The organism is Paraburkholderia sp. SIMBA_027, from assembly GCF_046535315.1.
GTDB classification, from domain to species: domain Bacteria; phylum Pseudomonadota; class Gammaproteobacteria; order Burkholderiales; family Burkholderiaceae; genus Paraburkholderia; species Paraburkholderia tropica.
This window is the reverse complement of record NZ_JAWRWY010000003.1, coordinates 343,247-458,589: the sequence shown is the minus strand read 5'-3', so window position 1 is coordinate 458,589 and position 115,343 is coordinate 343,247. Positions and strand designations below refer to the sequence as shown.

Genomic DNA, 115,343 nt, shown 5'->3' with positions numbered 1-115,343 from the left:
TTTCCGAGGTCAAGCGCACCCCGATTCTCGGCGACCGTGCCGTCTGAATCGGCACGGCATCCATAGCCGGCGTCAGATCGTCCGTTGCGCGCCGGCACGCATGCGCCGCCATGCGTTCAATTCCGCATTTCCATGCGATTTACATATTCGTGTAAACCAGCACTGTTACAAAGCGCGTCAACGCGACGCGCATGCCTGCGGCTTGTCACATCTTGACAAGCCTCGTTACACAGGGTCGAAACACTTGTTACAGATTTATCCTCATACGTATTAATCGCTGACTGCGCATTTCTTACCTGTCAACGCAAATCCTTTCAAACCGTTTATTCGGATGACAAGCGTCCGTCCGCGATTTACGATTCGTTGCGCATGCAGCGGTGCCTTCGAGGAATCCCTTATACCACTTGGGTTTACGAGAGATTTCAGACTGCTTCGCGTGCGCTCGGGGTTCCTGGAGGCCGTTGTTTCGGACACCAGAAAGACTTACCGAAAATATTTGTAACAGCCGAATTATTTTTTTGAACAGGGATTGATTTCTGAGATTAGTCCTCATACAATTCGCTTCAACGTGTTACGAGTTGTAACACGTTGTATCAAAGAGTCAGGGCCGACAAAGAGCGGGCCGACGACGACCAGAAAAGTTACAACGGCAGCAAATGCCGGGGGGTTTAATCGGGGCTTCGGAAAAGAGAGAAATGGACCGTAGCAGCGAGACGCTGGAATCTATCCGCGAAATTAATTTGTCGTATCTGATGCTCGCACAGCGCATGCTGCGCGAGGACAAACCGGTCGGGATGTTCCGACTGGGTCTGTCGTCGGAACTGGCCGATCTGCTTTCCAATCTGTCTTTGGCACAGATCGTCAAGCTGGCTGCTTCCGACCAGCTTCTTTGCCTTTTCCGCTTCGATGACCATGCCATGTTGTCCGCTCTGACGCAGACTTCGCGGCATGCCAACGTAGCGGCGACTCATGCGGCTATCCTGCTTGCGGGACAGCCCGCCGGGCAATTCGCCTGAGGGGAACGGACATGACGAACCGCCGCAGCCTCACCGAAGATGCCCAGGAAGTGTTTCGCGCGATCGCGCTGATCGAACTGGGCGCGCGCATGCAGGTTCTGGAGAGCGAGCTGTCGCTCTCGCGGGACCGCATGATTCGCCTGTATCGTGAGATCCGCGGCGTATCGCCGCCCAAGGGTATGTTGCCGTTCTCGGCGGACTGGTACATGACGTGGCTGGCGAACATTCATGCTTCGCTGTTCTACAACACGTACCTGTTCCTCAAGAACGAAGCGCGTTGTTCGCATCTCGACGCGCTCACCAAAGGGTTCCGGCTGTATCTGGAACACTGCCGCCACAGCGAGACCGAGCCGGTGCTCGACCTCACGCGTGCGTGGACTCTGGTGCGTTTTTTCGATGCCGATATTCTGCAGATGACGCCTTGCTGCCGTTGTGGCGGTAAGTTCGTCGCGCACCGCCACGACTTGCAGCACAACGTCGTGTGTGGCGCATGCCAGCCGCCTTCGCGCGCTGGCAAGACGAAGAAGGCGGCTGCAGCGCGACGGGGCGCAGAGCAGACCGAGAGCGACCTTCCGGTGGAAACGCCGGATGGCATTGCCGAGGCTGCATAAGCGTAGGAGAGCCAAGATCCGGTCAACCGGACGCAGCAGCACGACTAGACGCGAAACCGTCCGGTGCCCCACGCGGCGCCGGACGGCGAAGCGCATTGCTTCGCCTCAATTCCCCTCAGTTCCCTTAATTCCCCACGAAGGTCTGCCAGACCAGCCACAGGTTCGCCGCCGTGATGATGGCAAACAGCAGCCACGCGATCATGCGCGTGGGCAGCCGGTTCACGAACACGCCCATCAGTGAACGATCGTTCGTCATGCGGATGAGCGGCCAGAGCGCGAACGGCAACTGCAGGCTCAGCACCACCTGGCTTGCGACCAGCAGCTTGCCCACCGCGCCGTTGCCCAGCAGCCACACGCCCGCGAACGCCGGAATCAGCGCGAGCACGCGCGTGATGAGCCGCCGCTGGTAGCACGGAATCTTCATCCGCAAAAAGCCTTCCATGATCACCTGGCCCGCCACGGTGCCGGTGAAGGTCGAGCTTTGCCCCGACGCCAGCAGCGTGATCGCGAACAGCACGGCCGCCGCGCCGCTGCCGACGATAGGCGCGAGCAGCTTGTAGGCGTCCTCGATTTCGGTGACCTGGTTGTGGCCCGTCGCGTGAAACGCCGCGGCCGCGAGAATCAGAATGGCCGCGTTGATCAGCAGCGCGAGCACCAGCGAGACGATGGTGTCGAGCCGCGACAGACCGATCGCCTGACCGATGCTCGCTTCGTCGCGCTTCACGGCGCGCGTCTGCACGATCGACGAATGCAGGTAAAGGTTATGCGGCATCACGGTCGCGCCCAGAATGCCGATCGCGAGATAGAGCGGCTCCTGGCTGGCGATCGCGTGCCACGACGGCACCGCGCCCGCGAACACCGACGGCCAGTGCGGCTTCACGAGCGCGAGTTCGATCACGTAACCGATGCCGATGGTGGCGATCAGCCCCGCCATGATCGCTTCGAGCGTGCGGAAGTTCTTGCCCTTCAGGCCGAGCACGATGACCGTGTCGAACGCGGTGAGCACCACGCCCCACATCAGCGAGCAGCCGAGCAGCAGATGGAACGCGAGCGCGCCGCCGAGCACTTCGGCGAGATCGCAGGCGATGATCGAGAGTTCGGCGAGCACCCACTGGCCGATCGCGACCGGTTTCGAATAGCGCGTGCGCGAGAGTTCGGCGAGATCGCGGCCCGTGACGATGCCGAGCCGCATCGCGAGACATTGCAGCGCCATTGCGGCGATGCTCGACAGCACGACCACGAACAGCAGGTTGTAACCGTAGCGCGAACCGGCCTCGATGTCGGTGGCCCAGTTGCCCGGGTCCATGTAACCGATCGAGATCAGCAGGCCTGGGCCCGCGAACTGGAGAAATTTTTTCCAGAACGGCGCAGCCGGCGATACCGCCACGCTGCCCTGCACTTCCGATGGGCAAAACGGCGCCGTCGCCGTTGTGGGTAATTTGAACTCCAACGGTGCGATCCTCGAGGGTGGATTTTTTCGCGGCCCGCAAAACGAGGGGCACGCGATCGGTCCCTCAAGTGTACAGCGTCGGCTCCGGCAATTCGCGCGTGAGCGCGTGGCGGCCAACATCGCGTACGCGATAGTCGAGCGGATCGTGCAGCGTATGCACGCGCGCGTTGCGCCAGAAGCGATCGAATGCGAGCGCGGCGGCCGTGGCGCGCGCGCCGCAGGCGTCGAACAGTTGCTCGCCCGCATCGAGCGCGGCGCGATGCGCAACGATCTTCGCTTCGGAAACCGCGAGCGAGACTTCGGCGCGCGTGTCCGCGCCGAGCGCGTCGCCCTGCGCCCAGGCGGCGTCGAACAGCGACGCCGCGCGGTCCGCGAGCAGCGACGCCGAGAGCGCCTGAATGCGCATCTCGCCGAAACGCTGCTGGAGATAGGGATCGTCGGCGGCACGCTGCACGCCCGAATTCACCCACGGACGGCCGTTCGCGAGCACGTACTCGCGCGCCTCTTCGAGCGCGCCTTCCGCGATGCCGACGAACAGGTTCGTCAGCACGAGTTGCGAGACCAGCGTGCGCAGCGAGGCGCGCGGCGTGTCGGGACGCTTGAGCACTTCATGCGCGCGCACTTCGACCGCGTCGAACGACACCGTGCCGCTGTCGGTCTGGCGCTGCCCGATCGGGTCCCAGTCGTCGTGCACGGTGATGCCCGCGCGCGCCGTGGGCACCACCGCGAACACGGGCTGGCCGGTCGCCGGATCGTGCGCGCTCACGGTCATCATCTGCGAACCGTAAGTGCCGGAGCAGAAGCCTTTTTTGCCGTGCAGACGCCAGCCGCCCTCGCCGTCCGCCTGCGCGACGAGCCGCGTATCGAGCGGATTGACCGCGTTGCCCCACCACCAGCGATGCTCGACCGTGCCGCGCAGCCAGTCCGCGCGCTGCGCGGCGCTGCCCCACAGATCGACGCTCACGATCTGCAGAAACTGGAAGCCGAGCAGATGCGCGAGTGCGCTGTCCGCGCGCGCGAGCGTGCGAATCGTTCTGTAGATTTCAGGCCAGCGCGCGCCGTTTTGCGCGCCGGTTGCGTCGTCAAACGCATCGTCGAACGCGCCGCCAAACTCGCGCGGCACCGCGAGCGCGAGCAGACCGGCATCGGCGATCAACTGCTTTTCGGCGGCGGCGTGACCGCCCGCGAGGTCGCGGCGCGCCGCGCTTTCGCGCAGGGTTGCGGCGAGCGTCGCGAGCCGGGTCGAGAAAGACGTAGCGTGCTCCGCCGTGCGCGGCGGTCGTGGATCGTTCATGCCTGGGTTCCCGAATGAGTGACGCTCGCGAACGAGCTAACCGGCGGACGGCGCGCGTCCGCTCCAGCTTCAATCAAACGATGATAGTGGCAGGCGCCGGCACGGTCTACGAACCGTTTACGCAAATGAAATCGCGGCTGGCGATATGCACGTGCATACGGGCCAGCCGCGAAGCGCCTGCACCGAAGGTGCGGCAATTGGCGCGTCGCTTAACGCGCGGCGAGCGGCGCGGGCGGCGGCGCGGTGCCGTCGGGTTGCGCGGGCGTCTGCGGCTTCGCGTCGCCCCAGCCGCCGCCGAGCGCGCGGATCAGGTTGACGGCCGCGACCGCCTGCGAGCCCTGCAGATGGCTAGCCTGCAACTGCGACACCAGCACCGTGCGCTCGCTGTCGATCACGTTCAGATAGCTGACCTCGCCTTCCTCGTACTGCGTGCGCGAAAGATGCGCCGAGCGCTCGGAGGCGTTCACCGCCTCATCCTGCTGGCGAATCTGGTCGTCGAGCAGACGCAGATCAGAGAGATTGTCCTCGACCTCGCGGAACGCCACGAGCACCTGCTGGCGATACTGCGCGACGTCCTCGTCGTACTTGCCGCGCGCCTGGGCGAGATTGGCCTTGCGGCGGCCGCCGTCGAACAGCGGCACCGTGAGTGCCGTGCCCGCGAGCGGCCCGAGCAGGAACGCGCGGCTCGACCACATGAACAGATCGCCGAGCGAAGCGGATTCGTAGCCGAACGCGCCCGTGATATCGAGCTTCGGAAAGAACGCCGACTTCGCGAGCCCGACGCGCGCGTTCGCGGCGGCCATCGCGCGCTCGGCGGCGGCGATGTCCGGACGGCGTTCGAGCAGCGTCGACGGCAAGCCCGGCGGCACGCTCACGTTCACGCTTTGCAGCGGCGTTTCGGGGAACGTGAAATCGGCGGGCGCCTTGCCGAGCAGAATCGCGAGACTGTGCTCGGACGCCGCACGCTGACGCGCCACGCCGACCGCATCCGCACGCGCGCTCGCGAGTTCGTTGCGCGCCTGCGCCACGTCGAGCTCGCTGATATCGCCTTCCTTGAAGCGGCGCTCGACGAGCTTGAGCGCGTCGGCGCGCAGCGTCACGGTGCGCCGATACAGATCGACGTCCGAATCGAACTGGCGCAGCTGGAAGTAGTTCTGCGCGACGTCGGCCTGCAACGCGAGCTGCACCGAGAGGAACAGCGCCTCGCTTTGCTGCGCGTCCGCGCGCGCCGCGTTCACGTTCGAGCTGACGCGGCCGAACAGATCGGCTTCGTAGCTCGCCGTGGCCTGCGCGCGCCAGAGCGTTTGCGTCGCCACCGGCGTGTTCTGCGGCAGATACTGCGAAGCGGGCGAAGCGCGCTCGTAAGTCGGACCGAAGCCCGCGTCGAACGACGGGAACCACGAAGCGCGCGCCGCCTGCGTCAGCGCACGCGCCTGCTGCACGCGCGCGGCCGCCGCCTTCAGGTCCTGATTCGCGGCCAGCGCCTGATCTTCGAGCTGGTCGAGCGTCGGGTCGCCGAACACTTTCCACCATTCGCCGCGATGCATGGCGTCGGCGGGCTGGGCCGCGGTCCACGAACCCACGTCGTGCGGATTCGCGGCTTGCGCGGCCTGTGTCTGTTGCGGCGCTTCCTTGTAGGCGTTCGGCACGCCCGAATCGGGCACCTTGTAGGTCGGCTCGACCGAGCACGCCGCGAGCCAGGCGAACAGCGCCACGCCCAGCGCGAGCCGCGTGCGGCGCCAGAACGCGCCCGCGTGCGCCGCATGTTCCTGCGAGAACGAATAGTTAGTCATCTTGATCATCCTTCTTTACGCGTCCACCGTATGCTTCGGCGCGTGCGCATTGTCCTTCTGCGCGACGTGAATCTTGCCGCCCGCGAGCGTGCGCAGCACCACGTAGAACACCGGCGTGAGCAGCAGACCGAATGCGGTCACGCCCAGCATGCCGAAGAACACCGCGATCCCCATCGCGTGACGCATTTCCGAACCCGCGCCGCTGGAGAGCACGAGCGGCACCACACCCATGATGAACGCGATCGACGTCATCAGAATCGGGCGCAGACGCAGACGGCTCGCTTCGATCGCCGCCGACAGCGGCGTGTGTCCGTCGTGCTCCAGTTCGCGGGCGAATTCCACGATCAGAATCGCGTTCTTCGACGCCAGCCCCACCAGCACCATCAAGCCGATCTGCGTGAAGATGTTGTTGTCGCCCTGCGTGAGCCACACGCCGGTCAGCGCGCAGAGCACGCTCATCGGCACGATCAGGATCACCGCGAGCGGCAGCGTCAAACTCTCGTAGAGCGCGGCCAGCACGAGGAACACGAGCAGCACGCTGATCGGGAACACCCAGATGCCCGCGTTGCCGGCCAGCACCTGCTGATACGTGAGGTCGGTCCATTCGAACTTCACGCCGCGCGGCAACACTTCGGCCGCGATGCGCTCGGCTGCCGCCTGCGCCTGCCCCGACGAGTAACCGGGCGCCGGTCCGCCGTTGATGTCGGCGGCGGTATAGCCGTTGTAACGCACCACCATTTCCGGACCATACGTCGGCGACACCGTGACGAGCGACGAGAGCGGCACCATGTCGCCCGCGGCGTTGCGCGTCTTCAGTTGCAGGATGTCGTCGGCCTTCTGGCGGAACGGCGCATCGGCTTGCACACGCACCTGATACACGCGTCCGAAGCGGTTGAAGTCGTTCACATACAGCGAGCCCAGATAGATCTGCATCGTGTCGAACACGTCCGTCACCGGCACGCCGAGCTGCTTCGCCTTCGTGCGGTCCAGATCGACGTTCAGTTGCGGCACGTTGATCTGATAGTTCGTGAAGGTCGGGCCGAGTTCGGGCGTCTGCGCCGCGCGCTTCACGAAGTCCTGCGTCGCGCGATTGAGCGCTTCGTAACCGAGCGCGCCGTGATCTTCCAGCTGCATCTTGAAGCCGCCGAGCGTACCGAGACCGAGCACCGGCGGCGGCGGGAACACGGCGATAAACGAGTCCTTGATGCTCGCGTACTGCTGGTTCAGCGCACCCGCGATCGCACCCGCGGCCAGCGCCTTGCCCTTGCGCTCCTTGAACGGCTTGAGCGTGACGAACACGATGCCCGCGCTCGAACTGTTCGTGAAGCCGTTCACCGAGAGACCCGGAAACGCCACCGCGCTTTCCACGCCAGGCTGCTTGAGCGCGATCGCGCTCATCTCGCGGATCACACTTTCCGTGCGGTCGAGCGATGCGCCGTTCGGCAGTTGCGCGAACGCGATCAGATACTCCTTGTCCTGCGCGGGCACGAAGCCGCCCGGCACGACGCGGCTCATCAGCACCGTCGCGCCGAGCAGCACCACATAGACCACGAGCATCGCGCCCTTGCGGCGCAGCACGCCGTTCACGCCGCGGCCATAGCTTTCCGAACCGCGATGGAACACCTTGTTGAAGCGCGTGAAGAAGCCGCCGAGCACGCGGTTCATGCCGCGCGTGAGCCAGTCTTCCTTCGCATCGTGGCCGCGCAGCAGCAGCGCCGACAATGCAGGCGACAGCGTGAGCGAGTTGAACGCCGAGATCACCGTCGAAATGGCGATGGTCATCGCGAACTGCTTGTAGAACTGGCCCGTGAGACCGCTCATGAACGCGAGCGGCACAAACACCGCGACCAGCGTGAGCGCGATGGCGATAATCGGCCCGCTCACTTCCTGCATCGCTTTATAGGTGGCGTCGCGCGCGGATAATCCACTTGCGATGTTGCGCTCGACGTTCTCCACCACCACGATCGCATCGTCCACCACGATGCCGATCGCGAGCACCATCCCGAACAGCGACAGCGCGTTGATCGAGAAACCGAACGCCAGCAGGAGCGAGAACGTCCCCACGATCGACACCGGCACGGCGATCAGCGGAATGATCGACGCGCGCCACGTTTGCAGGAACACGATCACCACGATCACGACCAGCGCGATCGCTTCGAGCAGCGTGTGAATCACTGCTTCGATACTCGAACGCACGAACTGCGTCGGGTCATAGACGATCTTGTAGTCCACGCCCGCGGGCATGTCCTGCTTGAGATCCTTCATCGCCGCGCGCACCTGTTCGGAAATCGCGAGCGAATTCGCACCCGGCGCCTGGTTGATCGCGAGCGCGACGGCGGGCTTGTTGTCGAGCAGCGAACGCAGGCCGTATTCCGACGCCGCGAGTTCGATACGCGCGATGTCGCGCAGATACGTCACGCCGCCGTCGGGATTGGTCTTGACGATGATGTCGCCGAATTCGCTTTCCGTACGCAGACGGCCGCGCGCGTTCACGTTCAGCTGCAACGGCGTGCCGGGCACGCTCGGCGACGCGCCGATCACGCCGGCCGCCACCTGCACGTTCTGCTCGCGAATCGCGTTGACCACGTCCTGCGCGGTGAGATTGCGCTGCGCCACTTTCTGCGGATCGAGCCAGACGCGCATGGCGTAATCGCCCGCGCCCCACAGCTGCACTTCGCCCACGCCCTGAATGTTCGAGAGGCGATCCTTGACGTTGAGCAGCGCGTAGTTGCGCAGGTACGTCATGTCGTACTGATTGTTCGGCGAGATCAGGTGCACCACCATCGTGAGCGTCGGCGAGCTCTTGATGGTCGTGATGCCCAGACGCTGCACGTCTTCGGGCAGACGCGGCAGCGCCTGATTCACGCGGTTCTGCACGAGCTGCGTGGCCTTGTCCGGATCGGTGCCGAGACGGAACGTGACCGTGAGCGTGAGATTGCCGTCGCTATTGGCTTGCGACTGCATGTACAGCATGTTCTCGACGCCGTTGATCTGCTCTTCGAGCGGCGCGGCCACGGCTTCGGCGATCACTTTCGGATTCGCGCCCGGATACTGCGCGTGCACGACGACCGAAGGCGGCACGACCTCGGGATATTCGGAGATCGGCAACTGGAACAGTGCGATCACCCCGGCCAGCAGGATCAGCACGGACAGTACGCCCGCGAAGATCGGCCGGTCGATGAAGAATTTCGATATGTTCATGGGTCGCTCTTAATTCATTCGTATCACTAACTAACTGCGAGGCTGACACACACGGCGACGCGCGCCGTGTGCGAGACGCTGCGCGTCAGGAAGTCTTCGCGTCCTTGCTGTCTTTCGTGGCCGGTTGCGTGGCGACGGCAGCCGCGTCGGCGTCGGGATCGCCGTTCATCGGCACCATATGCGAGCGCACCGCCTCGCCCGGACGCACGCGCTGCGTGCCGTTCACCACCACATGCTCGCCCGCCTTCAGGCCATCGACGATCACGCGCAGATTGCCCTGCTGCCCGGCGATCTGCACCGTGCGATAGGCGACCTTGCCCGTGCCGTCGACCACGTAGACGTACTTCTTGTCCTGGTCGGTGCCAATGGCGGCTTCGTCCACGAGCAGCGCCGGATGCGGCGCGGAACCGCTCACCTTGATGCGCGCGTAGAGGCCCGGCACAAGCGCGCCATCGGCGTTGTCGAAACGCGCACGCACGCGAATCGTGCCCGACGAGGTATCGAGCCGGTTATCGACGGACTCGATCGTGCCCGAGCGCGAGTAGCCGGTTTCGTTCGCAAGCCCCAGTTCGACCGGCACCTTCGAGCCATCCTTCATGCGGCTGATGTAGTCGAGATAGGTCTGCTCGTCGGCGTCGAATTCGGCGTAGATCGGCGACACGGACACCAGCGTCGTGAGCGGCGCGGCGCTTGCGCCCGCGCTCACCACGTTGCCGACCGTGATCTCCGCGCGCGACACGCGGCCCGCGACCGGCGCGACGATGCGCGTATAGCCGAGATTGATCTGCGCGGCTTCGAGCGCGGCCTGCGCGGCCTTCAGGTTCGCGCTGGCTTCGCGCGCGGCGTTCTGCTTCTCGTCGTAATCGCGTTTGGCGATGGCGTTGTCGCCGATCAGGCGTTGCGCGCGCTCCCAGTCGCTCTGCGCGTAACCGGTGCGCGCCTGCGCGGCGGCGAGTTGCGCGGCGGCCTGATCGACGGCGGCCTGATACGGACGCGGATCGATCACGAACAGCGTGTCGCCCTTCTTCACGAGCGCGCCGTCACGGAAGTTCACCGAAACGATCGTGCCGGATACCTGCGGACGGATATCGACTTTTTCGACCGCGGCCAGGCGGCCGGAGTAAGACTGCCAGTCGGTGATCGTGCGCTGCGCGACGGCGGCGACATCGACTTCCGGCGCGGGCGGCGCTTCGGCGGCCACGGCCGGATGCGCATCGAAGCGCATCGCGCCGAGCGTGCCGAGCCCCGCGACGACGAGCACGGCCACGACCGCTAGCGCGATGCGTGATGGGGATTGCGAAAAGAGTGACATTTGGCGGGCTCCAGATGGGTGTGTGGTTGTTGTTTATGGATTGCGCGGCGAACGCGGCGAGTCACGGCTTGCATCGCGATTCGCGTCGGCCTCGAAGCAGCATTTGAAAAAGCGCACGGCTTCCGCGAGCGCTTCCTCGTGCGCGCCGATCTGCGCGTGCGAAACGCTCGGATAACGCACCACATGTGTGCGCACGCCGGAGTCGATCAGGCGGCTCGCGTACTTTTCCGCCTCGATATGCAGCACGTCGTTCTGCGCGGTGACGATCAGCGTGGGCGGCAAACCGCCGAGCCGCGACGATTCGAGCGGCGCCGCGTACGGATGCATGCGCTGCGTGGCGTCGGGCAGATAAGCGCGATAGCACTGCGCGCATTCGCTCGCGGTGATGTCGGAACCGAGGCGGCGCTCGTCGCCCAGACGCGTGAGGCTCGGGTCGAGCATCGGCGCGAACAAGGCCTGCGCCGCGAGCTTCACGTCGCCGCGATCGCGGCCGATAAACGCGAGCACGTTGGCGATCTGGCCGCCCGCGTCGTGACCGGCGGCGATCACGCGCTTCGTGCTGCCGCCGAATGCGCGGGCGCGCGTGAGCACCCACAGCGCCGCGCGATGGGCGTCTTCGGGCGCGGCCGGAAACGGGAATTCGGGCGCGAGCGAATAATCGACCGACACCACCAGCGCGGGTAAGCGTTCTGCGAAAAAGCGGCTTTGCACGTCGGCGTCGTCGAGCGTGCCGCGCACGAATCCGCCGCCGTGGAAATACAGCAGAACGGGCAGATTGTTCGCGCCCTGCGGACGATACAGACGCAGCACGATGTCCTTCACGTGGCCTTCGATCGTCACTTCGCTGACGTCGATCGCGGTCGTCCGGCCGCGCGCCTTGCCCGCAACGGGCGAGGCAGGCGCGACGCGCGCCGGCTGGGCGGGCTCGTTGGCCGCGTCGGGCGCATAAGGTGCATCGGCCGACGCGTTAGCAGCGTTAGCAACTTGAGCGGCGGCTGAAATCCACGGCGTCGAACGTTTAAAGGCATCCATGTCGAAACGGCGCAATGCGCGAGAGTAGATTCGAATGGAGCGAATTGTGGGTTCGGCAGACTTCTAAATAAATGCCTATAATCCGGCAACACAATTCGGCGCACCTGAACAATCTGTCTCCTCTTTACGCGCGAGTGTTTATTTCGAACACCGCGCGGCGTGCGTCCGATGACTTTCGGAGAATGGCAATGGACCGCCTTCAGGCCATGCAGGTGTTCACCCGCGTCGTCGACACGAACAGCTTTACGCGCGCAGCCGAAACGCTCGACATGCCGCGCGCCTCGGTCACGACGATCATTCAGAATCTCGAAGCGTTTCTCGGCGTGCGTCTCATGCATCGCACCACGCGCCGCCTTTCGCTCACGCCGGACGGCGCCGCGTATTACGAACGCTGCGTGCGCATCCTCGCCGATGTCGAGGAAACCGAACAGACGTTCCAGGATCGCAATCGCAAGCCGCACGGCAAATTGCGCATCGACATGCCCGGCTCCATCGGGCGGCTGATCGTGATTCCGTCGCTGTGCGAATTCCACACGCGTTATCCGGACATCGATCTGCAGCTCGGCCTGAGCGATCGTCCCGTCGATCTGCTACAGGAAGGCGTCGATTGCGTGGTGCGCGTGGGCGCGTTGCAGGATTCGTCGCTGGTCGCGCGGCGCATCGGGCTGTTCGAAGGCGTGTCGTGCGCGGCGCCCTCGTACCTCGAAAGCCACGGCATGCCGCGAACGCTCGACGATCTGCAGGAGCATCGCGCCGTGAATTATTTTTCGAGCCGCACGGGGCGCGTGATCGACTGGGCCTTCCTCGTCGACAACAAGGAAGTCGAGGTCAAGCTCAAGAGCATGGTGTCGGTGAACGACGCCGATGCGTACGTGACCTGCGGCGTGGAAGGTTTCGGGCTGATTCAGGCGCCGCGCTACATGGTGCTGCCGCTGCTGAAATCGGGCCAGCTCGTGGAAGTGCTGCCCGATTTCAAACCGCTGCCGATGCCGATTTCGGCGGTGTATCCGCATAGCCGCCATCTGTCGCCGAAGGTGCGCGTGTTCGTCGACTGGATCGCCGAAGTGTTCGACCGCTGCCCGCTGCTGAGCGGCCGCGGCTCGCTCGACAAGGCCTGCACGCTGCGCACGCTCGAAGAGCGCGAGTCGGCGCCGAGCCTCGAAACGCCGGTCATTTCGGAGTGGGCTGCGTAATTTTTCGCGGATTCTCAGGCGCGATATTGCGCGATACCGTGCATATTCGCGCCCAGACGGGCGGGCTTCGAAAGCCCGCCCGTCTTGCTTTTGAGCGTTTGCATTGCCTACGCGTGCGACCGATTGTTCCGGAATCTCGACAATTCCTTTCGTTTTCAGACTGTTTATCGCCGACGCGCGGACACCTACATTTGCACCTGTCGCCGCACCGGTTGTTGTTTTCATCGATTTGCGGCGCCCTTAAAACAGGAGCAGATCATGAAACGCACTCTCGCAACCGCCCTCGGCGCAACGCTCGTTGTTTCGCTTGCCGCCAGCGCATCGGTGTTCGCGCAATCGGTGAACAACGGTCCCAAGACGCGTGAAGAAGTGAAGGCCGAAATCGTCGCCGCGTATCGCGACGGCACGTTGCCCGCGCTGAACAAGACGAGCTATCCGAATCAGAGTCTCGTGGGCCGCACGCAGGCAGAACGTCTCGCGATTCAGGAAGGCCGCGCGAACGACGCGCAACGCGTGGCGCGCGTGAGCGAATAACACGCGACGCGTCGACCTGCATCGCGAACTTCATCATTAATCAGGATGACTGATCATGAATACGACTACGCCTTCCGAGCTGGACACCTGGAACAACACCGCACCGGTGTGGACGCCGTTCCGTCATTGAAAGCGCAATAAAAAAAGCCCGATGGTTTGTCGACCATCGGGCTTTACCGTACGAGACTTACCACTGATACCCGGCGCCGAGTGTCACGCCCGTGTTGCCCTGGCTGCTCGAGCTCGCCGACGCCTTTGCGACCCAGCGGTTGTTGCGCGTCACGTAGGACACGCCGAGCGCCATGCCGGTCTGTCCGCCGATGCGCGAACCGGCGGCGGCCACCATCGTCCTGCCCGGCTCGGTCGGTTGCGGCAGACCGGCGACCGCCATCGCCGCCGCGGCCGCGCCGAATGCGTCCCGGCGCACGTCGCTGATCTGGTTCTGCACGCCCGAGATGCGCTGATCGACGTAACCCTGGCCCTGCGCGGCCATCGCGTTGAGCTGGTTCATGTTGGCCGCGTCGGTGCCGGCCGTGCCGGGCGCGACGTTGGTGATCTGCCGCTCGTTGCCCGCCGAGCCGACCGACACCACGTTGTCGCGATCGGCCACCGAATCCGCGCCGAGCGCCACCGAATTCGCGCCAGTCGCCTGCGTGTTCGCGCCGAGCGCCACGGCGTTCGCGCCGCTCGCGACGGCGTTCGCACCGGCGGCCGTTGCGTGTGTGCCGCTGGCAATCGCGCCTTCCGTGTCGCGATTGCCCTGCGCCGCGACGAACGGATTGACCGCCGCATCGGCCGCCTGCTGGACCGATGCGATCGCGTTGTTCATCTGGCCGAGATTGACCGCGTCGGTGTCCGCCGTGCCGGCCGCGACGTTGTGCAGACTCACCGGTGTGCTGCCGTCGCCAAGCGTGACCGAGTCGTGCGCCGATGAGTCGTAGGCCACCGCATTCGCCACATCGCCCTTGATATCGCTGATGTCCTGCGCGTTCTGCGCAACGCGGCCGTCGAGATCGGTCAGCGCGCCGCCCACGTTGTTGTATGTGTTGCCGCCGATGGCGTAGTTCGGGCCGCTCATGGTGCCGTTCGCGTTCATCGTCGCACCGCCGCCCAGCGCGTTCGCCGTGGCGTTGCCGATGGCGAAGAGTTGCGAGCCGTTCACGGCGTCGACGCTGCTCGCATCGACATTGCCTGCCGCCACGCCCGTCAGCAGACGCACACCGTTCGTGCCGGCGAAATCGACCGAAATGCCGGGCACGTCCTTGCCGACCGTGATGGCGTGCGTCGTGGCATCCTGCTGCACGAGGCCGATGGTGCCGCTGCTCACCGCATCGGAGAGATCCGTTACGCGGCCGTCGAGATTCGTGAGCGCGCCGCCCACGTTGTGGAAGGTCGTGTTGCCGATTCGATACGTCGGCGTCGTGATCGAGCCGTCGGCAGACACGCTTGCGCCGCCGCCGAGTGCATTGACGAGCGCGCTCGATACGCCAAAGAGTTGCGAGCCGTTGATGGCGTCGAAACTCGATGCGTCGACTGCGCCATTCGCGACGTTATGGAGCGCGATCGGCGCGGTCGCACTCGTGCCGCCGAGCGTGACCGAATCGTGCGCCGACGAGTCGTACATCACCGCGTCGGCGGTTTGGCCTTGAAGGTTGCTGATTGCGTCGGCGTTCGCGGTCGTGCGGCCGTCGATATTCGTGAAGGCTTCGCCTGCGTTGTGGAACGTCGCGCCGCCGATGGTGTAGGTCGGCGTCGTGATCGAACCGTCGCTGTTCACCGTCGAGCCGCCGCCCAAACCGCTGGCCGTACTGCTGGCGAGTTTGTAGAGCTGCGAGCCGTTCACCGCATCGTTGCTCGCATCGCTCACTGCGCCTGCCGCCACGTTGTGCAGTGCGACCGGCGTGCTCGTACCCGCGCCGCCGAGCGTCACCGAATCGTGCGACGACGAGTCGTACATCACCGCGTCAGCGGTTTGGCCTTGCAGCGTGCTGAGCGCGTCCGTGTTCGCGGTCGTGCGGCCGTCGATATTCGTGAAGGCTTCGCCTGCGTTGTGGAACGTCGCGCCGCCGACGCTGTAGGTCGGCGTCGTGATCGAACCGTCGCTGTTTACCGTCGAGCCGCCGCCCAGACCGCTTGCCGTACTGCTGGCGAGTTTGTAGAGCTGCGAGCCGTTCACCGCATCGTTGCTCGAATTGCTCACCGTGCCTGCCGCGACGTTGTGCAGTGCGACCGGCGTGCTCGAATCTGCGCCGCCGAGCGTCACCGAATCGTGCGACGACGAGTCGTACATCACCGCGTCAGCGGTTTGGCCTTGCAGCGTGCTGAGCGCGTCCGTGTTCGCGGTCGTGCGGCCGTCGATATTCGTGAAGGCTTCGCCTGCGTTGTGGAACGTCGCGCCGCCGATGGTGTAAGTCGGCGTCGTGATCGAACCGTCGCTGCTTACCGTCGAGCCGCCGCCCAGACCGCTGGCCGTACTGCTGGCGAGTTTGTAGAGCTGCGAGCCGTTCACCGCATCGTTGCTCGCATCGCTCACTGCGCCTGCCGCCACGTTGTGCAGTGCGACCGGCGTGCTCGTACCCGCGCCGCCGAGCGTCACCGAATCATGCGCCGTCGAGTCGTACATTACTGCATCAGCGGTGAGCGCTTGCAGCGTGCTGATTGCGCCGGTGTTCGTCGTGACCTGCGTGTTCGTCGCGTAAAGTTGCGAGCCGTTCACTGCATCCGTGCTCGCTGCCGTTACGCGGCCTGCCGCGACGTTGGTCACCTGACGTTCGTGTCCGGACGAGCCCACGCTCACCACGCCGGTCGGCGTTGCACCTGCATACGTGAACGTCTGGCCGCCGATCACCCCATTGGGCGTGTTCACCGCCGCCTCCGTGGTCGCGCCGTGGCCGAGCGCCACCGAGTCAGCAACCGAAGCATTCGCGCCATAGCCGATCGCGACCGCATTCGATACGCTCGCCGTCGATGCTTTGCCCACTGCCGTCGCTCCGCTTGCGCCTGCGTTGGCGGCCGCGCCCAGCGCCGTGGCACTCGAAGCCGCAGCCGTCGCCGATCCGCCGAACGCCACGGCACCCGATGCCTTCGCGTACGTATTCGAGCCCACGGCGACGTTGTTGCCGTCAGTGCCCGCCGTACCGGCATTCGCGTTGTTGCCGAGCGCGACCGAGTTATAGCCCTCGGAGAACGCAGTCTGGCCAATCGCGATATCGGACGCGCTCGTATAGAGCGAGCCGGTATTCGTGCGCGCGCCGTAACCGATCGCAACCGAACGATAGCCTTGCGCCGTTGCGCTCGCACCCAGCGCAACGTTGGCGCCTTGCCCACTAAAACTCGGGCGGCTTGCCGAGGCGCCATTGCCAATAGCGATATCGTCGGTATACGTAGTGACAGCGCCCGGACCAATCGCCGTCGAGTTCGGGCCGTTCGCCGCCGAATCGGCCAGCATCGAGTTCGTATGGAAGTACATGATGCCGCCGCCACTCGTGATCTTGTTCACCGTGTTCGAGATGGCCGTCACGTTGTTGTTCGTGGCGTAAAGCTGCGAACCGTTCACCGCATCCGTGCTCGTGCCGGTCAGCGTGGCCGCCGCGACGTTGGTCAATTTCACGTTCGAGCCCACGCCGCCCAGCGTCACCCGGTCATGCGCCGTCGAGTCGTACATCACGGCATCCGCGATCTCGCCTTGCAGCGTGGTGACCGCGCTCGTGTTCACCGTCACCTGCGTGTTGGTCGCGTAGAGCTGCGAGCCGTTCACGGCGTCGGTACTGCTTGCGTTCACTTGCCCCGCCGCTACGTTGGTGACCTGGCGCTCCGCAGTCGCCGCGCCAACGCTCACCACGCCGGTCGGCGTCGCGCCGGCGTACGTGAAGGTCTGACCACCGATCACGCCATTCGGCGTCTTCACCGCCGCCGCCGTAGTCGCGCCATAACCCAGCGCCACCGAATTCACCGTCGTAGCCGTTGCGCCGTAGCCGATTGCCGTGGCGTTGCTCGCCGAGGCAAGCGCTTGCGCACCAATGGCAGAGCCTCCGGCTCCGCTCGCCGTTGCAGACGTGCCGAATGCACTCGCTCCACTGATGCCGGACGAAACGGCACTCGAGCCGAGCACGACGTTGCCCGTATGCGTCGCAGTCGCACTGGCGCCGATGACCGTGACGTTATTGCCATACGCATACGCGCCGTCGCCGACCACCAGCGTGGACGCGCCCGTCGCCTGGCCATTGCCGAGCGTCGCTTCGACGTACGCGTTGCGGCCGATCGCGATGGCACCGCTACCGGTATTGTTGATCAATGCGTTTTCGCCGAGTGCGATATTGCCGTCCGCGGTGCCGCCCACGCTGGTCGTGGCCTTGTAACCCAGTGCAATGCTGTTCGTGCCTTGCGCAATGGCGATCTGACCAATTGCAATCGACCTGTTCGAGGTGCCTTTCGCGCCTTGCCCCATTGCGACCGCATTGTCCGCCGAAGCGCTCGCGGAAGTGCCAAGGGCAATCGCGTTCTGCCCGTTCGCTACCGCGAGATTGCCGATCGCCGTGGACGCGTCGCCGGACGCCGCCGAACCGGCGCCGATCGCCGCCGCATTCGCGCCGACGCCGCTCGCCTTCACGCCCAGCGCGACCGATCCCGCTCCGCTCACCGCGGCGCCCGAGCCGATTGCCACGGCGTTGTCGGCGGCGGCCGTCACGGTGCTGCCGAGCGCGACCGAGTTGTTGCCCATCGCCCGCGTCGCCGCGCCCACCGCCACCGCGCGCTCGCCCGTGGCCTTGGCGGCGGCGTCTTGAAGGGCGTCCACCTTGTCGCCGCCCAGCGCGACCGATTGCACGCCGCTCGCCGTCGCGCCGCCGCCGAGCGCTGTCGCGCCGTTCGCGATCGCGAAGGTGTGATCGCCCAGCGCGAGCGCCGAGGCGCCGTTCGCCACCGACGACGTGCCGATGGCGATCGAATCGGTATCCGACGCACTGGCATTGCAGCCCATCGCCAGATAGTTGAGGCCGGAGCCGCCGATCGTCGTACCCGTGCAGATGTCCGCCGCTATGACGGTCGCGCCGTCCGTGTCCAGCACCGTGCCCGCGCGAACGCCGCCGCTCCACGCCGCCGCCACGGCAAGCGCGCCGCATGCGAGCCGACTACGCGAACGCGCACCGCTCCCACCCTTCGCCCCGCGTGCGCGCGCGTTTTCCTGCACAGCGATCCAGCGTCCCGATGCGGCGTTCCAGATCGTGCGATAAATCTTGTTCATTCGTCATCCTGATCATTGCAAGCACTTTCGCGAAGCAAATGATCACGAACAGGATGGCGTCTCCGGTGCGCTTCGCGATTCAGCGTTGCAGGGCGTCCGGATCGAACGCCCATGTCGCGCATCGCGCCGCTGCGACAGTGCGGCGGCACATCGCGCGTCCTGCCGTGAACATGCGCGCGACATGCGACAAAATTTTGCAATTCATGCAAGTCAACCGAAAGGAAATCCTATAGCGACGTAGGACAACGCAAAATAGGACGATTCTTAAATCGACGACGCACGCGACAGCGCGCCTCATCCGCGCATCGACAAGAAAAACGGGCCGCGCTCCAGGAGCGGCGGCCCGTTCGGGGATTGCCGGATCGTCAGCTTGTCGGCTGACGACCGATCACGATTTAACGATTCACGAAGTCCGGCTCGAAGAACACCCAGCGCACCTGCGGGAAACGCGCCTGCAAATCCGCTTCGATCTCGTTGATCGCTTCGACCATCGTGCGGCTGTGTTCGTAGTCGATCATCTCGGCCTGCACGGCCACGACGATCTCCTTGCCCCATTGCAGGGTGATGACGTTCATGATGTGGCGAATCTCGGGCCGCGCGCGCAGAAACGTTTCGATGTCGCGCCGCATTTCCGGACTCGCCGACTCGCCCACGATCATCGACTTCACTTCGCGCGCGACGAGCCACGCGATCGTCATCAGCAGAAAGCCGATGCAGATCGAGCCGCACGCGTCCCACACGGGATTGCCGGTGATCACCGTCAGCAGCACCGCGACGAACGCAATCGCGAGACCCGCGAGCGCGGCGACGTCCTCGCCCGCCACGACCAGCAGGTCCGAATCGCGCGTTTCGCGGAACCATCGCCACAGCGGCTTGCCCGGATTGCCCGCGCGAATCTCGCGCATCGCGCCATACAGCGAGAGCGCCTCCAGCACGACCGACACGCCGAGCACCGCGAGCGCCACATACACGTATTGCAGCGGCTCGCGCGTGAACAGCCGGTGCACGCCCTCATACACGGAAAACGCGCCGCCCACGAAGAACAGCAGCAGCGCGACCAGCAGCGAATAGAAGTTGATCGCGCGGCCCGAGCCCATCGGATGCAGCGGCGAAGGTGGTTCGCGCGACTGGCGCAGGCCGAACAGCAGCAACAGTTGATTGCCGCAGTCGGCGGTCGAGTGAATCGCTTCGGCGAACATCGAGCCGGAGCCCGTGAACGCCGCCGCCGCGTACTTGCAGACGGCGATGCCCGCGTTCGCGGCGAGCGCGTAGAAAATGGCTTTCGGCGACTCCGCGCTCATACGACCTCGACGCGAGCAGGGCCTTCGTCCAGTTCGCCGATCACGCGGGCATCCGCGAAACCGTCCTGGTGGAACAGCGCGAGCACGTCGTCCACGCGCTCGGGCGCGCAGGCGACCAGCAGACCGCCCGAGGTTTGCGGATCGGTGAGCAGCGTGCGCGCGCTTTCCGGCAGGCTCGGCGCGAGCGTCACGCCCTCGCCGTACGACGCCCAGTTGCGGCCCGACGCGCCCGTGAAGACGCCCTGATCGACAAACGCCTCGACGCCCGGCAGCCACGGCAGATCGGCGTAACGCACGCGCGCCGTGAGACTCGCGCCGCGCGCGATTTCGAGCGTGTGGCCGAGCAAGCCGAAGCCGGTCACGTCGGTCATCGCGTGGACGTCGTCGAGTTCGGCGAGCGCCGCGCCCGGCCGGTTGAGCATCGTGGCGGCGGCGACCATCGCCTGATAACCGGCCGCGTCGAGCAGGTCCTTCTTGAGCGCCGCCGAGAGCACGCCCACGCCGAGCGGCTTGCCGAGCACGAGCACGTCGCCCGCGCGCGCCGAGGCGTTGCGCTTCACGCGCGACGGATGCACGACGCCGAGCGCCGCGAGCCCGTAAATCGGCTCGACGGAATCGATCGAATGCCCGCCCGCGACGGGAATGCCCGCCGCCGCGCAGACGTCCTCGCCGCCGCGCAGCACCTGCGCGATGACGTCGTGCGGCAACACGTTGATCGGCATGCCGACCAGCGCGAGCGCGAGGATCGGCTTGCCGCCCATCGCGTAGACGTCGGACAGCGCATTGGTCGCGGCGATGCGGCCGAAGTCGTACGGATCGTCGACGATCGGCATGAAGAAGTCGGTGGTCGCGACGATGGCCTGCTCGTCGTTGAGCTTGTAGACGGCGGCGTCGTCGGCCGTCTCGGTGCCGACGAGCAGATTGGGAAACGCAGCCGTGAGCGGCGTGCTGCGCGCGAGCAGCGCGGAGAGCACGCCCGGCGCGATCTTGCAGCCGCAGCCGCCGCCGTGCGAAAGGCTCGTGAGACGCGGCGCGGCGCTGCCCGATGAAGTGCGGACGGTGTCGTTCATGGCGGGGAGTCTTCCTGAATATGCTGACGAAACGTCCCTATTATGGGGCAATCGTCACGCCGGCGATGCTGGGCCGTCCGGGGCGGCGGCCGGATCGGTTCGCGGATCGGGCTGCGGATCGGCGGCCGCATCGGCTCGCGTATCGGCTCGCGTATCGACGTGCGCTGGCGCATCGGTCGCGGCGCTCGCGGGTTCGCTCGCCGGTTCGCTCGCGCAGATCGCATCGATGAGCCAGTGCGGGTCGTCGTGCGGCAGATCGTGGCCCGCCCACGGATGTTCGAGATGGCGCGCGTCCCACGCCTGCGCGAGCCGCGCCGAACACACGGGATTCACCAGTCGATCCGCACGCGACGACGCCACCAGCACCTCGCAACGCGGCACGCCGTGCGCCGAAAACCGCGCGGCGGCCCACAGCTGGCGCAGCGCGTTCGCGCGGCTCACCGGCGCGCTCGCGCGGATCGCGCGCCAGGTGTCGAGGTCGGCGGCGAGCGTATCGCGGCGCGCGCACGTCGCGGCATGAATGCGCGTCTCGGCCACGCCGATGCGGTCGCGCCCGCGCCAGTGCTGCGCCGCGTGCAGCAGCGCGGGCCACGCGGCGGGCCGCAGTCGTTCGTCGAAGCGGCTAAACGGCCGCATGCTCGTGTTCACCAGCACGAGTCGCGCGATCTCGGCCGGATAGCGCAGCGCCCACGCCGTCGCGACCATGCCGCCGAGCGACATCGCCAGCACGCGGTACGGCGGCGCGCCGTCGCCCTGCCCGAGCGCGCGCTGAAGCTCGCGGCGCACGGCGTCGACGTATTCGCTCACTTCGAGCGGCGAGATCGCGTGATGACGCGTGCCGTTGCCGGGAAGATCGACGGGCAGCACGGCGCCGCAACGCGCTTCGAGCAGCGACGCGAACGCGCCCCAATGACGCGATTCGCGCGTAAGGCCGCGCAGCAAAATCCACGGCGACGGATTCGCGTTCGGGTTCGGGTCCGGATTCGGGTCCGGATTCGAGTGCGCGCTCATACGCCGGGCCGCTGATACCAGTGTCCGATCGCGCTTTGCAGCACCTGCTGCCGCGCGACGCCTTCGGGCAGCCAGCGCTCGGACGAATACGCGGCGCGCGTGAGGAAATCGAACAGATTGGCGTGACGCCGCAGCACGCGCGCGGTGCGATGCTGCATCACCGGATTGAACATGCCCTGGCGCGAAAAAATCTGGCGCGGATTTTTCTTGATCCACAGCCACGAACCGAGTTCGAGCGTGAGCGGCAGAAACACATTCTCGGCGGGCGCGCGATCGTACGCGCAATCCCACAGATCGCCGTGCAGCAGATATTGATGGCTCTGCGGCTCGAACGTGTAACCGTGATGCGGATGCGCGCGTTCGAACAGGGTTTTCAGCACGTACATTTCAGGCAGATGACGCATGAGCTGGCGCGTGCGCGCGTACGGAAACCAGATGCTGTCGCTCCAGCCGTAACCCGAATGACAATCGAGCGCGAACGCGAGCGGCCGGTTCGTCAGTTCCTCGTCGACGACCTTGAGCAGCGCCGAGGCTTCGGTTTCCATCATCGCGCCGCGCCGTCCGCGATACCACGGCAGCCACGATCCCACGCGCTGGCCGCCGGCGAGAAAAGGCACGCGCTCGTCGGCGTCCTGCGGCGCGTTGCGCATCAGATCGACGCCGTTCGGATTGGCGCGCGTGGCGAGCCACATGCCGCCGGGGTTGACGATGGGCATCATCACGAGCCGCACCGATTCGAGCTGGCGCATCAGCAATTCGTCCCACGCGAGACGGCCCACGAGCGCGCGCATGTAATCGAGCACGAGCTGCGAGCCGATGCGCTCGAGCCCGTGAATGCCGCCGAAAAAACCGATCGCCGGCGCGTGCGGATCGCGCGAGCCCACGGCCGCCACGTAGAGCGAAAACGGCCGCCCGCGCACCTCGACCTCGCCCGCGCTGCGGATGTCGAACCAGGGCGAGCCCGCGTCGAGGAGCGTTTTCAGGTCCTCGTATTCGGCGAAGCTGTCGGGAAGGAAGCTCAGTGCCTGCATGGCGGCGCAAGTCGTCGCTCGTTCGGTTCAAGGGAAACAGCGCGGCATTCGAAAACCGGGGACAGCACATGCGTTTGCCAACAATATAGCCTTTTCATGCGGCAGATCGCGTGACATGTGCGAGACGTCACACAGATGTCATCACTTCGACTTGCGGGCTTCATTCGACGCGTTTTTCAGTTGTGTAGTCGTCTAGACGTCGCGATGCCTTCACTCAACCGTCATAGTCGCTTCCTAGAATGTCCCCGACTCGAGCACGGGACGCGTACGTCTCCCACTCGTCGGATGAATCAGGCAGGACGCTGACATGAGCGCGCAAATGGACGCAATTCGAATCGAACGACTGTCGAAGACTTTTGGACCGCAGCGCAAGGCGCTCGACGAAATCAACCTGCGCGTGGGCACGGGAGAAATGGTCGCGCTGATCGGCGCGTCGGGATCGGGCAAATCGACTTTGCTGCGCCATATCGCGGGCTTCGTCGCCGCCGATGCGCAGCCTTCGCGCATCGAGATTCTCGGCCGCCCGATCCAGCAGGACGGACGCATCGTGCGCGAAGTGCGCCGCATTCGCCGCGACGTCGGCTTCGTGTTTCAGCAATTCAATCTCGTGCATCGTTTGACCGTCGAGACCAACGTGCTGATCGGGGCGCTCGCGCGCCTGCCGCTGTGGCGCCGTCTCACGGGCCGCTTTCCGCGCAGCGAACGCGAACTGTCGATTGCGGCGCTTGCGGAAGTGGGCATCGCCGATAAAGCGTACGAGCGTGCCGCGAATCTCTCGGGCGGCCAGCAGCAGCGCGCCGCGCTCGCGCGTGCGCTGGTGCAGCGCGCGCGCCTGATCCTCGCAGACGAACCGATCGCCTCGCTCGACCCCGAATCGTCGCGCCGCGTGATGGACATGCTGCGCATGCTCAATCGCAATCACGGGCTTACGGTGGTGGTGTCGCTGCATCAGGTGGATATCGCCATGCAGTATTGCCCGCGCACGGTCGCGCTGCGCGACGGCCGCGTGGTCTACGACGGGCCGTCCGCCGCGCTCACGCCCGAGTTGCTGCAAAAGCTCTATGGCAGCGCGGCGCGCGAATTGCGCGACGCGGATGGCGCGCACGATCAGCCGCTGGAACAGCCGCTCGAACAATCACTGATGCAAGCGCACACGCAGCATTTCGGCGCGCAGCCGACGGCGGCCTAGCCTGCTTCACCGCATCGCACGCAAACGTTGTCTCTTCCCCAACGAACCGGACCGCCTCTCACATGAAACTGATCCGTGCCCTGCTTTCCTGCTGCGCCGCCGGCGCCGTGGCCTTCGCCGCGCTCGGCGCATCGGCCGCTCGCGCCGACGACCTGAGCTTCGGCATTATTTCGACCGATTCGTCAGCAGTCCTCAAGCAGCGCTGGCAACCGTTCATCGACGATCTGAATCGTCAGACGGGCCTGCACGTGAATGCGTTCTTCGCCACCGACTATTCGGGCATTATCGAAGCGATGCGCTTCAACAAGGTGCAGATCGGCTATTTCGGCAATGCCTCGGCGATGGAAGCCGTGGACCGCTCGAACGGCGAAGTGTTCGCGAAGGTGCTCTACGCGAACGGCGACACCGGCTACAAATCGGTGCTGATCACCAACGTGAACAGTCGCGTGAAGACGCTCGATGACGTATTCAAGAATCCTAAGGATCTCACGCTGGGCTGGGGCGATCCGAATTCCACGTCGGGCTCGCTGGTGCCGGGCTATTACCTGTTCGCGCAGCGCAATCTGCCCGTGAACGCGACCACGTTCAAGACCGTGCTGCCGTCGAGCCATGAAGCGAACCTGCTCGCCGTGGTGAACAACAAGGTCGATATCGCCACCAACAACACGATGGAACTGGCCACGCTGGCGCGCAAGCATCCTGATCGATTCAAGGAAGTACGCGTGCTGTGGACCTCGCCGCTGATTCCGTCCGATCCGCTCGTGATGCGCAAGGATTTGCCCGAAGCGACCAAACAGAAGCTGCGCGACTTCTTCTATCACTACGCGAAGACCGATCCGCGCGAGAAGAAAATCATGGCCGATATCACGGGCTACGCGGGCTTCGCGCCGTCGAGCGACGAGCAACTGCTGCCGATCCGCCAGATCGCGCTGTTCCAGCAGAAGCAGAAGATCGCCGCCGACACCCATCTCTCCGACGACGACCGCAAGAGCCAGATCGCGGCCATCGACGCGAAGATCGGCGCGCTCAACGCCCCGGCGAAACCGTGATGGGCGCGATGGACTTCGACGCCTCGCCGCTTGCTGCGCAGAACGCCCAGAACGTGCAGAACGTGCAGAACGCTGATACGAAAGCGCGCTTGCAAGCCGCCGCCAGCAAGCGCAGCTGGTCCTCGCTCGTGCTGTGGGCGCTGGTGCTGATGCTGCTCGGCGCGGCGTGGCGCGGCGCGGACATGCGCCCGCTCGACCTGCTCTCCGATTCGGCCAACATGGGCACCTTCGCGGAAGGCTTCTTTCCGCCCGACTTCCACGAGTGGCGCACCTACGTGCACGAGATGTGGGTGACCATCGCGGTCGCGCTCTGGGGCACGGCGCTCGCGATCGTCTGCGCGGTGCCGTGCGGGCTGATGTCGGCGCACAATCTCGCGCCGGCCTGGGTGCTGCATCCGGTGCGCCGGCTGATGGACGCGTGCCGCGCCATCAACGAGATGGTGTTCGCGATGCTCTTCATCGTGGCCGTCGGGCTCGGGCCGTTCGCGGGCGTGCTCGCGCTGTGGGTGCACACGACCGGCGTGCTCGCGAAGCTGTTCGCGGAAGCCGTCGAAGCCATCGATCCGCGTCCCGCCGAAGGCGTGCGCGCGACCGGCGCCACGCCGCTCGACGAAATCATCTACGGCGTGCTGCCGCAAGTCATGCCGCTGTGGATCTCCTACGCGCTCTACCGTTTCGAGTCGAACGTGCGCTCGGCGATGGTGGTGGGGATGGTCGGCGCGGGCGGCATCGGCGTCGTGCTCTACGAGGAAATCCGCTCGTTCGACTATCAGCAGACTTCCGCGGTGCTGATCATGGTCGTGGCCGTGGTGACGATCATCGATCTGGTGTCGGCGCGGCTGCGCGCGCGGGTGATCTGAGCGGCGCGCTTCCGGGCGCTGAAATCCCTTCTCGCTTCTCGACGCGAGCCCCCGTTCCGCGGCTCGCGTCGCGCTTTCCGGCCCCTCGCCACACGCCACTTTCAATTCACTGGCATCGCCCGGCATTCACTGGAATAATGGGAGGCTTGCGGCGATTTGCATCGCTTTGTGGCAAATTGTGGCATTCGTCACAGCGTGTCGCACTTTGCCTCTCCGTGCGCTCCCTTCCAACTGCCTCACCCGCGATCACTCTCGATGGCCAGTTTCGTCGTCCTGCTGGTTTTGCTCTCGGCGCTCATGCACGCGAGCTGGAATGCCTTCCTTCATCTCTCGAACGACCGCGTCTGGCTGCTCGGGATGTTCTCGGTGCCGTATGTGATCGTGAGCGCAATCGGCGTGTGCGTGCTGCCGCTGCCGGACGCCGCGAGCTGGCCCTATATCGGCGCTTCCGCCGTGCTCGAACTCGCGTACTGCTTCACGCTCGTGCGCGCCTATCGCAGCGGCGACTTCGGCCAGATCTACCCGATCGCGCGCGGACTCTCGCCCTTGCTGATTTCAGCGGGCGCGCTGGTGTTCGCGCACGAGGCACTGCACGCGGTGGCCGCGACGGGCGTGGTGCTGGTGTCGCTCGGCATCATGTCGCTGGCGTTCCGGCGCGGCATGCGCTTCTCGGGCGAAAGCGTGCCGTACGCACTGCTCACGGGCCTGTTCATCGCGGTCTATTCGATCGTCGACGGACTCGGCGCGCGCGCCGCCGGCAACGCGCTCAGCTACATCATGTGGGTGTATCTGCTCTGGAACGTGCCGCAATTTCTGATTGTCTGCAAACTGCGCGGCGGCGCGGCGCAGATGTTCACGTCGAAAGCCGCCGTCGCGCGCGGCATGCTCGCGGGCGTGCTCGCGCTCGTCGCGTACTGCTTCGTGATCGAAGCGTTCCGCTTCCTGCCGATCGCGATGGTCTCCGCGCTGCGCGAACTGTCGTCGATCTTCGCGGTGCTGATCGGCTGGCTCTTCATGAAGGAGCAGCTCACGGCGCGCCGCATGATCGCGTGCGCGCTCGTCACCTGCGGCGCGGTGCTGATCCGGCTCTGAACGCGCCTTCAACCCGCAAGGCGCCCGCGCACCCGGCGCTCAGGCGAACGTCGGCAAGGTTGCGTCGATGGCTTCGGCGAGCGTGTCGAACGCGGGCGCGATGTCCTCGTCGGGCACGCACGCATAGCCGATCAGCAAGCCCGACGCCGCACGCTCGCGCGCCGAGTAATACCCCGACAAGGGCCGCACGACGATGTTGCGCGCGAGCGCGGCCTCGGCCACGGCGCGGTCGTCGCTGCCTTCGGGCAACTGCATGACGACGTGCAGCCCCGCATCGCCGCCCAACGCAGGCAGCGCGTCGCCGTAACGGCGCGTGGCGGCGTCGAGCAGCGCCTGGCGCCGCTGGCCGTAAAGCGCGCGCATCTTGCGGATATGCGACGTGAAATGCCCCTCGGCGATGAACTCCGCCAGCACGGCCTGCTGCAGCAACTGCCCTTCGCGATACAGCTCCGCGCTCGCGGTGGCGAAGCTTTCGGCGAGCGGTTCGGGCGCAACCAGATAGCCGACGCGCAAGCCCGGAAACAGCGTCTTGCCGAAGCTGCCCACGTAGATCACCTGACCCGCCGTATCGAGCCCTTGCAGCGATGCGAGCGGCCGGCTGCCGTAGCGGAATTCGCTGTCGTAATCGTCCTCGATGATCCAGCATTGATGCTGGCGCGCGTACTCGAGCAACATGCGGCGGCGCGCGAGACTCATCACCATGCCGAGCGGATATTGATGCGACGGCGTGACGAGGATGAGCTTCGGCGGCGGCGCGGCGAAATCGGCGGCGGACGGGTTGAGACCCTCGCTGTCGACGGCGACCGGACGCGCCTTCAGCCCCGAGACGTGCAGCACGCTGCGCACGCCCCAGTAACAGGGGTCTTCGGTCCAGATGGTGTCGCCGGGATCGGACAGCAGCCGCACCGCGAGGTCGATCGACTGGTGGATGCCGGTCGTGATGATGATCTGCTCGGGCGAGCAGCGCACCGAACGCGAGGTGCGCAGATAGTCGGCGAGCACGTGACGCAGCAGCGCGAGGCCGCCGCCCGGCGCGTAGGTCAGCAGATCGGGGCGCAGGCTGCGCCAGTATTTGTTGTGCAGACGCGTCCAGACGCGCGCGGGAAAGCGCGAGACGTCGGGGACGCCGGGCATGAACGCGCCGCCCTGGCGCTTCGAGACGCCCGCGCCCGCGATCAGGCGCGCGCCGCGCGTGGACAAGGCGCGCGCGGCGGGGCGATGAAAAGGCGCGGTCGCGGGCAGGATGGGCGATGGGGTTTCGGGGGACGTTGCGGCGTGGGTTGCGGCGTGGGTTGCGGAAATCGTCGCGGAGGCGAGCGGCGCGTGGCCCGAGCCAATCGAACCGCCTCGGCCTGCCGAACCTGCCGAACCTGCCGAACCTGCCGAACCTGCCGCACCCGCCGAACCTGCCGCACCCGCCGAACCTGCCGAACCTGCCGCGCCGCGATCCGCCAGCCGATCCGCCTCGCTCCCCGCTCCGGCCAACCCCGCCGCGCCCTGCACGCCGGGGCTGTTAGTTGCAATCCCGCCGCCAATCGGCGCGGCTCCTGACTGGGACGCATTTTTCCGCCCATCGACAGAGCCAATTTCCGCCGCGCCGACGATCTCGTCCGGGGACGTATCGGCGACAAACGTGCCGCGTCCGGTCGCCGAGGTCACATAGCCTTCGAGCACCAATTGTTCGTAGACCTGCGTCACGGTATTGCGCGCGATCCCCAATTCCGCCGCCAGCAGCCGCGAGGACGGCACGCGCGCGCCCGCGGGCAGCTCGCGCGACAGGATCGCCTGCTGCAACAGCCGGTGCAACTGGCGATAGACGGGCTGTCCGCTGCCGCGCTCGATCCGCTGGGCCAGCCAGTCGGACAAGACACTCGCACGCATCGAAATTGGCTCCTATGAATTTATTTGAATGGCTCTGAAATTTAGAGCCAAACGTGAGTATAGTCGCGCCATGGACTGCTTGCCGGTCCACCAACCAATCCGAAAACCGAAGTTTGTGAAGGAGATGAACGTGAGCAAGAACGCCGATCTGCAGAGCCGCAAGGACGCCATCACGCCGCGCGGCGTGGGCGTCATGTGCAACTTCTACGCCGAGCGCGCTGAGAACGCGGAACTGTGGGACGTCGAAGGCCGCCGCGTCATCGACTTCGCCGCCGGCATCGCCGTGTGCAACACGGGCCACCGCCATCCGAAGATCGTCGCCGCCATCAAGGCGCAGCTCGACCGCTTCACGCACACCGCCTACCAGATCGTGCCGTACGAGTCGTACGTCTCGCTGGCCGAAAAGGTCGCCGCGCGCGCACCGGGCAGCTTCGCGAAGAAGGCCGCGTTCTTCACGACCGGCGCGGAAGCCGTCGAAAACGCCGTCAAGATCGCGCGCGCCTCGACCGGCCGTCCGGGCGTGATCGCCTTCGCGGGCGGTTTCCACGGCCGCACGATGATGGGCATGGCGCTCACCGGCAAGGTCGCGCCGTACAAGCTGAACTTCGGTCCGTTCCCGTCCGACGTCTACCACGCGCCGTACCCCAACGCGGTCCACGGCATCAGCACGGCCGACTCGCTCAAGCACATCGAGATGCTGTTCAAGGCCGACATCGATCCGAAGCGCGTCGCCGCGATCATCTTCGAACCGGTTCAGGGCGAAGGCGGCTTCTACCAGGCGCCGGCGGACTTCGTGCGCGGCCTGCGCAAGATCTGCGACACGCACGGCATCCTGCTGATCGCCGACGAAGTGCAAACGGGCTTCGCGCGCACCGGCAAGCTGTTCGCGATGGAACACTACGACGTCACGCCTGACCTCATGACGATCGCCAAGAGCCTGGCCGGCGGCATGCCGCTGTCGGGCGTGGTCGGCCGCGCGGAAGTCATGGACGCGGCAGCGCCCGGCGGCCTCGGCGGCACGTACGCGGGCAACCCGCTGGCCGTGGCGTCGGCGCACGCGGTGATCGAGATCATCGAAGAAGAAAAGCTCTGCGAGCGCGCCACGAAGCTCGGCGACAAGCTCAAGGCCAAGCTCAACGCGATGAAGGCGGAAGTGCCGCAAATCGCCGACGTGCGCGGCCCGGGCGCGATGAACGCCGTCGAATTCTGCAAGCCGGGCACGAGCGACGCCGACGCCGACTTCACGAAGCGCGTGCAGACCGCCGCGCTGAACCGCGGCCTGCTGCTGCTGGTTTGCGGCGTGTACTCGAACGTCGTGCGCTTCCTGTTCCCGCTGACGATCCAGGACAACGTGTTCGACGAAGCGCTCGCGATCCTCGAAGAGTCGATCAAGGAAGCCGTGGGCGTGCCGGCCTAAGCCTCGCACCTCGCCGCTCGCACCTCGCACCTCGCGCCTCACATCGCAACACCGGCCCGCCGCGCGGGGGCCATCCCCTGACGGCACACCGGCGCTTGCCGCTGTGCCGTTCGTCGTTGTGCGCCGCGCGCATTCGTCGCGCGCGCGCCAGCCACGTCAAACCGAAACGAATCGAAGCCTGTCGGGAGTTCCAGAATGAACCTGAAAGACGCATCGCTGCTGAAGAATCTGGCCTATATCAACGGCGAATGGCAAGGCGCCGAAGACGGCGCCACGCTCGACGTGACCAACCCCGCCACCGGCGCGCTGATCGGCACGGTGCCGCGCATGGGCGCCGCCGAAACGCGCCGCGCGATCGCCGCCGCGAACGCCGCGTGGCCGAAGTGGCGCGCGAAGACCGCGAAGGAGCGCAGCGTCATCCTGCGCAAGTGGCATGACCTGATGATGGAAAACGCCGACGATCTCGCGCTGATCCTCACGACCGAACAAGGCAAGCCGCTCGCCGAAGCGAAGGGCGAAATCGGCTACGCCGCTTCGTTCCTCGAATGGTTCGCGGAAGAAGGCAAGCGCATTTACGGCGATACGATCCCGACCGTCGCCAACGACAAGCGCCTCGTCGTGACGAAGGAAGCGATCGGCGTCTGCGCCGCGATCACGCCGTGGAATTTCCCCGCCGCGATGATCACGCGCAAGGTCGGCCCCGCGCTCGCCGCCGGCTGCCCGATCGTCCTCAAGCCCGCCGAAGCGACGCCGTTCTCGGCGCTCGCGCTGGCCGTGCTGGCCGAACGCGCGGGCGTGCCCGCGGGCATCTTCAGCGTCGTCACGGGCGACCCGAAGGCCATCGGCGGCGAACTGACGAGCAACCCGACCGTGCGCAAGCTGTCGTTCACTGGCTCGACGCCGGTCGGCCGCCTGCTGATGAGCCAGTGCGCCTCGACGGTCAAGAAGGTCTCGCTCGAACTCGGCGGCAACGCGCCGTTCATCGTGTTCGACGATGCCGACATCGACGCCGCCGTCGCGGGCGCGATCGCCTCGAAGTACCGCAACAGCGGCCAGACCTGCGTCTGCACGAACCGCTTCTACGTGCACGACGCCGTGTACGACACGTTCGCCGCGAAGCTCAAGGACGCGGTCGAAAAGCTCAAGGTCGGCCTCGGCACCGAGAACGGCGTGACGCAAGGCCCGCTGATCAACGAAGCGGCCGTGCTGAAGGTGGAATCGCATATCGAGGACGCGCTCGGCAAGGGCGCGCAGGTGCTGACGGGCGGCAAGCGCCACGCGCTCGGCCACGGCTTCTTCGAGCCGACCATCCTGACGGGCGTCACGCCCGCGATGAAGGTCGCGCGCGACGAAACCTTCGGCCCGCTCGCGCCGCTGTTCCGCTTCTCGTCGGACGAGGAAGTGATCAAGATGGCGAACGACACCGAGTTCGGCCTCGCCGCCTACTTCTACAGCCGCGACATCGGCCGCGTCTGGCGCGTGGCCGAAGCGCTCGAATACGGCATGGTCGGCATCAACACCGGCCTGATCTCGAACGAAGTCGCACCGTTCGGCGGCGTGAAGCAATCGGGCCTCGGCCGCGAAGGCTCGCACTACGGCGTGGACGATTACGTCGTCATCAAGTATCTGTGCATGGCGGGCATGTAATCCGCCTGCGCGTCGCGTCGACACCGCTCGACGCGACGTGCTCGCCGATGTAAAAAACGCCGGCGCATCGCGATCACTCGCGGTGCGCCGGCGTTGTCTTTTGCGAAGCCGGACGATGCGCGCGCTTATTCGGACGCGCCCACCGGCGTCACCTGCGTCGCGTAAGCGGACACGAACACGGCGTGCACCATGTCGCCCACTTTCAGGCTCTTGAGATCGATATCCGACGGCGCTTCGAGCGTGACCGTCTGATACGCGCCGCGCAGCGTCACCTCACGCTTCTTCACATTGATGTGCTGCACCGTCGCCTGCACCTCGACCTGGCGCGCGGCGTCGTATCCCGACGAAGCGGGCAGATAGACGTTGGTATCCACGCGCTTGCGGATGCCCTTGTCGCTGCCGGTCACCTTATTCGCCGTCACGAGCAGCGCGTTCTTGTAGAGCACGTCGACGGTATCGCCCACGTTCAGTTGATCGAAATTGCCGACCTGCGGGCTGAGCGCGATATCCACGTCGTTGCCGCGCGGACCGCGCAGCGTGACCACGCGCGCGGCACGGTCGATCCCGACGATCTTCGCCTTCAGATGCACCGGCGGCACATTGGCGATGATCGCCTGCGCCGCGCCCGCCAGCGCCGTTTGTCCGCCCGCCTGATCGGGCTGCGCGGGTTGCTCGTTTTGCGCCCACGCCGCCTGGCCGGCGGCCACGCCCATCACCATTGCTGCTGCCAAAGTCGCTGCCTTCATCATCCGCGGTCTCCTTGAAAGACGGGGTTTGAATCACGATGCAACGGGAATGCGATCTATCCGCGACCAACTTACGACCGGCGATCTCGCGCCGATGTGGAGGCGATTTTACGCGCGGCTTTCTGAACGAGCGTCGTAACTGTCCGCGTCCGGTATCAGGGTATTCGTGTTGGATGCAGGACTACGACCGGCAAGCGCCAGGAATTGGACTTCGCGCAAATCAGCGGACAATCGGGACGAAAAAAAACCGCGAACCCGAAGGTTCGCGGTTTGGCGCAATTGGTGCGGCGCGGCTTGTTTTAAAACATCGCCGCGTGAAGCCGCCGGCTTAGATGCGCTCGATGGCGATGGCGATGCCCTGCCCGACGCCGATACACATCGTGCACAGCGCGAAACGGCCATTGGTGCGATGCAGTTGATACATCGCCGTGGTCACGAGGCGCGCACCGCTCATGCCGAGCGGATGGCCCAGCGCGATTGCGCCGCCGTTCGGGTTGACGCGCGCGTCGTCGTCGGCCACGCCGAGCATGCGCAGCACCGCGAGGCCTTGCGAAGCGAACGCTTCATTGAGCTCGATCACGTCGAACTGATCGATCGTCATGTTCAGACGCGCGAGCAGCTTTTGCGTGGCCGGTGCCGGGCCGATGCCCATTACGCGCGGCGCGACGCCCGCGGTGGCGATGCCGAGCACGCGTGCACGCGGCGTGAGGCCGAAGCGCCTGGCGTTTTCTTCGTTCGCGAGCAGCAGCGCGCAGGCGCCGTCGTTCACGCCCGAGGCGTTGCCGGCCGTGACCGAGCCGTCCTGGCCCACGACGCCCTTTAGCTTCGCGAGCGCTTCGAGCGTGGTTTCACGCGGATGCTCGTCGCGCGACACCACGAGCGGATCGCCCTTCTTCTGCGCGATCGAGACCGAGACGATTTCCTGCGCGAGCGTGCCGTCGGCGATGGCGCGCGCGGCCTTCAACTGGCTGCGCAGCGCGAAGGCGTCTTGATCGGCGCGGCTGATGTTGTAGTCGACCGCGACGTTTTCAGCCGTTTCCGGCATCGAGTCGACGCCGTATTGCTGCTTCATCAGCTTGTTGACGAAGCGCCAGCCGATGGTCGTGTCGTAGATGGCGGCGTCGCGCGCGAACGCGGTCGCGGCCTTGCCCATGACGAACGGCGCGCGGCTCATGCTTTCCACGCCGCCCGCGATCATCAGGCCCGCTTCGCCCGACTTGAGCGCGCGCGCGGCGATGCCGACGGCGTCCATGCCCGAGCCGCAGAGACGATTGACGGTCGAGCCCGGCACGGCCTGCGGCAGGCCCGCCAGCAGCGACGACATACGCGCGACGTTGCGGTTGTCCTCGCCGGCCTGGTTCGCGCAGCCGTAGATCACGTCGTCGATCGCGGCCCAGTCCACTTCCTTGTTGCGCTCCATGAGCGCCTTGAGGGGCACGGCGCCGAGGTCGTCGGCACGAACCGGGGAAAGCGCGCCCGCATAGCGGCCGATCGGCGTGCGAATCGCGTCGCAGATGAAAGCTTCCGTCATTGAAGTCTCCTGTCGATCCCGGCGCGAGCGTGGCGGCTCGACCCGAATCTCATGTCAAGCTGATTGAGATAGACGGACTGCGCGGGCGAAAAGGAGGGATCGAACGCGCACGTCCTCGTGCGTGATGTTCGATATGCGAACTCATGGTCGATAATCGAACATTTGGCGCCCATGATAGGCGTCGCGGCGCGCGGGTGTCAAGCGCGCATCCGGTCCATAAAGCGCAGACAAAACGGCAACGGCCGCACAGATCAAAGAACTGTGCGGCCGTTGCGGGAAGTGCCTGCGCGCCGGACGAGGCGCGCGCGATGACGCTTAGCGCGACATCATGTTCATGCTGACGTTATGCATGACCCAGATCGTGCCGAAGATCAGGAACGCAGCGGCCAGCACAGTATAGGCGAGCGACAACACGTTCCAGCCCTGCCCCGACGAGTTCAGATGCAGGAAGAACACGAGGTGGACGACGACCTGCACGAAGGCCAGCACGGCGATTGCGATCAGGGCGGTGCTGGCGTCCAGCGAACCGTGCAGCACGATGCCGAACGCGCCGGCGGTCAGCAGCACCGAGAGAATGAAGCCGGTTGCATAGCTGCTGAGGCTGCCATGGGCTTCTGCTTGAGGATGAGCCATTTAGAGCACGCTCCCGAGGTAGACAAAAGAAAACACGCAGATCCAGACCACGTCCAGAAAGTGCCAGAAGAGGCTGAGGCACGTGAGACGGCGGATCGCCTGATCGTCGAGTTGCGGACGGCGCATCACCTGCACCATCAACACGACCATCCAGACGAGGCCGAAGAACACGTGCAGACCGTGCGTGCTCACCAGCGCGAAGAACGACGAGAGGAACGCGCTGCGTTGCGGACCCGCGCCTTCGGCGATCAGGTGCGAGAACTCGTTGAGTTCGAGCCCGAGGAACGCCAGGCCGAGCACGAAGGTCACCGCCAGCCAGCCGAGCACCGCGCCGCTCTTGCGGCGGTGCGCGGCCAGCATCGCGAAACCGTAGGTGATGCTCGACAGCAGCAGTGCCGCCGTTTCGACCGCGACATCGCCGATCTTGAACAGGTCCTTGCCCGTGGGGCCGCCCGCAAACTGATGGCCGAGCACGCCGAACGTGGCGAACAGCGACGCGAACAGAATGCAGTCGGTCATCAGGTACACCCAGAAGCCGAACACCGAGTTCGAAGGCGGATGATCGTCGTGATCGAGATCGGCGAGCGTTGCCGTATGAGTTTTCTGTAACATCGTTTAAGCCTCCAGCGCTTCCATTTCGCGCTCGGCGGCAACCGCCGCGCGATGGCGCTTCTCTTCGATCTCGCGGACCTTGGCGGCCGGAATGTAGTAGCCGTCGTGCTTGCCGAAGCTATGCACCGCAACCGTCACGACGATGGCGACGAGCGCGAGCACGGCGAGCCACGTGATGTGCCAGATGCCCGCGAAGCCCAGCACCAGGCTGAACATGCCGATCAGGAAACCCGACGCCGTGTTCGACGGCATATGGATGTCCTGGTACTTCGCCGCGAGACCGAGGCCACGACCCGTTTCCTTCATGTGCGTGAAGGCGTCGATGTCATGCACCTGCGGGATGACCGCGAAGTTGTAGACCGGCGGCGGCGACGAAATCGACCATTCGAGCGTGCGCGCGCCCCACGGATCGCCATCGACGTCCTGGCATTCCGCCTTGTTGCGGTTCACGAACGCCATCACCCATTGCAGCACCTGGAACACCACGCCCAGCGCGATGATCGCCACACCGACGGCCGCCACGATGAACAGCGGATGCCATGCCGGATTGTCGTAGTGGTTCAGACGGCGCGTGGCGCCCATGAAGCCGAGCACGTACAGCGGCACGAAGGCCACGTAGAAACCCACGAACCAGCACCAGAACGACGCCTTGCCGAGCTTCTCGTTGGGCTTGATGCCGAACACCTTCGGGAACCAGTAGTGCAGGCCCGCGAGGTAGCCGAACACCACGCCGCCGATGATGGCGTTGTGGAAGTGAGCCACGAGGAACAGCGAGTTGTGCAGCACGAAGTCCGCGCCCGGGATGGCCATCATCACGCCGGTCATGCCGCCGATCGAGAAGGTGACCATGAAGCCGATGGTCCACAGCACGGGTGCGGTGAATTCGATGCGGCCGCGATACATCGTGAACAGCCAGTTGAAGATCTTCACGCCCGTTGGGATCGCGATGATCATGGTCATGATGCCGAAGAACGCGTTGACGTCGGCGCCCGAGCCCATCGTGAAGAAGTGGTGCGCCCACACGAGGAACGCGAGAATCATGATGACGCACGAGGCGTAGACCATCGTCTTGTAGCCGAACAGCGGCTTCTTCGAGAACGTGGCCATGACTTCCGAATAGATACCGAACGCGGGCAGCACGAGGATGTACACCTCGGGGTGGCCCCACGCCCAGATCAGGTTCAGATACACCATCGGGTTGCCGCCGCCGTCATTCGTGAAGAAGTGCGTGCCGACGTAGCGGTCGAGGCCGAGCAGCGCGAGCGCGATCGTGAGGATCGGGAACGTTGCCATGATCAGCACGTTTGAGCACAGCGCGGTCCACGTGAACACCGGCATCTTCATCAGGCTCATGCCCGGCGCGCGCATCTTGATGATCGTGACGAAGAAGTTGATCGCCGTGATCAGCGTGCCGACGCCCGAGAGCTGCAACGCCCAGATGTAATAGTCGACCCCGACGCCTGGACTGTATTGCAACTCAGACAGCGGCGGATACGCGAGCCAGCCCACCTGCGCGAACTCGCCGATCACGAGCGACAGGTTCATGAGGATCGCGGCAATCGCCGTCATCCAGAACGACAGCGAGTTCAGGAACGGGAACGCGACGTCGCGCGCGCCGATCTGCAGCGGCACCACGATGTTGAACAGCCCGACCATGAGCGCCATCGCCATGAAGAAGATCATGATGACGCCGTGCGCCGTGAAGATCTGGTCGTAATGGTGCGGCGGCAGATAGCCCGGCGCATCGAACGCCAGCGCCTGCTGGATACGCATCATGACCGCGTCGGCGAAGCCGCGCACGAGCATGAGCACGGCGACGATCATGTACATCACGCCGATGCGCTTGTGGTCCACGCTCGTGAACCACTCGTTCCACAGATACTTCCACTTGCCCGTCACGGTGACGAGGCCGAACACCGCGAGCACGATCAGCGCCATGAACGCGGCCGCGCCCATGATGATCGGCTGATCGAATGGAATCGCCTCTAATGTAAGTTTGCCGAACATGCCTGCTTACCCCTTGGTCGCGCACGACGGGTCACTGAAATTCGTGACGTGGCCGTTGTTGTACTTCGCGATGATGTTGTTGAAGAGCTTCGGGTCGACCGTCGAGAAGTACGCCACCGGCGCCTTTTCCTGCGGCTGCGCGACGCTCGCGTACTGGTCCATCGTGAGGTCGGCGCGCGACGCCTTGACCTTCTGGACCCACGCGTCGAAGTCCTGCTGGCTCGTGGCGATCGTGCGGAACTTCATGTCGGAGAAGCCCCGGCCGCTATAGTTGGACGAGATGCCCGCGTAGTCGCCCGCATGGTCGGCGATCAGGTGCAGGCGCGTTTGCATGCCCGCCATCGCGTAGACCTGGGTGCCCAGTTGCGGGATGAAGAACGAGTTCATCACCGAATCCGACGTGATGCGGAAGTTCACCGGCGTACCCACCGGCACGGCGAGCTGGTTGACCGACGCGATGCCGAGGTCCGGGTAGATGAACAGCCATTTCCAGTCGAGCGCGACGACTTCGACGTTGATGGGCTTCGTGTTCGACTCGAGCGGCTTGTAGGGGTCGAGCTCGTGCGTGGTCTTCCACGTGAGGATGGCGAGGAACAGGATGATGATGGCCGGAATGGTCCAGACCACCACTTCGATCGCGGTGGAGTGCGCCCACTTGGGTGCGTAGGTGGCGTCGCGGTTCGACGCTCGATAGCGCCAGGCGAAGTAGAGCGTCAGCAGGATGACGGGCACCACGACGAGCAGCATGGCCCATGTTGCCGTGGCGATGAGTTCTTTTTCGGCCACGCCCACGCTGCCCTTGGGATCGAGCAGAACCATGTTGCCGCTACATCCCGCGAGGGAGACGAGCAGCCCGCTGCCGAGGGGGATTAACCACCTTTTGAAGGCCTTTCTCTTCATAATTGCCTGATTTTCCGTTGAACCACTTTCGACGCTTCACACATTCGCTTCGCGATAAAACCGCTATGCAAAATGCACCCGTATCGTATTTGGCGAAATTCTACGGAAAGGAACTATTCGAAAATTTGATCCTCGCCAAGGTTTATCAAATGCGACAAATCTCGCCCGGCCAGGCGCGACGGAAAGACGCAAATATCTTTCAATTTGCTTTCTTGCCTTGAAGGCGGCGCGGGCGCGGGGCTGCGCCCGCCTGCCTGGCCGCAAAGACGGCGCTCGACGCCATCCAGGCGATCACCCGACGCGAGCCGGATGCCCACCCGGCGCAGCCTGAATGCGACCCATTCGGTTTCGCCCTGAATTCGGAAAAAACGCCCGATTACCGGCGTCGATTTAATTAGCCGAGTTAATCACGCCGGCAATGCATTTATCCGATAAAAACTTCGCAATATCGCGCGGAGAAAATATCGTCAATGTGCTTATTCGGCTCAAAAATTGAGCTAAATCAAATCTACGGATAAAATGCGTGGACGTGCCGCATGCTCGCGTCAAGCCGCCGCAGCTTTTCCCTATGTCTGTTGGCGAAACAATGCGCTTGCGCTATCGTGATGGGTTACCCACGCGCCGCCTCCCGCCCTTGATCCGACGCCACGATGCCATGACTTCCGCCACCAGCGCCTCGCCCGACCGTTCCGACGAGCAGCCGGACACGCCCGAAAAGCCGGGCGACTCCTACGTGCAGTCGTTCGCGCGCGGACTCTCCGTGATCCGGGCGTTCAACGCCGCGCACCCCGAGCAGACGCTCACCGACGTCGCCGCCGCCACCGGCCTCACGCGCGCGGGCGCGCGCCGCATCCTGCTCACGCTGCAGACGCTCGGCTACGTCGAGGCCGAAGGCCGGCTGTTCCGGCTCACGCCCAAGATTCTCGACCTCGGCTTCGCGTACCTCACGTCGATGCCGTTCTGGAATCTGGCCGAGCCGGTCATGGAAGAACTCTCGGCCACGGTCCACGAAAGCTGCTCGGCGGCGGTGCTCGACCGCACCGAAATCGTCTACGTGCTGCGCGTGCCCACGCACAAGATCATGACGATCAACCTCTCGATCGGCAGCCGCCTGCCCGCCTATTGCACGTCGATGGGCCGCGTGCTGCTGGCCGCGCTCGACGACGACGCGCTCGACGCCACGCTCGGCGCCTCGCCGCTCTATGCGCACACGCCGCGCACCGTCACCGACAAGGACGAGCTCAAGAAGATCATCGCGCAGGTGCGCGCGCAGGGCTGGGCGATCGTCGATCAGGAACTGGAAGGCGGGCTGATCTCGATTTCCGCGCCGATCCGCAACCGCCAGGGCCGCGTGATCGCCGCGATGAACATCAGTGGCAACGCCCAGCGCACGAGCGCGAAGCAGATGGTCAAGACCTTCCTCGATCCGCTTCAGCAAGCTGCGCAGCGCGTCTCCGGCATGGTTTCGCGGCGCACCTGAATCGCCACGGCGGCGCCGCTTCGACTTCAACGCGCTTCGGCGTCAAGCCACCTCGACCTCAACCCGCGTCGGCGAACGCCTGCACGAGCCAGTCGGCGAACGCGCGCACGCGCAGCGCCAGTTGCCGACTTTGCGGATACAGCACCGACACCGGCATCGGCGGCGGCGGCTGGTCCGCCAGCACGACGCACAGCTCGCCGTTGGCCAGTTGCTCGCGCACGCGATAGCGCGGCACCTGCACGAGCCCCAGTCCCGCGACCGCGCCCGCCGTGTACAACTCCGCGCCGTTCACCGCCACCGGTCCGGGCAGCGTGATGTTGCGCACGCCGTCGGGCAACGCGAATTCGAGCGGATGCGCGCGCCCCGAGGCCGGCGAGAGATAGTTGACGGCCTGATGGCCGTCGAGCAGCGCATCGATCGACGCCGGATCGCCGTGACGTTCCAGATACGCGGGACTCGCGCACGTCACCTGTTCGAGCAGCGCCACGCGCCGCGCGACCATCGACGAATCGGCCAGCTCGCCCGCACGCAGCACACAGTCGATGCCCTCGCGCACCAGATCCACGAAATGATCGCCCGAGCCGATGAACAGCTCCACGCGCGGATAACGCGCGAGAAACTGCCCGAGACGCGGCATCACGAAGTAGCGCGCGAGCGTCTCCTGCATGTTCACGCGCAGACGGCCTTGCGGGTCGGTCTCGCGGAACGCTTCCTCGGTTTCCTCGAGGTCGGCGAGCAGGCGCGTGCAGCGTTGATAGTAGGCGTCGCCGTCGTGCGTGGGCTTCACGTGGCGCGTGGTGCGTTCGAGCAGACGCACGCCGAGACGGGTCTCGAGGCGCTTGATCGAATTGGTGACGGTGGCGCGCGGCAGGTTCAGATCCTCGGCCGCCTGCGTGAAGCTGCGGCGGTCGACGATGCGCGTAAAGATCTGCATCTCCTGGAAACGGTCCAAGGGCGTTCTCGTTGGGGTTTGCGCTTGATTCGCGGGGGCGCCTGCATCTTCTCACGCCATTCTGGGGCGGCCAAAAATAACGCGCACCGCAACGCACGCCACCCGCCGTTCAAGGCCCGCACGATGCCGCGCTAGTCGAGCGCTAGTCCAGCGCCACCCGCTGCACGGCGCGCACGAAGGCGGCGCCCGCCTCGTCGAGACGGTCCGAGTTGTCGATGCGCGTGAGCGACGCGCTCTCGGGCACGTCGAACGGCGCGCGCCGCGCCAGCCGCGCGGCGACCTGCTCGGGCGTCTCTCTCGCGCGCGAAGCGAGGCGCGCGGCGAGCACGTGCGGCGCGGCCTCCACATGCACGAGCGTCATGCGCGGATAACGCGCGAGCGCCTCGGCCACGTAGGCACGCGAGCCGTTCAGGACCACCGTGCAGCCGAGCGCCAGCCACTGGTCGATTTCCACGCCGATGCCGTAACGCAGCGCATGGCTGCGCCATTGCAGCGCGAACAGGCCGCGCTTCGAACGCGATTCGAATTCGGCATCGGTCAGCGCGATGTGATTCTCGGGCCCGCCGTCCTCGCGCGTGATGTAGCGATGCGCGAACACCACGCCTTCGCTCGCGAGACGCGCGCGCGCATAGCCGAGCAGCGTGTCCTTGCCCGCGCCCGACGGGCCCATCACATAGATCAGGCGTGTGGCCGCGAGTGGTGTCGTCGGAATGGTCATGCGCGTGCTCCCGGCGCGAAGGCCGCGCGCCGCCACAACGCGAACGGCGCGCCCGGTCGCGGCTCCACATAAAGCGCCACGCCATGCACGGGCAGCGCGCCCGCGTCGCGCATCCGCGCGTTCCAGGCCTGCGTGAGTTGCGTGCGCGTGTCGCTGTCGTCGAGCGAATCGGGAAGCGAATCGGGGAGCGAATCGGGGAGCGAATCGGAGAGCGTCATGTGAAAGCGGAATTCGTCGAACACATATGGATAGCCCCAGTGCTCGACGTACTCGCGCTGACGTTGCGTAAGCGGCGCGTCGAGCCGTTTCGCGAGTTCGGCGGCCGTCTGCGTGGCGCGTAACGGAGCGAGCGTGCGCAGCGCGTCGGCGGCGAGTTCGCGCAAGGCGTCCGCGCCGCGTTCGTCGGCGGCGCGCAGCGCGACGAAGCGGCCCAGCGTGGCCGCTTCCGCCGCCACCTCGAACGCCGCGCGCCGGGCGGCCCACGCCTGCACCGCGGCGCACAGCGCTTCGGGCGTCACGCCCGCGGCCAGACGAAACGGCGGCACCAGCGTGCCGTGCCAGCCGTAGCGGCGCGGCGCGGCAGTGAGCGCATCGAGCGGCCTCGCCAGTCCGTCGATCAGCGGCGGCGTCAGCGTCTCGCCGCTTTCCGGATCGCGTCCGAGCCACGCACAGCCCGCGCGCCACCAGGCCGATTCGCGCGGCGGCGCGTAATAGAGCGCGAAACGCGTGGACCCGGTCCAGCTTTCCTCCGCGAGCGTCGCGGCCCGCAACGCCTGGAGCGAACTCATAGGTCGTGCTCCACCATCAGTTGCACGCGATCGGCCGCGAAGTGCGTGATGCCGTATTTGATCGGCGTGCCGTCGAGATCGACGTCGACGTTTTCCACCCACAGCACCGGCTGCTGGCGATTGATGTTCAGCCGCCGCGCCACTTCCGGCTCGGGCAGCACGCTGCCGATACGGCTCCACTTGCGCAGATAGTCGGTCACGCCGAATTCGGCGAGCGCCTTCGAGGTGCTGTCCACGCGCTCCATGACGGCGGGCAGATCGGCGAAACGCGCGGCCGGATACCAGCTGCGCGCGTAGGTGAGCGGCACGCCGTCCGACTCGTGCAGCGTTTCCAGCCGATAGACCAGCGCGCCCGCACGCAGCCCGAGCGCCTTCGCCGCCGTGGGATCGGCTTTCACGCGCGACGAGGCGAGCAGCCGCCCCACCGCCGAATGCTGATGACGCTGCAGATTCTCCGTAAAGCGCGTGCGCTTGCCGATGCTGTAGTCGATCGCGCCGGGCTGCACGAAGGTGCCGCGCCCCTGCTCGACGCTCACGAGCCCGAGCGCCGCGAGACCCAGCATCGCGCGCCGCACCGTGTGGCGATTCACGTCGAAACGCCGCGCCAGTTCGCCTTCGCTCGGCAGGCGGCCGTCCTCTCCGAAACCCTTCGCCGCGATCTCCGCCGCGAGAATCTGCTCGATCTGCCGCCACACCGCCACGCCCGCGCCGCGTTCGAGCGTGCTGTGCGCCGCCTCGTCGTTCGATGTCATGGTGCTGTCATTCCTCTGGTTTCAAATACCGTTTTGCGCATTGTAGTGCGCAAGGCGTGATGGAAATATGAAAACGCCCCGTGCGCCGGATCGGGTCGACTGTACGACCAAACGTCTAGACGTTTAGATGAATAGATGCTCAAATGTCTAGCCTCGATCCGGCAAGAAAGTGGCGCCAGATTTCCCGCAGTCGCAGTGATTCGCGCAGTCATCCGTCGTGGTCTGAAATGATCCTCCCGTTCTCGACACAGGAACTCCGATGAACGCATCTTCCGCCCCGTCCTCCGCCGCCGGCTCCCCCGCCCGGCGCGCCTGGATGGCGGTGCTCGCGCGCACCTCGCGCGCCGAGCTCGAAACGGCGCTCGCCCGCGCCCTCGGCGGCGCTCCGGCGCCTGCCTACGACTGGCTGCGGCCGCCCCAGACAGGTCTCGCGATGGTGCGTGGACGTGTCGGCGGCACCGGCAATGCCTTCAATCTCGGCGAGGCCACGGTCACGCGCGCCACGCTGCGGCTGCGCGCGCACGACGGCGAGACGGCCACGGTCGGCGTCGCCTGCCATCTGGGCCGCGACAAGCGCCGCGCCGAACTGGCCGCGCTCGCCGACGCGCTCCTGCAACAGCCCGCCCGCCACGCGCAACTCCATGCCGAGTTGATCGCGCCGCTCGCGCAACGCCTCGCGGCGCAGCGCGCCGAGCGCCGCGACGAAGCGGCCAGTACCAAGGTCGAGTTCTTCACGATGGTTCGAGGCGACGCATGAACGACGCTCTGACACACACGCACTCCCACGCGATGCTGGAAGCGCTCGCGCCCGGTTTCGCCGATCCGGTCCACGACACGCAAACGGTGTTCCGCACGCTGCTCGACGCGCTCGCGCGTCCCGGCACGATTGGCGTGATCGACACGCCGCTGCCCGCCGCCGCTTCCGCCATGTCGACGCAATCGACGCAATCGCAGCCGCAACCGCACGACCGCGCGGGCCTCGCCGCCTTCGCGGCCCTGCTCACGCTCGCCGATTACGCCACGCCGGTCTGGCTCGCGCAGCCGGACGCCGCGCTCGCCGCCGCGCTGCGCTTTCACGCCGACGCGCCGCTCGCCGACACGGCGCGCGAAGCCGCGTTCGCCTACGTGAACGACGCCGCCGCACTGCCGCCGCTCGACGCGTTCGCGAGCGGCACGCCCGAGTCGCCGGAGCAGTCGGCCACCGTGTTCGTGCGCGTCGACTCGCTGACCGAAGGCGCGCCGCTCACGCTGCGCGGCCCCGGCATCGCATCGACGCACACCATCGCGCCCGCCGGACTGCCCGCGCGTTTCTGGCAGGAACGCGCCGCGCTCGCGTCGCGCTTTCCGTGCGGCATCGACTTCTATTTCGTCTGCGGCAACCGCCTCATGGGCCTGCCGCGCACGACCCGCGTGGAGGTGAACTGATGTACGTCGCCGTCAAAGGAGGAGAGCGCGCGATCGAAGCATCATGGCGTCTGCTCGACAAGGCACGCCGTGGCGACACGACCGTGCCCGAGTTGAGCGTCGCGCAGATCCGCGAACAGATGCGCCTCGCCGTGGCGCGCGTGATGGCCGAAGGCTCGGTCTACGATGAGGAACTCGCCGCGCTCGCGATCAAGCAGGCCGCGGGCGATCTCGTCGAAGCGATCTTCCTGCTGCGTGCGTATCGCACGACGCTGCCGCGTTTCGGCTATACGCTGCCGGTGGAAACGGAAAACATGGCGGTGGCGCGCCGCATTTCCGCGACCTTCAAGGACGTGCCCGGCGGCCAGGTGCTGGGCGCGACTTACGATTACACGCAGCGTCTGCTTGACTTCGCGCTGCTCGCGGAAGACGATAATAATACGGATACCGAATCAATTTCGCCCGCACAGCCACAGCAGGAATCGGAGCCGATGCCGCGCGTCGTCACGCTGCTCGACAAGGAAGGGCTGATCGAACAGGAAACGGCCTCGCCCGACGCCGCCGAACCCGGCGATCTGTCGCGCGAACCGCTGTCGTTTCCCGCCGACCGCTCGGTGCGTCTGCAAAACCTCGCGCGCGGCGACGAAGGCTTTCTGCTCGCGATGGGCTACGCCACGCAGCGCGGCTACGCGCATTCGCATCCGTTTGCGGGCGAGATCCGCTTCGGTTCGGTGGCCGTGGAAATGGTGCTCGACGAACTGGGCGAAGCGGTCGAGATCGGCGAAATCGATTTGACCGAGTGCCAGATGATCAACCAGTTCGCAGGCAGCAAGGACGTGCCGCCCGCCTTCACGCAAGGTTACGGCCTCACGTTCGGCCACGCGGAACGCAAGGCGATGGCGATGGCGCTGGTCGATCGCGCGCTGCGTGCGGAAGAACTCGGCGAGACGCTCGCCTCGCCCACCCAGGACATCGAATTCATGCTCTCGCACAGCGACAACGTGGAGGCCTCGGGTTTCGTGCAGCATCTGAAACTGCCGCATTACGTGGATTTCCAGTCCGAACTCGAACTCGTGCGCCGCCTGCGCGCGCAGCACGAAGGAGAAGCCGCATGAACGCTCCCGATACGTTCGACACGGCGCTCGCCTCGCACGAAACCCAGGCCGCCGACGGCTACAACTTCGCCTATCTCGACGAGCAGACCAAGCGCATGATCCGCCGCGCGCTGCTCAAAGCGGTGGCGGTGCCCGGCTACCAGGTGCCGTTCGCCTCGCGCGAAATGCCGCTGCCGTATGGCTGGGGCACGGGCGGCATTCAGGTGACGGCGGCGATCATCGGCGCGAACGACACGCTCAAGGTCATCGACCAGGGTTCCGACGATACGACCAACGCCGTGAACATCCGCCGCTTTTTCGCGCGCACGACGGGCGTGGCCACCACGCGCCGCACGCGCGAAGCGACCATCGTGCAGACGCGCCACCGCATTCCCGAAACGCCGCTCACCGAGAAGCAGATTCTCGTCTATCAGGTGCCGATGCCTGAGCCGCTGTACCGCCTGGAGCCGCGCGTGGCCGAGTGCAAGAAGCTGCACGCGCTCGCCGATTACGGACTCATCAGCGTGAAGCTCTACGAGGACATCGTGCAGCACGGCAGCATCGCGACCACCTACGACTATCCCGTGATGGTGAACGGCCGCTATCTGACCTCGCCTTCGCCGATCCCGAAGTTCGACAATCCGAAGCTGCACATGAATGCCGCGCTGCAATTGTTCGGCGCGGGCCGCGAGCGCCGCATCTACGCGATTCCGCCTTATACGCCGGTGAAATCGCTCGATTTCGACGATCACCCGTTCGAGGTGCAGCGCTGGGAGCACGCGTGCGCGCTGTGCGGCTCGCGCGAAAGTTTTCTCGATGAAATGATCGTCGACGATGCGGGCAAGCGCATGTTCGTCTGCTCGGACAGCGACTATTGCCACGATCGACGCGAACATCAGGATGCCGAATCGTCTTCACTGGACGAGAAAGCGGTTCAACCGGGAGAACACGCATGACGCCGCTTCTCAGCGCCCGCCGGCTCACGAAACAGTTCGGCGGCAAGAACGGCTGCCGCGACGTGAGCTTCGACCTGTATCCCGGCGAGGTGCTCTGCATCGTCGGCGAATCGGGCTCGGGAAAAACGACGCTGCTCAACACGCTCGCGCTGCGCACGGCCGCCGATTCCGGCGCGCTGAACTACCTGAACGTGAACGGCGAGACGCTCGATCTGCGCACGCTCTCCGAGCCGCGGCGCCGTCTGCTCGCGCGCACCGAATGGGGCTTCGTGCAGCAGAATCCGCGCGACGGACTGCGCGCGGGCGTTTCGGCGGGCGCCAATATCGGCGAGCCGCTGATGGCCGTGGGCGCGCGTCATTACGGACAGATCCGCCATACCGCGCAGCAATGGATGTCGCGCGTCGAGCTCGACGCCACGCGCATCGACGAACTGCCGTCGGCGTTTTCGGGCGGCATGCAGCAGCGTCTGCAGATCGCGCGCAATCTCGTTACCGGTCCGCGCCTCGTGTTCATGGACGAGCCCACCGCGGGCCTCGACGTCTCCGTGCAGGCGCGCCTGCTCGACCTGCTGCGCACGCTCACGACCACGCTGCATCTTTCGGTGCTGATCGTCACGCACGACATCGGCGTGGCGCGTTTGCTCGCGCATCGTCTGATGGTGATGCAAGGCGGCACGGTCGTGGAATCGGGCCTGACCGATCAGGTGCTCGACGACCCGCAGCATCCCTATACGCAGACGCTGGTGGCCTCGGTGCTGCCGGTCTAGGATGGTGAACACGATGACACTCAATCCCTCATCCGCGCGCGCGTTCGCCGAGCGCCCCGCGCTCATGCTGCGCGCCGAAGACGTGCGCAAGACCTTCACGCTGCACGGCCAGGGCGGCATCGGCATCGAGGCGCTCGCGGGCGTGTCGCTCGATGTCGAACGCGGCGAATGCGTCGTGCTCGTCGGCCCGTCGGGCGCGGGCAAGAGCACTTTTTTGCGCTGTCTCTACGGCAACTATCTCGCGAGCGGCGGCACCATCGCGATCCGCGACGACGCGCTGCCGCAACAGCATCTGGCGATCACGGGCGCCGAACCGCACGACGTGCTGCGTCTGCGCCGCAACGTGGTGGGCTACGTGAGCCAGTTCCTGCGCGTGATTCCGCGTGTGAGCACGCTCGATATCGTGGCCGCGCCGCTGGTTGCACGCGGCATCGACGAAGACGAAGCGCGCGAACAGGCCGCGCAGCTGCTCGCGCGCCTGAACGTGCCGCAGCGTTTGTGGCCGCTCGCGCCCGCCACGTTCTCGGGCGGCGAGCAGCAACGCGTGAATATCGCGCGCGGACTGATCGCGCAGCATCGCGTGCTGCTGCTCGACGAACCGACGGCGTCGCTCGATGCGGAAAACCGCGCCGTCGTCGCGCAACTGATCGTCGAGGCGCGCGAGCGCGGCGCGGCGATCGTCGGCGTGTTCCATGACGAGGACACGCGCGAGCGCGTCGCCACGCGCGTGCTGACGCTCGCCGCGCCGCGCGCGCCGATCGGCCTGCAAGCCGGGATGGAAGCCCGCGCCGTCGCCTGAAAAACGACGCGAAGAAACTGCACTGTGTCACGCGCCGCGCGCACACTGAAGCCTGTGCGCCGCACGCGTCCCACCCTGATGACGACCTGATTTCCGGAGCCCGACGATGTTGATCACCAACGCTCGCATCGTGACGCGAGACGACGTATTCACCGGCACGCTGCGCGTGGAAGACGGCATGATCCGCGAGCTGTCGCGCGGCACGAGCGCCGCGCCCGAAGCCGAAGACTGGGAAGGCGATTTCCTGCTGCCCGGCCTCGTCGAACTGCATACCGACAACCTCGAAAAACACCTCGCGCCGCGTCCCGGCGTGCAGTGGAACATCGACGCCGCGTTCGTGATCCACGACGCGCAGATCGCCGCCGCGGGCATCACCACGGTGTTCGACGCGCTCGCCATCGGCACGCGTCTTTCCGTGGGCGTGCGCGGCCGCGACGTGCAGCTTGCGAGCGCCGCCGCGCTGTCGCGTTTCACCGAACGCAAGCTGCTGCGCGCCGATCACTTCCTGCATCTGCGCTGCGAGATCGCCACCGAAGACGTGATCGAGCTGTTCGATACGCTCAGCGCGCATCCGCTGCTGCGCCTCGCCTCGGTGATGGACCACACGCCCGGCCAGCGCCAATGGCATGACCGCGCGCAGTGGCGCCGCTTTCAGGAGCGCCACGGCAAATGGACCGACGAGCACGCCGACAACCTGCTCGCCGAAATGGCCACCGAGCAGGAGCGTTACGCCGATGCGCACCGCCGCGAGATCGTCGGGCGCTGCCGCGCGCGCAACATTCCGCTCGCGAGCCACGACGACACGCTGATCGAGCACGTCGAGCAGGCCGCGGAAGAAGGCATCGTGCTGGCCGAATTCCCGACCACGCGCCTCGCCGCCGAAGCCTCGAAGCAGCGCGGCATCGCCACCATCATGGGCGCGCCGAACGTGGTGCGCGGCGGCTCGCATTCGGGCAACGTCTCGGCGCTCGAACTGGCGCAGGCGGATCTGCTCGACATCCTCTCGTCGGACTACGTGCCGTCGAGCCTGCTGACCGCCGCGTTCGACCTCGTGACCAAGGCCGACTGGACGCTGCCGCGCGCCGTCGCCACGGTGTCGTGGGAGCCCGCGCGCAAGGCCGGTCTGCACGACCGCGGCGCGATCGAACCAGGCCTGCGCGCCGACTTCGTGCGCGTGACCATGCTCGATGCGCTGCCGGTGCCGCGCGCGACGTGGCGCGCGGGGCAGCGCGTGGTGTGAGCGCGTGGTGAGCACGCTTTAAGCATGCATTGAAGTAGAAGCCGCAAGATTGCTGCGTTGCAGTAACGGCGCGCTGAGGCTGTCGATCAAGCCAACGGCGCGCCGTCGTTTCGATTTCAACTTCCCTTCAGGTACCGCGCCTTGCGCCGTATCGGTGCTCGCGCAATCATCCGACTGTTGCGGCAGAGCATCGCAAGCGCGCTCCCGCACGCGCGCCGCGGTCTTGCGCCGATACGCCGCGCGCCTTGTCCAGCAAGGCTTTGCGGCCGGCGTCATCGATTCGCCGGCGACCGTTAGAGCGTTGGCTCGCCCGCCATCCGGTATTTCACTAGCGACGCAGCAATTTTGACCGGGTAAGCTTTGCGGCGCCGCTCGCAACACGCTCAAACGTGAAGTGCGAGGCCACCACAGTTCCAGCGCGAGCCGCGCCGGAACACAGCACGGCGGCGGCACGACCGCACGCCGCGCGCCCTGAACCATACGAGGAGTACACATAGTGAAGAAACTGCTTGCCGCCCTGTCGGTTGCCCTGCTGGCCGTCTCGGCCGGTGCCGCCCAAGCCAAGGACTGGACCACCGTGCGCTTCGGCGTCGACGCGAGCTACGCGCCGTTCGAATCGAAAGCACCCGATGGCAAGCTGGTCGGCTTCGACATCGACCTCGGCAACGAAATCTGCAAGCGCATGAACGCGAAGTGCGTGTGGGTCGAGCAGGATTTCGACGGCATGATTCCGGGCCTGAAGGCGAAGAAGTTCGACGGCGTGCTCTCGTCGATGACCATCACCCCGCAGCGCCAGGAACAGATCGCGTTCTCGGCGAAGCTGTTCAACACGCCGACGCGCCTCGTCGCCAAGAAGGGCACGAGCTTCCAGCCGACGGCTGACTCGCTCAAGGGCAAGTCGGTGGGCGTCGAGCAAGGCACGATCCAGGAAACCTACGCCAAGGAAAACTGGGCGCCGAAGGGCGTGAACGTGGTGCCTTACCAGAACCAGGACCAGGTCTACGCCGACCTGATCTCGGGCCGTCTGGACGCCGCGCTGCAAGACGAAGTGCAAGCCGACCTCGGCTTCCTGAAGACCCCGCGCGGCGCGGGCTTCCAGTTCGCGGGCAAGGAAATCCCGACGGGCGCTGCCGCCATCGGCCTGCGCAAGGAAGACACCGACCTGAAGGCGAAGATCGACAAGGCCATCGCCGACATGATCAAGGACGGCACGTACAAGAAGATCGAAGCCAAGTACTTCGACTTCGACGTGTACGGCAACTAAGCATCGCCGTTCCCTTCTTGCGACCGCCGACGTGCGGTCCGCAAGATGGAAAAAGCCCAGACCTCGGTCTGGGCTTTTTGCTTTGCGGTGCGCGCAGCGATGCGACGCTCAGAAGCGGTAGGTCGCCTGCACCGAGCCCGCCTGCGCCGACGCGTGCGTCGTATTGATGAGCGCGTCGTACCCGAGCGACACGTCGAGGTGCTTGAGCGGCTGCATGCTCACGCTCACGCCGGTCGTCAGGTAGCCGCGCGGCAGGTTCGTGCCGGGCGCGGTGAAGAGCGTGCCGTCCTGCGACGCGACGCTGACCGCGCGGCCCGCATCCAGCACTTCGTGCGCGTAACCGAGGCGCAGTTGCACGTTGACCGGACGCAGCGCGTCGCCGAACGCCTTGTCGAGCGTCACTTCGGCGTAGGGCTGCAGGCTGTGGACGTTGTCGGTGCCCACCTGCAGATCCTGGCCCGCCGCGCCGCTTTCGCCGAAACCGTTGGCGTGGAAGTACGCATAACGCAGCCCCACGCGAGGCGTCAGCACGACGCTGCCCAGCGTCAGCGGCAGGCTTGCCTGGGCCGCCGTCGTGAATTCCTGGCCGATGTGATCGCCCTTTGCCGTGCCCACGCTTGCGAACGGGCGCTTCTGCGAGAGGAAGTCGAGGCCGTAGCCGACCGTCGCCGATACGCCCACCGGACCGAGCCAGCGACTGCCGTAGAGCGCGGCGCGCAGCGTATCGGCCATGCCCGAACTGCCGGTCTGCGACTCGTCGAGATCGGTATGCGCATAGCCGCCCGCGAAGCCGACCGTGGTCTCGCCGAGGCGACGCTCGACACCCGCGAGGAAGCCGTAGCGGTTCGCCTGGAAACCCGGCTCGCCCGCGCTGCCGCCGACCTTGGTCTGCGTGCCCGTCGCGTCGATCCAGGCGTCGGGCGCCGCGCCCGGCGCCGCCTGCGCGCCCGCACGTGCCATCAGCGCGGCGTTGGTGTGCTGGGCGTTGATCGACATGGCCGTGCCCAGCGCCGTGTAGATGCTCGTCTCGACCGGTGCGATCACGACCGGCGTGGACGGCGTGGTCGTGCCCGACGCATCGGCGGCCAACACGAGATCGACATCGCTCGCGCCGTACTTCACGGTCGACGTCAGCCCGCTCAGATTCGCACCGCTTTCCAGCGTGCCGGTCACGCTCGTGAACTGCCCGCTCACGCCCTTGGCCGCCGTCACGATGGTGTACTGCGTGGCCGTGTAGGTGCCCGGGTCGTAGGTAATCGCGAGCACGCCGTTGAGCGTCGCGCTGCCGTTGACCTTCAGTTGCGAGCCCGCCGTCGGACTCACTTCGATCGACAGCGTCGCGTTGCTCGCCTGCGTGTAGTTGCCGTTCACGGTCAGCGTGCCGATCGAGCCGCCCGGCGCGACGGTGCCGCTGTTCGAAACGTTGCCGAGAATCGTGCCGTGACCGCGCAGGATGCCGCTCGAAATCACGTTGGCGTCGCCGCCGAGGATCGCGCCGCTGTGGTCGATGTCGCCGACTTCGAGCGTGCCGCCCGAGATCTCGGTCGCGTTCGCATAGGCCGAGCTGTCGCCGTTGAGGATCAGCGTGCCGCTGCCCTGCTTGAGGATCGCGCCGGTGCCGCTGACCGCGCCGCTGAAGACCGTCGAGCCGTCGACGACCGTCAGGTTGCGCGTGCCCAGCACGACCGAGCCCGTGCCGACGAGACCCGCAACGGTCGCGCCGCTGTCGGTCGCCGAAATATCGAACGTGCCGTAATCGCTCACGATGCTCGAACGCGCGATGCTGCCCGCGCCCGCCAGCGCGAGCGTACCGTTCAGGATCGTGGTCGCGCCGGTGTAGGTGTTGACGCCGGTAAGCGTCAGCGTGCCTGCGCCGGTCTTGACGAGGCCGCCGCTGCCCGCGATGGCCTGGGCGATCGACGCCGTATGCCCGTTCGTGTCGAACGTGCCGCCCGATGCGCCGAGCGTGACCGCGCGCGTCGAGGCGAGCGCGAAGTTCGCGCCCCAGCGCAGCGTGCCGCCGTTGAGCGTGAGCGCGCCGGTCGAGGCGCCGAGGCCGCTGTCGGCATTCACGACGACCGCGCCGCCCGCGAGCGTCGTCGCGCCGCTGTAAGTGTTCACGCCCGTGAAGGTCTGCGTGCCGCCGGTCACGGTCACGCCGCCGGTGCCCGTGATGACGCCGCCGTAGCTGGTCGCCGCGCTTGCGCCGGTCAACGTGAGCGTGCGCGCGCCGAGCGCGACCGTGCCGGTCGTGCCCGTGCTGCTCAGTCCCTTCACCGCGGCGGAGGCCGAGTTCGACACGTCGAACGTGCCTTCGACATCGACCGTCCGCGAGCCGGCGATGCTGCCGTTGCCCGCGAGCGCGAGCGTCGCGCCCTGGGCGATGTTGGTCGCGCCGGTGTAGGTGTTCGCGCCGCTGAACGCTTCGGCGCCGCCGAGCAGGTTCACGTTGCCGGTGCCCCCGATCACGCCCGCGAAGCTATCGCCCGCGTTGGCGTTCGTGAGCGAGAGCGCATTCGCGCCGAGCGCCACGCGGCCGGAGCCGGTCAGACGCGAGATCGCCACCGCGCCGGACGATGCGGAGATATCGAGCGTGCCAAGATCGTTCACGATCGACGAACTGGCGATGTTGCCCGCGCCCGACAGCGCGAGCGTGCCGCCCGAGTCGATCGACGTCGCGCCGCTGTACGTGTTCACGCCGCTCAGCGTGACGATGCTCTCGCTGCTCACGTCGACCTTGCCCGCGCCGGAAATCGTGCCGGTCACGTTGAGCGTGGTGCCGCCGAAGTTCACTTGCGACGCGCTGTCGTCGAGCTGGATCGCGCCGAGCGTCGCGCCGCTCGCGGTGCTGCTGATGGTTGCGCTCACACCCGCGCCCAGTTCCACCGCGCCGTTGATGATCGAATGCGCGCCAACCGTGAGCGAGTTCGTGCCGCCCGTGAACTGGATGGCGCTGGCCTGCACGCCGCCGGAAATGCCGCCCGAAATGGTGCCGTCGTTGTCGATATCCAGCGATGAACCGACGATGCCCGCGCCGCTGTTGGCGCTCGTCACCGCGACCGGAAACGGAAAGATGATGCCGATGCTGCCGCCCGCGCCGCCTGCGCCGCCCTGAATGACGCCGCCCGCGCGGTTGGTGACGGTAAGGTTGTTGCCGCTCACGCCCGCGCCGCCCGAACCGGCCGTGCTGCTATAGAAAATGACGTCCGACGCGGCGTCGGCGCCGGTGCCGCCGCTGATCGTGCCGCTGTTGTCGACGACCATGTTGTTGCCCGCGAGGCCCGCGCCGCCGCTGCCGCTGACGCCACCGCCAAACGGACCGTTGGAGGAGGCGCTCGCGCCGTTACCGCCGCGGATCGTGCCTGCGTTGTTGGTGACGCTCAGGTTGTCGCCGCTGATGGCCGCCGCGCCCGCGCCGCCCACGCCGCCGCTGTCGATGCCGCCGTCATAGCTGTTGCCGCTCGTGCCGCCGTCGCCGCCCGTGATCTTGCCGCCGTTGCTGACGATGCTCAGGCCGCTCGCCACGATGCCGATGCCGCCCGCGCCGCCCGACGGCGAGGACCCGGACCCGATACCGGATTCATCATTGCCGCCGCCGCCACCACCACCGCCCGTCACCCACGCGCCCGTGCCGAGCGTGATGGTGGCCTGGCCCGACGTCGAAACCGCCTGGATGCCGACGCCGCCCGCACCGCCTGCACCACCGGGCGCGTCGGGAAAGCCAATGTCGTTGTTGCCGCCGCCACCGCCGCCGCCGCCCGCGACCGTCACGCCGGCCGCGATCGATAGACCGCCGACGGTCGCGCCGTCGAGCACGACGCCCGTGCCGCCGTTGCCGCCGGCGCCGATCGTCGCACCGGGAACAGGCTGCGCACCCGCGCCGCCACCGCCACCGCCGCCGACTGCGTCGCCGGTCACCGTGACGGTGCCTGTGCTGATCGTTTGCGCCGTCTGCCCCGCGCCGCCCGAGCCGTTCGGTGTCGTGCCGCCGCTGCCTTGCGCGTTCGCGCTGCTGCCGAGCCAGAGACCCGCACCGCCGTCGTCGCCATTGCCGCCCAAGCTGCCACCCGAGCCGCCCGCGCCTGCCGTGCCCGCTGCGCCGCCCACACCCATTGCGCCGCCCGCGTTATACGCCGCGGACGTCGTGTCAGCCCAGGCGTTCGCGCCGCCGAGGGCGAACAGCAATACGGCCGGGCAGGCGAGCAACGCCGCGCCTACGCGCCCTGCGCGGCGCGCGCCAGGCGCGCCGCTCTCGAACGCATCGAATGCCTCCAACGCCTCGCGCCGCACGCATGCGGCCTGCGCCGGTCGCGCGCTGCGTTTGCCGCTTGCGCGCGCCAACTCGGTGACGACCTGCCATACGCCAGTGCTCGTATTCCAAACCACGCGGTAAAACCGATTCATCCCCATCACCTTTGTCGGAACCGGCTGTTTCGCGCCGGATTAGTGCGGGATATCGGCGCCTCGTAAGCTTCCTGAATGGCTCACTTACAAAAAATTCCAAAATGTTTCTCTTGCATTCCGATCCATTTTTAAAGGGCTAAAACGCGAAAACGTTTGCGTAGAATCGCTATTTTTAAGGAATCCGTATTAGCCGGAAAAAACGCCCGACCGGATCGCAATCGTTTGCGCGACGCCACACATCACGACGCGCATGGCGCGCGCCGCCGCTCAGCGAGCGCGAACGGTCGCACCAGCACCCCGATTCAGCCCACCGCGCATATCGGCTAAGATCATGGGCACCGGTCCGCCCGCGGACCAAACCTACTGCCACTCCGAACGCGCCTCGCGCTCAACCGCGTCGCACGCACTCATCATGCAAACCCGCAACCATCCGCTGATCGCACCCGCGCTCGGTACCGCGCGACAGATCACGAGCTTCCACTACGGCCCGGCGGCTGATCCGTCCGCAGGCCAGACCGGCGCGCCGAAGGTCTACATCCAGTCGTCGCTGCACGCCGACGAACTGCCCGGCATGCTCGTCTCGTGGACGCTGCGCCGCAAGCTCGCCGCGCTCGAAGCCGCCGGACGCCTGCGCGGCGAGATCGTGATCGTGCCGGTGGCGAATCCTATCGGCCTGAACCAGCACTGGCTCGGCCATCTCGTGGGCCGCTTCGAATCGAACACCGCGCAGAACTTCAACCGCAATTTCCACGACCTCACGGCGCTCGTGCTGCCGCACATCGAGGCGCGCCTGGGCACGGACGCCGCCGCGAACCTCAAGACCATCCGCCACGCGATGGGCGAGGCGCTCGCGGCGCAGCAGCCGAGGACCGAACTCGATTCGCAACGCCTCGCGCTGCAACGCCTGTCGTACGACGCCGACATCGTGCTGGACCTGCATTGCGACTGGGAAGCCGCGATGCACATCTACACGAACCCGGAGCTGTGGCCGGAAGTCGAGCCGCTCGCGCGCTATCTGGACGCCAAGGCGTCGCTGCTGGCGCTGAATTCGATCGGCAATCCGTTCGACGAGATTCACAGCTTTTGCTGGAGCGAGCTGCGCGAGCGCTTCGGCGAGCGTTTCCCGATTCCGCACGGCTCGATTTCGGTGACGGTGGAACTGCGCAGCCAGCGCGACGTCTCGCACGAGTTCGCCGAGCACGACGCCCAGGCGATCGTCGAGTATCTGACCGCGCGCGGCGTGATTGCCGGCGCGGCCGCCCCGCTGCCGCCGCTCGCGCATCCGGCCACGCCGCTCGCGGGTACGGAGCCGATCGTCGCGCCGGCAAGCGGCGTGATCGTGTTCCGCGCCGAATGCGGCGCATGGCTCGAAGCGGGCGCGCCGGTCGCCGATATCGTCGATCCGCTCACCGACGAGCTGGTCACGCTGCACACCAGCGTGAGCGGCGTGATGTACGCGCGTCACAGCGCGCGTTTTGCGACGGCCGGCATGGAAGTCGCGCGCATCGCCGGCGACACGCCGATCCGCACGGGCTCGCTGCTCTCGCTGTAACTCCCCTCGCCGTTTTGTCATGGCTCATCGCACCGATGAGCCATGACTGCACACGTCCATCTCCATTGCCGGGCAGATCGTTTTACGGATTATTTCGCAATCCCAACTTCATGAATTCGATAAAACACGCCACGCGCGACTCATTCCCTGCGTCGATAAATCGAATGGATTCGCCAATAAAACCACCATAAAAAGCGATCCATATACGAAATCCAATCGTTGAAAGCAGAAAATTTTATAACGCGCTAAATCGCGCTTTTTTTGCCCGGATTTTCTTTCCTATCGCCTCGCGAGCCGCGCCAGCGCTCGATTTGCGCCGTTCGCTCCCGTCGGCAAGCCCGCTGTCGCATTTACGCCACAGAGTAGCGACATTCATGTGGCATTTCCTTACTGTCACAATCCTTTCGTCCTCGACCCTTAAATTGCAGCGCGTCGCACAGACCGGCCCAAAAGAGGCCGGCACATACTTTTCCTTCATCCGGAGCAACAGTTGAAAAAGAAAATTCTGACCACCGCTATCCTTGCAACCATCGCGGGCGCGGCCCACGCTCAAAGCAGCGTGACCCTGTATGGCCTGATCGACGCAGGCGTGAGCTACATCAATCACACGCAAAACGCGACGAAGGGCAGCTCGAAGGCATTCCAGTACGGTGACGGCGTGGCGCAAGGCAGCCGTTGGGGCCTGCGCGGCTCGGAAGACCTGGGCGGCGGCCTCAAGGCAATCTTCGTGCTCGAAAACGGCTTCAACAGCGGCAACGGCACGGCTGGCCAGGGTAGCTCGATGTTCGGCCGTCAAGCCTACGTCGGTCTGACGCAAAACAACATCGGCTCGCTGACGTTCGGTCGTCAATACTCGTTCAACACGGACATCCTCGGTTCGCTGTACTCGACCGGCGGCAACACGGTGTCGGGCAACTGGGCGTACCACGTCAACGACGTCGACCAGCTCACGTCGAGCCGTATCAGCAACGCGGTCAAGTTCCAGAGCGTGAACTTCTCGGGCTTCACGTTCGGCGGCCTGTATGGCTTCTCGAACACGACGTCGTTCGCCGGCGCACCGTCGGGCAGCACGACGGCTTCGTCGCGCGCTTACAGCTTCGGCGCGAACTACGCGTACGGTCCGTTCAGCATCGGCGGCGCATACGCCGACATCACGTACCCGGCAGCCGCATCGCCGACGACGTTCTCGACCTCGCTCGCCAACGTCAGCACGGCCGTCAGCGCGATCCGCGACCTGCGCTCGTTCGGCTTCGGCGGCCGCTACGTGTTCGGCCCGGCAACGGCATGGCTGCTGTGGACGAACACGCGCTTCGAGCCGATCACGGGTTCGTCGACGCTGTACAACGCGTACGAAGCAGGCGTGAAGTACGCCTTCACGCCGGCCCTGACGGGCGCGGTCGGCTACACGTACTCGCGCGCTTCGGGCCTCTTCACGGCGCACTGGAACCAGGTCAACGGTTCGGTCGACTACGCGCTGAGCAAGCGCACGGACGTCTACGGCCTGGTCGCTTTCGAAGACGCGTCGGGCTCGTACAAGGGCACGCCGGTGCAGGCGCAGATCGGCGATTCGTCGTCGAGCATCTTCGCGCCGTCGGGCTCGGGTTCGCAGAACCAGCTCGCCGTTCGCGTCGGCATCCGCCACAAGTTCTAAGCACGCACGACGCCGCGCCCGCCTTGCGGGCGTGGTGCGCGCGCGAAAAAAGGGCGTCCCTCGGGACGCCCTTTCTCTTTTGTACAGCCGCTTCTCGCGCTCCGCACGCGGTCTGCGGCAGCACAGGACCTGCCGCCGCGCGCGCGCTTCTGGTACGCTGCGGCCTTTCCACTCGCAGCATTCGAATCGATGGAACTTCCTTTCAACGAAGCGGCCGTGACGGTCACTCGCACCTCGCTGTCCGCCGCCGGTCAGGTCATCGCGATGCGCGACATCGAAGACACTCGCATCGTCACCGTTGAGCGCAGCCGCGTGGTGCCCATTGTGATCTCGCTGATCGGCGTGGCCATCGCCGCGGCCGGCGGCGTCTGGGGCTCGGGCGCGGCGCTCGGCTGCGGCGTGATGCTGATCGTGGTCGGCTGGCTCGCGTGGATCTGGCAAGAAGTCTCGCACCGCCTGATCGTGGTGGTGGGCGGCGCGCCGCGCGAAGCCGTCACGAGCGGCGACCGCGCCTTCCTCGAACGCGTCGAACAGGCCGTGCGCGCCGCGAAGGCCGACGCCCCAGCAGCGCCCGCCGCACCCACTGCACCCGGCGCCACGCCGGCAGCCTGAGCGGCGGCGCCTGAGCAGTCACCCGATCCGCACACCGCGCGGCCCCTGGCAACAATAAGCGGCCCGCGCACCCAGCCAGCTTCTCCCGCCAGCTACCTGTTTTCCGGCCACGCCCGCGTCGTCACTCCAGATCGATCGGCCGCGTGTGCCAGATGTCGCGCGCATATTCGGCAATCGCCCGATCCGACGAAAACGTCCCCATGCCCGCGACATTCTCGATCGCGCTCGCGGTCCAGCCCGGCACGTCGACGAAGCGGCGGTCGGCGGCCTCCTGCGCCTCGACGAACGCGGCATAGTCGGCCAGCACGAGGTAGTGATCGCCCCAATCCACGAGCGTGTGGAAGATATCCGTGTAGCGCGCCGGATCGCCCGGCGAGAAGAAGCCCGTGCGGATCTGGTCGAGCACGGTGCGCAGCTCGGCGTTTTCTTCGTAGACCTGACGGGAGCGATAACCCGAGCAGCGCAGCGCATCGACCTGATCGGACGTGTGCCCGAAGATGAAGATATTCTCCGGCCCCACCGCGTCGCGGATCTCGATGTTCGCGCCGTCGAGCGTGCCCATCGTCAGCGCGCCGTTGAGCGCGAGCTTCATGTTGCCGGTGCCGGACGCCTCGGTGCCCGCCGTCGAAATCTGCTCGGAGAGATCGGCGGCCGGAATCAGCACTTCGGCCACGCTCACGCCGTAGTTCGGCACGAACGTCACCTTGAGCCGGTCGCCCACCACGGGATCGTGATTGATCTTCTCGGCCACGTCGTTGATAAGGCGGATGATCATCTTCGCCATGCGATACGCCGACGCCGCCTTGCCCGCGAACACCACCACGCGCGGCACCCAGTCGCGCTCGGGCTCCGCGAGAATGCGGTTGTAGCGCGTGATCACATGCAGCACGTTGAGCAACTGCCGCTTGTATTCGTGGATGCGCTTGACCTGCATGTCGAACAGCGCATCGGGATTGAACGACAGCCCCGTGCGCGCCGTGAGCCGGCGGATCAGGCGCACCTTGTTCTCGCGCTTGGCCGCGCGAAACGCGGTTTCGAACGCCGCATCGCCCGCGAGCTTGCGCAGCGCGCCCAACTCGAACAGATCGGTGCGCCAGCGCGTGCCGATGGTTTCGTCGACGAGCGCGGCCAGCGGCGGACTCGCCTGCGCGAGCCAGCGGCGCGGCGTGATGCCGTTCGTGACGTTGGTGAAGCGCTCGGGATAGAGCCGCGCGAAGTCGCCGAAAATATCGCGCGTCATCAGTTGCGAATGGAGCTTCGAGACGCCATTCACCTTGTGACTCGCGACGATCGCCAGATACGCCATGCGCACGCGCCGCTGGCCGTATTCGTCGACGAGCGAAATGCGGCGGATGAAGTCGAGATCGTGCGTGCCCTTCTCGCTCGCTTCGCGCAGGAACGCGGCGTTGATATCGAAGATGATTTCGAGGTGACGCGGCAGCAGGCGCGCCAATAGTTCGACGTCCCAGGTTTCCAGTGCTTCAGGCATCAGCGTGTGATTCGTGTACGAGAACACGCGCTTGATGTGCCCCATCGCCTCGTCCCACGGCATGTGATGGATATCGACGAGCAGGCGGATCAACTCGGGAATCGCCAGCACCGGATGCGTGTCGTTCAGATGGACCGCGACCTTGTCGGAGAAGCGCCCGAACGTGCTGTGCGTGCGCAGATAACGACGGATCAGATCCTGCATCGTCGCCGACACGAAGAAGTATTCCTGACGCAGACGCAGCTCGCGGCCCGCCATCGTCGAGTCGTCGGGATAGAGCAGACGCGATACGTTCTCCGAAATATTTCTCGCTTCCACCGCGCGCTGATAATCGCCCTTGTTGAACGCCGAAAGGTCGAGCTCCTCGTCGGCGCGCGCAGACCACAAGCGCAGCGTGTTGGTCGCGCTCGTGGCGTAGCCGGGAATCACGGTGTCGTAGGCCATCGCGTTGACGTGCTGCGTGTCGATCCACTCGACGTGGCCGTCGCGCTGCACGGTGCGCCCGCCGAAGTGCACGGGATACTGCACCTCGGGGCGCGGAAATTCCCACGGATTACCCGAGCGCAGCCAGTAGTCGGGCGCTTCGACCTGCTCGCCGTTGATGATCTGCTGGCGAAACATGCCGTAGTCGTAGCGGATGCCGTAGCCGAAGCCCGGAATGCCGAGCGTCGCCATCGAGTCGAGGAAGCACGCCGCGAGACGGCCGAGGCCGCCGTTGCCGAGCGCGGCGTCGGGTTCGAGGTCGATCACGGAATCGAGATCCACGCCGACGTCGGCGAGCGCCTCTTTCATCTGATCATGGATGCCCAGCGCGAGCAGCGCGTTCGAGAACGTGCGGCCGATCAGGAATTCCATCGACAGGTAATAGACGCGTTTGACGTCCTGGTCGTACTGGCGGCGCGTGGTGATCATCCAGCGCTCGACGAGGCGGTCGCGCACCGCGAGCGCGGCGGCGTGCAGCCAGTCCTGCGGCGCCGCCGTGACGGCGTCCTTGCCGACGCCGTACATCAGGCGATTGGAGATGGAACGGCGCAGCGCATCGGCGCTGCTCTTCAACTGGTCGAACTCAAGACCGACTGCTGTCATCGAATGCCTCCCGGAAAAGCGACGCGCCGCGTTGCATGTCGATGCGGCGGCGCGCGTTCGTTCAGGGGCTGCGCGCGAGCACCGTTCGGGTGCACGCCGGGTACGCGGACCGATGCAGGGCGAGGCGCACGCGAGCCTGCGTGACTCGCCTCGCGCCGCATCCTCACCTTGGCCCGCGGGCGCAGATCAGTTTGCAGATTAGGACATTTTGAGATCGCGTGCGGCGGCGCGCCATCGCAAACGCGCCTGGTTCGCCTCGTTGCACGAGCGCTCACGGCACGCGAGACGGGCGACTCGGGCGGACGCGGCCAGTTTGGCTGTTAGTTGCGTTCCATCAGCCGGACGACGACATTCGAGGCGCAAAAATCCCGACGCCAAAAATGCACACCGCGCCGCCTTACAAGCACCTCACGCTTTGAAGCAGGCGCTGCACGAACGCGCCGCGTCTGTAACAATTGCACCAGCGCGCGTCGCGCGCGCCTGCCTTGCGCTTGCCCTTCGATTCGCCCGAGACCGCCGCCTTGTCCGATACCCACACCGCGCAGCCCGACACCACGCCGCGCGCCGACGAGCCCATGTCGGCGAAAAACCGCCGTGCGATGGCCGCGATCATGCTCGCCGTCGCGCTCGCGACGCTCGACACCGCGATCGCCAACACGGCGCTGCCCGCCATCGCCACCGATCTGCACGCGGCGCCCGCCGCTTCGGTCTGGATCATCAACGCGTATCAGCTCGCGATGGTCGCCACGCTGCTGCCGCTCGCGGCGCTCGGCGACATCCTCGGGCATCGGCGCATCTATATTGCGGGGCTGGCGATCTTCACGGTCGCCTCGCTCGCCTGCGCGGTCTCGCCCACGCTCGGTGCGCTCGCGGCGGCGCGCGTGCTGCAGGGCCTCGGCGCGAGCGCGATCATGAGCGTCAACACGGCGCTGATCCGCTTCCTCTATCCGACGCACCGGCTCGGACGCGGTCTCGGCATGAACGCGCTAATCGTCGGCGTGTCGTTCGCCGTGGGCCCGACCGTCGCGTCGCTGATTCTCTCGGCGGGCACGTGGCCGTGGCTGTTCGCGATCAACGTGCCGCTCGGCGCGCTCGCGCTCGTCTTCGCGATGCCCGCGCTGCCGCACACCGCGCGCGGCAAGCACAGCTTCGATCCGCTCGCGGCGCTGCTCAATCTCGTCACCTTCGCCGCGCTGATCTTCGCGCTCGGCGAGGCGGCGCAGCGCGCGCCGCTGCGCGAAGTCGGCATCGCCGCCGTGATCGCGCTGGTGTTCGGCCTGCTGCTGATCCGCCGCGAAGCCGGCCATCCCGCGCCGATGCTGCCCGTCGATCTGTTCAAGCGGCCCGTGTTCGCGCTGTCTTCGCTGACCGCGGTCTGCTCGTTCGCGGCGCAAGGCCTCGCGTTCGTTTCGCTGCCGTTCTATTTCGAAACCGTGCTGATGCGCAGCCAGGTCGAAACCGGCTTCCTGATGACGCCGTGGCCGGTCGTGGTGGCCGCCGCCGCGCCGATCGCCGGGCGGCTGTCGGACCGCTATCCGCCGGGCCTGCTCGGTGCGATCGGCCTGGCGATACTCGCGGCGGGCATGGCGTCGCTGGCGATGCTGCCCGTGCATCCGAGCGTGCCCGACATCGTGATCCGCATGGCGATCTGCGGCGCGGGCTTCGGTTTCTTCCAGTCGCCGAACCTGCGCGCCATCATGGCCGCCGCGCCGCCCGAGCGCAGCGGCGGCGCGAGCGGCACCATCGCCGTCTCGCGTCTGCTCGGGCAGACCACGGGCGCGGCGCTCGTGGCGCTGTGTTTCGGGATCGTGGGTTCGCGCGGCCCGACGCTCGCGCTCGGTCTGGGCGCGGCGTTCTCGGCGGCGGCGAGCATCGTGAGCGGCTTGCGCCTGTTCGCGCCGTCGCACCGCGCGGGGCATTAGCGCGGGGCCGGTGAAGCGCTGACGCGGCGCGCGCGTGGAAGGTTGCGAGACGGGTTGCGCGATGGGTTGCGCGATGGATTGCGCAACCCGCGCCCGGCTGGATCAGCGCGTGAAGTACGCCTTCACGGCGTCGACGAAGGTGTCGATATCGGCGGCGCTCACGTCCAGATGCGTGACGAAGCGCGACGCGTAGAGCATCTGCGTGAGGATGCCGCGCTCCTTGAGCCACGCTTCGAGCGGCGCGCAGTCGGCCTGCGGAAACTGCGCGAACACCATGTTGGTGGCGTGCGACATCACCTTCACTTCATCGATCTGCGCGAGCCCGGCCGCGAGGCGCGCGGCGTTCGCGTGATCGTCGGCGAGACGCTCGACGTGATGATCGAGCGCGTAGAGACACGCCGCCGCCAGCACGCCCGACTGGCGCATGCCGCCGCCCAGCACTTTGCGCCAGCGATGCGCCGACTCGATCAGCGCGCGGCTGCCCACCAGCACCGAGCCGACCGGCGCGCCCAGCCCTTTCGAAAAGCAGATCGACACCGAGTCGAAGTCCGCCGTGAGCGCCTGCAACGGCTGATTCGAGCCGACCGCCGCGTTGAACACGCGCGCGCCGTCGAGGTGCGTCGCGAGTCCGCGGTCGTGCGCGAACTGCGTGGCCTCGGCGACATAGGCCGGCGGCAGAATCTTGCCGCCGATGGTGTTTTCGAGCGCCAGCAGACGCGTGCGCGCGAAGTGGTCGTCGATCGGCTTGATCGCGGCGGCGATGCGCTCGAGCGGCAGCGAGCCGTCGGCGGCGTTATCGAGCGGCTGCGGCTGGATGCTGCCGAGCACCGCCGCGCCGCCGCCTTCGTACTTATAGGTGTGCGCGAGCTGGCCGACGATGTATTCGTCGCCGCGTCCGCAATGCGCCATCAGCGCGGCGAGGTTGCTCTGCGTGCCGCTCGGGAAGAACAGGCCCGCTTCCTTGCCCGCCTGCTCTGCCACGCGCGCCTGGAGGCGCAGCACGGTGGGGTCGTCGCCCCAGACGTCGTCGCCGGTTTCGGCGCGGGTCATGGCGGCAAGCATGGCGGGGCCCGGGCGGGTGACGGTGTCGCTGCGCAGATCGATCATGCGATGAAGTCCTCGTGGTGGCCGCGCTCAGGCCGCGCGGCGTGGAATCATCGAGTGTATTTTCAAACGGCGCGGCGAGGCAACCGCGCGAAAAATCGGCGGGGAACGCGGAGGGAAAAGCGGGGAGGAGAAAGCGCGGCGCCCGAGCGCCGCGCATCCGTTCGACGGGGAGAAGACGCGCCTAGCGCGAAAGCAGCGGCAACGGGTCGACGGGCTTGCCGTCGCTGCGCACTTCGAACTGCACGCCCGCGACGCCGTTGTTGTCGACGCCCATTTCGGCGATCGGCTGGCCTTGCGAGACGGCGTCGTCTTCCTTCACGAGCAGTTTGCCGTTATGGCCGTAGGCCGTGACGGTCTGATCGTTGTGCTTGATGATGACGAGCGGGCCATAGGCCTCGATGCCCGTGCCGGCGTAGACCACGCGCCCAGCCGCGGCGGCGCGGACCTGTGCGCCCGGCTGGCCGCCGATCACGATGCCGGTGGACTTGCCCGGCACGAAGCGCTGCAGGATCGGACCGCGCGCAGGCCACGCGAGCGTGAGCTGGGGCGCGACGGGCGCGGGCACGGCCACGCCGGCGGCGGCCGGCGCGGAGCTGGGCGCGCCGAACGCGGGCTGCTGGGGCACGGCGCCCGCATAGCTCGCGGGCGGCGCGACGCGCAACACCTGGCCGGGCAGCACCTGCGCATTCGGCGGCAACTGGTTCCAGCTCGCGAGGTCCTGCGGCCGCTGGCCGTAGGCGGCGGCGATGCGCGTGAGCGTATCGCCGGGATTGACGCGGTAATAACCGGCCGGGACGCCCGTGGTCGATGCGGTGGGCGCCGAACTCGGCTGGCCCTCCCACGGGGTGAGCGTACAGGCGCTGCAGACGAGCGTGAGCGCGGCCAGTGCCGCGTACGCGCCCGGGTTTCGCCGTTGTCGATTCATCTTGCTATACCTCGCTTGTTCCTCGCTACGTACGTCGGGGATACGTATATCTGGATGCGCGTGGGGCCGCCGGCGTTCGCCCGCGAGACCCTCCGCTGATTATGGCGAACGGCCCCCATTATATCTTTCCGGACGCGTGACCCCTTTCAAGGCGCACGCGCCCCGGTTTTCAACCAGCATACGACGCTTGTCAGAACTACCCTACAGTTTGCAAGGACAAACACGACTCCACTGTTCGCCCCCTCGCCTATACTGCCTCAAGCTGCTCATCAGATAATCAGACGAAAGAGACGATGCGCCTCTCGCCGCGGCCCCACGTCCCGTGAGGATTTCGAGCATGAACAAAGCCACTTTCCTGTCCGTCCAGCTCAATGTCGAAGACGTCGCGGCGTCTCCGGGGCTGGTCGAACTGCTCAACAACCATCTCGTTTTTGCCGCCGACGTCGCCGAAGCCGCCGACGAACTGGTCCAGCACGCCAGCGTCGCCGGTCTTTCCGGGGACGCCGAACCGACCGTGCAGATTCCGGCCGTGGTGATCGAGCGTCTGCGCGACGCGCTCGAAACCCTGAGCGGCTACGACGAAACCTGGCTGTTCGCGCTCGAACCCGGCCGTGCACTCTTCGACGACATCGCACGCCGCTCGCGCCTCCTGCACTGAGGCGCCGCAGGACCGCCCGGAGCGGACCGCGCCCGCCGGCGCGCGCCTGTCCCGTCTTGCCGACATGCCGCCGCCTTGGCCCGCCCCGCGCGCGCCGTGGACGAGCGGCGTGATCTTCTGGGGGAAACGCCGTGAAATCATTCCTGAACCGCCGTCGTGCCGCAGAACCGGGCGGCCCGTCGCATCTCGTCGCGGTCGCGCGCGACAGTTCTTCCGCCGACCTCGCCCACCCCGCCGGGAGCGTTGACACGCATCGCCCCGCCGGCGAACCCGGCCCGCATCACGAAGCCGAAACCGCTCATCAACAGAGCAACGACCACGACAGCGCCGACACGCTCGATTACCACGCCGACGCCGCAACGACCGCCCGCATGCCGATCCACTCGGGCGGCGCGCCGCGTCCGGTTTCGACGCTGCACGCGGTGCCCGCGATGCCCGCGCATCTGAGCGGCCGCCCGGTGCAGATCGCCGATGGCGCGTCGTTCGAAGCGCTCGTCGCGACCCACGCGATGACCACGTTCCGCTCGTTTCGCAGCTTCGATTACACGGTGACGCTGCTCTTTCATGGCGAGACGCTCGGCTATTTCGTGGCGCTGCATCAGGATGGCGCGCTCTGGCATGCGTTCCGGGCCGCTGACATCGATTCGGCCGGCGCGGTGTTTCATCATCTGCAGGAGCAAGCGACGCGCCTCGCCGATGGCGAAACGCGCATCGCCCAGCTCAGCGCGCAAAACGTGCTGCTGGCGAGGCAAATCGAGGATTCGGAAGCGCAGGCCGAACGGCTGCGCGTGGATCTGCAACGGCACGCCGAGCAGGAGCACCGCGTGAGCGCGCGCCAGCATCAGGTGCGCAAGGACGTGGCGCAGATGGAGGCGCAACGCATCGCCGCGCAGGCGCAACTGAACAAGGCGCACCGCACGATCCACCAGTTGAGCGTGACGAGCAGCGAAGGCGTGCCGCATCTGCACGGACGCTGAGGCGGCCCGACGCCGCCGGGCTTTTCACGTCGCGCGCAATCTGACGCGCCACGAAACGCGCCACTCAACGCGAGCGCCAAAAAGAAAAGCGCGGGCCGGTTCTCGACCGGGCCGCGCTGGACTGCTGCTACTGCGTACTGCACTTTCACTTCTACTGCTTGCTGCGGACTTCTGCTGCATACAGCGACTCCTGCTACTGCTCACTACGCACTGCAACTGCCAACTTCAACCTCTTTGCTGACTACGGACTTCAACATCTACTGCTTACTGCGTGCTTCTACTGCTTAAAGCGACCTCTACTGCTTACTTCGACTTCGACTGCGTACTGCAACCTCTACTGCGTGCTGCTACTTCAACTGCCTGCTGCAACCTCTACTGCGTACGGCTACTTCAACTGCCTGCTGCAACCTCTACTGCGTACGGCTACTTCAACTGCCTGCTGCAACCTCTACTGCGCACTGCAACTTCAACTGCCTACTACAACCTCTACTGCGTACTGCACCTCTGTGTGCTTACTTCGACCTGCAACTTCTACAGCAACTGCTCACTGCAAACTGCAAACTCTTGCTGCTTACATCGACCTGCAACTACGCACTGCTACTTCTATTGCCTGCTGCAACTACATACTGCAACTACGTACTGAGGTCCTGCACCTGCAACTTCTACATCCACAACAAACAACAACTGCTCTCTGCTCGCAACTCACAACAACTTCGACGGCTTCACTGCCTGGCTTCACTGCCTTGATGGTGAGACCGCGTCAGGCGATCTCACGGATACTTCACGCCCGAACTTAGTGGCCGAAATACACGGCTTGCGACGGGGCGACATGCGCGGGCTGCACCGGGGCGCCCGACTGCGACGTACCGACTGCCGGCGCGCCGTAACCGCTGGTTTCACCGTTCGCCAGCTTTTCCTGGTTCACGCGGGCCTGAGCGGCCTGGATGTTTTCGGGGTAATTCACATGATCGGCGGACGGGTTGTAACCGGCCTGCTCGAGTTCGACGAGCTCCGCGCGGACCTGTGCGCGGGTCAGACCTTGCTGGCTCGACTGGGCGAACGAGATCGCCGGGATGGCCAGTGCTGCTGCAACGACAACGGCGGGAATAAGCTTGTTCATGATCTAACCTCCATCTGTTTTTTTGCGCTTTGGGCTCTGTTTTCCTCAGCGCTTGATGAAAGTCTAGGCCTTTCTTTGATCTAGGGAAAACCCTAATAACAAAAAACACCGTTGCAAAATCGTTAACAAAAAAGGGGAACCCGGAAGGTTCCCCTTTTATTCAGACAAAAGCCCGCAAAAACTATCGGGCCGATAGCCCCTCAGTCCGCCGACGCAACGCCCGCTGACAGGCGCACGCAGCGGGCGATCAGGACCAGTCGGCGTGGAAGCTGCCCGGCTTGTCGATGCGCTCGAACGTGTGCGCGCCGAAGAAGTCGCGCTGCGCCTGCACCAGATTCGCGGGCACGCGCTCCGAGCGATACGCGTCGAAGTACGCGACCGCCGACGAGAACGCCGGCACCGGCACGCCGACCTTCACCGCTTCGACCACCACGTCGCGCAACGCGGCCTGATAGTTGGCGGCGATATCGCTGAAATAGGGATCGAGCAGCAGATTGTCGAGCTGCGCGTTCTTCGCGTAGGCGTCGGTGATCTTCTGCAGGAAGCGCGCGCGGATAATGCAGCCCGCACGGAAGATCTTGGCGATCGTGCCGTATTGCAGATCCCACTTGTACTCGTCCGAAGCGGCGCGCAGCTGCGCGAAACCCTGCGCGTACGAGATCACCTTCGAGAAATACAGCGCACGGCGCACCGACTCGATGAACGCCTTGCGGTCGCCCGCGAACGGCTTCGCGTCCGGGCCCGCGAGCACCTTGCTCGCCGCCACGCGCTGCGTCTTCAGCGACGAGAGCACGCGCGCGAACACGGCTTCCGTGATCAGCGGCAGCGGCGCGCCGAGGTCGAGCGCGTTCTGGCTCGTCCACTTGCCGGTGCCCTTTTGCGCCGCGCGATCGAGGATCACGTCGACGAGATACTGGCCGGTTTCGTCGTCCTTCTTCTGGAAGATCTTCGAGGTGATTTCGATCAGGTAGCTGTCCAGCTCGCCCGCGTTCCACTCCGTGTAGACCTCGCCCAGTTCCTCGTTCGAGAGGCCGAGCACCTGCTTGAGCACGGCGTAGCTTTCGGCGATCAACTGCATGTCGCCGTATTCGATGCCGTTATGGACCATCTTCACGTAGTGGCCCGCGCCGTCCGGACCCATGTAGGCCACGCACGGCTCGCCGTCCGCCGGCGCCTTCGCCGCGATTTCGGTGAGGATCGGTGCAACCAGATCGTAAGCGTCGCGCTGGCCGCCCGGCATGATCGACGGGCCCTTGAGCGCGCCTTCCTCGCCGCCCGACACGCCCGTGCCGATGAAATGCAGGCCCGCCTTCGCGAGTTCCTGGTTGCGGCGGATCGTGTCGGTGAAATGCGTGTTGCCGCCGTCGATCAGGATGTCGCCCTTCTCCAGCAGCGGCTTGAGTGCGGCGATGGTGGCGTCGGTCGGTTCGCCTGCCTTGACCATCAGCAGAATGCGGCGCGGCTTTTCGAGCGACGCCACGAACTCTTCGAGCGTGTAGGCCGGCACGAGTTTGCGCTCGGGGAATTCAGCGATCAGCTCATCGGTTTTCTCGCGGCTGCGGTTGAACACCGACACCGCATGGCCGCGGCTTTCGATGTTGAGCGCAAGATTGCGTCCCATCACGGCCAGACCCACCACGCCGATTGCCTGTTTGCTCATGTTGACTCTCCACTTCAATCAATTGGGGTGACGCACGCGCGGCATCGCGCAGCGCGTCGATCGTGCAAGCATAAGGGAAACGCCCGTGCGCTGCGCGATGGCGCGCACGGCATCCCGCCCGAGGGCCGCGATTATCGCCTACTCGCGGCCCGCCGCCGCCTGCCTGCGGAAAACGAGGCTGAAATTGTTCGCCGGCATCGCCACCACGGCCTCGCAGACGAGCCTTTCGGCGGCCGCGAGCGCCTCGACGGCCTCCATGTCGCGCACGCCCCAGGACGGGTCGCGCGCGCGCAGATCGGCGTCGAAGGCCGCGTTGCTCGGCGCCGTATGCGCGCCGCCGCGCCGGTACGGACCGTACAGCACCAGCGCGCCGCCGACCGCAAGCCGCGCGCCCGCGCCTTTCAGCAACGCAACAGCGGCCTCCCACGGCGCGATATGAATCATGTTGATGCAGACGATGGCATCGACCTCGCCGATCGGCCAGGGTTCGCGGCGCACGTCGAGATCGAGCGGCTCGCGCAGATTGGCGAGCCCGGTGTGTGCGCGCCACGCGGACACCGAAGCGCGGGCGCGCGGATCGGCGTCGCTCGGCTGCCAGTCGACGCCGGGCAGCGCCGACGCGAAATGCACCGCATGCTGGCCGGTGCCGCTCGCGATTTCAAGCACGGTGCCGCGCGCGGGCAAGGCGCTGCGCAGCACGTCGAGGATCGGCGCGGCGTTGCGCTCGGCGGCGGGCGCGTGCAGGCGCTCGGGGCGCGGCGTGGAAGCGGAGCTTGAAACGGAATCGGTCATCTGAAGCGGGAAAAAAGAGTGGCGCTGATTGCGGACGAACATGCAGGCGAATACGCGGGCGAACATGCAGACGAAAGTGGAGACGACACCGCAAGCGCTCAATAAAGCGTTTTCTTCATGCGCTCGGCGAGATCGGCCTCGTAACGCTCGACGTCGAATGACTCGCCGTATTGCTCGTCGTTCACGCGGCGCAACATGTCGCCCGCGCTCGGCAACTGCGAACGCTCGACGTGGCGCGACGCGTCCCAGAGATGCGAGCGCGCGATCGCCTTCGCGCAGTGGAAATAGGCGCTCTCGATGTCGATCAGCAACACCGAGCGCGGCGGCTTGCCGTCGACGGCGAAATGGTCGAGCAGCCCGGCATCAACGCTCACGCGCGCGCGGCCGTTCACGCGCAGCATCTCGCCCACGCCCGGCACCATGAACAGCAGGCCGACCTGCGGCGCGGCCACCACGTTGCGCAGACTGTCGACGCGATTATTGCCGGGCCGGTCGGGCAGCGCGAGCGTGCGCTCGTCGAGCACGCGCACGAAGCCCGGCGCGTCGCCGCGCGGCGAGCAGTCGAGGCCGTCCGGGCCGCCCGTCGCGAGCACGACGAACGGCGACAGCTCGATGAAGCGGCGGTAATCCGCGTTCACGTGGTCGATTTCCTTGCGCAGCGCGCGCTCGTGCGGCGTGCCGTAGTGCGCTTCGAGTTCGTCGGTCGTGGTCAGCATCGGTCGGGGTCCTCTCGATTTCCTGGCGGCTTGCGGCGCAAGAACGCCAATGAGCGCCGATGAACGCCAATAAGCACCCGTGATCGGCGATGAAAAACGGCGCGATTCAGGCGCCGAGCCGCGCGGCGAGCGCGTCGAGCGTCGCGGCGCACGGCGCTTCGACTTTCAGCGCGAGCAGCGGGTCGGCGCGCGTCTTGCCGAGGTTGATGGCGGCCACGGGCTTGCCGCGCTGCTGCGCCCACGCGCAGAAGCGATAGCCCGAATACACCATCAGCGACGAACCGACCACGAGCACCGCGTCGGCCTCGTCGAGCGCCGCCGACGCCGCCGCCACGCGCTCGCGCGGCACGTTCTCGCCGAAAAACACCACCGACGGCTTGAGCATGCCGCCGCAAGCGTCGCATGCGGGAATGTCGAAGGCGTGTTCGCCGTCGAAGTCGAGATGGGCGTCGCCGTCGGCGGCCGGTTCCGCGAACGCGCCCGCGAGCGCCGGATTGCGCGCCTCCAGTTGCGGCTGGATCGAGGCGCGCGAGTACTGCGCGCCGCAGGCGAGGCAATGCACGTGGCCGATGCTGCCGTGCAGCTCGATCACGCCATGACTGCCCGCGCGCTGATGCAGGCCGTCGACGTTCTGCGTGACGAGCGTGCCGACGCGCCGCGCCGTTTCGAGCCGCGCGAGCGCGCGATGCGCGCCGTTGGGCTGCGCGAGCCCGACGGTCGGCCAGCCCAGCATGCTGCGCGCCCAGTAGCGGCGGCGCGCGCTGTCCGAGCCGAGAAACTCCTGCAGCGTGATGGGCGGCGAACGCTTCCACGCGCCGTTTTCATCGCGATAGCCGGGGATGCCCGAATCCGTGCTGATGCCCGCGCCGGTCAGCACGAACAGGCGCGGATGGCGCTCGGCGAACGCCTGGAGCGCATCGAGCGCATCGAGCGCCGTGAGTGCATCAGCGGGCTTGACGGCAGAGGTGACGACAGAGGCGGCGGCGGGAAGATCGAGGGATTCGGACATGACGGCTCGGCGTAGTGTGGGGCGCGCCGCTCAGCGCGGCGGTTCGGCCTCGACGGCCTCTGCCGCGTGGCGGGCCGCGTGGCGCGCTTCCCACGCCGCGAGCGCTTCGCGCCAGCGCTGCACCTCTTCGGCGTAGAGATCGAAGATGCAGGGACTGCAGCCGCTCTGGCAGCAGTCGCCGTCGTTGGGCCGCTCGGGCGGTTCCGGGCGCGGGTCGTCCTCGGGATGTAAAGGCAAAGACATGGGGCGAACGTCGTAATGATTCGGCGTCCAGTATACGGGAGCGCGCGTTTGCGCGTGCGGGCGCCCCACCGCCTGCACGCCTTGCGCGCCAACGGCTAAATCGGTCTACGTATCGCTACGCACACTCATCCTCGCCCAACGAACGGCATCTTCGTGGCCATGATCGTCATGAACTGGACGTTCGCGGCCAGCGGCAACTGCGCCATGTGCAGCACCGCATCGGCGACGAGTTCCACATCCATCAGCGGCTCCACGGCGATCTCGCCATTGGCCTGCGGCACGCCGCGCGCCATGCGCTCGGCCATCTCGGTGCCCGCATTGCCGATGTCGATCTGCCCACAGGCGATGTCGTAGCGCCGTCCGTCGAGCGACACCGACTTCGTCAGCCCGGTGATGGCGTGCTTGGTCGCCGTGTACGCAATGCTGAACGGACGCGGCGCGTGGGCCGAAATCGAACCGTTGTTGATGATGCGGCCGCCTTGCGGGTTCTGCCGCTTCATCAAGGCGAACGCCGCGCGCGTGCAGAGGAACACGCCGGTCAGGTTCGTATCGACCACGGCGCGCCAGTCTTCCACCGACAACTCGTCGATATCGACGGCCTTCGCGTTGCGTCCCGCGTTGTTGAACAGCAGATCGAGGCGGCCATAACGTTGGCGCACCGTGTCGAACAGCGCTTCGACCGCGGCCGCGTCGCTGACGTCGCACGGCACGGCCAGCGCTTCCTGGCCCGCCGCGCGCGCGTCGGCGGCGAGCGCGTCGAGCGGCTCGGCGCGGCGGCCCGTGAGCACGACCGCGTAGCCGTTCGCGAGCAGCTTGCGCGCGCACGCGCGGCCGATGCCGCTGCCCGCGCCCGTCACGATCGCCACCTTGCGAGCGGTGTTTTGTCCACGGTCCTGGGTGATTTCCTGCGTTGACTCTGTCATCGTTCCCGCCTCGTTTGCTTCGATGTTGTTGACCTTCAAGCCTGCGCGAAACCCGCGCGCAACACGTCGACGAACGCGTTGCCCGCCTGCGAATCCATGCCGCCGTCGCGCCACAGCGCGAACACGCCCACGCTCAATGCCGGTTCCACGCGACGGATCGCGACCGGTTCGCCCGCACTCTTCGCGGTGATTTCGTCGAGCAACACGCGCCCCACGCCGCGCGCCGCGAGCGAACGCGCCACATACCAGGTCTGCGCCTCAACCACCGCGAGCCGCCCTTCGACGCCCTGCGTTTCGAGCAGATGCCCGATGGTCTCGCCCAGCGGATCGACATTGCCGATGCTGATCCAGTCGCTCGCGACGACGTCCTGCAGCGCGAGCGGTGCATCGGCGGGCGTGGGTTCGTCGGGCGGCGCGACGCAGACCACGGCCGTGCGCCCGAGTTCGAGCGAGGCGATGCCGGGCCGCGCGGGCGGATTGATCGCCACGCCCACGTCGAGTTCGCGCGTGAGCAGCGCGTTGAACAGCTCGTTGGTGTGGCGCGTCTGGATCTGCAGCGAGACTTCCGGATAGCTGGCGCGAAACGCCTGCACGGCCTGCGGAATCAGGCTCAAACCCAGACTCGGCAGACAGCCGATGCGCAGCAGCCCCTGCGGTTGCAGCGCGAGATTGCGCGCGAGGTCGCGGATGCTGTCGAGGCTCGTTTGCAGCTTCTGGGTTTCGGCGAACAGCAGTTCGGCTTCGCGTGTCGGCTGGAGCCGGCCGTGCGCGCGCGCGAACAGCTTGAGGCCCGCGCTGCGCTCGGCATGCGCGAGCACCTTGCTCACGGCGGGCTGCGACACGCACAGCAGCTCGGCGGCTTTCGACAGCGAGCCCGTGCGCATGATCGCGTGGAAGACTTCGATGTGGCGTAGACGCATGAGGCGCGGGCCGCACGGTCCGCGTGCGGCTGAACAAAAGCGCAAGGATAGCGCGTTCGCGCGTGCGGATCAGCGTGGATCAGCGCGCACACGCGAATGCGAGCGCCGACGACGTGCCAGTCGAGCGCCCGGCGTACTCCGCGTTCCGCACCGATCGACGCACCCTCACACGCGGAAATCGGCGGCCATGTCCTCGTCGCTGCGCGCGCGGATCTTGCCGCTGCGCGCAGCCTTCACAAACAGGTCGTAATCCTTCTCGACCTGATCGGCGTAGGCGAAGCCATAACCCACGAGCGCTTCGGCGAACTGATCGCTGCGTCCGATATACGAAGCGATCTCGATCGCCGCGTTGCCCGACTTCGCATGCGCGCGCGCCATCGCCCAGCCGCACAGGCGTCCGTAGCCCGCGAGCAGCGTGCTGTCGAGCAGTTCGAGATCGACGGAAAGCTTCATGTCCCGCAACTGGCGGAAGTAGAAGTGCCGCCCCGACGGCCCCGTCGACCAGCCGAGAAAGATATCGCTCGCGGCCTGCAGCAGGCGCTGCCCCTGCACGACGCGCGCGGCTTCGTGCTTGAACGGCGGTGACTTGAAAAACTGCGAGATCACTGAGCGGCGCGCCTCCTTGACCTGAAGGAACAGCGGCTTGCCGTGATGATCGACGAGCAGGATCACGAGGCAGCGCGTGCCCACGCTGCCCACGCCCACGACTTTGAAGACGAGATCCTGCAACGCGAAGTGTTCGAGCAGTTCGCGGCGGTCGGGCGCGAGCGTCTTCAGATAGGCTTCGTAAGTGGGCGTGATGAGTGTGCGCCAGTCGTCGAAGGTGAGCCAGTTGTCCTCGGCTTCGTAGAGCGAGTTCGGGCCGTGCACGTGAAAAAGCGCGGGCGGCGCGTCGCGCACGATCCAGTGGCCCGACGCGTCGTCGCGATGCGCGAGCTTTTCGAGCATGCTTTCGTGCGTGCGCCCGGCCGCCTTCTCCATGCCGCGCCGGATCAGACGGCGGCCCTCGGGCGTGAGCGCCGTCTCCACCATGCGGTCGAACGTGATCTTGTCGTACCAGAGTTCGAGTGCGCCGTAGTCGGCGTACTGGCGCATGCGGTCGCGATAGGTGTTCACCACCGTCATCACGAGATCCTCGGCCACGCCGCGCGAATAGCGCATGTGCCGCGCCGCCACCACGAAGCTCGCGACGAGGCGCTTGAGGTCCCACTCCCACGGGCCGGGTGCGACTTCGTCGAAGTCGTTGAGATCGAACACGAGTTGTCGCTCGGGCGTGGCGAAGCCGCCGAAGTTGAGCAGATGGCCGTCGCCGCAGATCTGCATGACCATGCCGGTGTTCGGCACCTGGGCGAGATCGTGCGCCTGGAGGATCGCGCTGCCGCGAAAGAACGTGAAGGGCGACACGATCATGCGACCATAACGCAGCGGCACGAGGTTCGGCACGCGGCCCTCGCTGCTCGCTTCCAGCAGCTTGAGCGGATCGCGATGCAGCTCGCCGGTCTGCTTGTGGCTCGAACGCTTCGCCCGCTCGCGCGCGGCGCGCCCGGCCGCTTCGCGTTCTGCAACGGTCTTTCCATTCATGAACGGCTCCCGTTCCGGATGAGAGTGACGACCCGTGATGCGCGCCGCATCGGCGTGTCCGCAAAGGCGCGCCGCGCCAGCCGTATTTAAGCGTGCGGCCCCCTTTTGCGCAAGCGCGGCACGGTTGCCGCGGCCGCCCGTCCGCATCGCGCCAGGGCGCTGCGCAACGTGCGCGCAACGCGCGCGACGCTCGTGTACCGTGCGCATTGAGCTTTCGGGGACGGCGCGGCCTGCGCGCCGACGCGCCACGCCATCGTTGCATCACGAGGCCCGCATGAATATCGGTGTCTATGGAACGCTCGTCGCCGCGTCGCTCGTCCTGCTGCTCGGCAACCGGCTGCTGGCCGCGCTGCCGCTGCTGCGCAAATGGACGATTCCCGAGCCCGTCGCGGGCGGCCTCGTCGTCGCGCTCGTGTTGTTCGGATTGCATACGTTCGTGCACGTGGACGTACGCTTCGACGCCTCGCTGCAAGCGCCGCTGATGCTCGCGTTCTTCGCGACCATCGGACTGAACGCCAATCTCGCGAGCCTGAAATCCGGCGGCCCGATGCTGGTGCGCTTTCTCGCCGTGGTGATCGGCCTGCTGGTGTTGCAGAACGTCGTGGGCATCGGACTCGCGCTCGCGATGCGTGTCGATCCGTTGTTCGGGCTGCTCGGCGGCTCCGTCTCGCTCGCGGGCGGACACGGCACGGGCGCCGCGTGGGGCAAGGTCTTCACCGAGCATCACGGCCTGCAATCGGCGACCGAAGCGGCCATCGCGTGCGCGACGTTCGGCCTCGTGATGGGCGGCATACTCGGCGGCCCGGTCGCGCAGCACCTGCTCAAACGCATCGGCCACACGGACAACACGGCCGATGCCGACGCCCCCGCCGACGCGCCCTACGCCTTCGAGGAACCCAAAGCCGAACAGGCGACCACGCCCGCCGTCTTCATCGAAACGCTGACGTTGATCGCCATCAGCCTCGCCGCGGGCGACGTGATCGCCGGATGGATCGCAGGCACGCCGTTCGAATTGCCGGGTTTCGTCTGCACGCTGTTCATCGCGGTGCTGCTCGCCAACGCGCTCGCGTTCATGGGCCGCCCCGTCGCCGAACACGCGGTCGCGCTGATCGGCAACGTGAGCCTCGCGCTCTTTCTCGCGATGGCGCTCATGACGCTGCGCCTCTGGGATCTCGCCGCGCTCGCGTTGCCGGTGTTTTCGATCCTCGTCGCGCAGACCGTGATGATGGTGCTCTACGCGTTGTTCGTGACTTTCCCCGTGATGGGCCGCAACTACGACGCCGTCGTGCTCTCCGCCGGGCATTGCGGCTTCGGCCTCGGCGCGACGCCCACCGCCATCGCCAACATGCAGGCCGTGACCGCGCGCTTCGGCCACTCGCATCTGGCCTTCCTCGTCGTGCCGATGGTAGCCGCGTTCTTCATCGATATCGCCAACGCCATCGTCATCAAGCTGTTTCTCGCGTTGCCGTTTTTCGCGTGATCGCCGCGTGAAATTCGCGTGATTTTTGCGCGTACGAGACGGCGCGCGGCGGCGCGTTAGAATCGGCGGATGCGCGTTCGCGCGAGTCCTCATCGAGCACGATCATGTCCTTCTCCGCCTGGCTCTTTTTCCTGCCCGCCTGCTTCGCGCTGAACATGGCGCCAGGGCCGAACAACCTGCTGTCGATCAACGTGGCCGCGCGCCACGGCTTCGCGCGCGCGTTCGTGGGCGGCCTCGGCCGGCTGCTGGCCTTCGCGGCGATGATCGCGCTCGCGGCCACCGGCCTCGCGGTCGTGCTGCGCGCCTCCGAAGCCGTATTCTTCGCGATCAAGCTCGCGGGCGCGGCCTATCTCGTGTGGCTCGCCGTGCAACTCTGGCGCAGCGACGACGCGCCCATCGGCATGAAGCTCGACAGCGACGCCACGCTCGCCCGGCTCGCCTGGCGCGAGTGTCTCGTGGCGGCGGGCAACCCGAAGGCGATTCTGGTTTTCACGGCCTTTCTGCCGCAATTCGTCGACGTGACGAAGCCGATGCTCGCGCAGTTCGGCGTGCTGGGCGCGAGCTTTCTCGTGCTCGAAACCGTGGCCATCGCGCTCTACTCGCTCGCCGGCATGTACCTCGCGCGCTGGCTCACGCGCAGCGTCGTGCGCCGCTGGTTCAACCGCGCGTGCGGCGCGTTTCTCGGTGCGATCGGCGTGAGTTTTCTGCTGGTCCGGCGCGGCTGAAAACGCGTCCGGCAAGGCGCTTTTCGCACCCGTCATCCATAACGTTTCGCTGATGATTTTGGCGAGAAACTTTAACTGTCGTTAATCGACGGCAGCCCCTATGCTCGAATCATCGTCCCTCGCGCGGGCGTGCATGCGTATTGAACGCACGGCACACGACGCTTGCGGCCATCGAGCGGACACCGGTTTTCAACGTCATTGGGGAATCGATATGAAGATCTGCATCTTCGGTGCGGGGGCGATCGGCGGCATGATGGGCGTGCAGCTCGCACGCGCGGGCGCCGACGTGAGCTTCGTCGCGCGCGGCCCGCACCTGGCCGCCATGCGCGAGCGCGGCGCGCGCCTCTTGATGGACGGCGAGGAGTACGTCGCCAAAGTGCGCTGCACGAGCGATCCGCGCGAACTCGGCGTGCAGGACGTGGTGATCGTCACGCTCAAGGCGCATTCGGTGGCGGGCGTAATCGACTCGATGCAGCCGCTGCTCGGCAAGCACACGGCCATCGTCACGGGCACCAACGGCATTCCGTACTGGTACTTCTATCGTCACGGCGGCAAGTTCGAAGGCACGCGGCTCGAAAGCATCGATCCGGACGGCTCGCAATGGACACGCCTCGGGCCCGAGCGCGCCATCGGCTGCGTGCTCTATCCGGCCGCCGAAATCGACGAGCCGGGTCTGATCCGCCATGTGTACGGCAAGAAGTTTCCGATCGGCGAACCGTCGGGCGAGCGCACGCCGCGCATCGTCCAGTTGCATGAAGCGATGACGGCGGCCGGCTTCGACGCGCCGATCCGCGACGATATCCGCGACGAAATCTGGCTCAAGCTGTGGGGCAATCTCTGCTTCAATCCGATCAGCGCGCTCACGCACGCGACGCTCGACATCATCACGCAGGATCCGGCCACGCGCGCCGTCGCGCGCACGATGATGCTCGAAGGCCAGCGCATCGCGGAGCAATTCGGCGTGCACTTCCGCGTGGATCTGGAGCGGCGGATCAACGGCGCGGGCGCGGTGGGCGCGCACAAGACCTCGATGCTCGTCGATCTCGAACAGGGGCGGCCGCTGGAAATCGATCCGCTGCTGACCGTCGTGCAGGAGATGGGCCTGCTCGTGGGCGAGCCCACGCCCGCCATCGACACCGTGCTCGCACTCATCAAGCAGCGCGAACGCATGGCGAAGCTGGCGGCGTAGAAAACACCCTGTTTCAAGCGCTAAAACGAACGGACCGCATGAAGATGCGGTCCGTTTTTTGTTGCCGATGCAGGAAAGTGTGCGAAGGTGCGAAACTCAGACAGCGACGCAGACAGCGCCAGCGAGGATCACTCCACGCGCGCCTGCTCGCGCGAGGCGCGCAATGCGCTTTCGAACAGCGCGGCACCCCGCCGGGATTCGCTGGCGTCGTTGCTGCGCGCGCGAGCGGCGCGATTGTCGGCCAGCGCGTCGCTTGAATTCGACACGACATCCGATGCCGTCGTACGGCCATCGCTCACGAACTGCGACCACGCGGCCTGCGCGCACGGACGCAGCGAACGATTGCGCCGCCGCACGAGCATCGTGCTCACCTGCACGACCGGATGCAGCACGCGCGTGACGAGCGGTCCCGGCGGCGCGGGCCAGTGACACGCGGCGCTCGATGAAAGTCCCGCGGCATCGCCCGTTACGCGTCCATCGCGGCCATCGTCGCCGCACACCGGCAGCACGCCGATCCCCATGCCGAGCTGCGCCATGCGCGCCACGCCCGCCACATGCGCGAACTCCTGCAACGGACGGCCCTCGGGACGCAAACCTTCGAGCGCGCGCATAACGGCCGCGCGGCAGCCCGCATCGCGATTGAGCGTGACGAGCGGCTCGCGCGCGAGATCGTCCCAGCGCAACGCGCCCTGCAAGGCGAGCGGATGCTGCGCGGGCAGCACGGCGCACAGCGGCGTCGCGCTGAGCGGCTGCACGTCGAGATTGCCGCTTGCGAACGGCACGCAATCGGCGATCACGCCGAAATCGGCCTCGCCCTGCTCGACGGCCTGCAACACGGCAGCTTGCGGCAGGTCCTGCAATTGCAGCGTGAGCGCGGGAAAGGCCGCGGCGCAGCGCGCCATCGCGGCGGGCACCCAGCCCGAGGAAAGCACGGGATTGCTCGCGACGAGCACCACGCCGCTATGGGCCTGATGCGCGTCGCGGCCTTCGGAAAGCGCCATGTCGATCTCGTCGAGCAGACGCCCGATGCGCCGCTCGAACCCGCTGCCGGCGACCGTGAGTTCAACCTGACGCGTGGTGCGATCGAACAGCTTGAGATCGACCGCTTCTTCGAGCTCGCGCACGCAGCGGCTGACCGCCGACTGCGTGAGCCCGAATTCGCGCGCGGCGCGCGTGAAGCTGCGCGCGCGCGCCACGGCGACGAACACCTTGAGTTGCTGAAGCGATACGTTCATCGACATCGTGCCGCCCGTTCGTCATTCGCCGCTGCGGTTGGGCCAGCTTTGCAGCCCGGCGGGATTCGTCGCGAGCGTGGCGGAGTGCTCGTCGCTCTGCTCGATCAGACGATGGCGCATCGGCGCGAGGATGAACTTGGCGCTCACACCGGCCGCGATCGTGATGACCGCCGAGGCGATGAACACCGCGCTCCAGCCGCCCGTCGCCGAGAGCACCGAGGCCACCGGCACCAGCAGTGCGGCCGTGCCCTTCGCGGTGTAGAGCGTGCCCGCATTGGCCGCGGCGTACTTGCTGCCGAAGGTGTCGGCGCAGATCGCCGGGAAGATCGAGAAGATCTCGCCCCAGAACAGGAAGATGAGCGCGGCGAACGTCATGAACGCATACGGGTTCGTGCCGTACTGCATCATGCCGAGCAGCGCGAGCCCTTCGCCCGTGAAGATGATGAACATCGTGTTTTCGCGGCCGATCTTGTCGGAGATGAAGCCGCACAACGGACGCGTGAAGCCGTTGCAGATGTTATCGATCGACAGCGTGAGCGTGAGCAGCGGCAGCGTCGCGCCGAACACGGTCATCGGAATGCGCGCGAGGCCCCAGTCCTTCGCGATCGGTCCGATCTGCGCCGTGGCCATCAGGCCGCCCGCCGCCACCGCCACGAACGAGACGTAGATGAGCCAGAACACCGGCTGCCGGACCATCTGCCCCGGCGTGTAGTCGACACGCGTGACGAGACGTCGGCCCGCCGCGGCGCCGGCGCGCGTCACAGGCTTCACGAGCACGAGCGCGAGCAGCAGAATCGATACGCCCTGCAGGATGCCGAAGAAGAAGAACGTGTGCTCGTAGCCCGAGCGCGTGATCATGTTGGCGATCGGGATCACCGTCACCGCCGCGCCCGCGCCGAAGCCCGCCGCCGTCAGGCCCGCCGCGAGACCGCGGCGATCCGGGAACAGCTTGAGCGCGTTGCCGACGCAGGTGCCGTACACGCCGCCCGCGCCGATGCCCGCGATCACCGAGGAGACATACAGCATCGGCAGCGTGCTCGCGTACGAGTTGAGCACCCAGGCGAGGCCCGCGCAGACCGCGCCGACCATCACGACCGGACGCGGGCCGAACTTGTCGACCAGCCAGCCTTCGATCGGCACGAGCCAGGTTTCAGTCAGGATGAAAATGGAGAACGCCAGCTGAATGGACGCTTCCCCCCAGTGGTGACGCGCATTCATTGGCGCGACGAACAACGTCCACGCGTACTGCAGATTGGCGACGAGTGCCATGCATAGCATGCCCACCACCAGTTGAAACCAGCGGTTCGTCCAGAACGGACCGCCCTCGCTCCTCTGACTGATTGCATTCATCTCGCTTGTCTCCGCTATCCATTCATGGATGCCGGTACTTTCGCCGGCCTGCATAGATATTTACTTATCGTTTTAATTCTTCCCTGCTTTCTTTCTGAATTCCATTCGAAACAGCACACGAAAAATCGAATGGAAATTCGTGAATTCCCTTTCATTCGACAATTCCATGAATTGCCTGAATACGCCGATACAGAAGCCACCAACTACGGGTTTTCCCGCTTTAAAAGGCACTTTTTCGCGTTTTTACGCGTTAACCCGCACACCGTTCCATTGGCATTCGGACTCCTTTCAACTCATGCTAGGGTGATTGTTCGATTAGTCACAATTAAAGTTTGTTATTATGTTGATTCACCATCCTTTATGGATCGGCCATGACCATGAGAAATGCCACGCTGCGCCAGCTCAAGGTGTTCGAAACCGTCGCACGCCACCTCAGTTTTTCGCGCGCCGCGGAAGAGCTGCATCTCACGCAGCCGGCCGTTTCCACGCAGGTCCGCCAGCTCGAAGAGCACGCGGGTCTGCCGCTCTTCGAGCAGCTCGGCAAGAAGATCTATCTCACGCCCGCGGGCACCGAGATGCTGCACTACAGCCGCGCGATCATTCAGCAGTTCCATGAAGTCGACGAGGCGATGAGCCAGTTGAAGGGCGTCTCCGGCGGCAAGCTCAACGTGGCCGTGATCAGCGCGGGCGACTACTTCTTTCCGCGTCTGCTCGCCGAATTCACGCGCCGCTACAAAGGCGTCACGCTCAATCTCTCGGTGCACAACCGCGAGCAATTGCTGCATCAGCTCTCGAGCAATCAGACCGATCTCGCGGTCATGGTGCGTCCGCCGCATACCACCGACGCCATCAACGAGCCCTTCGCGCCGCATCCCTATGTGATCGTCGCCGCGCCCTCGCACCCGCTCGCGCACAAGCGCAGCATCAAGCTCAGCACGCTCGCCAACGAGGCCTTCATCGTGCGCGAGCGCGGCTCGGATACATGGAATTCGATGGAAGAAGGCTTCGCGGGCAAGATCACCAACCTCAAGATCGCGATGGAAATCCAGAGCACGGAAACCATCAAGCAGGCCGTGATCGCCGGCATGGGGATCGCGTTTCTATCGGCGCATACGATCAGCCTCGAATTGCAGGTCGGCCACCTCGTCGTGCTCGACGTGGAGGGCTTTCCGGTCATGCTCAACTGGTATGTGGTGCATCGCAAGAACAAGCGCCTGCCGCCCGTCGCGCTGGCCTTCAAACGCTTCCTGATGGAAGAAGGCGCGCAACTTATCGAAAACATTACACGCGTCTCCGAATCGACTTTCCATAAGTAAGGATAGATAGATCGGCGCGAATCTATTGATTGCGCTGAATGATTCGCGTGATCGAAGGCGTGAATGCGCAGAATGGCGATGAATGAACGCCGCCTTCAACTCGCTTGAATCAATGCGGCCCCTGGCGTTGCCTGAGCGCGCGATGACGACTACGCCGCCGACGCGGCATATGCTGCGAAGCGTGCTGCGCGGCGCGCGCCCATTCGGGCGGCGTTGCATAGTCGGCGCTCCACGTATCGAAATACGCGGCATCGCTCGCGTTGCTGTCGAAGGCGGCGACGAGCCATTCGTCGGGGACGCCTGCGAACCGCGCGTAATGTGTAGGTGGAGCGGGTGGCGCGAACAGCGCGTGTTGACGCGCGTGCGGTGAGCGCCGTCGCGCGCCGCCCATCAGACGCACGCCCAGCGCGGCGCATAACACGCACGCGCCCACGAGCACCGACGCGCCGAATTCCGCCGACGCGCCAATCCGCTCAATCGCGAAGCCATAGCCGAGCGCCGCACAGAGCACGATCGCCGCGGCGTGCAGAATCACGTCGCTGTTTCGAGCCGGCGCACGCGCACGCCAACGCCTGATCGCTTTACCCCGAGCGCTCAGCGACCAGGCACACGCGGCTGCGCCGAACAGCAGCGCGCCGAACGTCGCGCCCGCATAGAGCGTGACGCGTTCGACAACGTTTTGCGCGGGCCACAGCAGACAACTCGCGAACGCCGCGACCATCGCGCTCGCGCCGAGCAAGCATCCCGCCACGCCGGCCACGCGCGCGCGCTTCGTCAAATCGTGGCGCGCGCCGAGCCACAGTCCCGCCATCACGCCCGCCTCGACGACAGCCACCGCCGCCGCGCCATGCATGAGCGATGCCGCCAGCACACCGGGCGGAATCGTCAACAGCAGCGCGAACGCAATAGCGAAGGCCGCGTGACGCGCAGGTTTGCTGACTTCGTCTTGCGCACGACGGCATCGCGGCTTCGCGCGCGCAGGCTCGCGCCGCGCCCATGCGGGCGCGAGCGCGGCCAGTTGCGCCAGTGCACAGACGAGCCAGGCGAACAGCACGCCGCCGCCCAGCCACGCCATCTCGCCCGCCAGTTGCTCCGGCATGTCTCCTCCTCGCGCGTCGGCGGCGTGGCCGCACGCGTCGTCGCTATTACCACACCACAGCGGGTTTCTCGCGTTCGTTTGCGGATTGCGCCGCATCGGCCCGATCGCGCACGGGCACGCCCAGCGCGTTGACGAGCGCGCCAATCCCTTCGATCGTCACCTCGACCGTTGCGCCCTCACCGATCGAGCCCACGCCCAGCGACGTGCCGCACGCAATCACGTCGCCCGGTTCGAGCGTGAGATCCTGCGAAATCAGGCTCACTTGCTGCGCGGGCGAAAACACCATGTCGTCGAGCGGATAATTCTGCCGCTCCACGCCGTCTAGCCGCGTCACCACGCGCGCGCTGCGCCAGTCGAAACCCGACACGATCGCCGGCCCCAAACAACAGAACGTATCGAAACCCTTCGCGCGACACCATTGCGGGAAGTGCGGATTCTCGGCGAGCAGGCCCGCAGCGGTGACGTCGTTCACGATCGTGTAACCGAAGATCGACGCCTCGGCTTCTTCGAGACTCGCATCGCGACAACGCTTGCCGATCACGATGCCCAGTTCGCCTTCGAACACGATCTTGCCCGCATAGTGAGCAGGACGGCGAATCGCATCGCCCGAACCGATCACCGAACTCGCCGGCTTGATCAGGAAAAGCGGATGCTCGGGCACCGGCTTTTCCAGCTTCAACGCAAGCGCGTGAAAGTTATTCCACAGTGCGACGACCTTGCCTGGCGCGCAAGGCGCGAGCGGCGTGAGCGCACGCAACGACAGCACCGCGCCCGTGGGCACCGGTTGATCGAGTCCTTCGTATTCGTGCAGATAACCGTTTTCGACGCGGCCAAACACGATACTGCCGTCGTTGGCCATCAAGCGCATCCATGTATCCATGCTTTGCTCCATCGTGTCATGTGTGCATGTGCACGCTTCGCCGCTCAGAGCGCGCCTGCCGCGCGCAGCGAGTGGATCTCGGTTTCGCTGTAGCCGAATTCCGCGAGCACTTCATCGGTGTGCTCGCCGAGCAGCGGCGAACGCGTCACGTTCGTCGGGCTGTCCGAGAGCTTGATCGGATTGCCGACCGTGAGATAGGTCCCGCGCACCGGATGCTCGACCTCCACGATCGTGCCGCTCGCGCGCAGCGATTCGTCGGCGGCGATTTCCTTCATCGAGAGAATCGGGCCGCACGGAATGTCGTGGCGATTGAGCGCGGCCATCGCTTCGAACTTGCTGCGATGCATGGTCCAGTGCTCGATCTCCGCGAAGATCTCCTTCAGATGCGGCAGGCGCGCATTCGGCGTGGCGTAGCGCGGATCGTCGATCCATTCCTCGCGGCCGATCAGCTTGCAGATGCGGTCCCACACCGGCGCCTGCGCGATGAAATAGATGTACGCGTTCGGATCGGTTTCCCAGCCCTTGCACTTCAGAATCCAGCCCGGCTGACCGCCGCCCGACGCGTTGCCCGCGCGCGGCACCGCATCGCCGAAACCGGCGTTCGGATATTGCGGATACTCCTTCATCACACCGGTGCGATCGAGGCGCTGCTGATCGCGCAGCTTCACGCGGCAGAGGTTGAGCACGCCGTCCTGCATCGCGGCGAGCACCTTCTGGCCGCGTCCGCTGTGCGTGCGCTGAAACAGCGCCGTGACGATGCCGAGCGCGAGATGCAGACCCGTACCGCTATCGCCGATCTGCGCGCCGGACACGACCGGCGGACCATCGTCGAAGCCCGTGGTCGAGGCCGCGCCGCCGACGCACTGCGCGACGTTCTCGTAGACCTTGCAGTCCTCGTACGGCCCCGCGCCGAAGCCCTTCACCGACGCGAGAATCATGCGCGGATTGAGCGACTGAATATGCTCCCAGCTAAAGCCCATGCGATCGAGCGCGCCGGGCGCGAAGTTCTCGACGAGCACGTCGCATTCGCGAATCAGCCGTTCGAGCACGCGCTTGCCTTCCGGGTTCTTCGTGTCGAGCGTGAGCGAGCGCTTGTTGCTGTTCAGCATCGTGAAATAGAGGCTGTCCGCGTCGGGGATATCGCGCAACTGTTCACGCGTGATGTCGCCGGCGCCAGCGCGCTCGATCTTGATCACGTCGGCGCCAAACCAGGCGAGCAGTTGCGTGCAGGTCGGGCCCGACTGCACATGCGTGAAGTCGAGAATGCGCACACCATCCAGTGCCTTGCCCATGTCATGTCTCCTTGTTTAATCGTGGCCGGGCGAGAGTTCGAAATCGTCAGGTTGCAAAGGCGCCGGGGCGGTCGCCGGATGTTGCGTTCATCGCTGGCTGATTGCGATGCGAGCCGCGTCCTTGAACAATACGGTATGTGATATATCACAACGAAGCAAGAGGGGATTTATCCGGCACAGCGCGTCGAAAAGTGGGCGGAAAAGCTTGTGGAATAAGGCGTTGAGGGAATCGGCGGGCGTTTGCTGCAGCGCACGAACGGGAAAACCCCGAGCGAACGAGGGCAAATATTTCAGATCGCGTGTGGAAAATGGAGAGGCGTCCGAGTGCGTGGAACGCTTACTGCGCTTGGAGTTTGCCGATTGGGCAAGCGCGTTCGGGCGGCTCGCACCGCCCGCCGCCGGCCTTGATGCGCATAAAGTTTCCGCCAGCGCCGTCTCATCCGCTCCGAGCACAGAGCGCGTGAGCGCGCTGCGTGCAAATGAAAACGGGAGACCCGCGGGTCTCCCGTTTTTGTGTCCCGTCAGCGCATAACGCGCCCTGTCACGCGCTCAATCGAGAAAGTCGCAATGCTTTTCGACGTAAGCGGCGAGATCCAGCGAATGCTGGCGCGTGAGCCGTTCCGCCAGTTCGGTATCGCGCTGCTCCAGCGCTTCGATGATGCGCAGATGATCGACGATCGAGCGCGACGCGCGATCGCTCTGCGAGATGGTCATGCGACGGATCGCGCGCACATGCACGAAGATGTTCTTGATCGTATCGAGGATGATCTGCGACTTCGAAAGCTCGACGATCGCCTGGTGGAAGGCGATGTTGGCGTCCGAATATTCCGCAATGTGCTCGGCGGGCGTGCTGTCGCGGAAGCTGTCGAACATATGGCGCAGCTTCGCGATTTCCTCGTCGGTGGCGTGCAGCGTGGCGAGGCGCGCGGCCATGCTCTCGAGCGCGGCCCACATCTGGATCATCTCGACGATCTCGCGCTTGCTCTTGCGCACGATATAGATGCCGCGACGCGGCACCATACGCAGGAAGCCTTCCTGTTCGAGCAGCGTCATGGCTTCGCGCACGGGCGTGCGGCTGACGCCGAGCGTTTCGCTCAGCACGCGTTCGTCGAGGCGGATTTCCTCGCGCGTCTGATAGATATCGGCGTCGGCGATAGCCTGGCGCAGCATCGCATAAGCCTGATCGCGCAGGCTTAGCGTGGCGTTGATGGGCTGCAGCGCCAGCGTGAGCGGCGCGGCGTCCCGGGTGGCGACTGCTTCAGTGTGTTCTGACGACATTCATTGCCTCTTTACCGACCTGCGGACGAACCAGCGGGCGGACCGAACGTGCGGGCTGCGCGCGCGGCGCCTCGCCCAGACCGACGAAGCGGCCGTGCTGTGCGGCCTGCTCGATGGCCGATTGCGGCAGCCATTTCGCGATCATAACCGTAGCGGCGGCACCCAAGGCCACAACTGCCGTCGCAAAGAGTGCAAGAGAGACGAGATCCATTTGAAGCTCCGCAAGATTGAGTCATCGAATGACTGAATCATATGCTGCGTCGCGACAAAAAGCAATATTCTGTATGTGGTATATCAGAGAGGATCTGTTCTAATGTGACCTTTCTGCAACGGCGACGGTGGCACGTTGGCGAATCGTCCGCCCGGCAAGGCGGCCCATTCGCGCGGCGGGTCCCGATGGCCCCAATGGTCCCGCTAGTAGTTCCGGTAATTCCGGTAGTTCCGATGAGAAAACAACCCATCCTGGAGGAAATGCCCGTCAGCGGCAAGGGGGCAGATGAAACGGATCTCGCCTCCGCTCGCCGTTGTCTCCCGCGCCAGATCGGTCGAGCGTAAGCGAGCGCAAACAAGCGTATTCAGCGCAGTCAGCGCTCACGTCCGGCGCCTCGCCTCGCAGCGAATTCTGTTGACACCACACGGCTCGCCCCCGCACACTCGGTTCATGCACATGCGTCCCCTCACCCTCACGACCGCGATGAATCATCCGTGGCACACGCCGAATACTGGCGAGTCACGGGGAGTGTGTGCGAACGGGTAATACAGGCAGTCCGTCTTACGCAAATCACAAAGCCCCGCCGGCATCGACGGGGCTTCTTGTTTTGTGAGCATCGAACAAGCAGCAAGGGCAGAAGAAAGCGCCCCGTCGGTCGGCTCCCACTCTGGAGATGACGATGGATGAAGCTTCACAGCAGCCCGGCGTGTGCAGCGCCGTTCCCGCTTTTGGCGCGGATTTCGGTGCAGACTTTGCCGCACACGATGTCGCCTTGCCCGCGCTGTCGATTCACTTCGCCGTACCGCGTGCGACCACGCTCACCTGGCGCGTCAGCGCCGACGGCACGTTGCGCGTCTACGGCGCGCGCATCTGGCTCACGCGCGCACGCTCTCCCTACGATCATTGGCTGAATCCCGGCGACATGCTGCGCGTGCATCGCGGCGAACGTCTGTGGCTGAGCGCCGATGACATCAACGGCACCGACCACACGCCCGACGCCGCCACGCGCCGCCCACTCGCACGCGTGACGCTCACGAGCGCCTGGCGGCAACCGAGTTTTGCCAGCGTGGCCGTCGAACGTCTCGCGGCGTGGCTCGACCTGCGGGTCTTGCGGATCTTGCGGCGCGCGCGTTAGCGGCGCGACGTGAAAGCCGGCAGGCGTGGCCGACAACATACAAGAGAAAAAGCAAAACGCCGGGCGTCCATGAAAACGGACGCCCGGCGCAGGTCTCGAAACGCGCTAAAAAGTGCTTGCCTCAGAACTTGTGCCGCAAGCCAAAGTTCACCATCGTCTGCGACGACGTGCCGTTGTAGCCATACGAGCCGATCGACGCTTCCGCCGGCATCGAGCCGCCCGAACCATCGCCCTGCTCGCCGCTCGCGTGCTGCCAGGCCGCGGTCATATAGAGATCGGTGCGCTTCGACAGGCTGTAATCCGCGCCGATCGACACCTGATGGTAGTTCGCGTTCGTGTCGCCGCTCGCGTGCGTATAGGTGTAGCCGAGCCCGAGCAGCAGCGCCGGGTTGAGCTGGTAATTCACGAAACCCTGGCCGGTGTTGTACTTCTCCGTGTCGCGAAACACCGAACTCGCATCCGACGCGTACTGCGCGTTGCTGTAGCCGAGCCCGAACGTGAAGAGACCCGCCGAATACTGCGCCGCCGCCCGCGCGATAGAAAGTGAGTGTGCGCTCACATACCCGGAATTGACCGGCCCGTCGAAGGTGCCGTCCGAGGTACTGGTCCAGCCGTCGGTGCGGATGCCCAGTCCGGCCTGGCTGTTGGCCGCGTAGAAGTAGCCGCCGGCGACGGCGATCGGGCCGTTGTTGTAGGCGACCGCCGCCGAATACGACTGCTCGGAACCGGTCGATCCCGCGATGCCGCCGAACGAATACATCGCGGCGGCCTGCAAGCCGTTCCACACCGGCGTGGTGTATTTGACGGCGTTGTTGACGCGGAAGCTGTTGTCGTAATTGTCGACGTCGCCGGGCGTGGCGAAGGCCGAGCCGAAGTAGTTGTCGGCCGTGATGCCCTGCACGAGGTCGATGAGCGGATCGTACTGACGCCCGAGCGTGAGCGAACCGTATTGCTCGGCGGTCAGGCCCACGTACGCCTGGCGTCCAAACATGCGGCCGCCCTGCCCCGACTGACCGGTCGACGGATTGAAGCCGTTTTCCAACTGGAAGATCGCCTTGAGGCCGCCGCCCAGATCTTCGGCGCCCTTCAGGCCCCAGCGCGAGCCCGACAGATTGCCGAAGCTGCTGTTGCCGAGCGACCAGAGACTGTTGCTGCCGTTGGCGTGGTTGACGTAGGTGATCGACGTGTCGATGGTGCCGTACAGCGTGACACTGGTCTGAGCCTGCGCGATGCCGGCTGCACCGAGCGCGGCGAGCGAAAGCGAAGTCAAGGCTAGTCTGTTCACGTCATTCTCCTCGCACGGTCAAATCGCAGTCATACGTCGCCCGAGGTATTCAGACTAACTCCACGGCGAGGGGAAGTAAAAGATTTAAAAAGCGTGTATCCAATTGGTCACAGCGGGGTCACAGCGGATTCAGAAATGGTCGCGTGCTGCCGTAAATCATTCTGTCGCGCGATGAAACAATGGCGCGCCCCATTTTCGCCGATGCCTTGCGCAGCAGGGCTGCCGGCGTGTTCGTCCTGTCGGGTTAAACGAGGTTTTTTCCGCCGTGATCCGCTTTGAATCGATGCTATCGTCTCATGCCCCGCTTTTGCGAAATCCGCAATCCGGCGCGCCGGTCATTAACAAACGTTTAACGGCCCATTTAACCGCCGAAGGCGCCGAAAACGCGGTTTCGGACGCCCGCCGATCAGCTGCCCGATCGTTCACTTTCCGGGATTCTTTATCCACTTAGTCAACCGTCAGGCCGCCCAGCGCGTTTTCTGGATTACCAGTCATTTACCGAACGTTTACGTTTTGGCTCGCCGTCCCGGCTCTGATTACTGCGCGACGCGATCGAGCGGCGCCGGCACCGGAAGAACGTGACGACCAGAACGCGATGCCGTCCCCGGGGACGCCGCCCACGGCGCATTGGCGCCATCGCAGACTCGCCAGACCGATCCATGCTTCAATCACCCCCTTCGCGCATCGCGCGCGCCGCCCTCGTGGCGATGCGCCGCCGCGCTCGCGCCCTGCGCCTGCAGCGCTTCGTCGCGCCGGCGCTCGCGCTTGGCATCTGCGCGCTGCTGCTGGTCGTGTTCCAGCATCTGTCGCGATCCGTCGATTACCGCTCGGTGATCCGCCAGCTCTGGCAGTTGAGCGCATTCCAGTGGATCGGCGCGCTGGGCGCGACCGCGCTGAGTTTCGTCGCGCTCGTCGGACGCGACGCCATCGGCTTGCGCTATCTCGGCATGAAGGTGCCGCGCGGCCCGCTCTGGGTCGGCGCGATCGCCGGCTCGGCGCTCGGCAACGTGACCGGCTTCGGCGCGCTCACGGGCGGCGCGGTGCGCTGCCGCGTCTACGGCGGCTCGGGCGTCACGCCGGCGCAGATCGGCCGCATGACCGTGTTCACGAGCGTCACGCTCGCGCTCGCCCTCGCGCTGATGGCCGCGCTCGGCATGGTCTGCGCGGCGCCGACGCTCTCCGGCCTGCTCCATCTCTCGCCCGACGCGCTGCGCGGCATCGGCGGCGCGGTCCTCGCGCTCGGCGCCGCGATGATCGCGGCCTGCCCCGCCACGGCGCGCGAAATCAATCCGCTCAAGCGTGACTGGGCGCGCTTCTCGGTGCCCGCGCGCCGCGACCTCGTCGCGCAACTGCTGCTCGCCGCGCTCGACGTGGTGGGCGCCGGTCTCGCGCTCTGGTCGGTGATGCCGCACACGCACATCGATTTCGCCGATTTCCTGACCGTCTACACCGCCGCGATGCTGCTCGGCCTGATCGGCCATACGCCCGGCGGCATCGGCGTATTCGAGGCCGCGATGGTATTCGCGCTCGGTTCCAGCGTGCCCGGCTCGAAGGTCTTCGCCGCGCTGCTCGCCTACCGCGCGATCTATTTCGGCGCGCCGCTCGCGCTTTCGGCCGCGCTGCTCGCCGTGTTCGAAGGCCGCGCGCTCACGAACCCGCTCAGCACGACGATCGCGAAACGCGGCGCGGACGGCGTCTCGCAACTCGCCCCGCTGTTCCTCGCCATCGTCACCTTCGTCACGGGCAGCATGCTCGTGATCTCCGGCGCGACGCCCGCGTTCGCCAAGCGCATCGCGCTGCTGCAAACCGTGCTGCCGCTCTGGGTGCTCGAAAGCTCGCAGATGCTCGGCAGCCTGTTCGGCGTGCTGCTGCTGTTCGTCGCGCGCGGCCTGCTGCGCCGCCTCGACGCCGCGTGGTGGCTCGCGCTCATGCTGGCCGTCGCCAACCTCGCGCTTTCGCTGATGAAGGGCCTCGCGTTCGTCGAAGCGGGCGTGCTGTGCGTGCTGATCGCGCTGCTGCTCGCCACGCGCCGCCGCTTCAATCGCCATTCGTCGCTGTTCACCGAGCGCTTCACGCCCGCGTGGCTCGCCTCGGTCGGCTGCGTGATCGCGCTGGCCGTGTGGGTGCTGCTGTTCGCGTTCCGCGACGTCGATTATTCGCAGCATCTCTGGTGGCAATTCGCTTTCGACGAACGCGCGCCGCGTGCGCTGCGCGCCACGCTCGGCGCGGGCGTGTTCGCCGCCGCGCTGGCGTCGTGGCAATTGCTGCGTCCGGCGGCCGGGCGTTTCGTGATGCCCGCGAGCGAAGACCTGATCGAAGCCGCGCGCATCGTGCGCGCGCAGGAACGCAGCGACGCCGGCCTCGCGCTGATGGGCGACAAGAGCTTCCTGTTCTCGCAGTCGCGCAGCGCGTTCCTCATGTACGCCAAGCGCGGCCGCACGTGGGCCGCGCTGCACGATCCGGTCGGACCGCGCGACGAATGGCCCGCGCTGATCCGCGAATTCGTCTCGCTCGCGCACGCGCACGGCGGCCGCGCCGCGTTCTATCAGGTGCGCGCCGACGCCCTGCCGCTCTACCTCGACGCCGGCCTCACGCTGATGAAGCTCGGCGAGGAAGCGCGCGTGATGCTGCAGGAATTCGACCTCAAGGGTCCGCAGCGCGCGCATCTGCGCTACGCGCTCAAGCGCGGCGAGCGCGACGGCTTCACCTTCGATCACATCGATCCGTCGCAGATGCCCGACACGCTGCCGACGCTGCGCGCGATTTCCGACGCGTGGCTCGAAGACCGCGAAGCGCGTGAAAAGAGCTTCTCGGTGGCCGCATTCGACGACGATTACCTCGCCGCCCAGCACGTGCTGCTGGTGCGTCAGAACGGCGAGCCGCTCGCCTTCGTCACCTTCATGACGACCGACCTGAACACCGACGCGACGGTCGGCGTCATGCGCCATCTGCCGGGCGCGTCGCCCTACGCGATGGAATATCTCTTCACGCAGCTCGCGCTGCATCTCAAGGCCGCCGGGTTTCAGTCGCTCTCGCTCGGCATGGCGCCGCTTTCCGGCATGGGCCCGACGCCGCTCGCGTCGTCGTGGCATCGCCTTGCCGGGCTGATCTGGCGCTTCGGCGGCAAGTTCTACAACTTCCGTGGGCTGCGCGGCTTCAAGAACAAGTTCGCGCCGCGCTGGGAACCGCGCTATCTGGCCGCTTCGGGCTCGATCAGCGTGTTCATCACCCTTGCGGATCTATCGCTGCTGGCAGGAGGCTGGCGTTCATGATGCATTGTTTTTCCACGCTGCCGCGCACGCTTCGCGCGGCGGCGGGCGCCGTCCTGCTCGTCGCCGGCGCGTCGCATGGCGCGTTCGCTTCCACGGCTTCCACGCTTTCCACGTCGACGGCCAAAGCCGCCAATAGTGCTGAAAAAAACGCCATCGAACACGTCTCGGGCGGCCGCTACGGCGAAGTGGCGATGACCAGACCCGATGGCGCGATTCGCGGCTTCGCTGTGCTGTTCTCGGCGGGCGAACACTGGAACGCCGCCGACCAGACGCGCGCCGACGCGCTCGCGCAGCACGGCGCGCTGGTCGTGGGCGTGGACACGGCGCGCTACGCGTCGAACCTCGGCGCCATCAAGAACGAGACCTGCCACAAGCTCTACAGCGATGCCGAAGCGCTGAGCCATCAGCTCGAACGCCAGCAGGGATCGAACGAGTATTTCGCGCCGATCGCGATCGGCAGCGGCACCGGCGCGCTCATCGCGCAACGCATGCTCTCGCAGTCGCCCGCGAACACGATGGCGGGCGCGGTGTCGCTCGATCCGTCGACGAAACCGCTCGACGCGCGCTTCGCGCCTTGCCCCGCCGATCCGACGCTTTCGCGCGGCAAGGGTCTGCCCGGCTTCTTCGAGCAAGGCGTGACCGCCTCGCAGGCGAACGGCGAGAAAGTTGCGCCCGCATCGAACGGCGCCGCGCCACGCGTGTTCGCCGCGAATCTTTCCGATGCCGACAAGCTCGCGACTTTGACCGCACCGCATCTGCGCGCGCAGACGGAAAGCGAAGAGGACGTCTCCGATCTGCCGCTGATCGAGCTGCCCGCCGCGCATCCGACCGACATGCTCGCGGTGGTGATTTCCGGCGACGGCGGCTGGCGCGATCTCGACAAGACCATCGCGGAAGCGCTGCAAAAGCAGGGTATTTCGGTGGTCGGCTGGGATGCGCTGCGTTATTTCTGGAGCGAGAAGCCGCCTGCACAGACGAGCCACGATCTCGCGCGCGTGCTCAACACCTACGCGTCGCGCTGGCACGCGAAGCACATCGCGCTCGTGGGCTACTCGTTCGGCGCGGATGTGATGCCGTTCGCCTACAACCGTCTGCCCGACGCGCTGCGCGCGAAGGTGTCGTACATGTCGCTGCTCGGCTTCGCGCCGGACGCCGATTTCCAGATCCGCGTGACGGGCTGGCTCGGCATGCCCGCGAGCGACAAGGCGCTCAAGGTGCGCCCGGAACTCGCGAAAGTGCCGCCGTCGATCGTGCAGTGCGTGTACGGCGAGGACGAAAAGGACACGCTGTGCCCGGCGCTCGCGAACACCGGCATCGATCTCGTGAAGACCAACGGCAGCCACCATTTCGACGGCGATTACAACGCGCTTGCGGCGAAGATCATCGAAGGGTGGAAGAAGGAAATTGCGGCGCGGGGTTAGACCGTGCGGGTCCACGCGTCCCTCGATTCGCGCATCGCTGCAAGGAAAAATGGCTGCCTTCCGGCAGCCATTTTTTTCGACTCAATCCTTGCGTCCCGCCAGATACTGCACGCCCTGCGGCCCATAGCGCTCGACATGCGGCTGCCCGGCGGCCAGATGAAACACGTCGCCGACACGATATAGCCGCTCCTCGCCATCCGCGCCGATCGTGATCTCGCCCATCACGATCAGCGCTTTCGCTTCGAACGGATGCGTATGCTCGTCCATCGCGCCATGCTCGCGCGTCACGAGCACGGGTTCGGGAAAGCCTTCTTCGGCCAGCGTGCGAACAAAGGTTTCTCGGTCCACGGCAGTCTCCTTCTCGATCGGCAACGCGCCGTGCATTCAGTGTGTCACGTCCGCGAGGCGCTTGCACGGGGTATCCGCGCCCGCATTCCACAGACAAATTCGCGGACAAAAAAACGCCGGCACGAAGCCGGCGCAAAGAGAGACTGCTAAAACCTTTCGATGTGAGGCGCGCGTCAGACCACCGCGGCGGCGACCTTCGCATCTTCCTCGTCGTCCGCCGACGAGCGGATCAGGTAGTCGAACGCGCCGAGCGAAGCCTTCGCGCCTTCACCCACGGCGATCACGATCTGCTTGAACGGGACCGTGGTGACGTCGCCGGCCGCGAACAGACCCGGCACCGACGTCTGACCCTTCGCATCCACTTCGATCTCGCCGTGCTTCGAGAGCGCCACCGTGCCCTTCAGGAACTCGGTGTTCGGCACCAGACCGATCTGCACGAACACGCCTTCGAGTTCGAGATGATGCTTCTCGCCCGTGGTGCGTTCGAGGAACGCGAGGCCCGTGACCTTCTGGCCGTCGCCGACGATTTCGGTCGTCTGCGCGTTCACGTGCACCGTGACGTTCGGCAGGCTGCGCAGCTTGCGTTGCAGCACTTCGTCCGCACGCAGTTGCGCGCCGAATTCGAGCAGCGTGACGTGGCTCACGATGCCGGCGAGGTCGATCGCCGCCTCGACGCCCGAGTTGCCGCCACCGATCACCGCCACGCGCTTGCCCTTGAACAGCGGACCGTCGCAGTGCGGGCAGTACGCCACGCCCTTGTTCTTGTACTCCTGCTCGCCCGGCACATCGACATTGCGCCAGCGCGCGCCGGTCGCCAGCACCACGCTCTTCGCGCGCAGCGTCGCGCCGCTTTGCGTGCGCACTTCGAAACCCTTGCCGACCGGCACGATGGCTTCGGCGCGCTGCAGGTTCATGATGTCGACGTCATAGGCACGCACGTGCTGTTCGAGCGCCGCCGCGAACTTCGGTCCTTCCGTTTCCTTCACCGAGACGAAGTTTTCGATCGACATCGTGTCGAGCACCTGGCCGCCGAAACGTTCGGCCAGCACGCCCGTCTTGATGCCCTTGCGCGCCGAGTAGATCGCGGCTGCCGCGCCGGCGGGGCCGCCGCCGACGATCAGCATGTCGAACACGTCCTTCTGGTTCAGCTTTTCGGCGGCACGCGCCGAAGCGCCCGTATCGAGCTTCGCGAGGATTTCCTCGACGCCCATGCGGCCCTGGCCGAACACTTCGCCGTTCAGGTAGATGGTCGGCACGGCCATGATCTGGCGCTTCTCGACTTCGCCCTGGAACAGCGCGCCGTCGATCGTGACGATCTTCACATTCGGGTTGAGCGCCGCCATCGCGTTGATCGACTGCACGACTTCCGGGCAGTTCTGGCACGACAGCGACATATAGACTTCGAACGAGAACACGCCGTCGAGCGACTTGACCTGTTCGATCGTTTCGTCTTCGAGCTTGACCGGGTAGCCGCCCACCTGGAGCAGCGCCAGCACGAGCGACGTGAATTCATGGCCCATCGGAATGCCCGCGAACGTGACCTTCACGTCCGAATTGGCGCGCTTGATCTCGAACGAAGGGGTACGCGCGTCGCCGGCTGCGGCGCCACGGCGTTCTTCGAGCGCAATACGGTCCGAGAGCGGTGCGATGTCCTGCAGCAGTTGCTGCAGTTCTTGCGACTTCTCGCCGTCGTCCAGATACGCGACGATCTCGATCGACTGCGTGACTTTTTCGAGGTAGCTTTTCAGTTGGGTCTTGAGATTGGCGTCGAGCATGGCGTTTTCCGGCTAGAGAAGAAGCGGGGGAATTCTTAAGTATTGCCTGGCAAATTTCGCCGTCCTGCACAGGGGCGGATCAGGCGTCCGGGCCGCTGCCGCGAAGGCGCGGCCCGGAGATACAGCGGTACAGCTTCAGCGTCACGCGGTCATGACGATCGCGCGGGTGAAACGACGCTTAGATCTTGCCGACCAGGTCGAGCGACGGCTTGAGCGTTTCTGCGCCCGGCGTCCACTTGGCGGGGCAGACTTCACCCGGGTGCGATGCCACGTACTGAGCAGCTTGCACCTTGCGCAGCAGTTCCTTGGCGTCACGGCCGATGCCGTTGTCGTGGATTTCGCACAGCTTGATCTCGCCTTCCGGGTTGATCACGAACGTGCCGCGCAGTGCCAGACCTTCTTCTTCGATCATGACGTCGAAGTTACGCGTGATCGCGCCCGTCGGGTCGCCGACCAGCGGGTACTGGATCTTGGCGATGGTGTCCGACGTGTCGTGCCATGCCTTGTGCGTGAAGTGCGTGTCGGTCGACACACCGTAGATCTCAACGCCCAGCTTCTGGAATTCTGCGTACTGGTCAGCCAGATCGCCGAGTTCCGTCGGGCACACGAACGTGAAGTCAGCCGGGTAGAACACGACAACCGACCACTTGCCCTTCAGGTTTTCTTCAGAGACCGGAACGAACTTGCCGTTGTGGTATGCGGTTGCGTTGAACGGCTTGACCTGCGTGTTGATGAGAGACATGCGTTGTTTCCTCGCTCTGGGTTGGGAAAAGGTATGGACGAAGATTAAGGGATCTACGCCCATTTGAAAAATTGGTTGCTTTGATCGCGGGAATAAACCGTGCCTATCGGACCCCGGAAAAGCCCTATGAGAGCCGCCGAAGCCCGCCAGCCGGGCGTCCGCGCCGCCCGGGGGCGGCCCGCGCAACCGTCGGGGCGGTGAGCATACAACGAAACTGCGACATCGCGCCTCACTTCACTGCCGCGTTTGCGCCCCGCTTTGGTGCATCCGAGGGAGGCAGAACGGCCGTCATGCGGCTGTTCTCGCCAGTTTGCCTCTGGCTTGATGACAAACGAGGACACGCGACGGGCGACTGGGCGTCAGCCGCAACCGCTGTGATCGCGCAAACCCGCGCCGGGTTCCGGGGAACTGACGCCAGTTATTGCGCGCGCTGTATTCAACAGATGCAGGCGCAACTGCTATTCCTCAAGGCCCGGCGCAGTCTGACGCACAACACGCATGCGCCTTGCATCAAAGCGCGCCGCCGCGCGCCGTGGCCGCCCGCGCGGCCAGCCGTTCGCGCAGATATTGCGTAAAGGCGCGGATCGTCACCGACGCCTCGCGGTGCTGCGGATAAAGCGCGTGCAGCGCGTTCGGCGGCGGCATGTAGTCTTCCAGCACTTCGACGAGCACGCCCGCGTCCACCGATCCCGCCACGATGAAGTCCGGCAGATAACAGATGCCGAGCCCCGCGATGGCCGCGTCGCGGATCACCTCGCCATTGTTGGCGCGCAGCGGCCCATGCACCTCGAACGGCGTACGCACGCCGCCGACCATGAATTCCCACGGCGCGCGCCCCTGCTGGCCGTAGGGCAGACAGTCGTGCTGCGCGAGATCCTCGGGCGTTTGCGGCGCGCGGCGTCGGCGCCGGTAGCCGGGGCTGCAACACGCGATCATGCGCACGTCGATGAGCTTTTGCGCCACCAGCGTGGAATCGGCGAGCCGCCCGATGCGCAGCGCCATGTCGAAGCCCTCGCCGATCACGTCCACGCTGCGGTCGCTCAGATCCATGTCGAAGCGCACGTCCGGATGCTCGCGCAGGAATTCCGCGACCAGCGGCGACAGATGCGCCATGCCGAACGACATCGGCGCACTGACCTTGAGCAGCCCGCGCGGCTCCGAGCGCCGCGCCGACATGGCCTGCTCGGCCTCGTTCACGTCGGCGAGGATGCGTTTCGCGCGCTCGTAGAAGTCCTGGCCGAGATCGGTGACCGCCAGCTTGCGCGTGTTGCGCACCAGCAGCCGTGCGCCCAGATCGGCCTCCAGCGCGGCCACGCGGCGGCTCACGAACTGCTTGGAAAGCCGCAGCCGGTGGGCCGCCGCCGTGAAATTGCCCGCATCCACGGTATTCACGAAGATCCGCATGTCGTCGAGTTGCATTGCGATTGTCCACTTCAATGTGACAGTGAGTACTATTTTACGGCGATTTACATCGCTTTGATTGACCTAAACTCTCTTCCATCGCAGCACAACATTCCGGGCCGAAACGGCCCCACCGAACTGGAGAGAGAACATGATCGAACTTCGCAAAGCAGACCAACGTGGCCGCGGTGAACATGGCTGGCTCAGCTCGCGTCACACCTTTTCGTTCGCCAATTACTACGACCCGAAGCAAACCGGTTTCTCGGACCTGCTGGTGATCAACGACGACCGCGTCGCTCCGGCGCGCGGCTTCGGCAAGCACCCGCACCGCGACATGGAAATCTTTTCGTACGTGCTGGAAGGCGCGCTCGAACATAAGGATTCGATGGGCACGGGCTCGGTGATCGTCCCCGGCGACGTGCAGCTGATGAGCGCCGGCACGGGCGTCGCGCACAGCGAGTTCAACCATTCGGCCGATCAGCCGGTGCACTTCCTGCAGATCTGGATTGCGCCGAACGAGAAGGGCGCGCAACCGCGCTATCAGCAGAAGAACATCGCCGATGAAGAAAAGCGCGGCAAGTTCCGCCTGATCCTCTCGCCGGACGGCGCCGACGATTCGCTGCTGCTGCGCCAGGACGCCCGCGTCTACGCCGGCCGGCTCGACGGCGCGGAGAGCGCGAAGGTCGAGATCGGCGCCGAACGCCACGCCTATGTCCACGTGGCGCGCGGCAGCGTGAAGCTCAACGGCGTGGAAATGGGCGAAGGCGACGGCGCGCGGATCCGCTCGGAACGCGAACTGACCTTCACCGACGGACACGATGCCGAAGTCCTGGTCTTCGATCTGCGTAATATCGAAGTGCCGGAACTCTGGTCGTAAGCACCGCACGCCATCGTCGTACTCAAGGCGCGCGGACCGGAGTCAGGCGGCCTGTGAACACAGGCCGCCGCCCGGCGAGTGCGCACAAGCAAGTCAATAACATTCACGCCTCAATCAAGTTCTTCGGAGAGAACACCATGCGACATAACCTGTTCGGACAAGGCAACGATGCCGTCCTGCTGGTCTCACGTATCCTGCTGGCCGCCCTGTTCGTGCTGTTCGGCTGGTCCAAGATCACCGGATTCTCCGGCACGGTCGACTATATGGCGCACGTGGGCGCGCCGGCGCCGATGCTCTCGGCGGTGATCGCCGTCGTCATGGAATTCGTGGTGGGCATTCTGATCGTCGTGGGCTTCTATACGCGTCCGCTCGCCGTGCTGCTCGCGCTCTACACCGTGGCGACCGCGATCATCGGCCATCACTTCTGGAACATGACGGGCGCCGACCAGATGGCCAACATGATCAACTTCTACAAGAACGTGAGCATCGCGGGCGGTCTGCTGGCCCTCGCCGTGGCCGGTCCGGGCAAGTTCTCGATCGATCGCCAGTAAGACGCCGGGGAGCCGCCCCGCGCGGCTTAAGGCAAGAAGGCAGAAAACAACGCGCTGCGACGCAAGACACTTGCGACGCAGCGCGTTTTTCATTGTGCGGCGCGCTTCGCGGAGCGTGCCCATCGGCCGGACGGCATAGGCTATTTGACCGAATTGTCGAACGTACGCCGGCCATGCGAGGATGGCTCCGAACCCAACAGGACTCAGGAGCGCCCATGCAGGACAGGCCAACCTCGCAGAATCACGGCGTGAACCGGGAACGCGCGCGGCGCGTGCTGGCACGCGAGCGCGACGCGTTTGTCGCCGCGCGTCCGGCATCGCAGGCGTTGTCGGCGCAAGCGGCGCAGCATCTGCTGTTCGGCGTGCCGCTGCACTGGATGAACGACTGGTCCACGCCGTTCTCGCTCTACGTGGACGCCGCGCGCGGCGCGGCCTTCAGCGACGTGGACGGCCATCGCTATGTGGACTTCTGCCTCGGCGACACGGGCGCGATGTTCGGCCACGCGCCGCCCGCCGTGGCGCGCGCGCTCGCGCAGCAGGCCGAACGCGGCTTCACGACCATGCTGCCGGGCGCCGACGCGGTGGCCGTCGGCGCGGCGCTTGCCGAACGCTTCGGGCTGCCTTACTGGCAGTTCGCCATGACCGCGAGCGACGCCAACCGCTTCGCGCTGCGCTGGGCGCGCGCGGCCACGGGCCGCCAGGCCATCGTGGTGTTCAACGGCTGCTATCACGGCACCGTCGACGACGTCTTCGTCGACCTGATCGACGGCGCGCCCACCCAGCGCGCCAGCCTGCTAGGCCAGGTGCACGACCTGCTGCCGCATACGCGCGTGGTCGAGTTCAACGACCTCGCGGCGCTCGAGCAGGCGCTCGCGGGCAACGACGTCGCGTGCGTGCTCGCCGAACCGGCGATGACCAACGTCGGCATGGTGCTCCCCGAAGCGGGCTTCTGGCGCGAAGCGCAGGCGCTCATCCGGCGTCACGGCGCGCTGCTGCTGATCGACGAAACCCACACCATCAGCAGCGGCCCGCGCGGTTATGCACGCGAACACGGCATCGAGCCCGACCTGTTCGTGCTCGGCAAACCGGTGGGCGGCGGCGTGCCCTGCGCGGTGTACGGCTTCAGCGCCGATCTCGCAGGCCGCGCGCAAAAAGCCAAACTCGACGCGCCGCCGGGCCACTCGGGCATCGGCACGACGCTCACGGCCAACGCGCTCTCCATGAGCGCGATGCGCGCAACGCTCGACGAAGTGATGACCGAAGCCGCCTATGCGCTGATGTTCGCGCTCTCGGAACGGCTCGCTGCGGGACTCGCCGCGATCATCGACAAACACGCGCTGCCGTGGTGCGTGACGCGCGTGGGCGCACGCAGCGAATTCCAGTTCTGCGCCACGCCGCCGCGCAATGGCAGCGAAGCGCGCGCCGCCATGGACGACGAACTCGAACACGTGATCCATCTCTATCTGCTCAATCGCGGCGTGCTGATTACGCCGTTCCACAACATGATGCTGGTGTGTCCGGAGACGACGGCAGCCGACGTCGATCGTCTGCTCGCGGCCTTCGACGCCTGCCTTGGGGAACTCTGCGCGGCGTAAGGCAGCCGCATGGGCGAGTTGCTATGCTTCGCCGGCTCGCGGCAGCGCGTTCCGGCTTGCGCGCTCGCCGCTTCTCGTGCACCGTTTTACGCTCACCGTTGTCAACGATTTCAGACCGACTTTCTCATCACGCAATGCTCGACCCGCAAGACAATCTGTTCGCCTATCTCTCGTCGCTCCAGCAATCGGCGCTCGGCGCGCTCAAGCGTCTGCCGCTCAAGAGCCGCGCGGCGCAAGGCACGCTGATGGCATTGCGCGCCGTCTGCGGCGCGGGGCTCGCGTACGCCATCGGCCATGCGCTGCACACCGAACAGGCGTTTTGGGCCGCGATCACGGCCATCGCCGTCACCCAGCATGACTATGCGGACACGCTCGCGCAGTCGCGCGACCAGTTCATCGGCGCCATCGCGGGCGGCGTGGTGGGCTTCGCGGCGGCCACGCTCGGACCGGAAAACCTCACCGCGTATCTCGTGGCGGTGGCCGTGGTCATCATCGCGTGCTGGTGTCTGCGGGTGAGCACGGCGGCGCGCCTTGGCGCAATCACCACCACCATCGTGCTGCTGGTCCCCACGCACGGCCCCGTGTGGGACGTGGCGCTGTTCCGGGTCGCGGAAGTGGCCATCGGCATGGCCTGCGCGGTGCCGGTCTGCTGGGTGTTTTCGCTCGTGGAGCGCAAGTGGCTGCATGTTTGAAGGCATGCAAGGCAGACGAAGCCGAGGCGAAAAAGCGGGGCTCAAAGAAAGAATCCGCCCGCGCTCTCAACCCTCGCGAAATAATGCATCTCCGTTCGCTGCTCAATCCTCAGCCGATTAGCGGCGATAATCAGCAGCGTCGTGCCGATGGGCCTGCGCCGACGTCAACGCCCGTGCGGCCGCTGCGCGCGGTCGCTGTGCAATTGCCCCCGCGAACGCGAAATCGTGCGAAACTCCGGGCCGCGCCAATGCGGGCGCATGAGATTCGACACTGATTTCGTCACCTTTCGCGCCGCGTCGCCAACCGGCTGCGCGCGTCGCACGACCATCGCACATCCATGAACACCACGACCCGTCATCCCGCCCCGAACGCTTCGCCGCGCAAGACCATTTCTCTGCTGCAGATGCTCGCGCTGATCGCCTTTGGCGGCATCGCCGGCTCGCTTCTGGTCCGTCTGTTCGTCTAAGCGCGGCGCGCCGCACGGGACGCCCAGGAATCCGTTTTCGCTTATGTACAAGAAAGGCGTCGCCCTCGAAATCCAGTTCTCCCCCGACCGTTTGAACGACGGCGCCGGCGATCCCTACTGGATCGACTTCACGGCTGAAGAAGCCGCCGCATTGCTCGAGACCCTGCAAACCCGACTCGCGAATCGCGAGAGCACGTCGGCGCCGCTCGTCGTCGCGCTCGACACGCCGCGTGTGGACGCGCAGGCCGAGGCCGCGCAAGACACGAACGCGCCCAAAGCCGCACAGGCGGCCGACGACGGCTTCAAGCAATGGGTCTGCGTGATCTGCGGCTGGGTCTACGACGAAGCGCTCGGCGCGCCCGACGACGGCCTCGCGCCCGGCACGCGCTGGGCCGACGTGCCCGACGACTGGCGCTGCCCGCTCTGCGACGTGGGCAAGGAAGACTTCGCGCTCATCGAGTTCTGACGCACGCGCCCCGCGCTCATCGGCGCGCGGGGTTTCGCAACGCGCTCAGGCGCGCGCGGGTCGGAACAAGCACGTGGACGCACGCAGCGCAGCGACGCGCGCTCACCCGCCCTCGCGCCCGTTCGGCTCGTAAAACAGCGCGAACAGCTCCGACTGCGAGCTGACGCCGAGCTTCGCGTAAATATGCTTCTTGTGCGCCCGCACGGTTTCGAAGGAGATTTCGAGCCGCTCCGCGATCGCGCGCGTCGAAAATCCCGACAGGCTCTGCCGCACCACTTCGACTTCGCGAGCGGTCAGCGGCGTGCGTCCGCTTTGTTGCGTGACCGCTTCGAAGCGGCGGGCGTAATCGAGTTCGAGCACCTCCGCCGCCGCGCGCTCCGCCACGGCGTCGGATTGTGGCGCGCCCGCGGCCTCGTCGGCGGCCACGCCCGGCTCGTACGCGAGGCGCTGGCGCATCAACGCAATCACCCACGGCGCGAACATCGCGAACTGCGCCACATCGCGTTCCGTGTAATGGTGCTTTGCACCCAGCGAAAAAATCAGCGTGCGCCGCGCATCGAGCGGCACGTTGAACTGCACTTCGTCGCCGATGATGTTGCTCTTGAAATAGCGCTGGTAGTAATCCGTCATGCGGAAATTGTCCGGCGCGACTTCGGCGAGCGTGATCAGCCCCGCGCGCGGCCTTTCGCATGCGTTGATATAGAACGGATCGAGCTGGTACATGCCCTCCAGATACGCGCGGAACAAGAGATCCACGGTGCCGTCGGGCATCGGCGACTCGGCGCAGACGAGCGGCGCGCGATCGCGCACGAAGACGAGCGCCACCCAGTTGTCGAAGGCGACGAAGCGCTCGATCACGCGAGTCGCGCGGGTCCAGAAATCGGGGCCGTCGAGGGCGTCGATCAGCGTCGCGATGTGATGATGGAACGCGCGGTCCTGCCAGTCGGGTTCCATGAGTCCTCCGATCAGGGTACCCCTGCTGGGTAATTCCTGGACAAAAATAACGTGGTGATAATAGCCGCTCCTGATGTTCGCGCGGCCATTTTATAAGCTCAATGCCTCGCGAGCCCGTTGTCAGAGGCAAATTTGGAGACAGACATGCAACTCGAACTCGCGCAGATTCCCCTCGTGGACGGCGCCGTCGCGCCCAACCTCGAACGCACGCTGGACGCCATCGGCAAGCGCCGCGCGGGTACCGACCTCATGGTGTTCCCCGAAGCCACGCTCACCGGTTTTCCCACGCGCGAGAACGTGCGCGACATCGCCGAGACGCTGTCCGGCCCGTCGCTGACCCGCGTGCGCGACGCCGCGCGCGACGCCAATGTGGCCGTCGCCGTGGGCCTCGCCGAACGTGACGGCGAGCGCTTCTATAACACCACCGTGCTGATCGACGAGCGCGGCGAGATCGCCCTGCAATACCGCAAGACACATCTGTGGGCCACCGACGTGGGCGTGTTCACGCCCGGCGACCGCTACGAAGTCTGCGAATTCAAGGGCATGACCGTCGGCCTGCTGATCTGCTACGACATCGAGTTTCCCGAGACCGCGCGCGCGGTCGGCACGCTCGGCGCCGAAATGCTGGTCGTCACCAACGGCAACATGGATCCGTTCGGGCCCGTGCACCGCCGCGCGATCGTGGCGCGCGCGATGGAAAACCAGATGTTCGCGGCGCTCGTGAACCGTATCGGCGACGGCGACGACAACCTCACATTCCCCGGCGAGTCGGCGCTCATCAGCCCGTTCGGCGACGTGCTGGCCGAACTCAAGCACGAAGACGCCGTGCTGCCGGTCACGGTCGATCGCGCGCTGCTCGCACAAAGCCGCGAGCACTACAGCTATCTGCACGACGCGCGCATCGCGCTCAATCTCGTCGACGAAAACGACGCGCAGGGCCGCCGCTCGCTCAATATCCGCGCGCGGACGCGGTAAAAAACCGCTGAAAACCGTTTTCCGGCACGGCTGCGTAATTCTCACGCGCGCCGCGCCGACCACCAAAAATAAAGCAACGACGCGTGGCCCGAACACCGGCCATCGCAACGTCAGGCGCGCGACACGCACTGATTCGCACCCCGAATCAATGCGTGCGGCGTCAAGCCGGACGCTTCACTCACGCATGCGCAGAGATCGGCTGGACTTCACTCGCAGATCCTTGCAACCCACCCGCAGCATTTCGGAGACACCTGCATCATGAAGCCATCCTCGCCACCCGCCCAAAGCGCACACAGCGCAAGAGAGCCGCACCTCAAGCGCACGCTCGGCCTGCCGTCGGTGCTGCTGTTCGGCCTCGCCTACATGGCGCCGCTGATCGTCTACGGCACCTACGGCGTGCTCGCCGGCGCAAGCCAGGACACGGCCGCGCTCGCGTACCTGATCGCGCTCGTCGCGATCGTGTTTACGGCGCTCAGCTACGGCAAGCTCGCCCGTCTGTTCCCGGTCGCGGGCTCCGCCTACACGTACACGCGCAAGAGCTTCAACGCGCATCTGGGCTTCATGATCGGCTGGGCCACGCTGCTCGACTACTTCTTCCTGCCGATGGTGATCTGGCTGATCGGCGCGGCCTATCTGGGCGCGGCGTTCCCGAGCATTCCGGCGTGGGTGTGGATCGTCGCGTTCATCGTGCTGACGAGCGGCCTGAACGTGCTCGGCATCGAACTGGCCGCGCGCTTCAACATCGTGCTGATGGTCGTGCAGCTCGGCATCGCCGCCGTGTTCGTCGTGCTGTGCTGCCACTACGCAGCCGCCGCCGCGGGTCCGGGCGGACTGCTGACCGCGCAGCCGTTCTTCCAGCCGCACGTGCCGCTTTCGGCGACGATGGCCGGCGCCGCGATCGCCGCGTATTCGTACCTCGGCTTCGACGCCGTCTCGACGCTCACCGAAGAAACCATCGAGCCCGAGAAGACCATTCCGCGCGCCATCGTGCTGATCGCGCTGGTGGGCGGCGCGATCTTCGTGATCGCCGCGTACACGCTGCAGCTCGCGCATCCGGGCGCCGTGTTCAAGGACCCGGACTCGGCCGCGTTCGAAATCGCGCGCAAGGTCGGCGGCGACATCTTCGTGACGATCTTCCTCGCGGGCCTGATCCTCGCGCAGTTCGCCTCGGGCATCTCGGCGCAGGCGAGCGTCGGCCGCCTGCTCTATGCGATGGGCCGCGACGAAGTGCTGCCGAAGTCGATCTTCGGCTACATTCACCCGCGTTTCCGCACGCCCGCCATCAACATCGCGATCGCCGGCATCGTCGGCCTGATCGCGCTGAAGCTGGACGTGGCCACGTCGACGTCGTTCATCAACTTCGGCGCGTTCCTCGCGTTCACGTCGGTGAACCTCTGCGTGATCCGCCAGTACTTCAGCGGCGCGGCCGGCACGCGCGGCTTCGGCGTGCTCGGCGGCCTGGTGTTCCCGCTGATCGGCGCGGTCACCGACCTCTGGCTGCTCTGCAGCCTGGAAAAAACCGCGATCGTGCTCGGCGTGATCTGGTTCGTGCTCGGCCTCGCCTACCTCGGCTGGATCACGCGCTGCTTCCGCCGCGCGCCGCCGGAAATGGCGGTTTAAGCGTCGAAACAAGCCTCGAAATACAGCGCGTTCCCCACGCGCTGAAGTAAAAAAAACGGCGAGCCGCCCGCAGGGGCGCTCGCCGTTTTTCGTTGCATGCGCAACGAATGACACTCGATCAGCTCACTGATCGGTCAAGCCCGCCATCCGCGCGGCGGCCATCACCTCGCGCTTCGTATCGAGAATGTGCCGCTCGATCAGCTCGACCACGTCGTCGACGGCGCGCCGTTTGCAGGCATCGACGATCTCGTAGTGATCGCGCTGCACGTCGCCCTTTTCCGTATCGAGCGACATACGCAGATGCGGATAGCGATTCGTCGTCGACAAACAGTATTCCTCGATCATCTTGCGCAGCCGCGCGTTGTTCGCCGGCGCGCACAGCGCGAGGTGGAACTGGCGGTTGTACTCGGCCCAGTCGGCGGGCGAGGTGGAGGCGTCGTAGGCGGCGAGGATGCGCTTCATCACGTCGATGTCGGCGGCCACCATGTTCGGCACCGCCAGCTTCGCCGCGTACGTCTCCAACGCGGCGCGAATGTCGAGCAGCTCGCAGATCTCGCGCGTCGACATCGCCATCACCACCGCGCCGCGGTTGAGCTGGTAGCTCACGAGCCCTTCGGCCTCGAGCTGGCGCAGCGCCTCGCGCACCGGAATGCGGCTCGCGCCGAAGCGCTCCGCGAGGCTTTCCTGGCGCAGTTGCGCACCCGGCGGCAGCACGCCGCGCAGGATCTCATCGCGCAACTGGTCGCGGATGGTTTGAGGCAGCGATCGCTGGTCTTCCTTGCCCTGCACTGTCGTCATGTGTTCGTGTGCGTTTGCGCCGGCCGAACGAAGGCCGACGAAAAAAAGTTGTCGTCGTTTTTTTTGCCTGCCAGAATTGGATACAATCCAAGCAAAGATGGATACTTGATTAGGCGGAATGTATCCGCCAAGTGTATCCGTCAATCCATCGATTTGCCGTTGCCGCGTCCTTGTCCGGAGACCCTGTGGGATGTTGTAAGCATCTGAAAAACAAACAATTTTAGCGTATCCGCCGAACCGCCCCGAAGCCGTTGCGAGCGCAACGGATTGCGGACGGCTGGGGCGCCGACCGATTCACCCCTATGCAGAACGGCACGCCGCGCATTCCCGTGCGCGGCGCGGGCCCGCCTGCGCCCATGAAAACGTAGAACGCTGAGGAGAGAACCAGGATGACACGCCACACCACCCCGAGCCTGCGCCTGCGCGCACCCGTCATGATCGCCGCGCTCGCGGGCCTCTGGAGCGCCGGCGCGCTCGCCCAGGCCACCGACGTCAAGATCGGCTTCGCCGCCCCGCTGACCGGCGGCCAGGCCCACTACGGCGCCGACTTCAAGAGCGGCGTGCAGATGGCGATCGAGGACGAAAACGCCACCAACCCGACCATCGGCGGCAAACCGGTGCATTTCGTGATCGACGCCTACGACGATCAGGCCGACCCGCGCACGGGCACGACGGTCGCGCAGAAGCTCGTCGACGACGGCGTGTCCGCCGTCATCGGCCACTTCAATTCGGGCACCAGCATCCCGGCCGCGCCGATCTACGCGAAGGCCGGCATCCCCGAAATCGCCACGGCGACGGCGCCCGCCTACACGCGTCAGGGCCTGCCGACGACCTTTCGTCTCGTGACGTCCGACGCGCAGCAGGGCAGCGTGCTCGGCGCCTACGTCGTGAAGGATCTGAAGTTCAAGCGCTTCGCCGTGGTGGACGACCGCACGGCCTATGGCCAGGGCGTGGCCGAGGAGTTCGCGAAAGCCGTGAAGGCGGCGGGCGGCACCGTGGTCGCGCAGGAGTTCACCAACGACAAGGCCGTCGACTTCCGCTCGATCCTCACGCACATCAAGTCGGCCGACGTCGACGCGATCTTCTACGGCGGCGCCGACACCCAGGCCGCGCCGATGCTCAAGCAGATGAAGTCGCTCGCCATGAAGGCCACGCTGATCGGGCCCGACATGGTCCATTCGGCCGAGCTGATCAAGATCGCCGGTCCGGCGGCCGAAGGCGCGCTGGCCTCGTCGGGCGGCAGCCCGCTCGAACAGATGCCGGGCGGCAAGGACTACGTCGAGCGCTACACGAAGCGCTTCAACAAGCCGGTCGAGCTGTACTCGCCGTACGCCTACGACGGCACGCGCGCCGTGATCGCCGCGATGAAGAAGGCCAACTCGACCGATCCGCACGTGTTCCTCGCCGCGCTCAAGGCGACCAGCATGAAGGGCGTGACGACCAACGAACTCGCCTACGACCAGTACGGCGACCTGAAGTACGGCGGCGTGACCGTCTACAAGGTCGTGAACGGTCAGTGGCAACCGCTCACCACGGTCGGCACGAAGTAAAGCATCGTTCCGCGCGACCTCGCGCCGCTCCTCGGGGCGGCCCGGCGTCGCACGGTCCAGGGGAACAGCCGGCGGTACCCGGCTGCGGCGCGCCAGCGGCGGATCACACTTCTCCGTCTGCCGGGACGCGCGCCGGGTTGACACGGGCTTTCGCCACGCGCGGAAGCCCGTTTTTTTGGCCATTTTTTTCGCCACGCGCTTGCCGTCCGGATGGCGCAGAATGGCAGAGTGAGTAGGTGCTCACTTTCGGTTTGTGCGTGATTTTGTCTCGGTCGAGGCGGGCGCCAGCGCGCGTTTTCGCCCGTTTTCGGCCTTGCCGATCGCGCCCCCGATACGACCGTTCGGTCGTAGAAACCCGAACCGAACTACAATTGCCGTCCGACGTCTGCCGTCTCGCTTCCCTCGAATATGTCCCGTTTTTCCCGAGTTGCCCCGTTTCTGCTGATTCCGCTAGCCGCCGCGCTGGGCGCGTGCTCGTCCGCGAAGCCTAAATTCCAGGACGACCAGCTGTGGAGCAGCGCCCCCAGCCCGTTCTCGCGCAACTTCGCCTACGGCAGCGCCGACGCCTGCGAGGCGTCGCGCCGCGCCCTGCTGAGCCAGGGCTACATGACGACGATGGCCAAGAGCGACACTGTCGACGCGACCAAAAATTTCCAGCCGACGAGCGACCAGCACATCGTCGTGGAAGTGCACGTGGTCTGCACCTCCGGCGACGCCAGCAATTCGAGCATGGTCTACGTGAACGCCGTGCAGAACGGCTATGCGCTGAAAAAGAGCGATACGTCGGCGAGCGTCGGGCTGTCGATTCTGGGGTCGGTTTCGCTGCCGATCCGCTCGAACAGCGACGAGATGGTCAAGATTTCGAGCGAAACCATCCAGTCGGGCACGTTCTACACGCGCTTCTTCGATCTGGTCAGCCATTACCTGAGCACGGTCGCGAAGAGCGAGCCGATTCCGGCCAGCGGCGCGATCCAGGTCACGCCGCTGCCGCCCGAGATCCTGCCGACCACTGCGACGGCGGCGACGAGCGAAACCGCTCCGGCCGGTTCCGCCGCGCCCGCGGCAGCCGTCGCGGCGGCGGCGACCGGTGCGGCGGCGCTGCACAGCGCCGCGCTGCCCGCGACGCCGGTGCTGGGCCCGAAGGCCGCAGTGGCCGGCGCGACGGCCAACGCCGCGGCGAATGCGGCGGCGGCGGCCGGTGTCGTCACGAATACCGCGCCTGTGCCGGGCGCCACGGCTGCCACGACGGCGGCGGCGCAAACGCTGCTGGCGCCGGTGGCGCCTGCGGCTGCGTCGGCGGCAACAGCGGCTGCAAGCGCGACGGCATCGACGGCCAAGGTCGCGAGCGGCGCGTCGGCGGCCAGCGGGGCTGCAACGGCTGCGGCAGCGGCCGCTTCCGCCGCGAGCGCGCCGGCTGCGCCCACGGCGGCATCGTCGCCGAACAACAACGGCAGCTCGAACCATTCGTCGCTGGACGCCACGACGGCGTCGCAGAACGGCGCGATCGACGCCATCGCCGCGTTCGCCACGGCGGGCAACGGCGCGCAAGGCGCATCGGGCGCATCCGGCGTCGCCGTCAGCTCCGCGCCCTGAGCGCGGTTCACAAGACCGGCGGCGCGCAACGCCCGCCGGTTTCCGCATCGGGCCGACCGCGCGCCTAGCGCAGCCCGGCCATCATCGCCCCCATTCCCACCAGCAGGCCGCCCATCAGCCGGTTCACCGCGCGGAGTCGGCGCGGCCGTTGCAGCACGTTTCGCAGACGGTGCGAAAACAGCGCCATCGACGCCACGCCGCCCGCGAACAGCAGCGCGAATGTCGCGGCCAGCACCAGATACTGGCGATTGGCGCTCCACGCCGCATCGGCGCTGATGAACTGCGGAAAAAACGACGGAAAAAACAGCAAGGTCTTCGGATTGAGCCCCGACGTCGCAAACCCGCGCCAGAACAGATCGCGATGTGAAACGAGCGCCGGCTCCGCCGTCTGCGCTTGATCCAGCGCCTGCGGCTGCGCACCGCCGAGCGAGCGGCTGCGCCACTGCTTGCAGCCCAGCCAGACGAGATACGCCGCGCCGACCCAGCGCAGCACCGTAAGTGAATGCTCACTGATGAGCAGCAGCGAATTCAGGCAGAACGCCGTCAGCACGAGTTGCAGCAGCACGGCGAGCGTGCCGCCCCAGACGCAGGGCAGCGCGCGTCGCCATCCCGCGTGAATGGCCTGGCTCATCGTGAGCACGTTGACGGGGCCGGGCGTGTAGACGAGGACGAGGGCGGCGGCCAGAAACGATAGATACAGCTGAAGCGACATGTTGCGAAATTCGACGGCGAAAAGGGGTGAGCGACGGGGGCGGCGCGCGGATAAGCGCTACGCCCGGGCAACAAAAAACCGCGCAGATCGTGCGCGGTTTTTATTAGCCTTCTTGCCCGATCGGACGTCGCTGCTGCGCGATAAACGCACGTAACGTCCGGTTGGCCGCCGCAGGGTGCAACGGAGAATCGGCCCTGACGGTCCACCGTAGCTTGTGGCTGCGGCGGCGCGCCTCGACGCGGGGAGGTGGCCGCGTGAGTCGTGCCGGTCAAGAAGGCATGGGTAAATTATCCCGCCGAAGCCGCAGGATAGGCTTCCTGTTTTCCGGCAAATACCGACTGCGACCGGAATCTCCTTCCGCTAAAATCGAATTTCCCTGTACAAGATTCTTTTCCGCCATGATCGCTCGCGAACGCCCGCCCAAAACGCTCGACAACCAGGATCTGAAGATCCTGCGCGCGCTCCAGCAGAACGCGCGCCTCTCGAACGCCGAACTCGCCGAACAGGTCGGCATGTCGACCACGGCGTGCTGGAACCGCACGCGCCAGCTGGAAACCGACGGCTACATCGACGGTTACGTGGCGCTCGTGAACCAGCGCAAGCTCGGTTTCGCCGATATCGTGATTCTCGAAGTCACGCTCGACCGCCACGAAGACGACGCGCTCGCGCGCTTCGGCGCGGAGCTGGCCGCGCTGCCCGAAGTGCTGGAGGCGTATCTGGTGTCGGGCGAATACGACTACTGGATCAAGGTGGCCGTGGACGGCACGGCGGGCTACGAGCGCTTCCTGCGCGAAAAGCTCTATCGCATTTCGAGCATCCGCCACAGCCGCTCGATGTTCGCGCTGCGTTGCATGAAAGACGTGGCGTCGATGCAGGTGTGATCCGCGCCTTCGCCAATTAGTTCGGCATCCGTATCAATTGGCGAAATTCACGCGGACCGATCGCGTGAATCCGGCGAACGTGCGCCGCTCGCGCGCAGAATCATCCGCACGACTTCGTCCGTGGTCGCGTCGAAACTCGCGGCGCTCAGCGCGCGCTTGCCCGAGAGCGCGCGAATCTGCGCTTCGAAATCCGCGTAATGCTGCGTGGTCGCCCAGATCATGTAGAGCAGCGTGCGCGGCTCCACCGGCGCGAGCACGCCTTCCGCGATCCAGCGCTCGATCAACGTCACGCGCGATTCCATCCACGGCTTCACGCGCTTGAGCAGAATGTCCTGCATATGCGTCGCGCCGCTGATGATCTCGTTCGCCCACACCTTCGAGCCGAGCGGCCTGCGCCGCGACAGCGCCATCTTCGCGCGCACGTAGCCGCCGATGGCTTCGACAGGGTCGTCGCTCGCGTCGAAGGTGTCGGCGGCGGCGTTCCATTCCTCGAACACGTCGTCGAGCACGCGCCAGTAGAGCGCGAGCTTGGTCGGGAAGTAGTAATGCAGATTCGCCTTCGGCAGGCCGGCGCGCTCGGCGATCTGCGCCGTGCTCGCGCCCTCGAAACCGCGCTCGGCGAACACGGCTTCCGCGCAGGCGAGCAGGTGCGTTTCGTTCGATGCGCGAATCGATGCCTTGCGTCGCGGCTTGTGCGCTGCATCAGCGTCGGCGCCTGCCTGACGCATCGCGAGATTCGCGGCTGGCGTGGTCGTGTCGTCGTCGCGCATGGTGATCGGTCCGGTCGAGTGAGAAAGGCATCGCCTCGCAGCAGCAGGCGCTCAAAGGCCCACTGCAGCGTGATACTGCACGATGCCGGCTTCATTGTAGTCAGCGCGCGTGAACGACGCGTAGCACTGCATCGCGTCCACCGCGCGCACCCAGGATAAACACTCACATGCCGCTCGCGTTCGCCTGCGCAAATGCATGCGTTTTCGCGCACTGCAACATGGATGGCACGCTTTTCGCTCGCAACACCGCATTGAATTCGCAAAGTTTATCGTCTACAACCTGTCCAATCGGACAGGATTCGGCAAGCGAGGAATCGCCGGGTCGAATGGACGTCGCGCGCATGCACCGCCGTTGCGCAACGCGCCCCAGACGATGGCACGAATGCACGACCGGCGCGCACGCATCGCGCGATTCGCATGACGAAAGCGATGCAAACGACGCGAGCGCGCCGCACCGCCCCACGATAAGGAGAGCCCCGCATGAACACCGTAAGCGACGCCGCGCTGACCACCGCCATTCACGTGAACGGCCAGCGCCTCTGGGACAGCCTGATGGAGATGGCGAAGATCGGCGCGACCGCGAAGGGCGGGGTGTGCCGCCTCGCGCTCACCGACCTCGACAAGCAGGGCCGCGATCTGATCGTGAAGTGGGCGAAGGAAGCGGGCTGCACGATCAGCGTCGACCGCATGGGCAACGTCTTCATGCGCCGCGCGGGCCGCAACAACGATCTGCCGCCCGTGATGACCGGCTCGCACGCCGACTCGCAGCCGACCGGCGGCCGCTTCGACGGCATCTACGGCGTGCTCGGCGGACTCGAAGTGATTCGCGCGCTCAACGACCACGGCATCGAGACCGAGCATCCGATCGAAACGGTGATCTGGACCAACGAGGAAGGCTCGCGCTTCGCGCCTGCGATGGTGGCCTCGGGCGTGTTCGCGGGCGTGTTCACGCTCGACTACGGCCTCTCGCGCAAGGATGTCGACGGCAAGACGATCGGCGAGGAACTCGCGCGCATCGGTTACGCGGGCGACCTGCCGGTGGGCGGACGCAAGATTCACGCGGCGTTCGAATTGCACATCGAACAAGGGCCGATTCTCGAAGCGGAGAAGAAAACCATCGGCGTGGTGACCGACGCGCAAGGTCAGCGCTGGTACGAAGTCGTGCTCACGGGCCAGGAAGCGCACGCCGGCC

Annotated in this window: 97 protein-coding genes (2 of these 97 running past the window's edge); 46 read left to right on the top strand and 51 right to left on the bottom strand. The window is 66.0% G+C overall.

Annotated features, from left to right (window positions below):
• The 3 genes from SB764_RS07670 to flhC form a co-directional block, all read left to right on the top strand.
• A protein-coding gene (locus SB764_RS07670) for an MFS transporter (RefSeq protein ID WP_183713201.1) crosses the window boundary here: on the top strand, window positions 1-47 show its final stretch. 1,231 nt of this gene lie to the left of the window's left edge; 47 of the gene's 1,278 nt are visible here — the last part of the coding sequence; its start codon lies off the left edge, out of view; its stop codon occupies window positions 45-47.
• Window positions 48-695: 648 nt separating this feature from the next.
• Window positions 696-1,016, top strand: a complete 321-nt coding sequence (gene flhD / locus SB764_RS07665) for a flagellar transcriptional regulator FlhD (RefSeq protein ID WP_065057654.1) — start codon at window positions 696-698, stop codon at window positions 1,014-1,016.
• 11 nt (window positions 1,017-1,027) lie between these two features.
• Window positions 1,028-1,627, top strand: coding sequence for a flagellar transcriptional regulator FlhC (gene flhC, locus SB764_RS07660; RefSeq protein ID WP_065057653.1), 600 nt, complete (start codon window positions 1,028-1,030; stop codon window positions 1,625-1,627).
• Between the two features lie 124 nt (window positions 1,628-1,751).
• On the opposite strand, the gene SB764_RS07655 is transcribed toward flhC, so the two are convergent.
• The 6 genes from SB764_RS07655 to SB764_RS07630 form a co-directional block, all read right to left on the bottom strand.
• On the bottom strand, window positions 1,752-3,077 hold the full coding sequence (locus SB764_RS07655) for an Nramp family divalent metal transporter (protein ID WP_074981285.1): 1,326 nt from the start codon (window positions 3,075-3,077) through the stop codon (window positions 1,752-1,754).
• Between the two features lie 64 nt (window positions 3,078-3,141).
• The gene (locus SB764_RS07650; RefSeq protein ID WP_410863110.1) at window positions 3,142-4,371 is read right to left on the bottom strand and encodes an acyl-CoA dehydrogenase family protein; all 1,230 of its coding nucleotides are present in this window, start codon (window positions 4,369-4,371) and stop codon (window positions 3,142-3,144) included.
• Between the two features lie 209 nt (window positions 4,372-4,580).
• Complete coding sequence (locus SB764_RS07645) at window positions 4,581-6,164, bottom strand: efflux transporter outer membrane subunit (protein WP_082991660.1); 1,584 nt, start codon at window positions 6,162-6,164, stop codon at window positions 4,581-4,583.
• A 15-nt stretch (window positions 6,165-6,179) separates the two neighbouring features.
• Window positions 6,180-9,365 carry an efflux RND transporter permease subunit gene (locus tag SB764_RS07640; RefSeq protein WP_074981282.1) on the bottom strand — a complete coding sequence of 1,062 codons (3,186 nt, stop codon included), beginning with the start codon at window positions 9,363-9,365 and terminating at the stop codon, window positions 6,180-6,182.
• 85 nt (window positions 9,366-9,450) lie between these two features.
• On the bottom strand, window positions 9,451-10,677 hold the full coding sequence (locus SB764_RS07635) for an efflux RND transporter periplasmic adaptor subunit (protein ID WP_065057649.1): 1,227 nt from the start codon (window positions 10,675-10,677) through the stop codon (window positions 9,451-9,453).
• Window positions 10,678-10,710: 33 nt separating this feature from the next.
• Window positions 10,711-11,709, bottom strand: a complete 999-nt coding sequence (locus tag SB764_RS07630) for an alpha/beta hydrolase (protein WP_410863108.1) — start codon at window positions 11,707-11,709, stop codon at window positions 10,711-10,713.
• 188 nt (window positions 11,710-11,897) lie between these two features.
• Here SB764_RS07630 and SB764_RS07625 point away from each other — a divergent pair, with 188 nt between their 5' ends.
• Window positions 11,898-12,902 (top strand): LysR family transcriptional regulator, encoded by a 1,005-nt coding sequence (locus SB764_RS07625; protein ID WP_065057648.1) that lies wholly within the window; start codon window positions 11,898-11,900, stop codon window positions 12,900-12,902.
• 258 nt (window positions 12,903-13,160) lie between these two features.
• On the top strand, window positions 13,161-13,436 hold the full coding sequence (locus SB764_RS07620) for a DUF4148 domain-containing protein (protein ID WP_074981280.1): 276 nt from the start codon (window positions 13,161-13,163) through the stop codon (window positions 13,434-13,436).
• 187 nt (window positions 13,437-13,623) lie between these two features.
• Here the strand turns inward: SB764_RS07620 and SB764_RS07615 are convergent, their stop codons facing one another.
• The 5 genes from SB764_RS07615 to SB764_RS07595 all read right to left on the bottom strand — a co-directional run bounded on the left by SB764_RS07615 (window position 13,624) and on the right by SB764_RS07595 (window position 23,091).
• Window positions 13,624-18,678, bottom strand: coding sequence for a YadA-like family protein (locus SB764_RS07615; protein WP_410863106.1), 5,055 nt, complete (start codon window positions 18,676-18,678; stop codon window positions 13,624-13,626).
• Between the two features lie 395 nt (window positions 18,679-19,073).
• Complete coding sequence (locus tag SB764_RS07610) at window positions 19,074-19,979, bottom strand: cation diffusion facilitator family transporter (protein WP_065057645.1); 906 nt, start codon at window positions 19,977-19,979, stop codon at window positions 19,074-19,076.
• The gene (gene selD / locus SB764_RS07605) at window positions 19,976-21,049 is read right to left on the bottom strand and encodes a selenide, water dikinase SelD (protein WP_065057644.1); all 1,074 of its coding nucleotides are present in this window, start codon (window positions 21,047-21,049) and stop codon (window positions 19,976-19,978) included. Before selD ends, SB764_RS07610 begins: the two co-directional genes overlap by 4 nt.
• Window positions 21,050-21,103: 54 nt before the next feature.
• On the bottom strand, window positions 21,104-22,060 hold the full coding sequence (locus tag SB764_RS07600; RefSeq protein WP_410863103.1) for an alpha/beta fold hydrolase: 957 nt from the start codon (window positions 22,058-22,060) through the stop codon (window positions 21,104-21,106).
• A complete protein-coding gene (locus SB764_RS07595; RefSeq protein ID WP_065057642.1) occupies window positions 22,057-23,091 on the bottom strand; it encodes a M14 family zinc carboxypeptidase in 1,035 nt (344 codons plus the stop codon). The genes SB764_RS07600 and SB764_RS07595 overlap by 4 nt, the downstream gene beginning before the upstream one ends.
• A gap of 307 nt (window positions 23,092-23,398) precedes the next feature.
• On the opposite strand from SB764_RS07595, the gene phnC reads away from it, so the two are divergent.
• The 4 genes from phnC to SB764_RS07575 all read left to right on the top strand — a co-directional run bounded on the left by phnC (window position 23,399) and on the right by SB764_RS07575 (window position 27,281).
• Window positions 23,399-24,280, top strand: coding sequence for a phosphonate ABC transporter ATP-binding protein (gene phnC / locus SB764_RS07590; protein WP_181440933.1), 882 nt, complete (start codon window positions 23,399-23,401; stop codon window positions 24,278-24,280).
• Between the two features lie 62 nt (window positions 24,281-24,342).
• A complete protein-coding gene (phnD, locus tag SB764_RS07585; protein WP_110325933.1) occupies window positions 24,343-25,329 on the top strand; it encodes a phosphonate ABC transporter substrate-binding protein in 987 nt (328 codons plus the stop codon).
• Between the two features lie 149 nt (window positions 25,330-25,478).
• Window positions 25,479-26,189 (top strand): phosphonate ABC transporter, permease protein PhnE, encoded by a 711-nt coding sequence (phnE, locus tag SB764_RS07580; RefSeq protein ID WP_234775126.1) that lies wholly within the window; start codon window positions 25,479-25,481, stop codon window positions 26,187-26,189.
• A 255-nt stretch (window positions 26,190-26,444) separates the two neighbouring features.
• On the top strand, window positions 26,445-27,281 hold the full coding sequence (locus tag SB764_RS07575) for an EamA family transporter (protein WP_065057640.1): 837 nt from the start codon (window positions 26,445-26,447) through the stop codon (window positions 27,279-27,281).
• A 39-nt stretch (window positions 27,282-27,320) separates the two neighbouring features.
• Here the strand turns inward: SB764_RS07575 and SB764_RS07570 are convergent, their stop codons facing one another.
• The gene (locus SB764_RS07570; RefSeq protein ID WP_410863100.1) at window positions 27,321-29,162 is read right to left on the bottom strand and encodes a PLP-dependent aminotransferase family protein; all 1,842 of its coding nucleotides are present in this window, start codon (window positions 29,160-29,162) and stop codon (window positions 27,321-27,323) included.
• A 124-nt stretch (window positions 29,163-29,286) separates the two neighbouring features.
• Between SB764_RS07570 and gabT the strand changes: the two genes are divergently transcribed.
• Window positions 29,287-30,579, top strand: a complete 1,293-nt coding sequence (gene gabT / locus SB764_RS07565; protein ID WP_065057639.1) for a 4-aminobutyrate--2-oxoglutarate transaminase — start codon at window positions 29,287-29,289, stop codon at window positions 30,577-30,579.
• Window positions 30,580-30,774: 195 nt separating this feature from the next.
• Complete coding sequence (gabD, locus tag SB764_RS07560) at window positions 30,775-32,226, top strand: NADP-dependent succinate-semialdehyde dehydrogenase (protein ID WP_065057638.1); 1,452 nt, start codon at window positions 30,775-30,777, stop codon at window positions 32,224-32,226.
• A 125-nt stretch (window positions 32,227-32,351) separates the two neighbouring features.
• On the opposite strand, the gene SB764_RS07555 is transcribed toward gabD, so the two are convergent.
• The 6 genes from SB764_RS07555 to cyoA form a co-directional block, all read right to left on the bottom strand.
• Window positions 32,352-32,972 (bottom strand): hypothetical protein, encoded by a 621-nt coding sequence (locus SB764_RS07555; protein ID WP_065057727.1) that lies wholly within the window; start codon window positions 32,970-32,972, stop codon window positions 32,352-32,354.
• A gap of 328 nt (window positions 32,973-33,300) precedes the next feature.
• Window positions 33,301-34,503, bottom strand: coding sequence for a 3-oxoadipyl-CoA thiolase (pcaF, locus tag SB764_RS07550; protein ID WP_065057637.1), 1,203 nt, complete (start codon window positions 34,501-34,503; stop codon window positions 33,301-33,303).
• Between the two features lie 315 nt (window positions 34,504-34,818).
• Entirely contained in the window at window positions 34,819-35,136 is a 318-nt protein-coding gene (cyoD, locus tag SB764_RS07545; RefSeq protein WP_065057636.1) for a cytochrome o ubiquinol oxidase subunit IV, read from the bottom strand.
• Window positions 35,137-35,748 (bottom strand): cytochrome o ubiquinol oxidase subunit III, encoded by a 612-nt coding sequence (gene cyoC, locus SB764_RS07540; RefSeq protein ID WP_065057635.1) that lies wholly within the window; start codon window positions 35,746-35,748, stop codon window positions 35,137-35,139. It abuts the gene before it with no gap.
• Between the two features lie 3 nt (window positions 35,749-35,751).
• On the bottom strand, window positions 35,752-37,755 hold the full coding sequence (gene cyoB, locus SB764_RS07535; protein WP_065057634.1) for a cytochrome o ubiquinol oxidase subunit I: 2,004 nt from the start codon (window positions 37,753-37,755) through the stop codon (window positions 35,752-35,754).
• A gap of 6 nt (window positions 37,756-37,761) precedes the next feature.
• On the bottom strand, window positions 37,762-38,655 hold the full coding sequence (cyoA, locus tag SB764_RS07530) for a ubiquinol oxidase subunit II (protein WP_065057633.1): 894 nt from the start codon (window positions 38,653-38,655) through the stop codon (window positions 37,762-37,764).
• Between the two features lie 655 nt (window positions 38,656-39,310).
• Between cyoA and SB764_RS07525 the strand changes: the two genes are divergently transcribed.
• Window positions 39,311-40,135 carry an IclR family transcriptional regulator gene (locus SB764_RS07525; protein WP_074981269.1) on the top strand — a complete coding sequence of 275 codons (825 nt, stop codon included), beginning with the start codon at window positions 39,311-39,313 and terminating at the stop codon, window positions 40,133-40,135.
• A gap of 58 nt (window positions 40,136-40,193) precedes the next feature.
• On the opposite strand, the gene SB764_RS07520 is transcribed toward SB764_RS07525, so the two are convergent.
• The 4 genes from SB764_RS07520 to phnF all read right to left on the bottom strand — a co-directional run bounded on the left by SB764_RS07520 (window position 40,194) and on the right by phnF (window position 43,345).
• Entirely contained in the window at window positions 40,194-41,087 is an 894-nt protein-coding gene (locus SB764_RS07520; RefSeq protein WP_065057632.1) for a LysR family transcriptional regulator, read from the bottom strand.
• 142 nt (window positions 41,088-41,229) lie between these two features.
• Window positions 41,230-41,805: a phosphonate metabolism protein/1,5-bisphosphokinase (PRPP-forming) PhnN gene (gene phnN, locus SB764_RS07515; RefSeq protein ID WP_410863096.1), complete on the bottom strand. Its 576-nt coding sequence runs from the start codon at window positions 41,803-41,805 to the stop codon at window positions 41,230-41,232.
• Window positions 41,802-42,593 carry a DUF1045 domain-containing protein gene (locus SB764_RS07510; protein ID WP_410863094.1) on the bottom strand — a complete coding sequence of 264 codons (792 nt, stop codon included), beginning with the start codon at window positions 42,591-42,593 and terminating at the stop codon, window positions 41,802-41,804. Before SB764_RS07510 ends, phnN begins: the two co-directional genes overlap by 4 nt.
• Window positions 42,590-43,345 carry a phosphonate metabolism transcriptional regulator PhnF gene (gene phnF, locus SB764_RS07505; RefSeq protein WP_065057629.1) on the bottom strand — a complete coding sequence of 252 codons (756 nt, stop codon included), beginning with the start codon at window positions 43,343-43,345 and terminating at the stop codon, window positions 42,590-42,592. Before phnF ends, SB764_RS07510 begins: the two co-directional genes overlap by 4 nt.
• Window positions 43,346-43,604: 259 nt before the next feature.
• On the opposite strand from phnF, the gene phnG reads away from it, so the two are divergent.
• The 8 genes from phnG to SB764_RS07465 all read left to right on the top strand — a co-directional run bounded on the left by phnG (window position 43,605) and on the right by SB764_RS07465 (window position 50,869).
• Complete coding sequence (gene phnG, locus SB764_RS07500; RefSeq protein WP_410863092.1) at window positions 43,605-44,102, top strand: phosphonate C-P lyase system protein PhnG; 498 nt, start codon at window positions 43,605-43,607, stop codon at window positions 44,100-44,102.
• Window positions 44,099-44,770 carry a phosphonate C-P lyase system protein PhnH gene (gene phnH / locus SB764_RS07495; RefSeq protein ID WP_410863090.1) on the top strand — a complete coding sequence of 224 codons (672 nt, stop codon included), beginning with the start codon at window positions 44,099-44,101 and terminating at the stop codon, window positions 44,768-44,770. Before phnG ends, phnH begins: the two co-directional genes overlap by 4 nt.
• Window positions 44,770-45,864 (top strand): carbon-phosphorus lyase complex subunit PhnI, encoded by a 1,095-nt coding sequence (locus SB764_RS07490; RefSeq protein ID WP_074981260.1) that lies wholly within the window; start codon window positions 44,770-44,772, stop codon window positions 45,862-45,864. The genes phnH and SB764_RS07490 overlap by 1 nt, the downstream gene beginning before the upstream one ends.
• Window positions 45,861-46,799 carry an alpha-D-ribose 1-methylphosphonate 5-phosphate C-P-lyase PhnJ gene (locus SB764_RS07485; RefSeq protein ID WP_074981258.1) on the top strand — a complete coding sequence of 313 codons (939 nt, stop codon included), beginning with the start codon at window positions 45,861-45,863 and terminating at the stop codon, window positions 46,797-46,799. The genes SB764_RS07490 and SB764_RS07485 overlap by 4 nt, the downstream gene beginning before the upstream one ends.
• Entirely contained in the window at window positions 46,796-47,566 is a 771-nt protein-coding gene (phnK, locus tag SB764_RS07480) for a phosphonate C-P lyase system protein PhnK (protein ID WP_074981256.1), read from the top strand. Before SB764_RS07485 ends, phnK begins: the two co-directional genes overlap by 4 nt.
• A 13-nt stretch (window positions 47,567-47,579) precedes the next feature.
• On the top strand, window positions 47,580-48,365 hold the full coding sequence (phnL, locus tag SB764_RS07475) for a phosphonate C-P lyase system protein PhnL (protein ID WP_156773561.1): 786 nt from the start codon (window positions 47,580-47,582) through the stop codon (window positions 48,363-48,365).
• Window positions 48,366-48,471: 106 nt separating this feature from the next.
• On the top strand, window positions 48,472-49,605 hold the full coding sequence (locus tag SB764_RS07470) for an alpha-D-ribose 1-methylphosphonate 5-triphosphate diphosphatase (protein WP_065057623.1): 1,134 nt from the start codon (window positions 48,472-48,474) through the stop codon (window positions 49,603-49,605).
• Window positions 49,606-50,101: 496 nt separating this feature from the next.
• Entirely contained in the window at window positions 50,102-50,869 is a 768-nt protein-coding gene (locus SB764_RS07465; protein WP_065057622.1) for an ABC transporter substrate-binding protein, read from the top strand.
• Between the two features lie 108 nt (window positions 50,870-50,977).
• Here SB764_RS07465 and SB764_RS07460 read toward each other — a convergent pair whose 3' ends face one another.
• The gene (locus SB764_RS07460; RefSeq protein WP_410863087.1) at window positions 50,978-55,273 is read right to left on the bottom strand and encodes an autotransporter domain-containing protein; all 4,296 of its coding nucleotides are present in this window, start codon (window positions 55,271-55,273) and stop codon (window positions 50,978-50,980) included.
• 412 nt (window positions 55,274-55,685) lie between these two features.
• Here SB764_RS07460 and SB764_RS07455 point away from each other — a divergent pair, with 412 nt between their 5' ends.
• The 3 genes from SB764_RS07455 to SB764_RS07445 all read left to right on the top strand — a co-directional run bounded on the left by SB764_RS07455 (window position 55,686) and on the right by SB764_RS07445 (window position 59,088).
• Window positions 55,686-56,825, top strand: a complete 1,140-nt coding sequence (locus SB764_RS07455) for a succinylglutamate desuccinylase/aspartoacylase family protein (RefSeq protein WP_410863085.1) — start codon at window positions 55,686-55,688, stop codon at window positions 56,823-56,825.
• A 490-nt stretch (window positions 56,826-57,315) separates the two neighbouring features.
• Window positions 57,316-58,476: a porin gene (locus tag SB764_RS07450; protein WP_065057620.1), complete on the top strand. Its 1,161-nt coding sequence runs from the start codon at window positions 57,316-57,318 to the stop codon at window positions 58,474-58,476.
• Window positions 58,477-58,665: 189 nt separating this feature from the next.
• A complete protein-coding gene (locus tag SB764_RS07445) occupies window positions 58,666-59,088 on the top strand; it encodes a DUF6232 family protein (RefSeq protein WP_065057619.1) in 423 nt (140 codons plus the stop codon).
• A gap of 121 nt (window positions 59,089-59,209) precedes the next feature.
• Here the strand turns inward: SB764_RS07445 and SB764_RS07440 are convergent, their stop codons facing one another.
• The gene (locus SB764_RS07440; protein ID WP_065057618.1) at window positions 59,210-61,663 is read right to left on the bottom strand and encodes a glycogen/starch/alpha-glucan phosphorylase; all 2,454 of its coding nucleotides are present in this window, start codon (window positions 61,661-61,663) and stop codon (window positions 59,210-59,212) included.
• Window positions 61,664-62,238: 575 nt separating this feature from the next.
• Between SB764_RS07440 and SB764_RS07435 the strand changes: the two genes are divergently transcribed.
• Window positions 62,239-63,585 (top strand): MFS transporter, encoded by a 1,347-nt coding sequence (locus SB764_RS07435; protein WP_080180825.1) that lies wholly within the window; start codon window positions 62,239-62,241, stop codon window positions 63,583-63,585.
• Between the two features lie 102 nt (window positions 63,586-63,687).
• Here the strand turns inward: SB764_RS07435 and ltaE are convergent, their stop codons facing one another.
• A complete protein-coding gene (ltaE, locus tag SB764_RS07430) occupies window positions 63,688-64,692 on the bottom strand; it encodes a low-specificity L-threonine aldolase (RefSeq protein WP_065057617.1) in 1,005 nt (334 codons plus the stop codon).
• A 181-nt stretch (window positions 64,693-64,873) separates the two neighbouring features.
• Window positions 64,874-65,617 (bottom strand): peptidoglycan DD-metalloendopeptidase family protein, encoded by a 744-nt coding sequence (locus SB764_RS07425; RefSeq protein ID WP_065057616.1) that lies wholly within the window; start codon window positions 65,615-65,617, stop codon window positions 64,874-64,876.
• Between the two features lie 337 nt (window positions 65,618-65,954).
• On the opposite strand from SB764_RS07425, the gene SB764_RS07420 reads away from it, so the two are divergent.
• Both SB764_RS07420 and SB764_RS07415 read left to right on the top strand, forming a co-directional pair.
• Entirely contained in the window at window positions 65,955-66,275 is a 321-nt protein-coding gene (locus SB764_RS07420; protein ID WP_065057615.1) for a hypothetical protein, read from the top strand.
• Window positions 66,276-66,406: 131 nt separating this feature from the next.
• A complete protein-coding gene (locus tag SB764_RS07415; RefSeq protein WP_110325919.1) occupies window positions 66,407-67,252 on the top strand; it encodes a DUF2968 domain-containing protein in 846 nt (281 codons plus the stop codon).
• Between the two features lie 793 nt (window positions 67,253-68,045).
• Here SB764_RS07415 and SB764_RS07410 read toward each other — a convergent pair.
• The 9 genes from SB764_RS07410 to SB764_RS07370 form a co-directional block, all read right to left on the bottom strand.
• Window positions 68,046-68,372 carry a DUF4148 domain-containing protein gene (locus SB764_RS07410; RefSeq protein ID WP_065057613.1) on the bottom strand — a complete coding sequence of 109 codons (327 nt, stop codon included), beginning with the start codon at window positions 68,370-68,372 and terminating at the stop codon, window positions 68,046-68,048.
• Window positions 68,373-68,619: 247 nt separating this feature from the next.
• A complete protein-coding gene (gndA, locus tag SB764_RS07405) occupies window positions 68,620-70,032 on the bottom strand; it encodes an NADP-dependent phosphogluconate dehydrogenase (RefSeq protein ID WP_065057612.1) in 1,413 nt (470 codons plus the stop codon).
• Between the two features lie 138 nt (window positions 70,033-70,170).
• Window positions 70,171-70,824 carry a DUF938 domain-containing protein gene (locus SB764_RS07400; RefSeq protein ID WP_074981390.1) on the bottom strand — a complete coding sequence of 218 codons (654 nt, stop codon included), beginning with the start codon at window positions 70,822-70,824 and terminating at the stop codon, window positions 70,171-70,173.
• A 98-nt stretch (window positions 70,825-70,922) separates the two neighbouring features.
• Complete coding sequence (locus SB764_RS07395) at window positions 70,923-71,540, bottom strand: pyridoxamine 5'-phosphate oxidase family protein (RefSeq protein WP_074981245.1); 618 nt, start codon at window positions 71,538-71,540, stop codon at window positions 70,923-70,925.
• Between the two features lie 106 nt (window positions 71,541-71,646).
• Window positions 71,647-72,549, bottom strand: a complete 903-nt coding sequence (locus tag SB764_RS07390; RefSeq protein WP_074981243.1) for an NAD-dependent protein deacetylase — start codon at window positions 72,547-72,549, stop codon at window positions 71,647-71,649.
• Window positions 72,550-72,579: 30 nt separating this feature from the next.
• Window positions 72,580-72,792: an oxidoreductase-like domain-containing protein gene (locus tag SB764_RS07385; protein ID WP_183713227.1), complete on the bottom strand. Its 213-nt coding sequence runs from the start codon at window positions 72,790-72,792 to the stop codon at window positions 72,580-72,582.
• 125 nt (window positions 72,793-72,917) lie between these two features.
• Window positions 72,918-73,715 (bottom strand): SDR family oxidoreductase, encoded by a 798-nt coding sequence (locus SB764_RS07380; RefSeq protein WP_065057721.1) that lies wholly within the window; start codon window positions 73,713-73,715, stop codon window positions 72,918-72,920.
• A gap of 35 nt (window positions 73,716-73,750) precedes the next feature.
• Complete coding sequence (locus SB764_RS07375; protein ID WP_065057608.1) at window positions 73,751-74,635, bottom strand: LysR family transcriptional regulator; 885 nt, start codon at window positions 74,633-74,635, stop codon at window positions 73,751-73,753.
• Between the two features lie 165 nt (window positions 74,636-74,800).
• On the bottom strand, window positions 74,801-76,216 hold the full coding sequence (locus SB764_RS07370; protein WP_074981239.1) for a DUF2252 domain-containing protein: 1,416 nt from the start codon (window positions 76,214-76,216) through the stop codon (window positions 74,801-74,803).
• Window positions 76,217-76,490: 274 nt separating this feature from the next.
• Here SB764_RS07370 and gltS point away from each other — a divergent pair, with 274 nt between their 5' ends.
• From gltS to SB764_RS07355, 3 genes are all read left to right on the top strand, one after another.
• Window positions 76,491-77,696 (top strand): sodium/glutamate symporter, encoded by a 1,206-nt coding sequence (gene gltS / locus SB764_RS07365; RefSeq protein ID WP_176079663.1) that lies wholly within the window; start codon window positions 76,491-76,493, stop codon window positions 77,694-77,696.
• 104 nt (window positions 77,697-77,800) lie between these two features.
• The gene (locus SB764_RS07360; RefSeq protein WP_065057605.1) at window positions 77,801-78,421 is read left to right on the top strand and encodes a LysE family translocator; all 621 of its coding nucleotides are present in this window, start codon (window positions 77,801-77,803) and stop codon (window positions 78,419-78,421) included.
• 211 nt (window positions 78,422-78,632) lie between these two features.
• Entirely contained in the window at window positions 78,633-79,610 is a 978-nt protein-coding gene (locus tag SB764_RS07355; protein ID WP_124260610.1) for a 2-dehydropantoate 2-reductase, read from the top strand.
• A 128-nt stretch (window positions 79,611-79,738) separates the two neighbouring features.
• Here SB764_RS07355 and SB764_RS07350 read toward each other — a convergent pair whose 3' ends face one another.
• Window positions 79,739-80,845 carry a LysR family transcriptional regulator gene (locus tag SB764_RS07350; protein WP_110326032.1) on the bottom strand — a complete coding sequence of 369 codons (1,107 nt, stop codon included), beginning with the start codon at window positions 80,843-80,845 and terminating at the stop codon, window positions 79,739-79,741.
• Window positions 80,846-80,866: 21 nt separating this feature from the next.
• Entirely contained in the window at window positions 80,867-82,195 is a 1,329-nt protein-coding gene (oxlT, locus tag SB764_RS07345) for an oxalate/formate MFS antiporter (protein ID WP_065057603.1), read from the bottom strand.
• Window positions 82,196-82,324: 129 nt separating this feature from the next.
• On the opposite strand from oxlT, the gene SB764_RS07340 reads away from it, so the two are divergent.
• Together SB764_RS07340 and SB764_RS07335 are read left to right on the top strand one after the other, a co-directional pair.
• The gene (locus SB764_RS07340) at window positions 82,325-82,570 is read left to right on the top strand and encodes a hypothetical protein (RefSeq protein WP_410863080.1); all 246 of its coding nucleotides are present in this window, start codon (window positions 82,325-82,327) and stop codon (window positions 82,568-82,570) included.
• Window positions 82,567-83,511 carry a LysR family transcriptional regulator gene (locus SB764_RS07335; RefSeq protein ID WP_065057602.1) on the top strand — a complete coding sequence of 315 codons (945 nt, stop codon included), beginning with the start codon at window positions 82,567-82,569 and terminating at the stop codon, window positions 83,509-83,511. The genes SB764_RS07340 and SB764_RS07335 overlap by 4 nt, the downstream gene beginning before the upstream one ends.
• A 109-nt stretch (window positions 83,512-83,620) precedes the next feature.
• Here SB764_RS07335 and SB764_RS07330 read toward each other — a convergent pair whose 3' ends face one another.
• From SB764_RS07330 to SB764_RS07310, 5 genes are all read right to left on the bottom strand, one after another.
• Window positions 83,621-84,610 (bottom strand): hypothetical protein, encoded by a 990-nt coding sequence (locus tag SB764_RS07330; RefSeq protein ID WP_065057601.1) that lies wholly within the window; start codon window positions 84,608-84,610, stop codon window positions 83,621-83,623.
• A gap of 46 nt (window positions 84,611-84,656) precedes the next feature.
• Window positions 84,657-85,490 (bottom strand): fumarylacetoacetate hydrolase family protein, encoded by an 834-nt coding sequence (locus tag SB764_RS07325; protein ID WP_110326030.1) that lies wholly within the window; start codon window positions 85,488-85,490, stop codon window positions 84,657-84,659.
• Between the two features lie 44 nt (window positions 85,491-85,534).
• Entirely contained in the window at window positions 85,535-86,782 is a 1,248-nt protein-coding gene (frc, locus tag SB764_RS07320) for a formyl-CoA transferase (RefSeq protein WP_065057600.1), read from the bottom strand.
• Window positions 86,783-87,331: 549 nt separating this feature from the next.
• Window positions 87,332-88,060, bottom strand: coding sequence for a GntR family transcriptional regulator (locus SB764_RS07315; protein WP_065057599.1), 729 nt, complete (start codon window positions 88,058-88,060; stop codon window positions 87,332-87,334).
• Window positions 88,041-88,271 carry a hypothetical protein gene (locus SB764_RS07310; RefSeq protein WP_065057598.1) on the bottom strand — a complete coding sequence of 77 codons (231 nt, stop codon included), beginning with the start codon at window positions 88,269-88,271 and terminating at the stop codon, window positions 88,041-88,043. Before SB764_RS07310 ends, SB764_RS07315 begins: the two co-directional genes overlap by 20 nt.
• Before the next feature lie 679 nt (window positions 88,272-88,950).
• Here SB764_RS07310 and SB764_RS07305 point away from each other — a divergent pair.
• The gene (locus SB764_RS07305; RefSeq protein ID WP_176079667.1) at window positions 88,951-89,406 is read left to right on the top strand and encodes a DUF2917 domain-containing protein; all 456 of its coding nucleotides are present in this window, start codon (window positions 88,951-88,953) and stop codon (window positions 89,404-89,406) included.
• Between the two features lie 121 nt (window positions 89,407-89,527).
• Here SB764_RS07305 and SB764_RS07300 read toward each other — a convergent pair whose 3' ends face one another.
• A complete protein-coding gene (locus SB764_RS07300; protein WP_065057596.1) occupies window positions 89,528-90,691 on the bottom strand; it encodes a porin in 1,164 nt (387 codons plus the stop codon).
• Between the two features lie 707 nt (window positions 90,692-91,398).
• On the opposite strand from SB764_RS07300, the gene mprF reads away from it, so the two are divergent.
• Window positions 91,399-93,963, top strand: coding sequence for a bifunctional lysylphosphatidylglycerol flippase/synthetase MprF (mprF, locus tag SB764_RS07295; protein ID WP_321904288.1), 2,565 nt, complete (start codon window positions 91,399-91,401; stop codon window positions 93,961-93,963).
• Window positions 93,960-95,384 (top strand): virulence factor family protein, encoded by a 1,425-nt coding sequence (locus tag SB764_RS07290; RefSeq protein ID WP_260400149.1) that lies wholly within the window; start codon window positions 93,960-93,962, stop codon window positions 95,382-95,384. Before mprF ends, SB764_RS07290 begins: the two co-directional genes overlap by 4 nt.
• An 81-nt stretch (window positions 95,385-95,465) precedes the next feature.
• Here the strand turns inward: SB764_RS07290 and SB764_RS07285 are convergent, their stop codons facing one another.
• The 4 genes from SB764_RS07285 to SB764_RS07270 all read right to left on the bottom strand — a co-directional run bounded on the left by SB764_RS07285 (window position 95,466) and on the right by SB764_RS07270 (window position 99,668).
• Window positions 95,466-95,732: a cupin domain-containing protein gene (locus SB764_RS07285; protein ID WP_065057717.1), complete on the bottom strand. Its 267-nt coding sequence runs from the start codon at window positions 95,730-95,732 to the stop codon at window positions 95,466-95,468.
• Between the two features lie 173 nt (window positions 95,733-95,905).
• On the bottom strand, window positions 95,906-97,507 hold the full coding sequence (gene ahpF, locus SB764_RS07280; protein ID WP_065057594.1) for an alkyl hydroperoxide reductase subunit F: 1,602 nt from the start codon (window positions 97,505-97,507) through the stop codon (window positions 95,906-95,908).
• 178 nt (window positions 97,508-97,685) lie between these two features.
• The gene (gene ahpC / locus SB764_RS07275; protein WP_065057593.1) at window positions 97,686-98,249 is read right to left on the bottom strand and encodes an alkyl hydroperoxide reductase subunit C; all 564 of its coding nucleotides are present in this window, start codon (window positions 98,247-98,249) and stop codon (window positions 97,686-97,688) included.
• Window positions 98,250-98,759: 510 nt separating this feature from the next.
• Window positions 98,760-99,668 (bottom strand): LysR family transcriptional regulator, encoded by a 909-nt coding sequence (locus tag SB764_RS07270; RefSeq protein ID WP_110325907.1) that lies wholly within the window; start codon window positions 99,666-99,668, stop codon window positions 98,760-98,762.
• A gap of 133 nt (window positions 99,669-99,801) precedes the next feature.
• Here SB764_RS07270 and SB764_RS07265 point away from each other — a divergent pair, with 133 nt between their 5' ends.
• From SB764_RS07265 to SB764_RS07240, 6 genes are all read left to right on the top strand, one after another.
• A complete protein-coding gene (locus SB764_RS07265; protein ID WP_410863076.1) occupies window positions 99,802-100,527 on the top strand; it encodes a pirin family protein in 726 nt (241 codons plus the stop codon).
• A gap of 137 nt (window positions 100,528-100,664) precedes the next feature.
• Window positions 100,665-101,078, top strand: coding sequence for a DoxX family protein (locus tag SB764_RS07260; protein WP_065057590.1), 414 nt, complete (start codon window positions 100,665-100,667; stop codon window positions 101,076-101,078).
• A 215-nt stretch (window positions 101,079-101,293) separates the two neighbouring features.
• Complete coding sequence (locus tag SB764_RS07255; protein ID WP_410863074.1) at window positions 101,294-102,673, top strand: aspartate aminotransferase family protein; 1,380 nt, start codon at window positions 101,294-101,296, stop codon at window positions 102,671-102,673.
• Between the two features lie 134 nt (window positions 102,674-102,807).
• A complete protein-coding gene (locus SB764_RS07250) occupies window positions 102,808-103,365 on the top strand; it encodes an FUSC family protein (RefSeq protein ID WP_065057588.1) in 558 nt (185 codons plus the stop codon).
• 338 nt (window positions 103,366-103,703) lie between these two features.
• Complete coding sequence (locus SB764_RS07245; protein ID WP_258365463.1) at window positions 103,704-103,832, top strand: hypothetical protein; 129 nt, start codon at window positions 103,704-103,706, stop codon at window positions 103,830-103,832.
• A gap of 43 nt (window positions 103,833-103,875) precedes the next feature.
• Window positions 103,876-104,298, top strand: a complete 423-nt coding sequence (locus SB764_RS07240; RefSeq protein WP_074981222.1) for a rubredoxin — start codon at window positions 103,876-103,878, stop codon at window positions 104,296-104,298.
• Window positions 104,299-104,400: 102 nt separating this feature from the next.
• Here the strand turns inward: SB764_RS07240 and SB764_RS07235 are convergent, their stop codons facing one another.
• On the bottom strand, window positions 104,401-105,252 hold the full coding sequence (locus tag SB764_RS07235) for a helix-turn-helix transcriptional regulator (protein WP_065057587.1): 852 nt from the start codon (window positions 105,250-105,252) through the stop codon (window positions 104,401-104,403).
• Between the two features lie 144 nt (window positions 105,253-105,396).
• On the opposite strand from SB764_RS07235, the gene SB764_RS07230 reads away from it, so the two are divergent.
• Together SB764_RS07230 and SB764_RS07225 are read left to right on the top strand one after the other, a co-directional pair.
• Entirely contained in the window at window positions 105,397-106,227 is an 831-nt protein-coding gene (locus SB764_RS07230; protein WP_065057586.1) for a carbon-nitrogen hydrolase family protein, read from the top strand.
• 258 nt (window positions 106,228-106,485) lie between these two features.
• Window positions 106,486-107,847, top strand: coding sequence for an APC family permease (locus SB764_RS07225; RefSeq protein WP_065057585.1), 1,362 nt, complete (start codon window positions 106,486-106,488; stop codon window positions 107,845-107,847).
• A 123-nt stretch (window positions 107,848-107,970) separates the two neighbouring features.
• Here SB764_RS07225 and SB764_RS07220 read toward each other — a convergent pair whose 3' ends face one another.
• Window positions 107,971-108,645 carry a GntR family transcriptional regulator gene (locus SB764_RS07220; protein ID WP_065057584.1) on the bottom strand — a complete coding sequence of 225 codons (675 nt, stop codon included), beginning with the start codon at window positions 108,643-108,645 and terminating at the stop codon, window positions 107,971-107,973.
• Between the two features lie 389 nt (window positions 108,646-109,034).
• On the opposite strand from SB764_RS07220, the gene SB764_RS07215 reads away from it, so the two are divergent.
• Window positions 109,035-110,195 (top strand): branched-chain amino acid ABC transporter substrate-binding protein, encoded by a 1,161-nt coding sequence (locus SB764_RS07215; protein ID WP_080180826.1) that lies wholly within the window; start codon window positions 109,035-109,037, stop codon window positions 110,193-110,195.
• Window positions 110,196-110,603: 408 nt separating this feature from the next.
• The gene (locus tag SB764_RS07210; RefSeq protein ID WP_065057582.1) at window positions 110,604-111,788 is read left to right on the top strand and encodes a DUF2242 domain-containing protein; all 1,185 of its coding nucleotides are present in this window, start codon (window positions 110,604-110,606) and stop codon (window positions 111,786-111,788) included.
• A 64-nt stretch (window positions 111,789-111,852) separates the two neighbouring features.
• Here SB764_RS07210 and SB764_RS07205 read toward each other — a convergent pair whose 3' ends face one another.
• On the bottom strand, window positions 111,853-112,500 hold the full coding sequence (locus tag SB764_RS07205; protein ID WP_110325903.1) for a LysE family translocator: 648 nt from the start codon (window positions 112,498-112,500) through the stop codon (window positions 111,853-111,855).
• A gap of 398 nt (window positions 112,501-112,898) precedes the next feature.
• Here SB764_RS07205 and SB764_RS07200 point away from each other — a divergent pair, with 398 nt between their 5' ends.
• The gene (locus SB764_RS07200; RefSeq protein WP_065057580.1) at window positions 112,899-113,381 is read left to right on the top strand and encodes an Lrp/AsnC family transcriptional regulator; all 483 of its coding nucleotides are present in this window, start codon (window positions 112,899-112,901) and stop codon (window positions 113,379-113,381) included.
• Between the two features lie 47 nt (window positions 113,382-113,428).
• On the opposite strand, the gene SB764_RS07195 is transcribed toward SB764_RS07200, so the two are convergent.
• Entirely contained in the window at window positions 113,429-114,151 is a 723-nt protein-coding gene (locus SB764_RS07195; RefSeq protein ID WP_065057579.1) for a TetR/AcrR family transcriptional regulator, read from the bottom strand.
• A gap of 480 nt (window positions 114,152-114,631) precedes the next feature.
• Here SB764_RS07195 and SB764_RS07190 point away from each other — a divergent pair, with 480 nt between their 5' ends.
• Window positions 114,632-115,343: the 5' portion of a Zn-dependent hydrolase gene (locus SB764_RS07190; protein WP_410863070.1), read on the top strand. Its footprint extends 554 nt past the window's final position; only the first 712 of its 1,266 coding nucleotides appear in the window; its start codon is at window positions 114,632-114,634; the stop codon falls past the right edge of the window.

What these genes read in the sequence shown, in the direction of transcription:
- flhD (WP_065057654.1), top strand. Translation starts at nt 696, where the DNA reads ATGGACCGTAGCAGCGAGACGCTGGAATCTATCCGCGAAATTAATTTG.
- flhC (WP_065057653.1), top strand. Translation starts at nt 1,028, where the DNA reads ATGACGAACCGCCGCAGCCTCACCGAAGATGCCCAGGAAGTGTTTCGC.
- SB764_RS07650 (WP_410863110.1), bottom strand. Translation starts at nt 4,371, where the DNA reads ATGAACGATCCACGACCGCCGCGCACGGCGGAGCACGCTACGTCTTTC.
- SB764_RS07645 (WP_082991660.1), bottom strand. Translation starts at nt 6,164, where the DNA reads ATGACTAACTATTCGTTCTCGCAGGAACATGCGGCGCACGCGGGCGCG.
- SB764_RS07640 (WP_074981282.1), bottom strand. Translation starts at nt 9,365, where the DNA reads ATGAACATATCGAAATTCTTCATCGACCGGCCGATCTTCGCGGGCGTA.
- SB764_RS07635 (WP_065057649.1), bottom strand. Translation starts at nt 10,677, where the DNA reads ATGTCACTCTTTTCGCAATCCCCATCACGCATCGCGCTAGCGGTCGTG.
- SB764_RS07630 (WP_410863108.1), bottom strand. Translation starts at nt 11,709, where the DNA reads ATGGATGCCTTTAAACGTTCGACGCCGTGGATTTCAGCCGCCGCTCAA.
- SB764_RS07625 (WP_065057648.1), top strand. Translation starts at nt 11,898, where the DNA reads ATGGACCGCCTTCAGGCCATGCAGGTGTTCACCCGCGTCGTCGACACG.
- SB764_RS07620 (WP_074981280.1), top strand. Translation starts at nt 13,161, where the DNA reads ATGAAACGCACTCTCGCAACCGCCCTCGGCGCAACGCTCGTTGTTTCG.
- SB764_RS07615 (WP_410863106.1), bottom strand. Translation starts at nt 18,678, where the DNA reads ATGAACAAGATTTATCGCACGATCTGGAACGCCGCATCGGGACGCTGG.
- SB764_RS07610 (WP_065057645.1), bottom strand. Translation starts at nt 19,979, where the DNA reads ATGAGCGCGGAGTCGCCGAAAGCCATTTTCTACGCGCTCGCCGCGAAC.
- selD (WP_065057644.1), bottom strand. Translation starts at nt 21,049, where the DNA reads ATGAACGACACCGTCCGCACTTCATCGGGCAGCGCCGCGCCGCGTCTC.
- SB764_RS07600 (WP_410863103.1), bottom strand. Translation starts at nt 22,060, where the DNA reads ATGAGCGCGCACTCGAATCCGGACCCGAATCCGGACCCGAACCCGAAC.
- SB764_RS07595 (WP_065057642.1), bottom strand. Translation starts at nt 23,091, where the DNA reads ATGCAGGCACTGAGCTTCCTTCCCGACAGCTTCGCCGAATACGAGGAC.
- phnC (WP_181440933.1), top strand. Translation starts at nt 23,399, where the DNA reads ATGAGCGCGCAAATGGACGCAATTCGAATCGAACGACTGTCGAAGACT.
- phnD (WP_110325933.1), top strand. Translation starts at nt 24,343, where the DNA reads ATGAAACTGATCCGTGCCCTGCTTTCCTGCTGCGCCGCCGGCGCCGTG.
- phnE (WP_234775126.1), top strand. Translation starts at nt 25,479, where the DNA reads ATGCTGCTCGGCGCGGCGTGGCGCGGCGCGGACATGCGCCCGCTCGAC.
- SB764_RS07575 (WP_065057640.1), top strand. Translation starts at nt 26,445, where the DNA reads ATGGCCAGTTTCGTCGTCCTGCTGGTTTTGCTCTCGGCGCTCATGCAC.
- SB764_RS07570 (WP_410863100.1), bottom strand. Translation starts at nt 29,162, where the DNA reads ATGCGTGCGAGTGTCTTGTCCGACTGGCTGGCCCAGCGGATCGAGCGC.
- gabT (WP_065057639.1), top strand. Translation starts at nt 29,287, where the DNA reads ATGAACGTGAGCAAGAACGCCGATCTGCAGAGCCGCAAGGACGCCATC.
- gabD (WP_065057638.1), top strand. Translation starts at nt 30,775, where the DNA reads ATGAACCTGAAAGACGCATCGCTGCTGAAGAATCTGGCCTATATCAAC.
- SB764_RS07555 (WP_065057727.1), bottom strand. Translation starts at nt 32,972, where the DNA reads ATGAAGGCAGCGACTTTGGCAGCAGCAATGGTGATGGGCGTGGCCGCC.
- pcaF (WP_065057637.1), bottom strand. Translation starts at nt 34,503, where the DNA reads ATGACGGAAGCTTTCATCTGCGACGCGATTCGCACGCCGATCGGCCGC.
- cyoD (WP_065057636.1), bottom strand. Translation starts at nt 35,136, where the DNA reads ATGGCTCATCCTCAAGCAGAAGCCCATGGCAGCCTCAGCAGCTATGCA.
- cyoC (WP_065057635.1), bottom strand. Translation starts at nt 35,748, where the DNA reads ATGTTACAGAAAACTCATACGGCAACGCTCGCCGATCTCGATCACGAC.
- cyoB (WP_065057634.1), bottom strand. Translation starts at nt 37,755, where the DNA reads ATGTTCGGCAAACTTACATTAGAGGCGATTCCATTCGATCAGCCGATC.
- cyoA (WP_065057633.1), bottom strand. Translation starts at nt 38,655, where the DNA reads ATGAAGAGAAAGGCCTTCAAAAGGTGGTTAATCCCCCTCGGCAGCGGG.
- SB764_RS07525 (WP_074981269.1), top strand. Translation starts at nt 39,311, where the DNA reads ATGACTTCCGCCACCAGCGCCTCGCCCGACCGTTCCGACGAGCAGCCG.
- phnN (WP_410863096.1), bottom strand. Translation starts at nt 41,805, where the DNA reads ATGACCATTCCGACGACACCACTCGCGGCCACACGCCTGATCTATGTG.
- SB764_RS07510 (WP_410863094.1), bottom strand. Translation starts at nt 42,593, where the DNA reads ATGAGTTCGCTCCAGGCGTTGCGGGCCGCGACGCTCGCGGAGGAAAGC.
- phnF (WP_065057629.1), bottom strand. Translation starts at nt 43,345, where the DNA reads ATGACATCGAACGACGAGGCGGCGCACAGCACGCTCGAACGCGGCGCG.
- phnG (WP_410863092.1), top strand. Translation starts at nt 43,605, where the DNA reads ATGAACGCATCTTCCGCCCCGTCCTCCGCCGCCGGCTCCCCCGCCCGG.
- phnH (WP_410863090.1), top strand. Translation starts at nt 44,099, where the DNA reads ATGAACGACGCTCTGACACACACGCACTCCCACGCGATGCTGGAAGCG.
- SB764_RS07490 (WP_074981260.1), top strand. Translation starts at nt 44,770, where the DNA reads ATGTACGTCGCCGTCAAAGGAGGAGAGCGCGCGATCGAAGCATCATGG.
- SB764_RS07485 (WP_074981258.1), top strand. Translation starts at nt 45,861, where the DNA reads ATGAACGCTCCCGATACGTTCGACACGGCGCTCGCCTCGCACGAAACC.
- phnK (WP_074981256.1), top strand. Translation starts at nt 46,796, where the DNA reads ATGACGCCGCTTCTCAGCGCCCGCCGGCTCACGAAACAGTTCGGCGGC.
- phnL (WP_156773561.1), top strand. Translation starts at nt 47,580, where the DNA reads ATGACACTCAATCCCTCATCCGCGCGCGCGTTCGCCGAGCGCCCCGCG.
- SB764_RS07470 (WP_065057623.1), top strand. Translation starts at nt 48,472, where the DNA reads ATGTTGATCACCAACGCTCGCATCGTGACGCGAGACGACGTATTCACC.
- SB764_RS07460 (WP_410863087.1), bottom strand. Translation starts at nt 55,273, where the DNA reads ATGAATCGGTTTTACCGCGTGGTTTGGAATACGAGCACTGGCGTATGG.
- SB764_RS07455 (WP_410863085.1), top strand. Translation starts at nt 55,686, where the DNA reads ATGCAAACCCGCAACCATCCGCTGATCGCACCCGCGCTCGGTACCGCG.
- SB764_RS07445 (WP_065057619.1), top strand. Translation starts at nt 58,666, where the DNA reads ATGGAACTTCCTTTCAACGAAGCGGCCGTGACGGTCACTCGCACCTCG.
- SB764_RS07440 (WP_065057618.1), bottom strand. Translation starts at nt 61,663, where the DNA reads ATGACAGCAGTCGGTCTTGAGTTCGACCAGTTGAAGAGCAGCGCCGAT.
- SB764_RS07435 (WP_080180825.1), top strand. Translation starts at nt 62,239, where the DNA reads ATGTCGGCGAAAAACCGCCGTGCGATGGCCGCGATCATGCTCGCCGTC.
- ltaE (WP_065057617.1), bottom strand. Translation starts at nt 64,692, where the DNA reads ATGATCGATCTGCGCAGCGACACCGTCACCCGCCCGGGCCCCGCCATG.
- SB764_RS07425 (WP_065057616.1), bottom strand. Translation starts at nt 65,617, where the DNA reads ATGAATCGACAACGGCGAAACCCGGGCGCGTACGCGGCACTGGCCGCG.
- SB764_RS07420 (WP_065057615.1), top strand. Translation starts at nt 65,955, where the DNA reads ATGAACAAAGCCACTTTCCTGTCCGTCCAGCTCAATGTCGAAGACGTC.
- SB764_RS07410 (WP_065057613.1), bottom strand. Translation starts at nt 68,372, where the DNA reads ATGAACAAGCTTATTCCCGCCGTTGTCGTTGCAGCAGCACTGGCCATC.
- gndA (WP_065057612.1), bottom strand. Translation starts at nt 70,032, where the DNA reads ATGAGCAAACAGGCAATCGGCGTGGTGGGTCTGGCCGTGATGGGACGC.
- SB764_RS07400 (WP_074981390.1), bottom strand. Translation starts at nt 70,824, where the DNA reads ATGACCGATTCCGTTTCAAGCTCCGCTTCCACGCCGCGCCCCGAGCGC.
- SB764_RS07395 (WP_074981245.1), bottom strand. Translation starts at nt 71,540, where the DNA reads ATGCTGACCACGACCGACGAACTCGAAGCGCACTACGGCACGCCGCAC.
- SB764_RS07390 (WP_074981243.1), bottom strand. Translation starts at nt 72,549, where the DNA reads ATGTCCGAATCCCTCGATCTTCCCGCCGCCGCCTCTGTCGTCACCTCT.
- SB764_RS07385 (WP_183713227.1), bottom strand. Translation starts at nt 72,792, where the DNA reads ATGTCTTTGCCTTTACATCCCGAGGACGACCCGCGCCCGGAACCGCCC.
- SB764_RS07380 (WP_065057721.1), bottom strand. Translation starts at nt 73,715, where the DNA reads ATGACAGAGTCAACGCAGGAAATCACCCAGGACCGTGGACAAAACACC.
- SB764_RS07375 (WP_065057608.1), bottom strand. Translation starts at nt 74,635, where the DNA reads ATGCGTCTACGCCACATCGAAGTCTTCCACGCGATCATGCGCACGGGC.
- SB764_RS07370 (WP_074981239.1), bottom strand. Translation starts at nt 76,216, where the DNA reads ATGAATGGAAAGACCGTTGCAGAACGCGAAGCGGCCGGGCGCGCCGCG.
- gltS (WP_176079663.1), top strand. Translation starts at nt 76,491, where the DNA reads ATGAATATCGGTGTCTATGGAACGCTCGTCGCCGCGTCGCTCGTCCTG.
- SB764_RS07360 (WP_065057605.1), top strand. Translation starts at nt 77,801, where the DNA reads ATGTCCTTCTCCGCCTGGCTCTTTTTCCTGCCCGCCTGCTTCGCGCTG.
- SB764_RS07355 (WP_124260610.1), top strand. Translation starts at nt 78,633, where the DNA reads ATGAAGATCTGCATCTTCGGTGCGGGGGCGATCGGCGGCATGATGGGC.
- SB764_RS07350 (WP_110326032.1), bottom strand. Translation starts at nt 80,845, where the DNA reads ATGAACGTATCGCTTCAGCAACTCAAGGTGTTCGTCGCCGTGGCGCGC.
- oxlT (WP_065057603.1), bottom strand. Translation starts at nt 82,195, where the DNA reads ATGAATGCAATCAGTCAGAGGAGCGAGGGCGGTCCGTTCTGGACGAAC.
- SB764_RS07340 (WP_410863080.1), top strand. Translation starts at nt 82,325, where the DNA reads ATGGAAATTCGTGAATTCCCTTTCATTCGACAATTCCATGAATTGCCT.
- SB764_RS07335 (WP_065057602.1), top strand. Translation starts at nt 82,567, where the DNA reads ATGACCATGAGAAATGCCACGCTGCGCCAGCTCAAGGTGTTCGAAACC.
- SB764_RS07330 (WP_065057601.1), bottom strand. Translation starts at nt 84,610, where the DNA reads ATGCCGGAGCAACTGGCGGGCGAGATGGCGTGGCTGGGCGGCGGCGTG.
- SB764_RS07325 (WP_110326030.1), bottom strand. Translation starts at nt 85,490, where the DNA reads ATGGATACATGGATGCGCTTGATGGCCAACGACGGCAGTATCGTGTTT.
- frc (WP_065057600.1), bottom strand. Translation starts at nt 86,782, where the DNA reads ATGGGCAAGGCACTGGATGGTGTGCGCATTCTCGACTTCACGCATGTG.
- SB764_RS07315 (WP_065057599.1), bottom strand. Translation starts at nt 88,060, where the DNA reads ATGTCGTCAGAACACACTGAAGCAGTCGCCACCCGGGACGCCGCGCCG.
- SB764_RS07310 (WP_065057598.1), bottom strand. Translation starts at nt 88,271, where the DNA reads ATGGATCTCGTCTCTCTTGCACTCTTTGCGACGGCAGTTGTGGCCTTG.
- SB764_RS07305 (WP_176079667.1), top strand. Translation starts at nt 88,951, where the DNA reads ATGGATGAAGCTTCACAGCAGCCCGGCGTGTGCAGCGCCGTTCCCGCT.
- mprF (WP_321904288.1), top strand. Translation starts at nt 91,399, where the DNA reads ATGCGCCGCCGCGCTCGCGCCCTGCGCCTGCAGCGCTTCGTCGCGCCG.
- SB764_RS07290 (WP_260400149.1), top strand. Translation starts at nt 93,960, where the DNA reads ATGATGCATTGTTTTTCCACGCTGCCGCGCACGCTTCGCGCGGCGGCG.
- ahpF (WP_065057594.1), bottom strand. Translation starts at nt 97,507, where the DNA reads ATGCTCGACGCCAATCTCAAGACCCAACTGAAAAGCTACCTCGAAAAA.
- ahpC (WP_065057593.1), bottom strand. Translation starts at nt 98,249, where the DNA reads ATGTCTCTCATCAACACGCAGGTCAAGCCGTTCAACGCAACCGCATAC.
- SB764_RS07270 (WP_110325907.1), bottom strand. Translation starts at nt 99,668, where the DNA reads ATGCAACTCGACGACATGCGGATCTTCGTGAATACCGTGGATGCGGGC.
- SB764_RS07265 (WP_410863076.1), top strand. Translation starts at nt 99,802, where the DNA reads ATGATCGAACTTCGCAAAGCAGACCAACGTGGCCGCGGTGAACATGGC.
- SB764_RS07260 (WP_065057590.1), top strand. Translation starts at nt 100,665, where the DNA reads ATGCGACATAACCTGTTCGGACAAGGCAACGATGCCGTCCTGCTGGTC.
- SB764_RS07255 (WP_410863074.1), top strand. Translation starts at nt 101,294, where the DNA reads ATGCAGGACAGGCCAACCTCGCAGAATCACGGCGTGAACCGGGAACGC.
- SB764_RS07250 (WP_065057588.1), top strand. Translation starts at nt 102,808, where the DNA reads ATGCTCGACCCGCAAGACAATCTGTTCGCCTATCTCTCGTCGCTCCAG.
- SB764_RS07245 (WP_258365463.1), top strand. Translation starts at nt 103,704, where the DNA reads ATGAACACCACGACCCGTCATCCCGCCCCGAACGCTTCGCCGCGCAAG.
- SB764_RS07240 (WP_074981222.1), top strand. Translation starts at nt 103,876, where the DNA reads ATGTACAAGAAAGGCGTCGCCCTCGAAATCCAGTTCTCCCCCGACCGT.
- SB764_RS07235 (WP_065057587.1), bottom strand. Translation starts at nt 105,252, where the DNA reads ATGGAACCCGACTGGCAGGACCGCGCGTTCCATCATCACATCGCGACG.
- SB764_RS07230 (WP_065057586.1), top strand. Translation starts at nt 105,397, where the DNA reads ATGCAACTCGAACTCGCGCAGATTCCCCTCGTGGACGGCGCCGTCGCG.
- SB764_RS07225 (WP_065057585.1), top strand. Translation starts at nt 106,486, where the DNA reads ATGAAGCCATCCTCGCCACCCGCCCAAAGCGCACACAGCGCAAGAGAG.
- SB764_RS07220 (WP_065057584.1), bottom strand. Translation starts at nt 108,645, where the DNA reads ATGACGACAGTGCAGGGCAAGGAAGACCAGCGATCGCTGCCTCAAACC.
- SB764_RS07215 (WP_080180826.1), top strand. Translation starts at nt 109,035, where the DNA reads ATGACACGCCACACCACCCCGAGCCTGCGCCTGCGCGCACCCGTCATG.
- SB764_RS07210 (WP_065057582.1), top strand. Translation starts at nt 110,604, where the DNA reads ATGTCCCGTTTTTCCCGAGTTGCCCCGTTTCTGCTGATTCCGCTAGCC.
- SB764_RS07205 (WP_110325903.1), bottom strand. Translation starts at nt 112,500, where the DNA reads ATGTCGCTTCAGCTGTATCTATCGTTTCTGGCCGCCGCCCTCGTCCTC.
- SB764_RS07200 (WP_065057580.1), top strand. Translation starts at nt 112,899, where the DNA reads ATGATCGCTCGCGAACGCCCGCCCAAAACGCTCGACAACCAGGATCTG.
- SB764_RS07195 (WP_065057579.1), bottom strand. Translation starts at nt 114,151, where the DNA reads ATGCGCGACGACGACACGACCACGCCAGCCGCGAATCTCGCGATGCGT.